Raw genomic sequence first — 115,343 nt, forward strand, 5'->3', positions numbered from 1 at the left:
TCGTCATGTTTACACCATTTCCTGATTATTTTGTTGCAAGCGCTGCTTCTCTATTTCTACCTGATGGGCGCGCCAGATATTATTTAAAACGTTTACCAATGCTTTGGCTGAAGACTCCACAATATCAGTGGCCAGTCCAACGCCATGGAAACGACGGCCTTTATGGTCAACCACAATATCCACCTGGCCCAATGCGTCCTTGCCCTGACCATTGGCAGACAGTTGATATTTCACCAATTCAATGGGGTAGTCAGTAATGCGGTTGATGGCCTGATACACCGCGTCAACTGGGCCATTACCGGTGGCCGCTTCTGATTTTATCTCTTCGCCGCAGACCAATTTTACTGAGGCCGTCGCCATGATGCTGGAACCAGACTGAACACTGAAATAGTCCAGGCGGTAATGTTCGGGTTCTTCCTGCTGCTTATTAATAAAGGCCAATGCTTCCAAATCGTAATCAAAGACTTGGCCTTTCTTGTCAGCTAATTTCAGGAACGCGTCGTACAAAGAATCCAGGTTGTAATCTTTATCTTGATAACCCATATCTTCCATACGGTGTTTCACAGCTGCTCGGCCAGATCGGGAAGTCAGGTTCAACTGCACACCTTTCAGGCCGATAGATTCTGGCGTCATGATTTCGTAGTTTTCGCGATTTTTCAGCACGCCATCTTGGTGAATACCGGAGGAGTGCGCGAAAGCATTGCTACCGACAATCGCTTTGTTAGCCGGTATTGGCATGTTGCATAATTTACTGACCAATTGGCTGGTGCGATAAATCTCTTGATGGTGAATACCGGTATGCACGCCCAACATGTTTTCGCGCACTTTGATGGCCATGATAACTTCTTCCAGTGAGCAGTTACCTGCGCGCTCACCTAAACCATTTATCGTCCCCTCGACCTGACGCGCGCCGGCTTGTATTGCGGTGATAGAGTTGGCGACTGACATACCCAAATCGTCATGACAGTGGACAGAAATGATGGCTTTATCAATGTTCGGCACTCGCTCATACAAGTTGGTGATGATTCCACCGAACTGATATGGCGTGGTGTAGCCGACGGTGTCCGGAATGTTGATGGTGGTGGCCCCGGCATTAATGGCGGCTTCTACCACACGGCACAAGTTATCGATTGGGGTGCGGCCCGCATCTTCACACGAAAATTCTACGTCATCGGTATAGTTGCGCGCGCGCTTGACTGAGTGCACCGCCATGGCCAAAACATCGTCAAATGAGCGCTTTAATTTAGATTCGATATGTAAGGTGGAGGTGGCCAAAAACACATGGATCCGAAATGCTTCGGCGATGCGCAAAGCTTCGGCAGCCACATCAATATCTTTGTCAACACAGCGCGCCAAAGCACAAACCCGGCTGTTTTTGATTTGTTGAGCAATGGTGTGCACCGACTCAAAATCGCCTGGCGAGGAGACCGGGAAACCGACCTCCATGATGTCGACCCCCATTCTTTCCAGTGCCAGCGCGATTTGCAGCTTCTCTTTTACACTTAAGCTGGCTTGTAATGCTTGTTCACCATCACGCAATGTTGTATCGAAAATAATGACTTGCTGGCTCATGGGGTATTCCTTGTCGTGTTTACATTTACGCTGGGCGGGTAAAAAAAAACCCGCGCATTTGCGCGGGTTTGTTAATCTTGATGGCTGAATCAGTTCTGATTTCCGTCCACCAACATACCGCGCAAGAGAGATGCGTTGAGTAGTAGGCCTAGTAGACGGGTTGAATAGAACATGATTTTTCAGTTACTCATCAGTGAAATTATTATGCTGCATATACTGATACGTGAATTTCGTAGCTATGTCAATATTTGTTTAAAATGGTGTGTTCAACTGGTTATGACAATGCCGAATTCCTTCCAGTGACATAAAAAACTTAAAAATTAAATTTAAAGGTTTTTTAATCTGATTTTTAAGGTCGCTGATTTTGCTTTGTTTGGCATAACATTCAGAATGTGGGGGATTGTGCTTTTTCGCGATTTTATGAGTTGCGGTTATTGACGGGCTATCGCTCACTTTGCTAAAACCTGCTTTTGGGGGGATCACGTGCAGAGATTCAATAAACATTATCAGTTAACTCTTCAGCAAGTTAGCGCCCGGAAATTCTATCGTTTATTTATATAAGTAATAAATTTATATATTGATTATTTTATCTTATCCTCCTGGTTTTGTTATTAAATTTTATGTTTCATGACTATTTATATTAGTAATAATTATATCGGTGAGGTGTTTTGTATTGTTTTTATTATTTTTGAATGTAATTAAGGATTAATAAGTTATAAGTGAAGAATTTATTATTCATTAATGCCATAGTTGTTAACCTTCTCTTTTTGTGATGTGATTATGCCAAAGATTCTATTATTAATTCTAATGAGGCGTTACTTTGCTATTGACAATGTAGATTAGTTTTATTCACCATGTGGAATATTTTGCATATTCTTCTTGTTTATATGTTTGTCTATGAGTATTTACTGATCACCAAATGCATTAGGTGTGGTTTATATTTTTACACCTATACAAGGATGAGACTCGATTTTACCTCGCTGAGGTATTAAAGAGAATATTGGTATCATTAATAATAAGTGATCAAAGATATTTTGAAACAGTAATAAATATCTATGAGGTTATTTATTAATCATGCCATCTGCATAAAGCTTAGTGGAGTTAAGCATGTTTGAACACAACTTAGTAACCGACAATCAAGTCACTAAAAAGGAAGGTAGTGATGTTCATTTACGCAGTGTCGACCTCAATTTGTTAACTGTTTTCGATGCTGTGATGCAAATGCATAATGTGACACGTGCAGCCCAGTTATTGGGAATGTCTCAACCTGCCGTGAGTAACGCTGTTGCTCGTCTCAAGGTCATGTTTAATGATGAACTTTTCGTCCGTTATGGCCGAGGTATTCAGCCAACCGCCAGAGCGCGCCAGCTTTTTGGCCCGGTACGCCAGGCACTGCAATTAGTGCAAAATGAGTTGCCCGGTGCGGGGTTTGAGGCCAAAAACAGCGGGCGAGTATTTAATTTATCTATTTGTAGCCCTTTAGATATCAGGTTGACCGCACAAATTATACAGCGGGTTAATCAATTAGCGCCCAATGTTCAGCTTATTATTAGATCTTATCTTAATGAGAATGTTGAGCATCAGTTACGGTATCAAGAGACTGAGTTTGTTATAGGTTATAAGCACTTTGAGCGCGCCGATTTTCATGATATATCATTATCTAACGATGAGTCGGTTTTAGCAGTATCTAAAGACCATCCACGAATTGATAATTCAATTACTCAAGAACAACTCCTTTCTGAATTACATGCCGTGGTATCTTTGGATAAAATGGGCTCTTTCAGTGATTTCTATTATGAATCCGCCATCAGTTCCCAAACTATTGCGTATGAAAGCACTGATATGAACAGTGTGCTGAATATTGTGTCTCAAACTAGCTATGTTGCCATTGCGCCGCGCTGGCTGGTGCAAACACACAGTGAGACCCTCAATCTGAAACTTATTCCATTACCTTGGGAGGAGACATGCCGACCCTGTTATCTCACTTGGCATGAATCTATTGCTAGAGATAGGGGGCATCAGTGGATGAAAGAACTACTCAGTCAACTTAGTATTCCTGTTTAGTTATTATCATGAAGATCTGCTGCTGAAATAATCTTATTCTCAGCAGCAGGCAAGAGCAGCAACTGAATTGAAATAAATATTTCTTGGCTGCAATTATTATCCCATCTCGCCCAACATTCTTATCAGCTCTGACTCTTCCCTCACTATTCTGACCAAGGTATTTTTGGTGAAAATTTATTTCAGCTCACACTTCTGCGCTGAATTTTGTTTGCCATAGTCCAGAGAGTGAGTAGACTGCGCGAAAAAGTGAACACCTGTAAGCTGAAAGCTAACAGGCCAAAAAGCAGTGGTATACTTTAACGAAGGATTTATCAGTGAGCTGTGATGTTATGACCCCAAGATTAGATGAATACCACCTTGTGCGCCGCTTGCGCCAACAAATAAGCCAGAGAACGGACAAGATAGCTTGCCGTGAATGGTCACCGGAGGGTGAAAATCAGCTCACTTGGCGGCAGGTTGATGCTCATGTGACGCGGATTTCAGCGGCTTTATTGTCTTTGGGGGTCGCAATCCAAGAGCGTATTGGGATTTTTGCTCATAACAGTATGGCTTGGTCGCTGGCAGATTTCGCTATTCTGCAAGTCCGCGGCGTGAGTGTTCCGCTGTATGCCACCAACACAACGGCCCAGGCCGCTTACGTCATCAATGATGCCGACGTGCGCATATTGTTTGTCGGCGGGCAAGCCCAGTTTGATGTTGCAATCACACTCAAGCCGCTGTGCCCACAGCTTCGCAAGATTGTGGTATTGGACCCCAATGTAGATTTACACGGCTGCGAATATGCCCAATATTTGGCGGATTTTGAACAACCACCCGATGCAATCCAGCAGCATTTATTAGCTGCGCGTATCGAAGGTTGTGATTTAGACGATTTATTCACATTGATTTATACCTCGGGCACCACGGGAGAGCCCAAAGGGGTGATGCTGGAGTACCGCAATATGGCGGCTCAGCTCTATCTACATGACCAGCGTTTAACCCTGACATCTGAAGACACTTCTCTGAGTTTCCTGCCGCTGTCTCATGTTTTTGAGCGGGCCTGGAGTTTCTATGTCATGCATACTGGCGCACAAAATGTGTACATCAGTGACACAAATTGGGTGCGCGCCGCGATGCAAGCAGTTAAACCGACCGTCATGTGTGCCGTGCCGCGTTTCTACGAGAAGGTATTCAGTGCCATTAATGACAAAGTTGCTCTGGCAAAATGGCATCGCCGCATGCTATTTCGCTGGGCTGTAGGATGTGGCGAGCGAAAATTCCACAGTCTGCAAGGTGGGCAAACATTATCGTGGTTATCTGCACAGCAATACCAGCTGGCAGACCGTTTGGTATTGAGCAAATTACGCGGTGTTTTGGGCGGTAAGGTGCGTTTCTTACCCGCGGCCGGTGCCCGGCTTGATGATAATATTATTCTTTTCTTTCAAGCAATTGGCATCAATATCAAATACGGTTATGGCATGACTGAAACTTGCGCTACCGTCTCTTGCTGGGAAGAGCAAGATTTCCGTTTTGGCTCGATCGGCAAGCCGCTGCCGGGGATTGACGTCCGTCTGGGGGCTGAAAATGAAATCCAGGTACGTGGCCCGATAGTGATGCGCGGTTATTTCAATAAACCCCAAGATACCGCCGATTCTTTCACTGAGGATGGCTGGCTCAAAACTGGGGATGCGGGGGCATTGGATGCTCAGGGGAATTTATTTATCACTGAGCGGTTGAAGGATTTGATGAAAACATCTGGCGGGAAATACATTGCACCACAGATGATTGAAGGCACACTGGGCCAGGATCGTTTTATCGAGCAGATTGCCATTATTGCCGATACCCGTAAATTTGTTTCGGCGCTGATTGTTCCGTGTTTCGAGTCACTGGAAGAATATGCGCACTCAATAAACCTGAAATACCATGACAGATTTGAACTATTGCGCCACAGCCATATTGTCAGTTTGTTTGAGCAACGGCTAAAAGATATGCAAAAAGAGCTGGCAAAGTTCGAGCAGGTTAAGCGTTTTACCCTGTTGCCACAGCCATTCACTATGGAAACCGGTGAGCTGACGCCAACTATGAAGTTACGTCGCAAAATCATTCTCCAGCGTTATCAGAATGAAATTGACTCTATGTATCGCGATTAAAGCATCAATATTTCTCTGCAACAGCCGGTATCTGCTTAATGATAGCGGCTGTTGCTGACTTTCTGAGCAATCATCTCCCTGCCGCGTTATTTTTTGCCTGGCTTCTCTTATGTTGCGCTCGCCAATTAGTAAAATTTCTCAGCCTGATTTAGTTCTATGATTGGCTATTAATGTGGTGGGAAAAACACGTGGCTGGAGTCTCAGGCAGTGTTTTATTTTTTTTGCTGGGCTAAATCCAGTTTGTGGTCCACACAATTGCCTGTGCGGCAGAGAATTGCTGTTTGCCTGCCAGAAATTCTGACGTTATGTTAATAAGTTAATTATGTTAATAAACATTAGAACTATAACAAACAAAGAATAGGAATACGGGGCGTTGTGCCTTTCCTACCGGATTTCGAGGAAATGATTTCCCGCTATCCACTGAGCAAACTAAGCCTGGAGGCAAAACCCATGGAGATGTTGTCAGGAGCCGAGATGGTTGTCCGATCGTTAATCGATCAGGGCGTTAAGCATGTATTCGGTTATCCCGGCGGGGCCGTACTTGATATCTACGATGCCCTGCACACGGTCGGAGGCATCGATCACGTGCTGGTGCGCCACGAACAAGGTGCGGTTCACATGGCCGATGGTTATGCGCGGGCCACTGGCGAGGTTGGTGTTGTGCTGGTCACGTCTGGCCCTGGGGCGACCAATGCGATTACCGGTATTGCGACGGCGTATATGGATTCAGTACCGATGGTGGTGCTTTCTGGCCAGGTACCAAGCTCACTGATTGGCTACGATGCTTTCCAGGAATGTGACATGGTGGGTATCTCCCGCCCGGTGGTTAAACACAGTTTCCTTGTGAAACGCACCGAAGATATCCCAACGGTATTGAAAAAAGCATTTTATCTGGCTGCGACAGGTCGCCCAGGCCCGGTAGTTATTGACCTACCAAAAGATATTGTTGGCCCGGCGGTAAAAATGCCGTATGCCTATCCCGAGCAGGTCAGTTTGCGCTCTTATAACCCGACGGTGCAAGGTCATCGCGGGCAGATTAAACGCGCTTTGCAAACTATTTTGGCGGCTAAGCGGCCTATTATGTATGTCGGCGGCGGGGCAATTAACTCTGCTTGTCATGAAGAGTTACTGGCTTTAGCGGAAAAGCTTAATTTACCGGTCACCAGCTCTTTGATGGGGTTGGGGAGCTTCCCGGGCACACATCGCCAAAGTGTGGGGATGCTGGGGATGCATGGGACATTTGAGGCCAATATGGCCATGCATAATACCGACCTTATTTTTGCTGTTGGTGTGCGTTTCGATGACCGCACCACTAATAACCTGGCGAAATATTGCCCGAATGCCACTGTGGTACATATTGATATAGACCCGACCTCGATATCAAAAACGGTAGAAGCGGATATTCCAATTGTCGGTGATGCTAAACAAGTTTTGACGCAAATGCTGGAGTTATTGCCGCAACTTGATTGCGCCCAAGATTTTGATAGTTTGCGTGATTGGTGGCAGTCCATTGAGCAATGGCGCGCCCGTGATTGCTTGGGCTACAGCCGAGACAGTGGCAAAATCAAACCGCAGGCGGTAATCGAAACACTGCACCGCCTGACCCATGGTGATGCTTATGTCACCTCTGATGTCGGCCAACATCAAATGTTCGCTGCACTTTACTATCCATTTGATAAACCACGCCATTGGATTAACTCGGGTGGGTTAGGCACCATGGGCTTTGGCCTACCAGCCGCGCTTGGCGTGAAACTGGCGTTACCGGATGAAACTGTGGTGTGTGTCACCGGCGATGGCAGTATCCAAATGAATATTCAGGAATTATCTACTGCGTTGCAATATAACTTGCCGGTGTTGGTCTTGAACCTGAATAACCGCTATCTTGGCATGGTGAAGCAGTGGCAGGATATGATTTATTCTGGTCGGCATTCACAGTCTTATATGGATTCTCTGCCTGACTTCGTTAAATTAGCCGAAGCATATGGTCATATCGGTGTTTCCATTCGTACACCTGATGAATTGGAAAGCAAGCTGGCGGGTGCTTTACAGCAATTATCCGAGACGAATCGCCTGGTATTTGTGGATGTCACTGTTGATGAAACAGAGCATGTTTACCCAATGCAAATTCGCGGTGGTGGCATGGACGAAATGTGGCTTAGCAAAACGGAGAGGACATAACTATGCGCCGCCGGATTTTATCAGTTCTGCTAGAAAACGAATCAGGTGCTCTATCGCGAGTGGTGGGCCTATTTTCTCAGCGCGGTTATAACATTGAAAGTTTGACGGTTGCGCCTACCGATGACCCCACGCTGTCGAGAATGACCATCCAAACTGTGGGTGATGCCAAAGTTCTGGAACAGATTGAAAAACAGCTACATAAGCTGGTGGATGTATTGCGTGTTAGCGAGCTGGTTTCCGGCTCACATGTTGAGCGCGAAATCATGTTGGTGAAATTGCAGGCCAGCGGTTATGGACGTGAAGAAGTGAAGCGCTGCGCTGAAATCTTCCGCGGGCAAATTGTGGATGTGACCGCCACGCTCTACACTGTACAGCTGGCGGGCACCAGCGACAAACTGGATGCATTCTTAAATGCTGTGCGAGAAGTGGCCGAAATTGTTGAGGTTGCTCGCTCCGGTATTGTTGGTGTATCCCGTGGTGACAAAATCATGCGTTAATCATGGTGATTAATACTGACTAATCTCCAATCATCAGGCTCAGCAGACTTGCTGGGCTTTTTTTTTCTTATTTTTTAACCTAGATAGCGTTATATGGCAGTTAAAGCGGTTGCTCAATAGTGAGATCTGCTGTTAGATCATATCCATGGTTAAACTATGTCTATTATAGTTTAGCCTCAACGTTATTTTATTAGGTATATAAGGGGTCAATGTGAAACTGGATGAAATCGCGCGCCTTGCGGGTGTTTCGCGCACTACGGCCAGTTATGTCATTAATGGCAAAGCGAAACAGTACCGGGTCAGCGATAAAACAGTAGACAAAGTTATGGCGGTTGTCAGGGAACATAACTATCACCCAAATGCTGTTGCGGCAGGATTGCGTGCGGGGAGAACCCGCTCGATTGGTTTGGTGATCCCGGATTTGGAAAATACCAGCTACACCCGTATAGCTAATTATTTGGAGCGTCAGGCGCGCCAACGGGGTTATCAACTGCTGATTGCCTGTTCTGAAGATCAACCCGATAATGAAATGCGTTGTATCGAGCACTTGTTGCAGCGCCAGGTTGACGCCATTATTGTTTCGACTGCCTTACCTCCAGAGCACCCGTTTTATCAGCGTTGGGCAAATGATCCCTTACCCATCATTGCACTTGACCGTGCGCTTGATCGGGAGCATTTCATTAGCGTCGTCGGGGCCGACCAAGAAGATGCGCAGATGCTAGCGCAAGAGTTGCGTTCCTTCCCGGCGGAGTCGGTATTGTATCTGGGCGCATTGCCAGAATTGTCAGTCAGTTTTCTGCGCGAGATGGGGTTTCGTGAAGCGTGGAAAGACGATCCGCGCAAGGTCGATTATCTGTATGCCAACAGCTACGAGCGCGAAGCTGCTGGTGCCCTGTTCGCTGAATGGCTGAAGACCCACCCAATGCCACAAGCACTATTTACTACCTCATTCCAGTTATTACAGGGCGTTATGGATGTCACTTTAAAACAAAGTGGCCGCCTACCCAGTAATTTGGCTATTGCCACTTTTGGTGATAATGAGCTGCTGGATTTCCTCGAATGCCCGGTATTGGCAGTTGCGCAACGTCACCGGGATGTTGCTGAGCGGGTACTCGAATTGGTATTAGCCAGCTTAGATGAGCCGCATAAACCAAAGCCGGGTTTGACCCGTATTCGTCGCAATTTATTCCGCCGCGGCAGTTTAAGCCGCAAATAGCCAATTTCGGTTAGGTTGTTTAATCCAACATTTTGCGCTGGCCTGTAGCGTGAGCCTCACTAGAGGCTCATCATCCCGATGAGCTGACAAAGTAAGTGATTCGGGTGATTGCGGGTAGCCAACAAACCTGCAACTTGAGATATGCCGGGTAATTCAAACATAGCCCGCAACACGAAATAGCCTGCGGCAATATTCCAAAAAGTAGCCATAAGCCACACCCATTGCCATTGAAACCAACGCGTTACTCGCGACAGCCGTGGTTATTTGCTCTAAATCTGCGCCAACAGACCATAAAATTATGGCATAGACCGGCGATTGGAAACTGACATAGGCCAGCAAGTCGGCCAGGTTCCTCGCCCAAACATGCTCTCCCGCATGACGACGAGCAAATCGGATGAATGCATCCCGATAAACACCATAGGGCCAGGCAATAAGGATGTTGACTGGTATCGAAACCAGCCGAGAAGAGAGTGATTGTTGGAATGTCATTCCAGAAATCACGATTTCAATTACCATGCCGATGACGAAACAGTACACCACAAGTGCAAAAGTATCGGCTGCAGCACTCCGCAGACGGGACTCAGTTGAAAACATGGTTATTAACTCCCTAATTGGGGGGAAACTCTGTCAGAATACTAATCATTGATAATAATGATTGGTTTTATGTATTGCTCATTGTTTAAATTTGAGATTATTGTATTGATGTTTTGCTTTTTGTGTAGTTTACCGTTCTATTGTTGATAATATAACCAGCTTAAAATTTTTATTTTTAACATTTGCCTGATTTTTATACTTTTCACTGTGGGGAATCGGGCTTTTTGTGGTTTTTTAAACGTCACTGTAGATGTTTTTCATTAAAAAACATTAGGTTAAATGTTTGGCTGGTAAGGTGGGTAACGTTATACCCAGAGGGAAAATTAAAAATAATTAGTAGGAGGAAAATTAATTTACAGTCTTTTCCTAATTTAAGATTTATCTGCCTGATGGCATTCATATTTCATCGGTAGTTAAAGATGGACGCTAATGATTTATTTCAAAATAGATTAATCCCCATCAGTTAATTGAAGTAAAATGTCGCGCCAGCTAACACTTGTTGTTATCAAGGGTATTATTGTGTTGCCATAGCTTCCGCTGCTGACTTCACTGCTTTTCTGGGGGAACGCCAGTAGCCGCGGGTTTTGTGCTCAAGTTGTATAATTTTAAACCGTACGATTTTTATACTAAAAATGAGACATTCCTTGCAGAAGGAAATAATGCGTCAATTAATTGACAATTTATTATTTATTTAAGTTGCCAGAATTACTGGCGGAAAAATAGCCCGTTTATCATGACGTTAATTTCTATTTCAACTGCGAAAATAGCCCCTAATACGAGATATATCTTAAAAACGACCCATAAATATTGTCAAAGCGCATCCGCTCTGGCTTGACAAGGTTTTCATACCATCCGTAAACTCTTTAATGTGGGGATTTGTGGGGTAAAGTGGCGAATTGGGTCATGAGGGGGTAACTCAGTCATGTTTCGTGGGGCAACGATGGTTAACCTCGACAGCAAAGGGCGGCTTGCCGTACCTACCCGTTATCGGGATTTGCTGAATGAGGAGTCGCAAGGTCAGATGGTCTGTACTATAGACCTTCACCAACCATGCCTGTTGCTTTATCCACTCCCTGAATGGGAAGTCATTGAACAAAAATTATCCCGACTGTCGAGCATGAATCCAGCTGAACGTCGCGTTCAGCGTTTGTTGTTAGGTCATGCGAGTGAATGTCAGATGGATGGCGCTGGGCGATTACTGATTGCAGGAACATTGCGTCAGCACGCCGGGCTAAATAAAGAAGTGATGCTGGTTGGGCAGTTCAACAAGTTTGAACTGTGGGATGAACAGACCTGGTATCAACAAGTCAAGGATGACATCGACGCAGAACAGTCCACTCAGGAACCTCTATCTGAGCGGCTACAGGACTTATCGCTATAAGCATGGTAGATAACAACCACAGTGTAGATAACAACTACAAGCACACCAGCGTGTTACTGGATGAGGCCGTTAATGGCCTGAACATCCGTGATAACGGCATCTATATTGACGGAACTTTTGGCCGTGGTGGCCACTCGCGCCTGATTTTGTCCCAACTTGGGCCAGCCGGGCGTTTGATAGCAATTGATCGTGACCCACAGGCCATCGAAGCGGCAAAATCGATTACCGACCCCCGTTTCTCTATCGTACACGGCCCTTTTTCTGATTTGGCGCATTATGTGCGGGAATTAGATTTAGTCGGCCGTATTGACGGCATATTGCTGGATTTGGGGGTTTCATCGCCTCAATTGGATGATCCTGAACGCGGTTTTTCCTTCATGCGTGATGGGCCGTTGGATATGCGCATGGACCCCACCCGTGGGTTATCTGCGGCCGACTGGTTAATGAAGGCGAGTGCCGATGATATCGCCTGGGTGCTAAAAACGTTTGGCGAAGAGCGTTTTGCCAAGCGCCTAGCCAAGGCCATTGTTGAACGTAATCTCACACAGCCGATGACGCGCACCAAAGAACTGGCCGATTTGATTGCCAACGCCAGCCCATTTCGTGAAAAGCACAAACATCCGGCAACACGAAGCTTCCAGGCTATCCGCATCTATATCAACAGTGAATTAGAAGAGATAGAGCGCGCACTCGATGGTGCTCTTGAGGTGCTGGCACCTGAAGGGCGCTTATCCGTCATTAGCTTCCACTCCCTTGAGGACCGCATTGTAAAAAACTTTATCCGACATCACAGCCGTGGGCCGCAAGTTCCGGCTGGTTTGCCATTGACGGAGGCCCAGTTGCGCAGCATGGGCGGGCGCAGCTTAAAATCTGTTGGCAAGATGATGCCGCCCGATGCCGAAGTGGCCGAGAACCCACGGGCGCGTAGCTCAGTATTACGTTTTGCCGAGAGGGTTAACGCGTGATAGGCAATGAACGCCATGGTCTGGTCGGGGTAATTGGCGGGGATTTGTTTCGTAATGCCAAGATCCCGCTCATTCTGCTGATCGCGGTGTTGGTGTCGGCCATTTTTGTTGTGACCACCGCGCACCGTACGCGCCTACTGACTGCGGAGCGCGAGCAGTTGGTGCTGGAGCGCGATGCGCTGGACATTGAATGGCGTAATTTGATCTTGGAAGAAAATGCATTGGGTGACCACAGCCGGGTTGAAAGCATCGCAACCGACAAGCTGAAAATGCAACATGTTGATCCGTCACAAGAAAATATTGTGGTTCAGCAATAGGTTTTTCTAATAAATAAAGGAATTTGTCGCCACCATGACTCTACGTTGCCAAGGTAACGCATGAAAGCAGCGCGCCCCGGGAAGTTAAAGCGCCAAGAAGAACAAGCCAGCTTTATCAGCTGGCGTTTTGCGTTGCTATGCGGCTGTATTTTGTTGGCATTGGTCGGCTTGATGCTGCGTACCGCCTATCTGCAAGTCATTAACCCCGATAAGTTAGTGCGTGAGGGCGATATGCGCTCATTGCGGGTACAAGAAGTGCCCACCGCGCGCGGCATGATAAGTGACCGCTCGGGCCGCCCATTGGCTGTTAGTGTTCCGGTTAATGCGGTTTGGGCTGATCCTAAAGAGTTAACCGAACGCGGCGGTATTACACTGGATTCGCGTTGGAAAGCACTGTCTGATGCACTGGAAATCCCGCTTGACCAACTGGCAACCCGCATCAACGCCAACCCGAAAGGGCGCTTTGTTTATCTGGCGCGCCAAGTTAACCCGGCGATTGGCGATTACATCCATAAGCTGAAATTGCCCGGTATCTATTTGCGCCAGGAATCCCGCCGCTATTATCCAGCTGGGCAGGTTATGGCACATATTATCGGTGTGACTAACATCGATAGCCAAGGTATTGAAGGCGTTGAGAAAAGTTTCGACCGCTGGCTCACTGGGCAACCTGGCGAGCGCACGGTACGTAAAGACCGCTATGGTCGCGTCATCGAGGATATTTCTTCAGTTGATAGCCAAGCGGCACACAATCTGGTGTTGAGTATTGATGAGCGTTTACAGGCGCTGGTCTATCGCGAGCTGAACAATGCGGTGGCCTTCAACAAAGCAGAATCGGGTACCGCAGTGCTGGTCGATGTTAACACCGGCGAAGTGCTGGCGATGGCCAACAGCCCATCTTACAACCCGAATAATTTGACCGGTACGCCGAAAGATGCCATGCGTAACCGGGCAATAACCGATATTTTTGAACCCGGCTCCACAGTTAAGCCAATGGTAGTGATGACGGCATTGCAGCATGGGGTAGTGAAAGAAAACAGCGTGCTCAATACCTTGCCGTACTTTGTTAACGGCCACCAGATTAAAGACGTGGCCCGTTACGCCGAGCTATCCGTGACCGGGATCTTGCAGAAGTCGAGTAACGTCGGTGTTTCTAAACTGGCGTTAGCGATGCCATCCTCAGCTTTAGTAGAGACTTACTCAAAGTTTGGGTTTGGGAAAGCGACCAATTTGGGGTTGGTCGGAGAAAGCAGTGGCTTATATCCTAAAAAACAACGGTGGTCTGACATAGAGAGGGCCACCTTCTCTTTCGGCTACGGGCTAATGGTAACGCCGTTACAACTAGCGCGAGTCTATGCAACCATCGGCAGCATGGGGATTTACCGCCCGCTGTCGATTACCAAAGTTGACCCGCCAGTGGCCGGTGAACGCGTTTTCCCCGAACCCTTGGTGCGTACCGTGGTTCATATGATGGAAAGTGTGGCATTACCTGGCGGCGGGGGCACCAAAGCGGCTATCAAAGGCTACCGCATCGCCATTAAAACCGGTACAGCCAAGAAAGTCGGCCCAGATGGCAAATATATGGACCGATACCTCGCTTACACCGCTGGCGTAGCGCCCGCGAGTAACCCTAGATTTGCTCTGGTTGTGGTCATCAACGACCCGCAAGCAGGGAAATATTACGGTGGTGCGGTTTCTGCACCGGTGTTCGGTGCCATCATGGGCGGGGTGTTGCGCACCATGAACATTGAGCCAGATGCATTACCCACTGGTGATAAAAGCGAATTAGTGATTAATAAAAAAGAGGGTTCAGGTGGCAGATCGTAACTTGCGCGACTTACTCGCTCCTTGGGGGCTAGACGTCCCGGAGCGTGCGCTACGGGAAATGACATTAGACAGCCGTGTTGCCGCTGCCGGGGATTTGTTTGTCGCTGTTGTCGGCCATCAGACGGACGGGCGTCGCTATATCCCGCAAGCCATCGCACAAGGTGTGGCGGCGGTGGTGGCTGAAGCTGATGGTGTAGCGCCGGATGCCAGTATGGTCGAGATGCATGGTGTACCGGTTATTTATCTGCGTAATTTGAATCAGCACTTATCCAAACTGGCGGGGCAATTTTACCATCAGCCGGGGTCTGCATTACGTTTGGTGGGGGTGACCGGCACGAACGGCAAAACCACCACCAGTCAATTATTGGCCCAATGGAGTCAAGCGCTGGGCGAAACCAGCGCAGTGATGGGGACGGTGGGCAATGGTTTGTTGGGGCAGGTTATCCCGACGGAGAACACCACCGGCTCAGCAGTTGATATCCAACATTTGCTGCGTAATTTGGTTGACCAAGGGGCCACTTTCGCCGCAATGGAAGTTTCTTCTCATGGTTTGATTCAAAACCGGGTGGCGGCATTGCCGTTTGCCGCCGCCGTGTTCACTAACTTAAGCCGCGACCATTTGGATTATCACGGCAATATGGCGAGTTACGAAGCGGCGAAATGGCTGCTGTTTTCTACCCATCAATCCGAACACAAAATTATTAATGCTGATGATGAGGTAGGACGCCGCTGGTTAGGGCAGTTGCCGCAAGCTGTCGCCGTCAGTATGGCGGGCAATATTCCGCAGGGCTGGAATGGCCGGTGGCTCTCCGCCAGCCAAGTTCACTATCACGACAACGGTGCCAGCATTGCTTTTGACTCAAGCTGGGGTCAAGGCCAGTTAGAAAGCCGCCTGATGGGGGCATTCAATGTCAGTAACCTTCTGGTCGCCCTGTCAACATTGCTTTCACTGGGTTACCCGCTGGCACAGCTATTAGCCGCTGCACCTCAATTGCTGCCGGTGTGCGGGCGGATGGAGGTGTTTAATGCGCCGGGTAAACCGACAGTTGTGGTCGATTATGCCCATACCCCAGATGCGTTGGAAAAAGCGCTGGCGGCGGCGCGTTTGCATTGTAAAGGCCAGTTGTGGTGTGTGTTTGGTTGCGGTGGTGACCGTGACAAAGGTAAGCGCCCACTTATGGGCGGTATCGCGGAACAACTGGCTGACCGTGTTGTTGTCACCGACGATAACCCGCGCAGCGAAGAACCGCAGGCTATTATCGCTGACATTCTTGCCGGCTTGCTGGATGCCGGTCACGCGCAGGCCATTCATGGTCGTGCTGAAGCCGTCACCAGTGCCATCATGCAAGCCAAACAAGACGATGTGGTGTTGGTTGCTGGCAAAGGGCATGAAGATTATCAATTAGTTGGCAATCGCCGGCTGGATTACTCCGACCGCGTGACCGTCGCCCGCTTGTTGGGGGTGTTGGCATGATTAAGGTCTCGCTGCATTTCTTGTCCGAGTTGCTTAACGCTGAATTAATTGGCGATAGCATCGATATCACCGAAGTGACCATTGATACCCGCAAAGTTACGCCGGGCTGTTTATTCGTGGCGCTGAAAGGCGAGCGTTTTGATGGGCATGATTTTGCAGAAGATGCTGTTGCCGCTGGTGCCGGAGCTTTGCTAGTAAGTAAACGCTTACTGGGGGGGGCACCGCAATTAGTGGTTAAAGACACCCGGCTGGCACTGGGGCAATTAGCTGCCTGGGTGCGCCAGCAAGTGCCCGCTCGCGTGGTCGCATTGACTGGATCATCCGGTAAAACCTCGGTAAAAGAAATGGTTGCAGCGATTTTGCGCCAATGTGGCCAGGTGCTGTATACCGCCGGTAACTTTAATAACGATATTGGCGTGCCACTGACTCTGCTGCGCCTGACGCCAGAACATGATTTCGCCGTGATTGAGCTGGGTGCTAATCATGTGGGCGAAATTGCCTACACCACCGATTTAAGCCGCCCGGAAAGTGCCTTGGTCAACAATTTGTCGGCCGCACATTTGGAGGGGTTTGGCTCACTTGCCGGTGTGGCGCGCGCTAAGGGCGAGATTTTTGCCGGTTTGCCGGCTAATGGCACCGCCATTATTAATGCGGACAGCAATGACTGGCCGCACTGGCAGGAAACTCTGCATAACAAGCGCGTCTGGTATTTTTCACCAAATGTGGCGGAAAATGTCGATTTTTATGCCAGTGATGTGCGTATTACGCCGCAAGCAACCTATTTCACTCTGCATTCTCCGCTGGGCGCTGTCGACATTGAGTTGCCGCTACCGGGGCGACACAACATTGCTAATGCATTAGCCGCAGCAGCACTTGCTCTGTCCGTTGGCGCAGATTTGGCTGCGGTACGCCAAGGGCTAACTCAGCTACAGGCGGTGCCGGGCCGCTTATTCCCGCTGCAATTGGCGGCTAATCAGTTGCTACTTGATGACAGCTACAACGCCAATGTCGGCTCCATGACCGCCGCGGCCCAAGTGCTGGCTGAAATGCCGGGCTACCGGGTGATGGTGGTGGGTGATATGGCTGAATTGGGTGAGACCGCCGTCGAGTGCCACCGTCAGGTGGGTGAAGCCGCGAAACAAGCCGGTATTGATAAAGTGTTGAGTGTTGGCAGCTTGAGCCAGGTGCTGAGTGACGCGAGCGGGTGTGGCGAACATTTCCAGGATAAGAGGGCAATCGCCGCGCGTGTGAGTGAATTGCTGCTCGAACACCCGGTTATCACTGTCTTAATTAAAGGTTCACGTAGCGCCGCCATGGAAAATGTCGTGCGTGCGTTACAGGAGAGGGCATCATGCTAGTTTGGTTGGCTGAATACTTAGTAAAATTTTACTCGGGCTTTAACGTCTTTTCCTATTTGACGTTCCGCGCCATTGTCAGCTTGTTGACTGCATTAGTCATTTCATTGTGGATGGGGCCATATCTGATTTCTTACTTACAGAAATTGCAGATTGGCCAGGTTGTCCGTAATGATGGGCCAGAGTCGCATTTCAGTAAGCGCGGCACGCCCACCATGGGCGGGCTGATGATTCTGTTCTCCATCACCATTTCTGTTTTGATGTGGGCTTACCCCTCTAACCCGTATGTGTGGTGCGTGCTGTTTATTCTGATCGGCTATGGGATTGTCGGTTTTATCGATGACTACCGCAAAGTGGTGCGCAAAGACACTAAAGGCCTGATTGCGCGTTGGAAATATTTCTGGCAATCGGTGATAGCGCTGGCCGCGGCTTTCGCGATGTACAGCATCGGCAAAGATACCCCAGCCACTGAGCTGGTGGTGCCATTCTTCAAAGACATCATGCCGCAGCTGGGCTTGCTGTATATCTTGCTGGCCTACTTCGTGATTGTGGGCACCAGTAACGCGGTCAATCTGACCGACGGGTTAGATGGGCTGGCAATTATGCCGACAGTCTTTGTGGCGGGCGGCTTTGCCTTGGTGGCTTGGGCGACCGGTAACATGAATTTTGCCGCCTATCTGCACATTCCTTACCTGCGTCATGCCGGTGAGCTGGTGATTGTCTGCACCGCGATTGTGGGCGCTGGGCTGGGCTTCTTGTGGTTTAACACCTACCCGGCCCAAGTCTTTATGGGTGATGTCGGCTCATTGGCCCTGGGCGGCGCGCTGGGCACCATCGCGGTATTACTGCGCCAAGAGTTTTTATTAGTGATTATGGGCGGGGTGTTTGTGGTGGAAACACTGTCGGTCATTTTGCAAGTCGGTTCCTTTAAGTTACGTGGGCAGCGGATTTTCCGCATGGCCCCGATTCATCATCATTACGAACTTAAAGGCTGGCCAGAACCGCGGGTGATTGTGCGCTTCTGGATTATTTCGCTGATGCTGGTGCTGATTGGCCTGGCGACGCTGAAGGTGCGGTAATTATGGTTGATTATCAGGGTAAACAAGTGGTCATTATCGGGCTGGGGCTAACCGGCCTTTCCTGCGTTGATTTCTTTATCGCGCGTGGCGTAACGCCGCGTGTGATGGATACCCGAATCAACCCGCCGGGCTTGGATAAGTTACCTGAAAGTGTTGAGCGCCATGTGGGGGATTTGCATCCGCAGTGGTTGCTGGCGGCTGATTTGATTGTCGCCAGCCCCGGTATTGCACTGGCACATCCGGCATTGAGTGAAGCGGCTGATGCCGGTGTTGAGATTGTCGGCGATATTGAACTGTTCTGCCGTGAAAATCAGGCCCCAGTAGTGGCGATTACCGGCTCTAACGGTAAAAGCACCGTGACCACACTGGTGGGCGAAATGGCCAAAGCGGCTGGCTGGCAGGTTGGTGTGGGCGGCAATATTGGTGTTCCGGCGCTGAGCTTACTGAAACAAGAAAACCAGTTGGTGGTATTGGAGTTATCCAGCTTCCAGCTGGAAACAACATCAAGTTTACGCGCCAGTGCTGCCACCATATTGAATGTCACAGAAGATCACACCGACCGTTATCCGTTCGGTTTGCAGCAATATCGCGCAGCCAAACTGCGGGTGTATGAAAACGCTAAAGTTTGTGTTGTGAATGCCGATGACGCGCTCACCATGCCAGTGCGTGGTGCGGATAGCCGCTGTATTAGCTTTGGGGTGGATGTCGGTGATTATCATCTCAATAAACAGCAGGGCGAAATTTGGCTGCGAGTGCGCGGTGAGAAAGTGCTGAATACCCGGGAAATGAAATTGACCGGGCGGCATAACTATACCAATGCGCTGGCGGCACTGGCGCTGGCTGATGCTGTCGGTATTCCGCGCTCATCAAGTTTGACCGCGTTGACTAACTTTACCGGGTTACCCCACCGTTTTCAGTTGGTTTTTGAGCAGCATGGGGTGCGCTGGATTAATGATTCCAAGGCGACCAATGTTGGCAGCACCGAAGCGGCATTGGATGGTTTACAGCTGGATGGCACTTTACACCTGTTGCTGGGTGGCGATGGCAAATCCGCTGATTTCTCTGGATTAACTCGCTTCTTGCAAGGCGACCATATCAAGATTTATTGCTTTGGCCGTGATGGCGAGCAACTGGCGCAACTGCGCCCAGAAGTCTCGCAACGCACTGAGACCATGGAGCAAGCTATGGTGCTGCTGGCGAAATCATTAACCCCGGGAGATATGGTGTTATTGTCGCCAGCTTGTGCCAGTTTGGATCAATTCCGCAATTTCGAGCAACGCGGTAATGAGTTTGCTCGTCTGGCAGAGGAGTTGGGCTGATGCGTATGCCGGGGCTGGGGCTGTTTAATACAGTAAAACATTTTGTGATGGGATCGCGCGAAAGCGACACCACCAGCATGGTGCTTTACGACAGAACCTTGCTGTGGCTGACATTCGGTTTGGCGATTATCGGTTTTGTGATGGTGACGTCGGCTTCGATGCCGATTGGTCAGCGCCTGGCCAGTGACCCTTTCCTGTTTGCCAAACGTGATGCGCTGTATCTGGCACTGGCATTCGGTTTGTCGCTGGTGACTTTGCGCATCCCAATGGAAATTTGGCAGCGCTATAGCAATATTATGTTATTGATTTCCATAGTAATGCTGCTGGTGGTACTGGTGGTGGGGAGCTCAGTCAACGGGGCATCGCGCTGGATTGCATTGGGGCCATTGCGTATTCAGCCAGCGGAGTTATCCAAGCTATCACTGTTTTGTTATCTCGCCAGCTATCTGGTGCGCAAAGTTGAAGAGGTGCGCAGTAACTTCTGGGGCTTCTGTAAACCGATGGGCGTGATGGTGATTCTGGCGGTGTTATTACTGGCGCAGCCCGATTTAGGCACGGTGGTGGTGCTGTTTGTCACGACCCTGGCGATGCTGTTTCTGGCTGGGGCCAAAATGTGGCAGTTTCTGGCGATTATCGGCTCCGGTATTTTTGCCGTGGGTCTATTGATTGTGGCCGAACCTTACCGTATGCGCCGTGTCACTTCGTTCTGGAATCCGTGGGAAGATCCGTTCGGTAGCGGCTACCAGTTAACCCAATCATTAATGGCTTTTGGTCGTGGTGAATTTTGGGGGCAAGGACTGGGAAATTCAGTGCAAAAACTGGAGTATTTACCGGAAGCGCACACCGACTTTATTTTCTCGATTTTAGGCGAGGAACTCGGGTATTTCGGTGTGGTTCTTGCATTGTTAATGGTATTCTTCGTCGCTTTTCGTGCTATGTCCATTGGGCGTCGCGCGTTAGAGATAGACCAGCGATTTTCTGGCTTTTTGGCCTGTTCTATCGGGGTCTGGTTCAGTTTCCAGGCGCTGGTTAACGTTGGGGCTGCTGCCGGGATGTTGCCAACCAAAGGTTTGACATTACCCCTGATAAGTTACGGTGGTTCAAGCCTGATTATTATGTCAACCGCGATAGTGCTGTTGTTACGTATTGATTTTGAAACACGTCTGGCAAAAGCTCAGGCGTTTGTAAGGAGTGCCCGATGAGTGGCAAGACCAAGCGCTTAATGGTGATGGCGGGTGGCACTGGGGGGCATGTCTTCCCCGGTTTGGCCGTGGCACATCATCTGATGGCGCAAGGCTGGCAGGTGCGTTGGCTCGGTACCGCAGACCGAATGGAAGCGTCATTGGTACCCAAAAACGGCATTGAAATTGATTTCATTCAGATTTCTGGTTTACGGGGTAAGGGGCTGATGGCCCAGTTGACCGCCCCGGTGCGAATTTATCGCGCGGTGCGTCAGGCGAAGAAAATCATGCGCGATTACCAGCCGGATGTGGTGCTGGGGATGGGCGGTTATGTTTCTGGCCCCGGTGGTTTGGCCGCATGGTTGTGTGGCATTCCGGTGGTTTTGCATGAGCAAAATGGCATTGCGGGCTTGACTAACCGCTGGCTGGCTAAGATCGCGAAAAAGGTTTTACAGGCATTTCCCGGCGCATTCCCAAATGCCGAAGTGGTGGGGAATCCGGTGCGGACCGATGTCTTGGCATTGCCGCTGCCGGCTGAGCGCCTCAGTGACCGCGTAGGGCCGATTCGGGTGCTGGTTATTGGTGGCAGCCAAGGCGCGCGCGTGCTGAATCAAACTCTGCCGCAGGTTGCGGCCACACTGGGTGAGCAGATTACCGTCTGGCACCAAGTGGGCAAAGGCGCGTTACCCGATGTATTAGCCGCCTACCAGCAAGCAGGGCAGGCTGATAAGCATCAGGTGGTCGAGTTTATTGATGATATGGCGGCGGCTTATGCTTGGGCCGATGTCGTGGTGTGCCGTTCGGGGGCGTTGACGGTCAGTGAAGTAGCTGCCGCAGGGTTACCCGCGATTTTTGTGCCTTTCCAGCATAAAGACCGGCAGCAATATTGGAATGCTTTGCCGCTGGAAAAAGCCGGGGCGGCCAAGATTATCGAACAGCCGCAATTTACTGCACAAGCGGTGAGCCGTCTGTTAGCTGAGTGGGATCGCGCAACATTATTAGCCATGGCAGAGCGGGCCAGGCAGGTGGCGATTCCTGATGCCACTGAGCGAGTGGCCGCCGAAGTGGTCGCTGCCAGTAAATGAAATAAATAATGAATGGCTGGCAATTAATGCGAGCTGTGAATATGCAACAGATAAAAAAGTGAAGAAAACGTGAATACACAACAACTAGCGAAACTACGTACTATCGTGCCCGAGATGCGTCGCGTCCGGCACATTCACTTTGTTGGCATCGGTGGTGCTGGCATGGGTGGTATCGCTGAAGTGTTGGCAAATGAAGGTTATCAGATTAGCGGTTCAGATTTGGCTCCCAACCCGGTAACGCAGCATTTGACGTCATTGGGCGCCCAGATTTATTTCAATCACCGCCCAGAAAACGTGTTGGATGCTAGCGTGGTGGTGGTTTCAACCGCAATTTCGGCGGATAACCCGGAGATTGTCGCGGCTCGCGAGGCCCGTATTCCAGTGATTCGCCGGGCAGAAATGTTGGCAGAACTGATGCGCTATCGCCATGGTATTGCGGTGGCCGGTACCCACGGTAAAACTACCACTACCGCGATGGTTTCCAGTATTTATGCCGAGGCGGGGTTGGACCCAACATTTGTGAATGGCGGTTTGGTTAAAGCGGCAGGAACGCATGCCCGCTTAGGCTCCAGTCGCTATTTGATTGCGGAAGCTGACGAGAGTGATGCATCATTCCTGCATTTGCAGCCGATGGTGGCGATTATCACTAATATCGAAGCCGACCATATGGATACCTATCAGGGCGACTTTGAGAATTTAAAACAGACATTTATTAACTTTTTGCACAACTTGCCATTCTACGGCCGCGCGGTGATGTGTATCGATGACCCGGTGGTGCGTGAGTTGTTGCCGCGTGTTGGCCGCCATATCACCACGTATGGTTTTAGTGATGATGCCGATGTGCAGATTGCCAGCTATCGTCAGGACGGCCCGCAAGGGCACTTTACACTCAAACGTCTGGATAAGCCGTTGATGACAGTGACCTTGAATGCACCGGGCCGCCATAACGCGCTGAACGCCGCGGCGGCAGTGGCGGTGGCCACTGAAGAGGGCATTGCAGATGATGATATCTTGCGTGCGCTGGCAGGGTTCCAGGGAACCGGCCGCCGTTTTGATTTCCTCGGCAACTTCTCGCTGGCAGCGGTGAATGGCAAAGAGGGCAGCGCCATGTTGGTCGATGACTATGGCCATCATCCGACAGAGGTGGATGCCACGATTAAAGCGGCGCGTGCTGGCTGGCCGGATAAGCGCATTGTGATGGTTTTCCAGCCGCACCGTTATACCCGAACTCGTGATTTGTATGACGACTTTGCCAATGTTCTGTCGCAAGTCGATGTTTTACTGATGCTGGATGTGTATGCCGCCGGTGAACCGCCGATCCCAGGGGCTGATAGCCGCTCGCTGTGCCGCACTATTCGTAATCGTGGCAAGCTGGATCCTATTTTGGTGTCAGACAGCGACACTGTTCCAGATGTATTAGCGCAAGTGCTGAATGGCGATGACCTGATTCTGGTTCAGGGCGCGGGTAACATTGGTAAAATTGCCCGTAAATTGGCTGAGCTTAAATTGCAGCCACAGACAAAAGACGAGGAACATCATGGCTGAGAAAGTCGCGGTACTGCTGGGTGGTACCTCCGCTGAACGTGAAGTGTCATTGCTATCCGGTCAGGCAGTTTTAGCGGGCTTGAAAGAAGCGGGTATTGATGCGTATGGCATTGATACTAAAGACTTCCCGGTAACTCAGCTTAAAGAGCAAGGTTTTGATAAGGTCTTTATCGCGCTGCATGGGCGTGGTGGTGAAGACGGTACGCTGCAAGGTGTGTTGGAGTTTTTGCAACTGCCATACACTGGCAGCGGCGTGATGGCATCGGCGCTGACGATGGACAAATTGCGCACCAAATTGGTGTGGCAAGCTTCAGGTTTGCCCATTTCGCCTTATGTCGCGCTCAATCGCCAACAGTTTGAAACACTTTCCTCAGAGGAATTGGCGGCATGTGTCGCTAAGCTTGGCCTGCCATTAATTGTTAAGCCAAGCCATGAAGGCTCTAGCGTTGGGATGAGTAAGGTTGATAAGGCCAGTGAGCTGCAAGAGGCTCTGGTTGAAGCTTTCCGTCATGACACTGATGTGCTGATTGAAAAATGGTTGAGTGGGCCGGAATTCACCGTCGCTATTTTGGGTGACGAGGTTTTACCCTCGATCCGGATTCAGGTCCCTGGTGTATTTTATGATTATGCAGCTAAATATTTGTCTGATGAAACCCAGTATTTCTGCCCAAGTGGCTTGAGTGCTGAGTTAGAGCAGCAGTTGGCGGCATTGGCATTGCAAGCTTATCAAGCTCTAGGTTGCAGTGGTTGGGGCCGGGTTGACGTGATGCAAGACAGCGATGGCCGTTTCTACCTGCTGGAAGTGAATACTTCCCCGGGGATGACCAGCCACAGTTTAGTGCCGATGGCTGCCCGCCAATATGGGTTGAGTTTTTCCCAGTTGGTGGCCCGAATTCTGACGTTGGCTGACTGATATGTCGCAAGCTGCCCTAAATGCGCGCGAACGTGCGGCTGAAAACAGTGCAGCCCGGCGCAGTAACGGAGGCCAACTGGCAGGGCTGATTTTCCTGCTGATGGTGCTGGGAACCATCCTGTGGGGTGGGTGGGTCGTGGTGGGGTGGATGAAAGATGCCAGCCGATTGCCGCTGTCGAAACTGGTGGTGACCGGAGAGCGCCATTACACCACCAATGATGATATTCGCCAGGCTATTTTGGCATTGGGTGCACCGGGAACTTTCATGACGCAGGATGTCAACATCATCCAGCAGCAGATTGAAAGGCTCCCTTGGATTCAGCAGGCCAGTGTGCGTAAACAGTGGCCGGATGAGCTGAAAATCCATCTGGTGGAGTATGTGCCCTTTGCCCGCTGGAATGATTTGCACATGGTTGATGAGCAGGGGCGGTCATTCAGTGTGCCGTCGGAGCGCATCGGCAAACAGAAATTGCCATTACTGTATGGCCCGGAGGGCAGTGAACAGGATGTTCTGGAAGGCTACCGGGCAATGAGCAAAGTGTTAACGGCCAATAAGTATCAGCTGAAAATGGTGGCGATGAGCGCTAGGCATTCTTGGCAGTTGGCCTTAGATAATGATGTTCGGTTGGAGCTGGGACGGGATGACCGCATGGGGCGTTTGCAACGTTTCATCGAGTTGTATCCGATGTTGCAACAGCAGCCAGATAAACGGGTCAGTTATGTTGATTTGCGCTATGAAACCGGGGCTTCAATAGGTTGGGCTCCGGTATTTATCGGCAGTCAGGGTGGGGAGCCACCAGTAAATGGCCAACAGAACAGTAATCCGCAACAGAATCAGGCACAGGCAAAACAACAATGATCAAGTCGACGGACAGAAAACTGGTAGTAGGCCTTGAGATCGGAACGGCAAAGGTCTCCGCATTGGTAGGGGAAGTTCTGCCCGATGGCATGGTCAATATTATTGGGGTGGGCAGTTGCCCGTCCCGTGGCATGGATAAGGGTGGCGTTAATGATCTTGAGTCGGTAGTGAAATGCGTACAGCGCGCTATCGATCAGGCCGAGTTAATGGCGGATTGTCAAATTTCATCTGTCTATCTGGCATTATCGGGTAAACATATCAGTTGTCAGAATGAAATAGGGATGGTTCCTATTTCAGAAGAGGAAGTAACTCAGGAAGATGTAGAGAACGTAGTGCATACCGCGAAGTCGGTACGTGTGCGTGATGAGCATCGCATCTTGCATGTTATTCCACAGGAATATGCCATTGATTATCAAGAGGGCATCAAAAATCCTGTTGGCCTTTCGGGGGTGCGGATGCAAGCCAAAGTACACCTGATTACCTGCCATAACGATATGGCGAAGAATATTGTCAAAGCGGTGGAACGTTGTGGTCTGAAAGTTGACCAGCTGATTTTTGCCGGTTTGGCTGCAAGTTATGCCGTATTGACCGAAGATGAACGTGAGCTGGGTGTTTGTGTGGTCGACATCGGCGGTGGCACCATGGATATGGCGGTCTATACCGGTGGGGCGCTGCGGCACACCAAAGTTATCCCTTACGCCGGGAACGTGGTCACCAGCGACATAGCTTATGCCTTCGGGACACCGCCGACAGATGCGGAAGCGATTAAAGTTCGACACGGCTGTGCGCTCGGGTCGATTGTCAGCAAGGATGAAAGTGTAGAAGTACCAAGTGTTGGCGGACGCCCTCCGCGTAGTCTGCAAAGACAGACACTCGCTGAGGTTATAGAACCACGCTACACCGAGTTGCTGAATTTGGTTAATGACGAGATTTTACAATTGCAGGAGCAATTACGTCAGCAAGGCGTGAAGCATCATCTGGCAGCCGGTATCGTGCTGACGGGCGGAGCGGCACAAATTGATGGTCTGGCTGAATGCGCTCAACGGGTGTTTCACGCCCAAGTTCGTATCGGCCAACCGCTCAATATCACCGGGCTGACGGACTATGCACAGGAACCTTATTACTCCACTGCTGTTGGGTTGTTGCACTATGGTAAAGAATCTCATCTCAGTGGTGAGTCAGAAGTAGAAAAACGTGCCTCAGTGGGCAATTGGTTTAAACGCATCAATAGCTGGCTGAGAAAAGAGTTTTAATGTTTTAACAAAGAGATCATGCTGAACATATTTTTTGATCTCGAAGCGACAGGCACAAAACGGAGAGAAACTATGTTTGAACCTATGGAACTAACCAATGACGCGGTGATTAAAGTCATCGGCGTCGGTGGTGGCGGTGGTAATGCCGTCGAACACATGGTGCGCGAGCGCATCGAAGGTGTTGAATTCTTTGCCGTTAATACAGACGCTCAGGCGCTACGTAAGACGGCTGTTGGCCAAACCATCCAGATTGGTAGCGGTATTACCAAAGGATTGGGGGCTGGCGCAAACCCAGAAGTGGGGCGTAATTCAGCAGAAGAAGACCGTGAAGCTCTGCGTGCAGCCCTAGAGGGCGCGGACATGGTCTTTATCGCCGCAGGCATGGGCGGTGGTACCGGTACTGGTGCTGCTCCTGTTGTTGCTGAAGTGGCAAAAGATCTGGGTATTCTGACAGTTGCTGTGGTGACTAAGCCTTTCAATTTTGAGGGCAAAAAACGCATGGCATTTGCTGAGCAGGGTATTGCTGAACTGTCCAAGCATGTGGACTCACTGATCACCATCCCGAACGATAAGTTGTTAAAAGTTCTGGGGCGTGGCATCTCTTTACTGGATGCATTCGGTGCGGCTAACGACGTGTTGAAAGGCGCTGTTCAGGGTATCGCCGAGCTGATTACCCGCCCAGGCTTGATGAACGTTGACTTTGCTGACGTGCGCACCGTGATGTCCGAAATGGGTTATGCCATGATGGGCTCTGGTGTTGCTTGCGGTGAAGATCGTGCTGAAGAAGCAGCAGAAATGGCTATTTCCAGCCCGTTGCTGGAAGATATCGACCTGTCTGGTGCTCGTGGTGTGTTGGTCAACATCACCGCTGGTTTCGACTTGCGTTTGGATGAGTTTGAAACTGTGGGTAACACTATTCGTGCATTCGCGTCTGACAATGCGACCGTGGTTATCGGTACATCTCTGGACCCAGAAATGAACGACGAACTGCGCGTAACTGTTGTTGCGACCGGTATCGGCATGGATAAACGCCCTGAAATTACCTTGGTTACCAACAAGCAGACTCAGCCTGTTATGGACCATCGTTATCAGCAGCATGGCATGTCACCTTTGCCTCAGGAAGTTAAGCCTGCGGCTAAAGTGGTCAATGACCCAACTGCTCAAACTAATAAAGAGCCCGATTATTTGGATATTCCGGCGTTTTTGCGTAAGCAAGCCGACTAATTATCGAAAAAATTGGAATCTCCGCTCTTTGTGCTAAACTGTCCCGCCGATCTTGTTATAAACTGGGTCGGTAGGATGGATAACATTGCGAGATAAAACGATGATCAAACAAAGGACTTTAAAACGTATTGTTCAGGCGACTGGCGTCGGTTTGCACACCGGTAAGAAAGTCACGCTGACTATGCGACCCGCGCCGGCTAATACCGGGGTCATCTATCGTCGCACTGACTTGAATCCACCGGTTGATTTTCCGGCAGATGCAAAATCCGTGCGTGATACCATGCTCTGTACTTGCCTGGTCAATGAGCATGACGTGCGTATTTCTACTGTTGAACATCTCAACGCTGCTCTGGCAGGGTTAGGGATTGATAACATTATTATTGAAGTTAACGCTCCAGAAGTACCGATTATGGACGGCAGTGCCAGTCCATTTGTGTACTTGCTGCTGGATGCCGGTATCGAAGAGTTAAACTCTGCGAAGAAATTCCTGCGTCTGAAAGAGACGGTGCGGGTTGAAGATGGTGATAAATGGGCTGAATTGTCTCCATTTAATGGCTTCCGTTTAGATTTTACCATTGACTTCAATCACCCAGCGATTGACTCAAGTACACAGCGTTACCGTTTAGATTTCTCGGCCGATTCATTCGTCCGCCAAATCAGCCGTGCGCGTACTTTTGGTTTCATGCGTGATATCGAATATTTGCAGTCCCGTGGTTTGTGCCTGGGCGGTAGTTTCGATTGTGCCATCGTGGTGGATGATTACCGCGTGCTAAACGAAGATGGCCTGCGCTTCGAAGATGAATTTGTTCGTCACAAAATGCTAGATGCTATCGGCGACCTGTTTATGTGCGGCCACAATATTATTGGCGCATTTACTGCGTACAAATCTGGCCACGCACTAAATAACAAGCTATTGCAGGCTGTTTTAGCTAAGCAAGAAGCATGGGAATTTGTGACGTTCCAAGACGAAGCCGAAATGCCATTGGCTTTCAAAGCGCCGTCTACAGTATTAGCTTACTAAATTTATTTATCACTTTTGGTTGCGTTGGCACTCTCTCCGGCCAACGCAGCCAATCGTTCCAATATTGTCCTCAGTTTTTCAGGGCTACGGCTCGCTAATCCTCTTAATTCCTTAGCACTTTCCAAACTTAGATGACGTAATGGCGGAGAATTCTCAGGATCTTGTGGCGATTTTGCGGCATCTTGCATCATGTTATGGCCGCTTGTCATTAACGACGGATTAATCCTGATGTCGATTGAAGACAATGATGGTAGAATTTGTGCTCGGAGTGCAGAGAGTAACGCCGGTTGTTCATAACGCAAGCGCATTAACCAGCTGGCGTTCGCGGTCTCTAGCACTAAAACACTCTGTCGGTAGTTAGCAACACGGCACCACGGCTGCAATTGTGAAGGGAGCAATCCTTTAACTGCACGGTTAAGTTTTAACAGTGCTGTAGCGCGTTGTTGTACGTTATGCAGCGGTCCCTTCTCTGCTGCAATTGCATCATCGAACAGAACATCTAATAATTGTGGGCGGCTTTCGCGCATTGACAAGGCTCCGGCGGATTTTAAACTCGTGATCGGTATTCTAAATCGTTGGCGACAATTTGGTAGACGTTATTTCTGGCCGCATCTCCTGTTGGGGATGGTCGCGGCGAGTCTTGGCGTGCCATCAAACCTAGCTGGCGTTCCTGATCAAGCTGCGATACCGAACACCGCAGCAAGCCAAAGCCGTCAGAATTACGGTGCGACAAACTTTAACAGTTTGGCATTGCTGCATGATATGCATCGTCGCCCTTCATTCAGCGTAGACTATTGGCAACAGCATGCACTGCGCACGGTTATTCGCCATCTTTCATTTGCTCTGGCACCGCAAGCAGCTTATGCGCGAGTGCAAGAAAATGTAGCAATCGAACAAGTGCAGCCGTCTCAAATTCAACAACTTGCATTGTTGGATACCCTGAATGCGCTGCTGACACACGAGTTCAAGCCTCCGGCAATTATTCGTTATACCGAGCAGGTTAGACGTCCCATTCTTTCGTTAGACAAACCCGGGCTTTGGCTTGCACAAGTGCAAGGTATCCGCGCCGGGCCTGCCAATTTGAGTTAATTATTTCCTTGGTTTACCCCCATTTTATACAACCTTTGGCCGTCGGTTTGATGGTCTTGTAAGAGATATTAAGAATCATGCTAATCAAATTATTAACTAAAGTTTTTGGCAGCCGTAATGATCGTACCCTGCGTCGTATGCGCAAAGTGGTTGATATTATCAACCGCATGGAGCCTGAAGTTGAAAAGCTGACCGATGCTGAATTACGTGGCAAAACTGATGAATTCCGTGAGCGCCTGGCAAAAGGTGCAGTGCTGGAAACCTTGATTCCTGAAGCTTTTGCTGTAGTGCGCGAAGCCAGTAAACGTGTGTTTGGCATGCGCCACTTCGATGTACAGCTGCTGGGCGGTATGGTACTGAACGAACGATGCATCGCAGAAATGCGTACTGGTGAGGGTAAAACCCTGACGGCAACCTTGCCAGCTTACCTGAATGCGTTAAGCGGCCGTGGTGTTCACGTGGTCACCGTCAACGATTATTTGGCGCAACGTGACGCCGAAAATAACCGCCCCTTGTTCGAGTTCTTGGGCTTGAGTGTCGGTATCAACCTGCCGAATATGGCCGCACCTGCTAAGCGTGCTGCTTATGCGGCTGATATCACCTATGGTACTAACAACGAATTCGGTTTTGACTATCTGCGCGATAACATGGCGTTCAGTCCTGAAGAACGTGTGCAACGCAAGCTGCATTATGCATTGGTGGATGAGGTCGACTCCATCTTGATCGATGAAGCCCGTACCCCGCTGATTATTTCGGGGCCAGCTGAAGATAGCTCCGAAATGTATATTCGGGTGAATAAGCTGATTCCAAAACTGATTCGTCAGGAAAAAGAAGATTCAGACACTTTCCAGGGTGAAGGCCATTTCTCTGTGGATGAGAAGTCGCGCCAGGTTCACCTGACTGAACGTGGGCTGATTCTGATTGAACAAATGTTAATGGATGCTGGCATCATGGAAGAAGGGGAATCGCTGTATTCTCCAGCTAACATCATGTTGATGCACCATGTCACGGCTGCTCTGCGTGCTCACGTGTTATTCACCCGTGATGTAGATTACATCGTAAAAGACGGTGAAGTTATCATTGTTGACGAACACACCGGGCGTACCATGCAAGGCCGCCGTTGGTCAGATGGTTTGCATCAGGCTGTGGAGGCCAAAGAAGGCGTAGAAATCCAGAACGAAAACCAGACACTGGCTTCAATTACTTTCCAAAACTACTTCCGCCTCTATGAAAAACTGGCCGGTATGACCGGTACTGCGGATACTGAAGCATTTGAATTCAGCTCCATTTATAAGCTGGATACCATTGTTGTACCAACCAACCGCCCGATGATTCGTAAGGATTTGGCTGATTTAGTCTATATGACTGAGCAGGAAAAAATTGGTGCAATTATCGAGGATATCCGTGAGCGCACTGCAAACGGCCAGCCGGTGTTGGTGGGGACCATCTCGATTGAAAAATCTGAAGTGGTTTCTGCTGAGCTCACTAAAGCCGGTATTGAACATAAAGTTCTGAATGCCAAATTCCACGCCATGGAAGCGGAAATTGTTTCTCAGGCGGGGCAACCGGGTGCGGTAACTATCGCGACCAACATGGCGGGTCGTGGTACTGACATCGTGTTGGGCGGCAGCTGGCAGAGTGAGATTGCCTTGCTGGAAGACCCAACTGAAGACCAAATTGCGGCGATTAAAGCGGCATGGCAAGTTCGCCATGATGCGGTACTCGCATCAGGTGGTCTGCATATCATTGGTACTGAGCGCCATGAGTCACGCCGTATCGATAACCAGCTACGTGGCCGTGCAGGCCGTCAAGGTGATGCCGGTTCTTCACGTTTCTATCTATCAATGGAAGATGCTTTGATGCGTATTTTTGCCTCTGACCGTGTGTCTGGCATGATGCGCAAATTGGGCATGAAGCCGGGCGAAGCGATTGAGCATCCGTGGGTCACTAAAGCTATTGCTAACGCGCAGCGTAAAGTGGAAAGCCGTAACTTCGATATTCGTAAACAATTGCTTGAATATGATGATGTGGCTAACGACCAGCGCCGGGCGATTTACAGCCAACGTAACGAACTGTTGGATGTGTCTGATGTTAGCGAAACCATCAATAGTATTCGTGAGGATGTCTTAAAAACAGTTATCGACAGCTATATTCCAACCCAGTCTCTGGAAGAAATGTGGGATGTTGAAGGCTTAGAGCAACGTCTGAAAAATGATTTCGACCTGGATATGCCGATTGCTCAATGGCTGGAAGACGAGCCACAACTGCATGAAGAAACATTGCGTGAGCGGATCCTGCAACAGGCAATCGAGGTTTATCAGCGCAAAGAAGAAGTTGTCGGCATTGATATGATGCGCAACTTTGAAAAAGGCGTTATGCTTCAAACACTTGATTCCTTGTGGAAAGAGCATCTGGCGGCAATGGATTATCTGCGTCAGGGCATCCATTTACGTGGTTATGCACAGAAAGATCCTAAGCAAGAATATAAGCGTGAATCTTTTGCTATGTTTGCGGCCATGTTGGAATCACTGAAATATGAAGTGATTAGCGTGCTGAGTAAAGTACAGGTGCGGATGCCGGAAGAAGTGGAAGCATTGGAAGTTCAACGCCGTGAGGAAGCGGAGCGTTTAGCTAAACAGCAACAATTGAGTCATCAGGCTGATAACAGTGCCCTGATGTCACAAGACGAAGTCAATGTTGCTGCTAGTCTTGAACGCAAAGTCGGGCGTAATGATCCGTGCCCATGTGGCTCTGGTAAGAAATACAAGCAGTGCCACGGCCGCCTACAGTAATATTTTAAGCAGCGGTAATGGCTGATAATAAGGGCGGGTTAAAAACCGCCCTTTATTTTGACCTTTTTTTGTCCATCTATTTTAGAACAGATAAGATAAAAGCAAGAATACTCAAACCTGCATTTATGCCCTGATCAGGAGAGAAAGAATTGAAACACTTACACATTGCGGTAGGGATTATCCGCAACTCCCAGCAGGAGATTTTTATTACCCAACGCGCTGCTGATTCTCATATGGCCGGATTTTGGGAATTCCCTGGCGGTAAGGTTGAGCAGGGTGAAACAGCGGAAATCGCATTAAAACGTGAACTGTTGGAAGAGACAGGAATTACGGTGAAAGAGGCGGTTTTGCTTAAAGTGTTGGAGCACACTTTTACTGACCGCATCGTGACATTAAGTTTCTATATGGTTGAAACATGGGATGGTGAACCCTTTGGCCGCGAGGGGCAGCCGATGCGCTGGGTGAACCAATCTAATTTGGTGGCTGAAGAGTTCCCGCCAGCCAATAAATCCATCATTGAGCTACTCACCGCCTAGTGCTCTTGGGCTATTAAGATGGAGCAACATGGCGTTTGCTCCACTCTGGTCATTAGTTAACGTTTTCAGTGCTTAAGGGGGTCTTCTTCACTCCATTCATCACTGTCGGATTGTTCACCATGACTCGGGATTCGTTTTTCTTCATCAGCCCACTCGCCTAAGTCAATCAGTTGGCAGCGTTTGCAACAGAATGGGCGATAAGGGCTTTGTTCACCCCAAATAACGACTTTTCCACAGGTCGGGCAGTTAACCTCTATTTCTTCGGTTTCCATGTTTTTTCTCCTAAAATTTATCAACTCAGCAGCAGGCTAATTCAAATGATAAACGAGCCGGCACGGTGCCATTTTCACTGTCGAGCGATAAAAAACGAATGGCATATCTGGTCTTATGGCCGGAAATTTGCGGATACAACTGCGGATCTAGCGGCAAACGTAATCTAAGCAAATCAGCCCCTTCAGCATTGTCTTGGAAGAAGCCATTTAAGCTGATTTGTGGCCGCAGTGGGCCAGATTGACGAATCAGATCCAAAATGATGGTCAGCGACTGATTAAGTGGGGTCAGGCTTGCTAACAATTTGGCAATGTGCTGGTTGCGTTGTTCTGCGGGCAGGTGCAGCCAAGTGTGCAAAGTCGGTAAGTCAAAACTACAACAGCCGCCGGGGATACTCAGACGCTGGCGAACCACGCTGATTAAGCGGTCTTCTTTTAATGATTGCCCGATACGTGGTGCCGACATTAATACCGAGGCTCGGCTTTTTAGCTGGCTACGTAAGGAGTCAATCAGTGACATATCAACGCCGGGCATATCAGCCCATTGCTGTAACTTTTGTTGTTGGCGTTCTAATTCTTTAAGTAAATCAGTGCGTACTTCACCGCGCTCAAGGACATCAATTAAATCAGAAGCGGTACGGAAAAACGTTAATGCATTGGCAATATTATCTAACGTACGTTGGCTCTCTAATTGTTGTAGTAAAAACTCCATTCTCAGCCAGGTACGCATTTTTTCATTGAGCGGGTGTTCAAAAAGTATTGTTGAGGTGAGGTCACTCATCGATGTAGATCCTGTTGGGCCGCAGCTGCCAATTTTAAATACTGCTGGTGTAATGAAGCAACTTGCGGGGCGATAACTATGGGATCGCCGCTATTGTCAATAATGTCATCAGCACAGGCTAGCCGCTGTTGCCGTGAAACCTGTGAAGCTAAGATATGTCCTGCCTGCTGGCGGGTAATGCCATCTCTCGCCATTGTCCTGGCGAGTTGTATTTCAGGTGCTACATCTACCACTAACACACGATTGGCACGGTGATGTAAACCATTTTCAATCAACAAGGGAACAACCCAAAGTACATATGGCCCATGAATACTGGCGAGTTGACGTTGAGTTTCCTGTTGAATCAGTGGATGCAACAATGAATTTAACCATGCTTTTTCCTGCGGCTCACTGAAAATTTTTGCGCGTAATGCCGCACGGTTCAATGTGCCATCTGTCTGCAAAATAGTTTCACCATAGCGGGAAGCAATATCGGCCAATGCTGGCTTGCCCGGCTCGACCACTTGGCGGGCAATAATATCAGCATCAACAACGGGTACACCGAGATTGGCGAATGCATTCGCGATAGTACTTTTGCCACTGCCGATTCCACCAGTGAGGGCCACAATATAGCTCATTGCCTAGCCTTGCATACAGTTAGTGAGTGGCGAAATTGTATCTGAAAGCAGGTGAAAAGGCATAGCAAGGTCTGCATTCTGTTTGAGCTACATGGAAAATAAGTGAAGTGGGCGCAGTAATCAAAGAGTGGTTGGTGCTTTTCAGGTAATTTGTGGGATTGTAGCGCAAATAAAGGTGGATTCGCAGTCTTGCCGTAGAATTATTCATGCGTATGATAGCTTCACTGGGATGGCGTGATTTACGCCCGATCACATTTTGCGATCTATCGCCAATAACCAGGAAATAATAAGCCATGCGTATTGAAGAAGGTTTGAAGTTAGGCTTTAAAGATGTGTTAATCCGCCCTAAACGTTCCACACTGAAAAGTCGCTCTGAAGTTGAACTGGAACGTCAGTTTACTTTCAAACATTCAGGTTGGAATTGGTCTGGTGTACCTATCATCGCCGCTAATATGGATACTGTTGGCACCTTCCGCATGGCAGAAGTTCTGGCATCATTCGATGTTCTGACCGCTGTTCATAAGCACTACACTGTTGAGCAGTGGGGTGAGTTTGTGAAACGGGTTCCTGAATCAGTCTTGCGCCATGTCATGGTCTCTACTGGGACTTCCTCTGCTGATTTCGACAAAATGAAACAAATTTTGGCGTTATCACCTGCATTGAAATTTATCTGTATTGATGTCGCTAATGGCTATTCAGAGCATTTTGTTGCTTTCTTGCAAAAAGCGCGTGAAGCATGCCCAGATAAAGTTATTTGTGCCGGGAATGTAGTCACGGGTGAGATGGTAGAAGAGCTTATTTTGTCGGGTGCTGACATTGTAAAAGTTGGGATTGGGCCAGGTTCAGTTTGCACGACTCGGGTTAAGACCGGTGTTGGTTACCCGCAATTGTCGGCAGTCATTGAATGTGCTGATGCTGCTCATGGCTTAGGGGGGCAGATTGTCAGTGATGGCGGCTGTTCAATGCCCGGTGATGTGGCTAAAGCTTTTGGTGGCGGTGCTGATTTTGTGATGTTGGGTGGGATGTTAGCCGGGCACGATGAGTGTGAAGGCCGGGTGGTAGAAGAGAATGGTGAGAAGTTTATGCTGTTCTACGGTATGAGTTCAGAATCTGCCATGAAACGCCATGTCGGTGGAGTGGCTGAGTATCGTGCCGCTGAAGGTAAAACAGTTAAATTGCCATTACGTGGCTCTGTTGATAATACCGTACGCGATATTATGGGCGGTTTGCGATCCGCTTGTACCTATGTTGGGGCGTCGCATTTAAAAGAACTGACTAAGCGCACCACTTTTATTCGTGTTGCCGAACAAGAAAACCGTGTATTTGGTAGTAACTAATACCGTGTATTGAGAATATCCTGTTCTCGAACAAAGTTAGTTTTCTCGATATCTATTTATCGATATAAAAAGGGGCGTAAATTAACGCCTCTTTTTAATTAAATTACACCTGATAATCTCCCTTAATAACGTCATCTATCCGATAAAATCCCCCAGTTGAAATATCGGCAAATACATCGCAATCACTAGAGTTCCTACAATAGTGCCAATAATTAACATCAATATTGGTTCCAACATTTGAGTGAAATTATCCGCCAACTCCTGTGTTTGTTGTTGGTGCCAATTGGCCAGTTTCTCTAATAATATATCCAATGCTCCCGATTCTTCACCTACGCGAACCATTTGTTGGCATAAGGGGGGGAATAGATGGTGTTGAGATAGAGTCATATGTAGAGGAACCCCTTGATTAATTTGCTTTTGAATGCTCCTTAATGCTTGTTGATAGATATCGTTGTTGATAGAACGAAGTGCGACATCTAACCCAGCCGTCAGCGGTAATCCAGCATGTTGAGTGATAGCCAGTGTTTGAAAAATTTGGCTAAGACAACTGCCGCGTATCAATACTGAGATTAATGGTATATGTAGTAAAAACTTTTGTTCCCATTCTTGGCATTGAGTTTTATGCCGACGAAGGTATAAATAGCTAATAAAAAGTAATGTTAATGATGCAGTAATGTATGGCCCGTAAGTCGTAATAAATGCGGACATTAATAGCAGTATGGTCGTCAGCGCCGGTAAGGGTGTATCAAATGATTGGTAGATTTGTGCAAACTCGGGTAGCACCAAAACGAGCATGATAATGCTGACAACCAGCGCGATAACGCAGACAAATACGGGATATTTAAGTGCCTTAATGACCCTGTAAATAATTCTGTGTAACTGCCACCATATTAAAGGTGATCGCTCAGGCGGTCACCGAACTCGATAATAAAACGACTCATCGCCAGCCGCCAGTTCTGGATCGGCATACTCCATTTTTTTGAAGCATCCTTGATCGCCAGATAAATAACCTTTCTCACTGAGTCGTCTGTCGGGAACACTTTGCGCTTTTTGATAGCTGCACGGATCACGCTGTTCAGCGATTCGATAGCATTAGTGGTGTAGATGGCTTTGCGGATGTCGGGCGGGTAGCCAAAGAACGTATTGAGATTTCCCCAGTGCGCACGCCAGCTTTTGCTGATTTGCGGGTATTTATCGTCCCAGGTTGCCGCGAAGTTATCCAGCGCCATCAGTGCCGCCGCTTCTGTCGGAGCCTGATACACCGTTTTCAGTCCGCTGGTGACGGCTTTGTAGTCCTTCCACGACACGTATTTCAGGCTGTTGCGCACCATGTGAATGATGCAAAGCTGGATATGCGTCTGTGGATACACGCTGTTTATCGCATCCGGGAAGCCTTTCAGGCCGTCCACACAGGCAATCAGAATATCCTGAAGGCCCCGGTTTTTAAGCTCCGTCAGCACACTGAGCCAGAACTTCGCCCCTTCGTTTTCAGCCAGCCACATGCCCAGAAGTTCTTTCTGACCTTCAGTATTAATGCCGAGAGCGAGGAACACCGCTTTGTTTATCACGCTACCACTTTGACGAACTTTCACCACGATACAGTCAAGATAAACAATGGGATACAGCGCATCCAGAGGCCGACTTTGCCATTCAGCAACCTGTTCTTTAACCGCATCGGTGACTTTAGATATCAGCGTGGGTGACACGTCCGCATCGTACATTTCCTTGAATGTGGCGACGATTTCACGGGTTGTCATGCCTTTGGCGTACAGGGACAAAATCTGGCTGTCCATCTGCGTGATACGCGTCTGATTTTTCTTGATAAGCTGTGGCTCGAAGGTATTTTCACGGTCACGAGGCGTGCTCAGTTCAATCTCGCCATCGTCGCACAGCAGCGTTTTGGATGAATAGCCGTTGCGGGTATTTGAACCGGTTTTTGGGGCATTTTTCTCGTGTCCGAGGTGTTCAGTCAGCTCTGCATTGAGCGCTGTTTCGACGGTAAGCTTCGTCAGCATACGGGAAAACGCATTGAGATCGGCCTCGGTTTTGAGGCCTTTAGCCAGTTCTGCAGCGAGAGCTTTAAGTTTCTTCTCGTCCATAATTTGCCTGTCTCCGTTGTTGGAGTGAACATATCAAAAACAGGCAATTACACAATTTTAATTACAGTCTCGCCTTAATCACTTTCTTTTGTAATTTTTGTTGCTGTTCCTGGTGTTGAACTAACTGAACGCAGCACTGTTCCAAATTCCCCGTCAATTCCCCCATCGCAATGACGGGGGCATATAATTGGGGAAAGGTGTGAGGGTAGCATGCCATTGCTTCTGATAGTGACTGCCCCTGAGAAACCTGCTGACTTATCTCCTGTAATAAACACTGCCAAGGTAAGGCATCCATTTCTTTCGCTAACAACTGCAAGCTACTCACTAAAGGCAGACCAGCTTGCAATAATGTTGCTAATTGGCGAGTGACCGCGATTAGACGGTGACCCCGCCAATAGCGAGTTGACAATTTTTTCCCACCTTTAACGCGCAAGGGTTGCAACCCATGGCGGAACATATGTTCATAGACAGTACTTCGCTCTGTTGCTAATAGCGCACCGGTTTGTAGTTGCCCAGTAGTGCTCACTGCTCTCCAGTAAAATAAGCGCTGATAGCTCACGGTGTTGCCTCTGTTTCTGTCTCTGTCTCTACTAGTAACCCTACAACACGATTAATTTCGCTGAGTGTAGTCACCCCGTTTTCGACTAATGTCAAACCCGCAGAAAGTAATGTGACTTGTTTTTGCTCCTGTGCAATTAGAGTGAGTTCCGATGGGCTAGCATTATTGAGCAAAGCTTGTTGAATTGGTGGAGTGACATTTAACATTTCGTAAATACCTGTTCGACCATAATAACCGGCACAACAGTGCTCGCAGCCCACGGCAAGATAATGTTGTAGTGGACTTGCCCATATATTTGGTGAAGTTTGGAAAGGGGTAGGGGATGCCTGGCGACAGTGTAGACATAATCGGCGCACCAATCGTTGCGCGATGACTAATGTCAGGCTGGAAGCAATTAAGTGGCGTTCTACTCCCATTTGGGTCAAACGAACCAGTGTTTCGGCCGTAGAGTTAGTATGCAGTGTTGAGAGAACCAGATGCCCTGTAAGCGCTGCTTTAACTGCTATTTTTGCGGTTTCATTATCACGAATCTCGCCCAGCATAATCACATCTGGGTCCTGACGTAGCATTGCGCGTAATACACTCGAAAAATCCAGCCCTATCTTACTGTTGGTTTGCGTTTGATTTATACCATCAACTTGGATCTCAATAGGATCTTCGACACTACAGATATTAATCTCCGGCTGGTTGATTTGGTCCAGACTACAATAAAGGGTAACTGTTTTACCGCTACCTGTTGGCCCAGTGACGAGAATCAATCCCTGTGGTGCTGAGAGCGCGCGAGTTAACTGTTTATGGGCTATTGTTTTTAGTCCTAGGGTTTCCAGTGTGGGTTGCTGCTGGGTATTGAGGATCCGCAGCACGACTTTTTCACCATATTGCACGGGGATAGTCGCTATTCTCATCGAGTAACGGATACCGTCTAGCAGTAGTGCCAACTGACCATCTTGCGCTAACCGTTTTTCAGCAATGTTCAGCTTGGACATGACTTTTAGGCAACTGCTAATGCGGTTTGATAACTCGGCTGCTGGTGGTGGAGATTCATGTAATACACCATCAATTCTTAAGCGAATACGATAGTGATATTGATAAGGTTCAAAATGGATGTCAGATGCGCGTTTCTGAATCGCCAGTCTTAGTGTCTGCGTTATAAATTGAATAACAGGTATATCACTTTCATTATCAAGCAATGTGTCATCAACACCCTCTTGTGGTGTATTGGATAGTCTTATCTTTGGTCGTTCTTCCTTTGGCTGGGATATACTAGGGTGGCTTTCTTTGGGTTCTGCTCCTTTGTTTGAAAAACCAATTGCAGATGGGGCCAAATTTAATGACTGTTCAATCTTGGCCTTCGGCCAGTATTCCACCTTTATCTTACGGCCACATGTAAAACGCAGCGCTGTTAACAACACTTCATTTACAGGGCCAGATGACGCTATGGTCAGATTTTTATCATCGATTTTTAAAGCGATTGACCGATGACGGCGACAGAGCGTGTGTAATTCATTATTTATTGTCTCGTGTGGACATTCTATGAAGTCGGTCATTGGATTAGGCCTTATCATCAAAACGGAACACGGTCTTACAGCTATCTGTCAGGCTGCTATCTTCTGTTGTACATGTCCTTGTCCAGACTACATTTCCACTGCTGTTTATTGTTGGCGACATAGCCAATGTCAGATTGGTGAGTGTTTGCTTACCTGTAAATGTAATCACTCCCTTATCGATAGTTGTTGAGCTGACATATCGGGATGATTCCCCTGTGGGAATACCATGACTCCCACCATTACAGTTATCAAGACTGGCATGTTCCAGAGCACAAAGCTCTATGGCCATTTTGTATGGAACAATGGCTTGTAACATATCGGTAAGGGCTGCTTTTTGAATATAACGTTGATAAGACGGAATACCAATACCACTGAGAACCGCAATGATGGCGATAGCGACCATCAGTTCAATTAATGTAAAACCTCGTTGATTAGTCATTTGACACTCTCCATGTGTGTGAGAAAACGTAGGCAGAGTGCACTTTTTAAATTCGTAGTAATAGGGTGATAAGAGCAATTTTCGGAGTGTACTGCCGGATATTTATCTTCTTGCAGTTGAATCATCGATAATTTCGGCGGTGTTCGCAAAACAGAGTGAAAGCCTGCTATTGAGAGACACTCGCCGAGAATAGTTTGGTAGGATTATTTAAAGCGCATGGAAAGGTCTAGGGCCGTAATATGTTTGGTGAGAGCACCCACTGAAATGAAGTCAATCCCTGTTTCAGCATAGCTGCGCAGGGTTTCCAGTGTGACGTTGCCTGAAACTTCCAATTGTGCACTGCTCTGGGTTTTGGCAAGTTCATTGCGTATGTTGACAGCATCAAGCATCATTGGAATGGTGAAGTTATCTAACATGATGATGTCCGCCCCGGCTTCCAGTGCTTGTTGTAGCTCATCAAGGGATTCAACTTCAACTTCTACAGGGACATCAGCATGTATCCAAAAGGCTTTGGCAACAGCTTCTTTAATGGAGCCAGCTGCAATAATGTGATTTTCCTTAATAAGGAATGCATCGGATAAACCAAGCCGGTGATTACTGCCTCCTCCACACAGGACTGCATATTTCAAGGCAGTGCGTAGCCCCGGTACTGTTTTCCGGGTATCGAGTAATTGTGTCGGTAACCCAGAGATTGCGGCTACATAGTGGTTCACTTGTGTAGCGACACCCGATAAAGTTTGCAGGAAGTTAAGTGCGGTACGTTCACCCGTCAGCAGTATACGGGCCGGGCCAGTCAAATGGCACAGAACCTGATCCGCTACCAGTTCATCTCCATCATTAACTTCCCATGTGACAGACACTTGGGCTCCAAGTTGAATAAATACTTCATTCAACCAGCGTTGACCACAAAAAACACCCGCTTCTCGGGTAATTATAGTGGCGTTTGCTTGTTTATCTTCGGGGAGTAATTGTGCAGTGAGGTCACGGTCTGCATTGACTTCACCACCAAGATCTTCACTCAAAGCTTGAGCAACAGTAAACGGGATATCACATTGAATTCGTTCCAATAGCTCGGCGCGGCGGCTGTCGGCATTATAGCTGCGGGTCGGCATAGAAAACTCCGAAATGGCGGATAGATAGTTGTTTAAACATGCTACTCTGTTGCTGGCAGAAGTGCCATAAAAGAGCCGGTTGAAGTGTTATTATTAGGGGGCTTAGACAAGTAATGCAGTTGGATAATGGCTGGATTTCAGGGGTCAAACGGGTTGTTTCCCCACATTTTGATCAGCGGCCCGAAGGCGAGGTTCCTTCTCTGTTGGTGATTCATAATATTAGTTTGCCTCCAGGTGAGTTTGGTGGCCCGTATATCGATCAGCTGTTTACTGGCACTCTAAATGCTGATGAGCACCCCTATTTTGCTGATATTGTGCACCTGCGAGTGTCGGCCCATTGCTTAATTCGCCGAGATGGTGAAATTATTCAATATGTTCCATTTGATAAACGTGCCTGGCATGCTGGAGTATCGACTTTTGCCGGACGTGAGCGGTGTAACGATTTTTCTATTGGGATCGAGTTAGAAGGGACGGATGTGTTACCGTTTACGTCCGCACAATATCGCAGCCTGACTGAGATTAGTGCATTGCTATTCGCGTCTTACCCGATAACCGCAGAACGTGTAACGGGCCACAGTGATATTGCGCCAGAGCGTAAAACAGATCCAGGCCCTGCATTTGATTGGGCCTTGTATCAACAGAGTTTAGCGAAGTTATCTTTACCATCGTAATGCAAAATTAATCCGAGGTTTATAGTCGAGCATGTATTTGCTAACCACCTTGGTTGTTATTGTTGTTCATACATGCCGGGAGGCATATGCCCTGTTTTTGGGCGGGTTAAGTGCAAAGGGAGAGTAGGAGCTAATGACACTGTTTACGTTGTTGCTGGTGCTGGCATGGGAGCGCTTGTTTAAACTGGGCGAACATTGGCAGCTAGATCATCGCCTTGAAGTAGTTTTTACGCGTTTACGTCATTTTTCGTTGGCACAAACAATTTTACTGACCGCAGTGTGGATGGCGCTGGTATGGCTGATTTTACGGCTGGTGGAAAACATTTTATTTGGTTTTCCCCTATTGCTGCTCTGGATACTAATTTGTCTGCTGTGTATTGGTGCCGGAGGAATACGTAAACATTACCGAGCCTATCTGAAGGCTGCACGTCAAGGTGATGCTCATGCCATGGATAAAATGGCTGAGGAATTAGCACTTATCCATGGTTTACCTATGGATAGCGGAGAAAAAGCTAGATTGGAGTCTCTGCAAAATGCCTTGTTATGGATAAACTTCCGTTACTATCTAGCGCCAGTCTTCTGGTTTGTCGTCTGTGTTAACTATGGCCCAGTAGCATTAGCAGGGTATGCAATGTTACGTGGATACCAGACGTGGCTAGCGCGTCATTATACTCCTTTACAACGCTCTCAATCAGGTATTGATCGTATTTTGCATTGGTTGGACTGGATACCTGTGCGGCTGGTGGGTGTTGCTTATGCATTATTGGGGCATGGTGAAAGAGCCCTACCAGCTTGGTTTGCTTCATTGGGCGATTTTCGCTCTTCGCAGTATCAGGTGTTAACGCAACTTGCACAATATTCACTGGCACGAGAACCTCATTTAGATCCGGTGCAGACGCCACGGTCTGCCGTTTCTTTAGCACGAAAAGTGACCCTAACAGTTATTGTGGTTGTCGCTTTGCTGACTATTTATGGTGCGCTGATATAGTGGATTGGCTGATAATGATTTATCAGCCATTTTCCTATGATTTCCTATTATTCTTATCTTTTCTGACTAATGGAATGTATTGTTCGATTTGAATTCTGCTTTATTTTTTCTTTATAAATCAAACTGTTGATTGTTTCTCATGTTGTCTTTGTCATTTATCTTAATCTCATTAAGTTTTATGTTTAAATTCTTTGGAAAACTTCTTATTTGGAATTTAATGTTCATGGCAATCTTTTCTTTATTTGAAAATTAAATTCCGAACTATTCCTTTTTCTTATTTAACTATTAACCCTAATATCTGGCTAGGTCAATTCTATCGGCTTATTTGTTCATGCGTTACTAAAACTCATTTTGATTTTTTTAAATATTAATTTGAAATTTAGTGCTTTAAATTATGCCAGTAACAAGTCAGGAATATAAAGATGGGTTCTATTTTAAACAGCATAAGGTACTGCTTATGTTTTGATTTTCTCAAAAAGACAATTACATATATTCAAATATTTTTACAAATACTATTGAGCACACTGCCATTATACTCGATGAGTTTCAGTACTCAGGCGAATAGTGACATTACAAAAAAAACATCTCTTTTTAAGCAACTTTATATTCTAACTTTAACTGATACACTTGAGTCGGTTGCATTGAGCTATGGCTTATCGGTAGATGAGCTTTGGGCATTAAATATCAATTTATATAACAAACGCAGTGACTTTGACGCAGTTAAATATGGTGCGGCTGTTTATGTCCCTCACCAAGAGGAAGAACCAGAAAATACACAACAAGCATCTATGGTTGCTTCTCATTTGTCACAGATCGGGAGTTCATTAAGCAGTGAGAACAGTACTGATGCATTCTCTCGCTTAGCCAAGGGGGCACTGTTATCTTCCGCGGCTCAATCTGTCGAGGAGTGGTTAGGCCATATTGGCCAGGCTCAGGTTAAATTACAGACTGATGATAAAAATGATTTCAGTGGTTCAGAATTGGATTTATTTATCCCCCTTTATGACCGACCGGAGAAGTTAGCTTTCAGTCAGTTTGGTTTTCGTCGTATTGATCAACGCAATATCATGAATATTGGGCTAGGTCAGCGCCATTATTTGTCTGATTGGATGTTGGGATATAATGTTTTCTTTGATCAACAAATATCTGGCAATGCCCATAAACGCTTAGGGCTGGGCGGTGAACTTGCTCGTGATTACTTGAAGCTTTCCGCCAATAGCTATCATCGTTTAGGTGGATGGAAAAATTCCACTCGGCTAGAAGATTATGATGAGCGTGCGGCTAGTGGCTATGATATTCGCACTGAAGCTTATTTACCTTATTATCCGCAGCTCGGCGGGAAGCTGATGTATGAGCGATATTTCGGTAATGAAGTCGCGCTGTTTAGTATTAATGAGCGGCAGAAAAACCCATCAGCATTCACTGCTGGTGTGAGTTATACCCCTATTCCTCTGGTGAGTTTAGGCCTAGACCATACTATGGGCAACGGTGGCAAAAATAAGACCGGATTAAATTTAGCCGTTAATTATGAAATAAATACGCCATGGCATAAGCAGATTGACCCCGCGGCAGTACAAACTACCCGGACTTTGGCCGGCAGCAGAATGGATTTGGTCGATCGTAATAATAATATTGTGTTGGAGTACCGTAAGCAGCAGGTTGTGTAGCGCGGCGATTTTTTCTGCATAGATTAACGACCATTTTTACATAACCCCACCGCGCTACAACTCTATATTTTGCACTATGCAAAATAGGCCGCTACGGGCTTTCATTGTCGGTCAATATGTCTCTGCGCTCTTCTGCTGGAATTTATTTGTAGATAGTTTTAGGTGATACATCTAGCACTAATGCAACTTGATGTAAGGTGGCACCGTTTTTAAACATACGTCTAGCTCGCGCAACAACTTTAGTTGTCATTATCCTGCGGCGCCATCCGACTGCGGCCCGCAGGCGGTTTATTATAAGGCCACCTCAAGTGGTACGGTGTCTCTATTTGTTATCGATATAAACGGGTACACGTTCTAAGAGAGGGAATAATATGCATGTTCAATAGATGCTACTGAGGCAGTGATTATTAGTTATTTCTGCTGCCAGAAAGATCCAACTTATTATGGATTTCTGGGGTAGGTTGAGGTCGATGACCCGAGGTACATCGTGTTTTATGAAAAGATGCCGGACTATGTTCAGGTGAATTTACCAACGAGTATTTACCCTTAACTAAACTACTCAATCAATAGTTTTCTCGTTGTGATAGTCATTAAAATGAATAGGCCGAGCAATTAAGTCCGGTTTTGTATTTACTATTCTGGCATATCTGACCATGCTGGATTGAGCATTGTTAAATCTGTGCGATTAACAGCAACCCGGTATTGTTTCCATTTTTTCAGCATCGCAACTTCCTCAGGTTTTGCATCGTCTAAATCAACTGCATCTTGAAGTGGCGCGATAGCCAGACCTGCGATTGTTAATAATCGATCCCTTTCTCTTTCATTTATTTCCAGAATCTCTTCTGCGCTTGGCTGGTATGGAACCGGCTCTGCAAAAATCCCATCTCTGTATGTCCAGCCCTCTTTGGGTGCGGGTTTCATCTCTGTGACGTCATACATTACAGCGACAAAATCAGGCGCAAAGCGGTCTTTAATATCAATTTCTTTACCATCCAAATCAGTTACTGGAAGGATGATTTCAGCAACTTGCTCACGCTGTACAAAGGCATATATTTTCATCAATTAATACTCCAAAATAACTGCACCAGCATGACCATTGCCGCCATTTTGTGATGCAAGGGTATAACTTGCAGCACCGCCTCCGCCTATTGATAATGAGTTTCTTCCCGTGCCACCACTCCGAGTTGAACCACCAAGGACAGACCCACCACCAATTCCTGACCCAACAGTAGCTGTAGTCGCGCCATCGGAGCCATCACTACCTACAGTGTTTATACTGCCACCAGTCCCAGCACCGCCAAATCCACCTGCGCCAGTGCCACCGCCCCCCGCATCACCAAATGCCCCGCCAGAAGCAGAGAGATACCCAGACACGCTACTAGCGCCACCAGTTGACCCCGAGTTACCCGCTGTACCGCCAACACCGTTCGCGCCAACAGTAATTGATAGCACCTGTCCAGGACTCACTGTTATACAGTCCTCCGCATACCCGCCAGCACCTCCTCCGCCGCCTGACTTTGCTGCTGCTGAGCCGCCAGCACCGCCACCACCACCGACAACGCGAACGCGAATGCGAGTCACACCATTAGGAACTGTAAACACGAATGTTCCGGCGGTTAGGTAGGAGATCATTCTTGCGCCCATTGTCTGAACAAAGGGAATATGTGCCACGTCGCTTAAACCAAGGTTTGCGAGAGTCTGTGCAACAGATGCTGGGCCCGCTACCGCAATCTCAGAAAGGTTATTAGCAATTTTTAGGGCAGTATCATTTACCGCTTTAACGGCCTTTGGGGTGGCAGCTAGCGCTTCGCTGTTACTGGTTGTTGAGCTGCTAAGCTGAGTAATTCCCTTTAAAATAAGGGATGCAACAGGCAATTCAGGTGAGCGGTTTGAAATTAAACTTAAAATGGCGAGTAATAATTGATTATTCTCACTTTCATTTATTTCAATGCCAGCCTCCGCTAATACTGAAATCAATTCTTGCTGAGTATTTCTGATAGCGCCCTGAACATTCGTCAGCCATAGGCCCGGAACAATAGTTCCTTGCTCACCCGTTGCCGGATTACCGTCATGGAATATGTTGTCAGGGGTATCAATTGGCGGCATGATATTTTTCATTATCAGCTCTCCTGGTAAGTGAAATAACAAAAGGTATGGGCAGGCTTAAGGTTGTTAAATACGGTTTCAATCACCGTGTCTGAAAATGCCGATAAACGCTCACCCGCTGACGATGTGCCCGCTCTAAACCGGAATGTCTGAACCTTTGAGCCGAAAACATTGACCCGCCATACCCAGATAATTTCTGGCACCATAAGTGGGTCACCTGCGCGATTAATCCCGGCCCTAAAGGGTTCGAGTTCATCAATGGTTATCTGGTACCCAGCGCTGGCGGCAATGCGTTTAAAATAAGGGATACTGAGACCGCCAGACTCAGATAACTTGATAAGTACCACTTGCAAACGTTGCTGATAACTGGCTTCAGGCTCTGCCGTAATCTCCAGAACGCGCTCCCAGTCAACCAGCAGGCTATTAGCATAAAAGGGAGTGACGCCCCCCAATACGGCATTAGCCAGGAAAGATGCGGTATCAAGCGCATTACCTTCTGCCTGAATTTCAGCGTTAATTTTGGGTTGCTGAGAGTCATAGGCTACTGGCGGTAGCAACAGGCCCAATAAGGTTGAAAATTTCATAGTAATGACACCGTAATCGTGCCGCTACGCAGCCATTCAACAACCGCATCATCGACTTGTGGAATAACGTTATCAACAGGCGTTATTATTTTTCGGTCAGTCACCCCCGTAATAAAGGAAACTAACATTTCAGCCTGGCTGCGAATAAACGTCTCACCCGGTATCAGTCGATTGATATAGTTATTTAATGCCTCTTTAACCTGCACTTCGGCAATATCTAACGTAATACCACTGAGCGTCACTTTAACGTCAATATCAAATGTTTTAATGGTGGGGGCCATCACTAATGAACTCTTGGCCGTGACCGGGCGAACGTCATCAATATGGGCCTGAGTGGTTTCAATAATGGCTTCTGAGGGTAAACCATCAGAAGAAGTGATCACGATATCAACCGTCCCCAGCCCACGGCGTAAGGGGTAAACAAATGCACCGGTCACGCCGGTGACCTCCAGCGCCCACCGTTTATAATCGTACTTGTTGCCCCCTGCGGGCGGGCGGCGAATGATGTCCAATAATCGTGCCAGTAAATCCGCCTGACTTTCCTGCTCTGTGCCACCGAGCATCATGCCGATGATAACGGTACTGTCCACGCCATCAGGCGTTGACGATAACGTGCCTGACATGACCTGAGAGGTGTTTCCCGCTGTACCAGAAAGGCTTGACTGAGCCGTTACCGTGACTTTGCCATCAGCATCGATAGCCGCTTGTTGAGTCGTGACAAATGAGAATGAATCGCGCGTCACCGTTAGCCCGCTGGCGACAGTGGCACCCGGTTCTCCCGTCATGGCAATGGTGCCGGTGGCAGTATTGGCAGGTTTACGAACAATGCCCCGTGTCCGGCAATGTAATTCCAGAAATTCAATATCGGCGGTATCGGGGAATATCTGACGGACAATCCAACCTTGATCCTGATAAATACCGCCCGCACAACTGGCAACAGAAGAGGCGCGGATATAATAGTCACTGTCTGGTGAAATATCGGCATCGGGTAATAAATTACGGATATCCCGTAGAAGAGTATCGCGAATAGCCTCAACGGTGGGTGTTATATGGGGCATCAGGCAACCCTCACTGGATGGCTAAACGTTTGAGATTGATTGGCGGCAGTTTCAACAACAATATGCAGTAATAACCACCCCGATTTTATCCGGGTGGATGTCACGGTAATGGCCATTGCCCGGCCATCATCAATCAAACTTTGCAATGCCTGCTCTGAATATTGGCGGGCCAGGGTATAGACCCGCGAGACATCTTTCTCACGGGCCAGTTCATGCAGTCGTGAGCCCAGCGTGGTATCCGCCCACCAGGAACCCAGTGGAACCATCAGGCGCAGATAGACGGCATTGGCCAGTGTACTGATGCTTTCGCCAGTGTAGTCTCGGGTTGAAGGGTCAATTAGCATGTCCATGCCGCTACTATGGCGGCATGGAGCAGGAAAATTCAGGTGAAGAGGTTCAGTGGGTTAGGCTTTGGCGTCGGAGGTATTGCCGCTCATGCTATCAATATGATGATGTCCGGTCAGAGATATTTCACCCGCTTTCACATCACCATTGGTGGTGTAGTTGCCACCTGTCTGCCCGATATTACCCTCAAATGTTGCCCCAGCGCCACCCTTGATGGCCATGCCGCCATTACCGGTAATTTTATTCTGCGCGGTGACCTGCTCACTGGCATTCACCATTGGGGTATTGAAATCAGCCTTTTCCTCGGCATTGATTTCATAGTTCTTGCAGGTCACGCGATAGGTATCGCATTCCACATCGATGATGCGACCCCGCTTGAGAACGATTTTAGCGCCCTCATCGGTATAGAGTGCCACTTCCCCAGACTTAAGTCCGGTCAACCGGTAAGCGGCGTTTTCAGTGGCAATAATCACGCCATGTGAGGTTTTCCCCCCGAGCGGCAATATAACCGCCATCGTGCCGGGGAGCGGGTTGGAGGTGAAACCATAATGCTGGAACAATTCATTGTCCTGAATTTGTTCGCCCGCCAGCCCGCGCGCCTGCACGGTTTGCACCTGTCCAGTACTATTAACCCGTGTTAATGCGGCTCTAAATGCTTTTCGAATGCGGTTTAACGCCGCATTAATACGACTATCAACACTATTCCACATCGACTATCCCCAGTTCTTTGGTTTTCTTTTTCTTTCGGCCTTTTTTCTTTTTCGGGAATGCATCCGGTATCCAGATACCGTCCTCTTTTAAGCGTAAAGAGGTGGTTTCGCCCTCGGTACGGCCTCCCACAAACTCACGGCCCATTAGAAAGAATATCTCATCAATGGCATGGGGTTCACTGCGCACATGAATACGCTGGCCAGGCTCCCACAATATGCCCTCAGACGTTCGATGACCCGCGACCACGGCCGTTATGCTGTACCCCGCCAGACGAGCATCCGCCATCGCTTTACGCCCGCGATAACGCACCTGATCCAGATTGTCAGCATCACCGACGACCATGATTTGTGGGCGATAATACGGTACGGTAGGGTCTTTGATGACGGTTTTCAGCCCATGGGTGCCGGTTTCAGCGGTGCCAATATCCTGACCAAGGTCATCATCTGGGCTATCATCGGCCTCGCTGGCCATCGAGGCGCTATCAACATCAACAATGCCCAGCTCGGCCGATGACTTAGACCCTTGACCATGCCCCTGAGCCAATACGGTGAGCTCCGAGAACGAACCATTGATTGAAGAGGTCTCATTGAGTGAAAGCACGTTATTACCCTCACCATTGAATTGCATTATCAGTGTGGCCACCGGGGGTGTGGTGTAATCTGGGCCACCAATGACTAACGTACCGTCAGGCTCGAACCAAGGCCATAACCCCCGGCCCGCGGCGGCACGAACTAACGCATCCCAGGCGCGTTCGCCTGGCTCAATGCTCACCTTATCGTTACGAATGGCGCTCTCGGCGTTAATCCGAATCTTGGTGATACCCAAGGGTCGCACGATATTGGCGACCACTTCCTCCAGTCCGAGCTGGCGGGAGGTAAAGACTGGGGCGGCGCAATCCACCAGAATGGCCGCGCCGTCACGACCCGACAACGATAGCGTGCATTGTTTACGTGAAGTATTGCGTTGAATTCTGTCAACACGGCCTACCATGACCGTATCGGCTCCGACCTTGACCTGCACAGGGACGCCGCGCGTGATAGCGGGTGGAAAGACACCATCGGGCAGACCCAACGAAACAGACCAGGCATCGGCGGGGATCAAAAAGTCAGAATCAATCTGGTAACGGCTCCAGGCGCTGTGGACTTTGCCGTTAATCAAAATGCTGACGCGGTTGTCTTGGTCTTTGTCAGATGGCGTAGGCATAAAGCATATCCCCCGGCTTGAGGTCATTCGGATTGCGTAACTGAGGATTGAGGCGCTGTAACTCAACTGCGCGTTGATAGTCGCCGTACCAGCGATGGGCCACCAAGTGCAGATTACTGACGCCCTCAACCTGACGCTGGATGAGCGGCGGGCGCGTGGTCATGATATTGGCTGCTAATTGCTGTACGGCCAGCGCAATATCTTTTAACCCATCAACAACCGGTTGCCACGCGATACCCAAAGGGGTTGAGCTTGAACTCACTTCCTGCGTCGCATCGGCATACTGCGCCCGATGCTGGTCAATCGCCGTCTGGATAAATTCGCGGGTATCGTTAGCAATACGCTCGATTTCAATAGGGGAAAGCAGACTGTTAATCTCGTCGTCACTGAAGATATCAGCGGCGTCTTGCGCCAGTTCGCCCGCGACAACGATTGTCACCATGGCAATCAACTCAGCAATGTCAGCTACCGATGTGCCAGCGGGTATCTCAACAGGGGCGGTCTTTTCACCGGATACCAGCGCTGCTGGCATATCCGCAATGGCCGTCAACTGTCGGTGGGACTCGCCCCAGTCAGACATTGTGGCGTTAGTCTGGCTGATGGCGCTGACAGATGAAACACCGCTTCCGGCACTTGCACCACTGGAGGTGGTATTAATCGACGTCAGACTGACCGCACTTTGTAAGTCACTCATAAACGCGCCAGGGTATTGCACAAAGTCGGTGGTATTCCCCACAAATCCGGTTATCTCGCTGCGGAAGATAATCAGCATATTTAAGGCCGTAGACGCCAGCGCCTTGGATTTTGACATCAACTTTTTAGCATCACGCAACGGGGCCAGCGCGTTATCCATCAGGCTTTGCTCGGCATCCATCAGCGACTGCACCTGATTAAAGATGACATCCGCTTGGGCGGTGGGATAGCCCTGACTGAAGAAGGGATTGCCGGTTTTGGATTCAAGGAAAACCAGCTCCACGGAGCAATAGTCGACGTTCTCAGCATCGTGACCGATTTGGCACTCGATGACCTGCATATTCGGCATCGAGCCGTAAATGGGGTGGATCAACTCACCTGCATCGCGCTTATCCAGTTCTGCAATAAAGGATTGCAACCGGCTATCGTAATCATCCCCCCAAAACAGCGCAGATAAGCGAATGTTACGGGCTTTGCGGCCCATGTCCTGAATGTCAGCCCCGTCAATATAGGGGTACTCATGCTGAGCAACATCACGGCTCCAGCTGTCGCGAGTATTAACCACATCAAATCTCACGCCACGAAATGAGGCATCTAACATGCTATCTGACCAACTCATTAATAGCCCCCCGTTGGGCCGCGCACGGCCTGAGCACCATTCACATCATTGACGACTTCCGCCAGCACACGGCCATCGACCTCTAATTTAGAGATGACCTGAATGGGTTGATTCTTTTGCCCCTGCTGGCCAGCAGCCAGATAGGACGGCACACCGAACCCAGCAAGGTTATTGGCTTGTGCATTAAAGGGATTGGCATCGCCCGTCGTAATATTGGAAGGGACGGAGATAGACGAGCCTTTCTTACTGAATCGGTCTTTAACAACTTCCAAGGCTATATCAACCAAGGAATATCCCGAGGTACCAGTGGATATGGAATCCACTTTCTCTGTCATGTTTTTCTTGGCAAAGTCTTCACGCAGATAATCTTGCATGCTAGAGATGGCGACAGAGCCAGCGGTAATGTAGAGCGCTGAAACAGCCATGCTGCTGCCCGCTATTTTACCGAGTGTACCCGGCCCACTAATTCCGCCACTGCCAGAGGGGCCTGCACCACCGCCCCCAGTCAGAAACCTGAGCCCCGCAAATGCCATAGCTACTGCACCCATAGCCTTAATACCATCGGTGGCACCGACGACAGCGGTGGTGAGACCAGGATATTCTTTGGAGTAATCGGTTAAATTTTTAGATAAGGTGCCAAGAATATCGGATAACGGTTTAATGGCATCCATCTCAGCAAAGTCTTTCGTATTATTGAATTGGCTAGCTTTAAAGTCATTACCATCAGAGACAACCGCAAAGTTAATATCACCAGCAGATTCCCCTGCTTTTAAGCTCCGTTGTTCATTGGTTTTTTTAACAACTTCATTGGCATAGTCTCTATTGGCCCGATAACCAATTAATGCCTTGAGTGCTTGTTGATCGGCAATAACTTTACCAACAGAGGAACCTTCCAAAATCTTGGCCATTGAGGCTAATATTTGGGCTCGCTCACTACCTTTTGCACTATGTAGTTGACTCTGTAATTCTTGATATTTCTTATCACCCGCAACAACTTTATCGACAATACCGACAAACGCATCAACAGAGTTAAACCCTTTCTCTTTCGCATGAGCGAGTGAGCCAGGAAGGTCAATCCCTTTACCGTTGTACTTTATTTTTGCCAAAGACATGGCAGTATCGCGGCTATTTAATTTCGCCAACAGATTTGACGTGTTGTTACCAGCCTCATCGCTATTACCCGCAGTAATAGCGGAAGTCTGATTCAATGCCAGTAACGTTGAGAAGTCGCTTAACCCACTCATGCCGGCACTTGATGCGGATGCCAATTGACCGGGTAAATGCTTAGCCATATCTGCTAATTCAAAACTACCTTCTTGCCCTGCAACAATCGCCATATTCAACGCCTTGCCGATATCTTCGTCTTTAATGTCAAAGCTTTGCTTTAAACGAATGGCAATATTGGCTAAGTCTTTAGGGTCAGCACCGGTTGCAGTGGCGTATTTTTGAATAACAGGTAACAACGTTTTTACTGAATCCATGCTCACGGCACCAGAGGCTAGCATGGCATCCAACGTATCAGCGGCTGATTCTTTTGTTCCACCCCCTACATCAACTGCATTCCTAACTAAACCGCTGAGCTCTTTTTTACCTTCCAGTCGCCCTTCAACACCACGTTCTGCGTAGGCAGTATTAGTCATCTTGGCAATCCGAGCATCGTAACTCATCTGGTTACGCACCGGTTGCACTAACATGGCACTGGCGGCAGCAATACCCCCAACTACCGCCGCAGCTCCTGAGCCTAGCATTCTGGCCCGCTGCAAGCCGGTCATACTGTGATTGGCCCCATTCAGTTCATTCTTTAATCGACTGACTTTATCGGTCATCGTGCTGAATGCACGAGCCTGCTCATTGGCAGACATCACTCCACTGCGGGTCAAGCGATTATAGGCGGCCTGGGTTTGCTGGATTTCGCGCTGAATATCCTGCTCAGAACGCACACCCAATGTAGAGCGAGCGGTGGCCTGGCGCTTAAGTTCAGCTTGTAAACTGCGGGAGGCTTTAATACCCTTTTCAGCACTCTTTGAATCGGTATCACCCAACTTCTCCGAGGCTTTCTGTGCGGCGGCGGTTTGCTGTACCGTATCTTGCAGGGTCTTTTTGAGTACTTTAGAGGCGTTATCGCGGGCGAATAACGTCAACGCCAGATTGAGTCCACGTGACATTTATCGTCCCCGCTTTTGTCGTTTGGATTTAGCTCTACGGGTGGTGGTCGTTTTGTTATTCCCGGCTGACGGTTTTTTGCCATTCAGCCGGGTTAACGCATCCAGATGACCGTCCAACTCCGTGTGGGTCATAGCGCTTATTTGTTGCTCGTTGACGCCACATCTGCCGAGAGCGAGGGTGATAAGTCGGTATCCGGCAAGGAGCTCTTCTCGGGCAACCGCTTTTTTTTAATGGCGGCAATATGCGCATCGATAATATCGAAATCATCATCAGTTAATTCATTCAATAACAACTCTGTGGTGATATCGTCCTTTGCCAGATTACCCAGGCTAATTAATGCTGACGCAATAAGTGCCACTTTATAATAAAGCTGTGCTGCCGGGCCTTCTGTCGTGCCTTGTGATTCCTGTGTATCGGTTAAGGCAGCAATGGTGTCTTTGACTACCGGCATCCGAATGGAAAATTCACGGTGAATAACATCACCAACAGCGACCCCGAAAACTAAAAAACCTTGTTCGATCATTATTCAATTACCTCACGCAGCGCGTTCATGGTGATATCAATCTTGGCTTCATTATCCACCGTATACTTCGTGCCGGTCTCGGTGGTGAAACAGTCGATGTAACTTATACGTTTACCACCACTGCCAGAATATGGGTATTGCGTCACCTTGGCATTCTCAATGCCCGCCCAGTCAATGTCGCCATCCAGCGGCACCACAGCGGACAGGCTAAGTTTGTACTCGGCAATACCCCGGCTGAAACCTTTGGCTCGTCCGGTCTTGTTCATGGTTTTAACCAGCTTACGGCCCGTGGTTATATCGACTGACAGGTCGGTGACTTCAATTTCCCGGCCGTCAATTTCCAACACGATTGAGCCTACATACTCTTCTGCTGCCATGGTGAAAGTTCCTTACAGTAAGAGGTCAATACGGCCAGCAAAGACATGCAGACCATTAACGATATCGACGGGAATGGCGGCATTGAGCCGGTTCACATCCTGAGAATCCCGCTCAACAATCAAGCCTGACTGGTTAGCGGTCACCTCTTCGACTATTTCCAGTTCTTCGAGCTTGAGCAGCACATCCAGCAATTCACTGCGTACCTTCGGCCCCGTTCTGGCGCTCAACTTATCGCGAGGGAAGCGCAAGTCGATGCGCTCACGGCAGGCTTTACGCACATAATCCAACGTGCGGATGGTGGTGATATCCAGCAATGACACATCCGGCGTTCCCGCGAGGTTCTCGGTGTAAGTGCTGATGGCGCGGACAATCTGCACGGTGTTACCGGGGCCAACTTCAAAAGGGGTCAGGCCATTGTGCAAGGCATTTTCCTGCTCATTGCGTCCTGGACGGTCAGCCAGTGCGGTCACGTCCAGGCTGCTCATCACCAGGGTGTTGAGTGGCCGTGCCGGGTCTTCTTCGCTGGCAATCACTGCCGCGTAAGCCGCCGCAATTTGCCCTGGCAATTTTACCGAGCCGTTATGCCAGCCCAGCGTCACCCGGCCATTGTTAATATCACCACTCAATGTGGTGCCGGTAGACAGCGACTTAGGCCAGCCCGCCACACCTAACGCCCCACGTTGCTCCAGTGGCCCACCGACCTCATCCAGATGATTGCGTAACGCCGTTAACGCGTCAGGCGTGGAGTACGGACAAACAATAATGTTATGACCGGCGGCAAAAACGGCAGCTAATGCCGGGGCGATATCGGGATCAACTTCCCCCCCGGTCATGGCTGCAACAGCCGTGGTAACGCCTCGCGCCGTTGACTGAGCCCGTAACCGGATATCGTTACCCACAGCCCCCTTGTGGTGACAGGTCAGCGTGATAACGCCTGCTGCCGCTTCAGCGCTCACCGGTAATGCTGTTTGGCTGGTCATCGCAGCCATCAGATTGCTGGCAATCACGTCCGGGGTATCGGTTGCTGCAACAGCGGTATCAATACGAATATCACCCACCCACAGGCTGACCACACCGCTGGTTGACGCCGTGCCGGTCAGGATCAATGTGCCAGTTGCTTCAACACCTGCTGCGGCATCTGACACACCGATGATTTGCAATTGCAGGTAGCGATTACTGGTAATGGCATCGATGGCCATCAAGTGGGCCTGCGAACCATAACCAAACAATTCAGCCGCCTGCGTATCCGAAAAGACATTGGTGGCCACAAGGGGTAACGCGCTGCCGGTTGCCAGCATCTGGCCGATAATCAAAACCAGTTGCGGGTTACCCGGCAAGGTACGCACCGCCAGTCGGGTATTAAATTCAATGTATTTACCCGGCTTGCGAATGCTGGACGGGATATTGTCAAAAGCGATATCAGGACTGGCCACGGGATGCCTCCACCTTGGTTTTGGTTTTCGTTTTCGGTTCAGACGCAACGGCAATGTCAGTCACTGGCGTATCGTCGTGCTTTGCCGCTTCTGCCTTGTCCGTAATGACCGTCAGGTCACCGGCGGCAATCTGACGCAGGTAATAGGCCGTGTTCTGCACGGTAACCGCTTCATCACCCTCTATATATTTCCGGGCATTGTGTTGGTAGGGAACACGAACCCCGCCAACGGCTTTAACTTTCAGTATGGTCATGATGAATAATGTCCTCAGCATCCGGTGAGCGCGTGGTCTGCGGGATGTCATAGCTAAGATGAGTGGTAAGCCAGTCAGCATCCGGCTCGCTTTGGCTCCCCAAATAACCGCTAAAGATACTGTCAATGGAATCAGCAGGCGCATCAACAACAGGGAATAAGCCATTTTCCAGCGCCTCTTCAACCCAGTAAGTGTCGAACTCGCAGGCGAAAACAGACAATGCTGCATCACCGACTTTGGTGTTAAACAAGGTACGAACGCGCCCTGGCATCAAATGCGCAATCCTGAGTCCCAAATCCTGACCGGATAACAAGCGCCGTACCGCTTCGACCATTTTATAAGTGCCAACTTCATCCAGTCCGGGGCCGCCCTGGCGAGTCGATTCCTCGCTACGCACGTTACGCTCCCCAACAATCACCACAAAACGCCCATAAGTTTTGTATTTGCGTTTGGTAATACTGGTATTTTCGGTCTTCTGAATGCCGCCGAACGTGACCCAGGCTCCCGGTAAACGGCGGATAACTTCAGCGGGGTCACCGTCGATTTCACCCCCGTAAGAATGAACGCCCTGAACCATGCGACCCATTCCCTGGCGTAACCGTTCACAAATGGCCTTTTCAGTCAGTGCAATAATCAAAATGCACCCCCATTGGTCGAGTCACGGCCAAAGTTACGGCCCGCAGAAGAGAAGCGAATACGCGGCGTAGACTCGACCACTTCCCCGTTGGGAAACTTACCCAGGGTAATTGTCCCCGCCGCGACCTTTTCAAAGTAGCGGAGGGCATCTTCATAACGTTCCCGGATTTCGTCAGTATTCTGAGTTTCAGCCCCACACAAAAAATAGCGGGCAATATTGCAGCAACGGCCCACTAAAATGCCGGGGGTATCTGGCCAGGGGATGGGGTAGCGACCCGCCAGATAGCTGTCAATCTCAGCGCTGGCTTGCGTCAGCTTGACCTCCATCACATGGTCATCAATTTGACCTGTGAATTTACGGTCAGTGAGGGCGATACACTCCCGCTCACCGAACGCATCCACCATATCTTGACGAGTCGCATACATGGCGAGTTACCTTACTTAGTGGCCTTGGTGGTTTTCGTGTCTGCTGGCTCTTTGGATGCCGTATCAGGAGCAGGCGTCAGGCTGGCCACCTGCGCTTTGAGCGCGTCGATTTCCAGCAACTGGTCAGCAATGGTGGTGTTGGCGTGCTCATTAGCCGACTTCAACACATCAGCATCTTCCGAAAGCTGTAGCAGGCCAGCCTCCAATTCTTGATTACGGGCCTGTAGCGTTATCATGCTGCTCTTGATCTCCAGAACCTGGTCTAGAGCCTGCTTTAACTCCTCGTTCCGGTCAGTATTCTCTAACTGACCATCAGGCACATGCGTAACAACCAGCATGGGCTCAGCCGTGAGCTCAGCAAGTTCCGATGGACTAAAGTGGCCATCGGCATAAGTCTGGGTTTTATCGCTGTGGGCCATGCCACAGCGGCGGAAACCATCCCGTTTTGCAGTGATTTGAATCGGCATTATGCGGCCTCCCCGGTTGAGCCATACGCCATCTGCCAGAAGCCGTACCCGCCCGCACAACGCGCTTCAGCACCGAACAGAAACATCTTGCGCATAAAGACGCTATCGCTGTCGTAGTCGGTCTGTTCAACGAAGACCGGCTTTTTACGCTCTTGATAGATAAGCGGTTTGACCGGGCGTGTGGTGTCCAGAAGAAACCACGCGGTGTCGGAGATAAGTTCAGGCACCACCAATACTTCCGTCGTCCCTTTATAGATGTTTGGCGTGTTATCCGGGAACCTGTCCGCGGTCATCAGATAATTAGCCACATCTTCCAGCGCCGGTGGGACAACCAAAATGGTGGGGCGAATTTTGAGAGAAGCGCCTTCTTCATCTTTGAAACCGCGCATCGCGGTACGGGCAGCGCCGTAGCTGGCCTTGGCGGCAGCTAAAGTATCGGCTGACAGCCGTTTGGTGCCTTTGTTCGAAACGGACGCCCCACGTACGGGATGGTCTGTATCAAAGAAGGGTTGACCGTCATAGCAAAGGTTGAAAAAGCCTTTCGCCAGCAGTTCAAACACGATATCAGAGGGCAATTCAGCCGCTGACTGACCTGCTGCTTGCGCTTGCTGGGCATAGCCCAACAGTTGATCGTCCTCAATATGATTACGGTCAACCTCCACGGTGGCGGCAAAATCATCATTGACGATGCTGTAGTTAAAGGCTTCAAGGGCTCTAACCACCTTGTCACCAATCCACTTGCGCATTTTGGGGAAGCGGCCCAACCAGCTATAGTCATTTTGCCCGCTGGTTGACGGCACCAGCATGGCGACTTTTTGCCAGTCGCTTGGGGTCTGATCAGAGGCATTCTGAAAGGTGGCTTTCAGATTGACGAAGATCTGTTTCACGTTTTTAAAGTTTACAAGCACAGTATGACTCCTTAAATCAGTACCCAAACACCGTCAGAATCAACGACGATCACTTTACCCGCGACTGGGCGAGCGCCTTCACCATCACTCTTGGCCACCGTCTGGCTGTCCGCGACGTAACAGTCCTTGCCGACATCCGCCTGCGTCACGGCATCGCCCGCAAAATTGGCAAAACACCAGGCTTTACCCCGACGAACAAGAGCGTCAGCATCGCCGTTAGCGCCATCACGGTTATCCACATAACCATTGGAAACACCTAACGTGACCTGAGACGCCACGGCCGAGGCCATCACCGCAAAACCACCGGCATTGGCACCAATGATGTGGCCACCAAAGATTTCAGTCGCCTGAGCCATGGGGACAGGTGACAACTCACCATCACGCCAGGGCGTGTTGCGGTCTCTCATTTTTTCTCTCCTTTAATAAACTCGGCGATTTGTTTCGGGTCGGTGCCAAGAAGGGAACAAATCGCCGTATCCACTTCGTCCTCATCCACATGGGTGGACGCTGGCGGTGAACCGGTTGGCGGCTTTCCCCCTGTCTGGGTTTGGGTGAGCGCGGCAATTTTGGGCGCTTTATCCAGAAAGCTTTTCAGGCTGTCCGGGTTAGCCAGAGCCAATGACTCCGCCCAGGCTTTCTGAGCAGGCAGTAATCGCCCGTCAGACAATGCGGCGGTAATGAGTCCGTCACACTGTTGACTGGTCAATGCGGCCATATTGGCCTGAGCCTGAGTGACTGCTTCACTGACGGCCTGGTGCATCACCTCGACAGACACCCACTTAACCGGGTCTGGCGTGGTGACCTGCGCAGTCAGCGCGGCAATTTGCGTATCATATTGGTCAAGCATTTGAAGCAGGTTCACCGAGGCCGCTGCTGTCCCTTCATCATTCGAAAGGCGCTGGATCAGCTTCATCAGTTCAGCCATGACTTCTTCTTGGGTGGTAGAGAGCGGTAGATTGAGCATCCAGCGCAGTTGTTCGAGTAGTTCGTCCATTCCGGCGTTACCCTCAGAGGTTGAGTTGATGGCCAGGACGGATGCGGCGGCTAACATCACCTCATCCATATCATCCAGAGCCGGTGTGTTAGTCAGTGCAGCGTGAAGGATTTGCAGCACATGACCGGATTTGTTGTAGCTAAAAACGGGGGAGATAAAGCGGTATTCATCTTTTAGGATCATTGCCGCTGCGGCGTCAGTCCATTTGACATCGATAGCAAACAGCCCCTTACCCTCTCGCCATTCCAGTGTTTTAAACCAACCGGATGCAGGGGCGGGCTGACCATTCTTGGCGGCTTTTAGTGTCTGATGTTCGTAATCAATGACGTAGGGAGTTAACTTGGCATTAGCCGCATCAATGAGCCGCTGCGCAATCTCAGCGTTCATCACCCAGTGATCACATTCTTCAGGGCGACCATCTACCGCCCGGAATTCGCCAGCGGGAAAGAGCTGGATGGTTCCGTGGGTCGCTTTTGTGATTTCGATGGCCAGAGCGGCGAATAATGTTTTCATGCCACCGAGAATACGGGGCCGCGAAAAGGGAATTCAGTGGAAGGGGTTCAGTGGATAGGATAGGAAATTGAGCAGATGTATCTTGCCACTGTAATTGTTCGCATGGCAATGGCTAATAGTCGTTTTAAAACCGATTTAAAAACGCCGTGAAGCCGTTAATAGTCATAATGACAAATCATCGTAGCATAAAGGTATAAAAAGCCGCTGTTGGGCTTTACAGTCGCTCATCTGCTTTTCGCAGGTTCATAACTGGGTACGACAATCTCACACGCCATGATAGCATTACCTATCAATAACGAATAAAGCCGATTATAAGGATGGATATGAACGAGCCGCGTAACAACTTTTGGAACAATACTTTTTTGTTAGCCTTGGCTCCTATCGGCGGTTATTTTTTTGTTTATAGATGGTTCGCAGGCAAAGCAGATTACTATCAATACCCAAGAGAATTAATAGAAATTAATTTAACTTCAGGTCTTAGTCTTTTTTATATCACCGTGCTCATCCTTAGTTTAGCATTGTGTTACTGGTATATTCTTAATAAAACTATTGTTGTTGATAATAATAATGAAGAGGGTTATGAAAAGGTAGAGGTTATACTTATTAGTTTATTTATATTTATGTGTATTATCTCACCCGCACCAAATATTATTGGATTCGAAGGTAAGTGGTATCACTCAATGATTGCTGCTGTAGCATTTATGACCCTGATGAATCTAATTAGCCGTTTTAATAAATTTATTTTTAAGGTGACCTCACTAAGGCGGAAATTCTTTTTAACCAAAAACAACTATGTCATGGTTTTACTTTCCGCATTTATTTTATCAAAAATTATCTATGATATGTCATATGCTGAAGCCAGAAACAAAAAAGACTATTTCATCATGCACATTGCAGATAAAAACTACGGTGTAATAGATATTTACTCCAATACCTATATCCTCGCGGCGCTGGAAAACAATCAACTCACTAAATCATTGGTTATTTACCGAGCTGACTCTGGGGATATAATACCAATAGAAAACAAAAAACTGACTCAAGCACCATTGATTACCCGCTGAAAGTAGTCTAAACCGGTGGTTTCCATGGCTTCCACGTCCTGTTCTGCCAGGTGCAGGAAAGGACGCGCAGGCATCTTGATGGTATGCGCACCCACCGTGGTGGTCTGCACAAAATTGGACTTCGATTTTTTGACGAACCGGTTACCGACTTCCCCGTTTTTATACTGTTTAAAATGCACATCCTGCTTGCGGGCCTTACGTTTTATCTCACCACCAAACTGGTGAATGGGGCCATAGACCGAATTGGTACCCACACTGGCGCTGTCATTATCGCTCTCCTGCACGATACTCGCCGCCAGTCGGCCCGATAATTGCAGAATTTGGCCACCGGCGCGTTTCTTCGCATAAGCCGGACTCCATCCCATCCAGGCAGGCCGCCCCTGATTTTTAAAGTTCTCTTCAGCAGCATCACCCATGGCTGCTGCGAGCTCGCGCATCAGGGGCTCACGGTGCTCCAGTTTGCTGATAAGTTCGCCCAGGGAACGCTCAAAATCAGTGACATTAAATTTAATACCGATACTGCCCGCCATTACAGACTCCCTGCCAGCACCGGCAAGCTGGCTAACTCTTTACGCTGAACATCCGAGAGCGCCGCGCCTTTATTCATTAAGCTCAGCGGCAAGCCGGTATGACCGCCATTAAGCGGTGCTCTGACGCCAATGACCTCCTTTCCCTGGCGAACGAGATAAACCAGCGTATCGCCATCGAGCAGCGTGGCATCCGGTTGCTGTAACAATTTCGGCAATTGTCCCCATAACGGGCCGGGGGCATCCAGTACCGCATTATCGAAAGCGGTTAAGGTTACCGTGGTGGGAGCCTGCCCGCGCATTTCCAGCTGCGTCAGGGTCTTGGGTTCAATAGCCCCAAGGTGACGTAACGAACCCTTGGGGCTGGGCTGGAGTGACACCTGATTAACCCAGCGTTTAACATCGGTTGAAACGGCATTTAACAGGGTTTTATCGCTCAGAGTTTCTTTGACGGCGAGGGATGCCAGGCGCGGAGAGGCCACCGTAGATTTATCCATCAGCCGCTGCCCCAACGCGGACAAGTTGCCCTGGCCCGGATTATGGCCAAAGCCTGCATCCGGGGTATACAGTTCACCATTGATACGAAAAGCCTGAACCGTGCGCGTATCATTTGGCCCCCACGCCTGTTGCACCGTCTCAATTCTGTCCTGGCTGGATTGCACCGTCAGGCTGTAACGGCTGATATCGGCCTCCGAACGCGCCCGAACCCGGCAGCGACAACGGTAGCCATCCGGTGGATACATAAACTGCCAGACCGGGTCGTCATAACGGGCGGTAAACCCATTCAGGGCGGCATGTTTAGGACGGGTTAGCCTGTCCATCACCGCGACCCGCTCCCAATAGGGGCGGAACTCGGCGTTGGCGAGTTGCTCTTCATAGCGGCCCGCGTTATAGGCTGACTGCATATTGGTCTGGAAGATGGTTTTCAGACGCCGGGGCGTGAGCTGTTTCCCCTCCAGAACGCCATCCGCGTCGGCCACCAGTCCTTTCCCCATCCAGCCTTTTTGTTCCAGTGCCGGGATAAGCTGCTTTTTAAACTGCTCAAAGGTGGTGCCGTTACGCAGGCTGTCACTCAGGCTCTGGCGGACATCTTCCAGCACATCCTGCTTCAATATCCCTGCCACGGTGAATGCCGTGGCATGGGCGCGGGCTTCCACATCATGCCAGTTGAAGCCGATGGTATAGCCCTTCGATTCAAAGTAGCGAATAGCCTCCTCTGGCTTGAGCGTCATCGCCTGGGCCAGATTGACATCAGCTTTCGGCATTGATATGCCCCCAGATATCAGCCACAAATATGGCCTGGGTCAGCAGCTGCTGGAGCTGATTATCATCCAGCGCCGGATAACTGGCCGCGATAATATTGATGGCCTCGTCAGGCGACTGGCCCTGATTCAGCGCAGCAACCAATGGCGCAATAAGTTTGCCCATGGCCTGATTGATGGCATCAGGCACTGTTTGCGCCTCATCCAGAACCACCTGCGCCGGATCATCCGTCTCCGGGTTCGCGGTTAATGCCGTAAAATATTTATACTGTAGGGGGGTAGATGCCAGAGATAAATTGGCTGACATCGGGGCGGGTTCTGGTGCGGTCAGTACCTCTTCGCCTTGCTGTGGTACAGGGATACCGAGTTTTTTATGTACCCAGGATGTTGGGATGCTCTTCATCCCGGCAATCACCAGATTAGATACCCCTTCAGAGAAGACTTTAATATCCTCAATATCGCGGGTATCAAAGACCAGTTTGGGCTGACGACGGGCGCTGACGTCTTTGCCATTGAGCGCCAGCAGCATCCGAATAAAGCCCCGGAAGAACCCCTCCAGTTGGCGGGCATCAGAGACCAGAATGTCATGACGCACATCGTTATGGACATTGCCCAGGGCATTGGTCGACGATTTGCCATCGGCCTGACTGGTGAGCGTTGCCCCTAAAATCACTTTGGACTCGGTGCGCTCCGCCCAGTCAATCATGGCCTGGAACGGGTCAGACTGACCTACGGCGGCTGAGTGAAACTCAATCGAACTGCCATCAGGAATAACCCCCGCCGCATCATGGCCCAGTGTCACCAGGGCATGAAGCAAGGAGTCTTTTTCTTTATCGGTGGCCCCCGGCATGTATTTACCGACACGCAAGGGCAGACCATAAATTTCTAAGAATTCCGCCATATCCCGCAAAGCATAGTTCTTAAACAGATACGGCCAGACCAGCACCCGGTATAAACCTGACTGTGCAATAAAGCCGGGTTTAGCGTTATGCGTATGCACCAGCCAGCCGAACGGCCAGAGCTCAGCACCATTAAAGGTGCCATCATTAAGGCGTATTTCGTCGTTGGTCTCCGGCGTAGTACTGAACCAGCGATGGGGGCGTAACACCATCTTGGTGGGTAACCAGGTATTGCCTTCCAGTTCCCAGGTCTCAATCTCCTGCGCGGCAAAGCCATGACCGATAGCATCAGCGGCATTGAGAATGACATCTTCCATATCTGGGATGGATTTCAACCAGGAAGAGACCACCATAGCCAGCTCTTTTTCAGCCGCAGTGGCGTTCTCTGGAGGCTCGATGCTCCAGTCCAGCGTCAACAAGGCATTCTTACGTTTGGCCATCTCCGAGAAAATATGCCCATCACGCTCCAGCATATCCTCAAACAAATCCGCCTGTGCGGACAGGTCACCCCGTTCTGCGGCTTCAAGAATATGGGGTAACTTGCGAATGCTCAGCCCCTTGGACGGATGCATTGGCCACTGGCGGTTAAGCTGTGCAACGCGTGAAGTCTGGGATTCTTTCAGGACTTCACGTTTAAGCGGACGACCATACTGGTCAACGATTTGTCCCATACTACCAACCTCCCGAGCCGAACCGACTACCGCGATCATTATCTCGGCTACGCGGCACCGGCGTAAATTCAAAGTGGCCCGCACCGGAAACAGCCAGCGCCCACAACATGTGCAGGGCGTCCGGGCCATCATCATGATCGGCTTTGGGGAAATGACGTAATTGTTCAATCAGCGTGGTCTGACTGGAATGCAGACGGATCAAGCCGTTCACCATGTGCGGCTGCAATGATTCGATGCGTAACAGCTTATCGGTGTGAGGTATCACGGCGCGGGCGGGCACTGGCACACCGGCAATAGCGGAGCGCTTGATGAGCTCGGTACGCAGGAACTCCTGAAACTGCACGGTTTCAATGCTCCACACCAGGCAACGATAAGTCTGCTGCAACTCGATAATGTCCGAGATTATCTTATCGGGAACCCGCTTACGGATAGCTGCCTCAACCACATCCAGAATGCCCGTGTAGCGGTTAAAGCCGCCGACCAATAAGGCGGAAGGGTCGCGGCTGGCACCCTGTTTACCCAGGCTAGGGTCACAAGCCCCGTAGAAAACCCACTCGGCCAGCCGGTTAACCCAAAAGTGAAACACACCTTCACCGGCAAAAATCGCATCTTCACCACTGACCGGATCATTCTGGTATTCAGCATCAAAGGTGGCATGGCCATCACGCGCACGGATAAGCATCAACGCGAGGATAGGACGCGCAGACCAGGACACCATGGCCCCTTCGTCCATCTCGGCACGGTGCTGCCGATAGTAGGCATTGGCCAGCATCTCGCCATCTGACCCGTTGTTACGCAGGATTTCTTCCCATTTATCCCACAGTGACATGTTGTCTGGCCAACGTATCAGGGCTTTAAAGCGGGCGACACGCCACAGCGGATTTTTAAGGGTACGGGACAGCACAGAATCATAGTGCAGAATAGTCCCGATGTAGATCACATCGAGCTTACCACCCGCCGTTCCCAGTGGTAACACGGTCTTCTTCAGCCAGTTTTCCAGCTTCTCGCGCTGCTCCGGGCTGCGGACTTGCTCGTCATTCTCAATATCATCCAGCACGACCAGGTCAGGCCGATATGGCCCATGGCGTAAACCGCGCAGCTTCTTACCTGAGCCTGCCACCTGCACCTTGATATCGTTACGGGTCAGGATAGTCCCCATCTGCCACACACGGCCCGCACCACAGATATCAGGGAAATCCATCAACAGACGCGGGTTATAGACCAGTTCCGCCTTGATGGCTTCCAGCATCGGATACGCCTGGTCGATGGAGTCCATTACGATGACCGGGTAATGCTTGATGCCACAAATGATTGTCCACAGTACAAAGAGCTGACTGACAAGGGTAGATTTTGCTTCACCACGCGGGGCGGCAATGGCATCGTTCTCGCCTTTGGGACTGGCGACTATCTCCGGCAGACGACTGAACAGATATTTATGCAGTTCGCTCTTATCTTTATGACGCACATAATGCGGGAAATAGTTCTCGATAAAGAACTCATACCCCGTCACCGGGTCTCTTACCTGCTGGTGACGCTGAGCAATAGCCGCCGCCGAGGGGTCAAAACCCACATCCTCGGCTTCAATGGTTCTGCGCAGGCTGGCGGCAAGGTCTGCCAGTTCGCTGACAAAGTCACGTGCGGTGAATTTCTTCGCCATAGGGCTATTCCAGCGCCTTATTGATTTCGTTGATAAGACGGTCACGACCTTGATGTGCCGTTTCGCCATATCCCGTATAAATTGACTGACGAATCAGCGCTAGACATTGATTCACCTTTTGAGCATTTATCAGGGAAGCCACACTGAATGCGTTCTTATGGGCGCTAGTTAATAACGCCCGATAGTCATACTTATCCATAGTGCTTCTCCACTTCATCACCAAAGGGTTCTAAGATTTCAACGAACGCCGCTAAATGCTGAGGGTGCTTCTCAGAAATAAAGATGCTGAGTTTCTGAAGAACATCCAGCGCAATGGCCAGTTGACTGGTTTCCGGCAATATCTTCTTGCTGGCAGAAATGGCCTTATTAAACGCATCCGCCAGGCTGGCCAACAGTTCAACCCGCTGTTTCGCGGGAAGCTGTGAATCACCGTTAAGCTGCTCCAGCGTCGTTTGGTACTGTGTGACGAGTCCGGTCAGGACGGCCCGGCCAATCTCCTCCAGTCCGCCACCGGCGATAACATGCGCCGCCCGCAATTTATCCCAGTCATCACCAGCGTCCTGCGCCTCTTTTTTCCAGCGGCGGGCGGTAACAAATGACACCGCCGCTTGCGCGGCAGCGATTTCCAGCGACATCTGGCCGAAAATGTACGACCTACGCAGCCTGTCCCGTGTTTCCTGCGGATGCGCCATAATTACAGCCCCAAACGGGCTTTAATAAGCACGATAGCCGTCGCAATAATCCCCCCGGACAAACCTCCGGCAATGGCTCCGGCCATCGCACCACGGCGGGTGGCTTCGACCTGAATTGACGTAATATTGGTTTCTATCCGATCCAGTTTTACATTGATGTCTGCCAATATTTCCAAGTCCTGCCCCGGAATAATGAGCTGGTCTAATTGGGTGCTGATTTTTTTCAGCGCACTGACTTCACTTTCAACGGCATGAACACGTCGACTTCTGCGTTTCTGGCGTGATTTCATTTGTCTGCCTTCTTATCCAGTTTGCTATCGATACGATCAATCGCGCTTCTTACTTCACGTAATGTCGACATCAAGAGATCAAAGCTTGTTTTTGCATCTTCACGCCGTTGATAATCGGTCTTAATATTTTCAACCGACTTTTCCAGCGCGGTAATATCCTTTTTGAGTTCGTTAATCCATAAACCAAAAAGAGTAGAAACCAACCCCAAAATAATTTGGAATGCCATTGCCAGGTCAAATATCACTTAGCACCGCCCGAATAATATTTATTGAGTTGTATTAACTGTGTTTCTAATTGCTGGCACCATTTCCCGTAGTCAGCGGAGTGGGCAAGAATATCTTCTGGTGGTAACCCGCTACCGGTGGGCTGGGCTTCGTGGGCAGTTGGTACAGCACCGCTGGCGGCGGGTTGCATTCGCTGATCACAATCGGGGTAGCCGAGGGCTGACTGGTAGACGCACAGGCTGTTAGGCCCAAGGCCAGTATAAGTAGCGCCATCTTGTTGAGTTGCCTCATTGATTTGCCTTTTGAGTCTTTGATTATCGTTATGGAGAGCGTCGATTTTGGCCTGCAACTCAGCAGACAATTTATCGCCCAGCTGCTGAGCGGCTTTCTGACGCGCCAGCGCGGCAGTCAGGGCAGTACTGGCGTCATTCGCGGCCTGCGTCTTTTCTTCCTGCCAGGTAGTTTTAGCTTTACTAAATAACAACTGCTCATCAGAAAGCTGTTTGCCGTAAATCAATGCCGCCAGGGCAAACCCTGCAACGGCGGCAACAAGCAATGCCAACAGGGGTTTCCAATAGGTTTTAAGGAGCGTCAGAAGTGGCACTGGAGACCTCCTTGTCGCGCTTGAGCGCCTGGTGTTTTGATGCCTGACTCTGAGTGACCCATGCGGCCAGATACAGACCAAACCAGATATCACCAGATTGGCCAAAGATGGTGGCCCACAGCAATGCGAGAGAAGACACGATAAATGCCCCCACCAGAGTGGTATCAGATGTCGATAACCGCCCCGATGCAGGGTTGGTGATAAGTTCTTTGAGGGTTTTGATTAAGGACATAGGACACGCTCAGCAACAGTTAAGCGAGACTGACGATCAGCAAGGCCATTGGTACCACCATTAATGACCCGAGTCAGTCCTTTAAAATCACTGCTATCAGCATAGCGATTACAGCTATTTGCGTGCCAGAACCAGCCAGCCGAACGGGCGGCATACTCATCTTGCAGTAGCAGGTCAGGGTTAGTGATAAGGTCAATTTCTAACGCATGGCCACAGCGATAATAATTATCCAGGAAGGTGATTTGTTTCAGGCCACGACCACGGAATTTCCAGCCATCACCGGGCGCGTTATTGCCGTAGCGCTTGCTGTAAACAAGGTTGGCAATGGCTTTCTGCCGCTCAATGGGGACTACAGTCTCACCCGGTTGACGGCCTAACATCTCGCATTGACCCGCTGTTAAACGGGTATTAAAGGTCGCTTTTAAGCCTGCTACGCTGTAGTTAAATGATTCGGAAAGCGTTTTAAAACCCGCACTTTCATGCCCAACCTGAGCAATAAACGCCGCCTGACGGCGTGGTGTATCGATGCCGAATTCATTCATGGCCGACAAGACATGAGGATACCAACGTGCAGCAAGCGCGGGAGATAATGAGGCGGCTAGTTGAAACTGTGATAGAGAGATTTGCATGACACCATCCAATGGGTTGGGATGGTGTCAGTATTGCTATGGGAGCTTTATATAATCAGTGGAAGGGGTTCAGTGGGTTAGTTAGGCATTGCTTTGAGCGCGGCAAAAACAATATTCCAAACTTTTTCATTATCTGTAGGATTGATTTTTTTACAATCTACAGATTCATTACCAAAATCACCAGCATCTATTTTATCTGCACCGGTCAATATAATTATCTTGCGCCATGCACATGCATGAATAGGTGATTGCGGAATATAATCAGGCTCGCTACTGCCATCCATATAGTAATGAGCAAGGTTCCGCTGTACCTGATAATCACCTTGTAATGCTTTATTCACCATATCTGTTTCTGACTCAGCATAGGCTGTGGCAGAACAGGCCAACATTAGCGCTATACAAAGGTATTTTTTCATTCTATTTAGCTCCATTAAAATAAAGAATTCTGGTGAGAATCCATCATGTTTTTATTCTTTTCTAACAATCCCCAAGCGAACCTATCAGAGAAACCATACTTAGGGCATAGCTGAGTCATCACCATCAGGGAAGAGATGCCACTGTCACGCAACTGGGCGAATTCAGCCAGGAACGAGCGGTTACGTAACTCACGCAACGCCCGATCACAACGAGGCAGATAAAGAACTTCCCCGCCAAAATGCCTGACCAACAATTGTGCGTTCTCTTCGCCAATGGTTTCCCGTAACAAGGTGGCTCGGGCCGCGCCAAGTGCACGCAACCCTTTACCAATTGGGAAGGTAGTACCGCCCAACTTATCGAGCAGGCGGGCTGTTGCGGGATAGCCGATCAACTCTGCAATCTGCTGGACAGACTCTGGCAATAGCGCTTTAACCTGCTCAATATTCATCATGATTTCCCTCGACGTTTGGCATCAATAATCAATGCCTGCATCAGTTTTGTTAACTGCTCCAGCAGCAACCAATCAACATATCTTACCTGAAACATATGTTGCGCCATAGATTCAGCATAACTCCACGGACGGCCAGCGTCAGTCAGTAAGGCTTCAATTTTCTTGAGAACAGACTCTTTGGTGACAGGAACGCTTGGACGACGCCCATGATTTTTAGCCGGTTTTGGCTCAAATCCATGAGCCCGCATATAAGCCACAATACGTTCTTGCTGCTCAATGGAGCACTTAGCCGAGCTAGTTTTACCGGTTAACCGGTAGATAACATCACGGTAGGTTTCATCGTCCCAGGCTAAAGCAGACTTACCCACATGAATCAGTTGGATCAGCTTTTTGTCCATAACGCCTCCAACTGAGTCCGCAAGCTATCGCTGACCCTTGTCGCCAAGCCAAGCCTTATAAGCCAGTCAGACAATGTATCCATTGCCTTTACCGGGGAATTGTGACCGGGAAAGTTATCAAAAGCCACCTGAGCAGACCACTCATTATTGAGATAAGTTAAGGTCAGTAATTGGTCAATTACAGTTTGTTGGTTTTGATGCGCCACCAGTACGTTAATCAGAACGGAAGAACCTATAGAGTACGGGCTATTGTGTTCAAACTTAGTGATATATTGGGTTAGCTTCCCACAACCACTCAATAAATCAGCGGTATCCGTAGGAGAGTAACCGCCTAACTCAAGGAGTTTAACCCTAGAGGTGGTAATCTCATCCAGTGCAGACTGGAGCACTTGCAGCAATTCGTCGCTGTAATCTTCACCCAGGGCAAGGTGATTTTTTAAAACCTCAAGATTAGTCATTTTGCACCTCATCTAACTGAGCGTGACCGGTCACATCTGTAAGATTTAAAGAACGTGACTGACGATAAAACCAACATGCTGACTCGCCTATAAAAGCCGTATTGCACCCCGCAGGCAGTGGTAAGTTACAGTGATTGCAGTTACCCAGCGCCGCCTCTTGCCGCGCCAGACGCTCGCCATCACAGAAGAGTAAAAGCTCTACATACTCACTGGGAATGTATGGCTTACGGCCTGGATTGCGCCGCTTACAGCACTCAAGCAACATTGTATACACACGGTCAGAGAGAACGATTTCAAGACGATGCTGGCCGAATTGCGACTTTGCGCGGGCGCGGGAGAGGCGCTTACGCGCCGCTACCTGCTCCTTACTGCTGCCCTTGGTCATTCGTCACCCCTCTGACGTAAACCCAATGAATGCCCTGGAGCATCATTGAGCCTGAAAAGCTCGAAAGATGTAGAAATACCAACTAAGGCGCTCAATGCTGCCACTGCGGCTTGTTTATCACTGCCCTCAGATATGGCTTGAAGTTTGGATATAATCCAGCAGGCACTAAGCGATTCTCTGGTAGAGAGCACTGCATCACAGTAGAGTTCTTGCTGATAATCCGCATTGTCTAATTCTGATTTGATATGGCTAAACCACTGGTTAACCTCTTCGAGAGAAAAGCCGCTGGCTAACAGCATTGCTATACGCTCGTCATTTGGTGAGAGTTCAATCATCATTGATATCCTCTTCTTCGGCAGCCAGTCGCTCTTCAAAAAGCATCAATCCAATAGGCCAAAACAGCATGATTAGTATGAAAGCGATAAGAGGGAGCCCCTTTCTCATCCAACCCAACCGGCGCAGAATACTGGCCCAGCAATAACCAAGGTAGATATAGGAGGCTACAGCCCAACAGATTAAGGTGATTTCTCGAATAGACATCACGCCTCCTTAACCAATTCGGATTGCTCAAAACCTGCTTTCACTACATCAACGATGCGGGATAAGTATCGGTAGGCCGGGTTTTCTACCATCGGCCAATTAGCGTAATAAGGATCATCTCCCAATAAACCAGCCAAATCAGATCCCGATAACCATTGGCAAATATCCGATTTGATATCTTCTGAGGTGACTGCCTCATTCCAATATTCACGTGCATCTTCTTTTGTAATGTCATTGGCGCGTAGTAATTTGATAATTTCCCGCTTCACAAAATTAATATTTTCGTCGTTATCGCCATCAATTTTCTTTTCGAGCTGTGGGGATAAATAACCTATAAGATAATCATTGCCACAGCGCCGGAAGAATTGACTGATTGTCTGGCCTGACATTGCGAACCATGAGGCCGTCCATGCTTTTCCATAACAAGTGATGGTGATTTTCCCATTACCTGGCTCATAGTCATCAACTAGAACCTCAATAGGGTCTAGACGCTCCAGACCAGAGAGGCGCATTTTCATTGACTGGCTGATTTCAATTTCCATTAGACTCTCCCGCATGTGCAATTACTGGTTTCATGTGTTCAATGTGAAGCCCGCCAGCACGGCCATTGACACTAACCACCACGTCACCATGACCCAGTGCCCAAGCTTCAGTGCGCGTGACCACCTCAACGCTGTCAGGAATACCCTTAACAGAGAAGTAATTAAAACGACTACCAACAGGGTATTGTTGATTGAATTTCTCGGCTGATAACCCTTTCAGAAAATGGCTCATGGCTTCACCTTCCACTGTTTTTTATGGTGTTCAACGGCCTGTTTCATGGCAACGCGCTGCTGGTTCTTGTGAACCGTATTGCCGCGACTATCAAAGAAATTGAAACGTGACTTACCTGGCAGGTTGATATACTCGGTCACCACACTGCCATCGGTCAGGGTGTAGATACGCTTAGCGCCACTGTCCTGGTATTCGCGACTGCTGACATGAGCTTTCATGGACGGCCTCCCCAGCCTTTAGACTGAGCAGATTCGCAGAACATGGCACGGGAGAGGCACCATTGCTCGTTGACGAGCAGCATGGAAGCATCAGCTGCTGCCAGCCACGCTGACATGGCGCTGGAGTATTTGAATTGCTGTTCAAGGGCAACGGCTTTCTGTGCCAACGTCCTAAATTCAGGGTTGGTGACGCCCAGCGGCAGGTAGCGAACCTTGCCTTTCCCCTTACCAGAGCCAACCTTACCCACGACAGAGCCGGTATCCTGGAGAGTCCCGGCCATGCCATAGCAGCGTATTTTCCCGTTCCAACCCCGAACAACGCGACCCTTACGGATATCGCAAGCCAGCAGTGCGCCCACGCGGTCAATCGGTAAGCCTGTGAAATTGGCTAACTCACGACCCGTAGCGGTTCCCAGCACTTGCAGCGCCTGACGCAGAGAGTCAGTTTTAGACAGGTTTTCCATTATGATGCACTCCCGATTTGTGCCATTGGGGTGCCATCAACACCGTGATTTAATTCGGCATTACGACCAGATAGATAACCGGCAATAGCGGCATCGTCTGACCCACGAACTTTCTTCGCTTCACGTGATTCCCCTTTATCAAACTCACCTCCACCTATTTTTTGAAAATAGGTTTCCATTAACACTTGCTCATCATCGGTGACGGCAAAGCGTTGAATAACCTGATAAGCCCCTCTTACCCAGGCTTCACAGAACGTATCTGCACGGGCTATTTTGGTTGTTCTCTTTAAGCTCTTACGCTGCCCTGCACTGAACTCCTTGCGGGCCGATGTCAGTTGACGAGACATCACATCGAAAGCATAAGCGGCTACCTGCGGGCGCTCAGCTGGGCCGTAGAACTTCACGATGTTTTTATAGTGGTAATGTGGAGGCTGGCGGGTCGGAGATAAATAACTCGACACACCAAATGCAATGTTGATGACACTGATGAGCATGGCCATATATTTTGGGATGGTCTCTGCATGAGACGGTGCGCCCTTGCTACTGGCTTCGCTAATAGCCATTAACTCGATATCTGACTCAGTTAATTGATGTTGACGCATTAGCTTTTTAGCTTGCTCTAACGCCAGTGCAGCCTCATGCGGATTACTATTTTTTGCCGCCAGATTCAGCAGTTTCTTTATTTTGGCGAGATACTTTTCTTTATTCATGATGATGGTTTTCCATAATTTTGGCGTAAGCGCGCCCCTGCGGGTTTACGCCATATTTAAAAGGGACTTAATAAAGGTTTAAATTAGCCCGCTGGTGTTAATGATTCCGTATTAGCAAAATAAGGTTCTTTATTAATTTCCACGACAGTAGCTGAATTAAAGTCACTGGCGGGGCCAACCGTTTTGACCGATTTGCCCCCACGTAACAATTTGCACGGTTGATAGATAAAAACCTTACCCACGGGATAGCAACGGTTAAACTCTTCAGCTTTCATATCAGACTCCAGAGATATCAAGGGGGATGGACTGATATTGGTCAGTATCACCAATGCGCTCATAGACCCGCACATAGGAACGACTCCCCACCACCTGGACGGCTTCGCTGATGGCATCCATGGCACGTAACCAGCGTGAGTCCTGAATGTCATAACGACGCAGGGCCAATACTGCACCGGTATTGATTTCACCTTCTTTATCAGAGGAGAAAGCCCGGTTGATTAAGGTATGGATTTCAGGACGTGCGCCTTCTACCCAATCAGCAAGGCATTCATCAATAAGCGCTTTGGCGGCTTGCAGGCGTTCATCAAAGGCAATCCGGTCTTGCATGGCTCGCTGGATTTTATATTTGCCATCAAAGGCATATAAGGTGACATTGCCTTTTTTACCGCCTAGTGAAACATTGTATTCATTGGCTGACAGGTCAACGAACGCCGCAATATCCGCAAAGGTGGCTAACTTAAATTCGGTCAGTATTTTGTTAACGGCAAGTGCGCGATTGATAATGTCACCCACTAACGTATCACGCATTTTGTCGATATCTTTAACCAGCGAGTCAGGTGTTAGAATACCTTTAGCATCAACCCAGTAACCCTCTGGAGCGGCCTTATCAGTGAATTGTTTATTTTCAGTGGACATGCTTTCTACCTCGTTTTGTTTTAATTAATGCTTCGTGAGCCTTGATTGAAATAAGCCCAGCCAACCCGTTAGAAACCGCTTTGGCTATCACTAAATCATCCTTACCGTCTGTTTTTGATGCTTCACACCGACAATCAACAGCTAGCCGGTTTTTACTATCAGTCGTAATATCAATGATTATTTTTGCCATAACTGGCTATCTCCAGATGATATGAGCGCCGCGCCAGATGGTCATTTTGACCAGGCTACGGACACCATTGCGGGTTTCGGTGATTTCAACCGCGCCTTTTTCCCATGCTTTAAAGGGGCGATCGACTTCAATAATCGGACGGCGTAAGCGGGTATTTAATTCCACAACCTTAATACCGGCCCGTAACAGGCGATTAATAGGTTTCATTAATGCCGGGTTATTAATAGGTAATTGGCACATGGCTTACTCCTTAATTAATTAACATCTTGGCGGCCTGGCGAACGCTACTGACACCCACCGACATATCATTGATATGACTCAGGCGAATGGCACCGCGCAATAACTTAAACAGGCGGCGGGCATTACCTTTTGATTCCTGATAAAGCGCCTCATTGATATCATCCGCCACCTCTGGCAATACGCTGGCCGCAATGGCGCTAACATCATCTTTAGGCAGGGCATTACCGATATTGAGCGCAAAGGCCACGCGGCTATAAAGCTGGACGAATTCGCCACGCTTGCCTTTCAGGTTAATCAGCAGGCGCGGCATACCGACCAGGACAACACCAATACCGCTTTTATCATGCAGGCGGCGCAGTACTTCCAGTGAGCGATGAGGTAACAATTCACCCTCGTCAATCAGCAAGACATAACCGGAATCACGCAATTTATTGCTACATAACTCAAAGGTTTCATGCATATTGCCGCGAGGGGACAGCCCCAGCCGGTTGCAGATCTCTTCCAGCAGAACACGAGCGGTAAAGCTGGGGTCAACCTCAATGAGCAGCGCAGTAGAGTTCTGGCTGGCATAAGCCTTTAATGCCATGGTTTTCCCTAAACCCGCCTCGCCGTAAATCACATTAATCTCACCGTCAACATGGGCCATGCGGATAATTTCCAGCGCTTTTTTAGACGCCGATGTGGCGACAAACTTCACTTCAACACGCTGGGCCTTATCTTTTTCACGCGTCCGGTCAAGGAAAGCCTGAACCTCGGTATTGACCCTGTCCAAATCCCCGTTATATTTATCCTGTAGATATTGATTGACGGTGGCAGTACTCATACCGATAGCGCGTGAAACCTGTGTTTGATTAAGGCTTTTACGTTCCATCAGTTCTATAAGGTCAGTTTTAATTGTCATAATTGAATTCCTGTGTAGTGAATGAGCGGCATTTGATGGGCGTCAAATAGCCGCTTTTTTATGGCCATGTGTTTTTAAATATTCATCGCGATCAGACTGGAATAAGAACATTTCTTCCCGGTCATCATTAATTCTTGAGATATCGCCCTGAATAAGTGAGCCAAAATCAGGCGCACTCTCAGCGGTCAATACCGGGTTAAGCTCGGCATTAATCTCTTCGGCTTTCTGCTCGACCAGCTTCATGCGACGGCTGTGGCGGTCTTTTGCCACTTTCTGGATATAATCCACTGGGAAGGCTGCGCGGGTATTGCCGTTCACAATGGCAGTACAGATAAATGAACCATCAAGGCGGCGAACGGTAACGCTACTGGCATCGTGGATGTCGAACTCAACCAGAACCTGTTCACCGTCGACCTGAATTAAATCCTGAGAAAAATACTCATTCTTAAAGAGAGGGAACCAGCCGCGATTAACTGTACGTATGATTTGCGGACGGAACATATCGCGTAATTCGATATCAGAAAGACGATCAATAGTCTCCTCGGCCAGTAGCAACTGCCGATACTCCGCAGCGGTATAGTGCTTACCGTCTTCACGACAAGGAAGCGAGCTATGACGATGTCTTTCGTTATAGTCTTCAATCTCATCTTCTATGGCATCAATAAGCTGACGCCATGAGGGCAATTTAGCCATGGCTGCTTTTTGGCGGCTGTTGAGTTCTTTATTCTTACCCTGTGCATTAAAAGCTGAGTTGAGGTCAACGCTGACCATACGAACCGTTTCACGGTCAGCAGACTTGCCGTTATAAGTGGCAAATTTACGGGCAATACGCGCGGGAATTTCGCGGTTAAGTCGCTCAATAATCCCGCGAGCCTGTGGGTTGCCGGGAATACCGGTGGGATGCTCCACGCCAAGTCGCGAAAAAATCCCCGTAATATCAGCGTCTAATATGTTGGCTGTCTGACCAGCCCCATTATCTGAGTAGTAGATCAACGGTATGCCGTGATGCTGCATACCGTGGCGTAGCGCATCAGCCACGGCGATAACGTTCTCTGCCAGACTCAGGCTCCAGCCGACGACATAACGTGTCCGGCCATCAATAACCAGTGTGATTTCGGGTGTGAATGGGCGACCATGGTCAGGGTGGGCCACCTTCATCTTCATGCTATGGCCATCGCCAATCCAAACGCCGTTAACGGGCATTTGTGACCAGTCACGCTTAACGTAGGTATTCAGCGCCCGCATGGCTGAGCCCGTTACGCGACCACTCTGTTTAACAATGGTCGGCAGCTTATCTAAAGCCCGGCGAACGGCATGAACCGAGGGTATCGCATCGCGCATAGCGGGCTGGTCGACATATTGCTCATCCCACGTCTTCTTAAACTTCTTGTAAGCCGCAGCAACGGTTAACCCTTTGGTGGTGCGGTAGTGGGTCATAAATAGAGGCATCCATTTTATGTGTTCTACAGGCTTACCTTTATTGTGACCGGGAGCCAGTAAGACCAGACGCTCTGCTGAGTTTGATGCACGTTCATAATCCACCACCCAACCATTGAGGGTGCGGGTGCTGACACCAGTGCGCAGACCTTTACGGGCGTTGGCTATCGCTGCTGCTTTCTGCAATTTCTCAGGCAAGGTATTAGATTGTGACTGGTCACAAATGTAATTAATGGCCCGAATGCGTGACAATCCGGCGTTCTGCAAATTGATAACCTCGGCCACCAGAGTGGCGCGGGCATCAGCGATATCACGCTGTAATTTAGTCAGGTTGCCAGTACTCCGCTCCAGCAGTGCGGGGCATTGGCGCATAAGATCTAACTCATGCTTGGCTTTTACTCTCGGGTTTAAATCACCGTTAACAGCTATTTTAACGGCCTTTTTTTCTTCTGCTAACAGAGAGTTAAGGTGACGTTCTTTGATTATGGTCTGAACGTCAGTTGGTAAGCTCTCGACCAGATACTCGTAACTTAACCCTTTAACCCCGGTTAATTTTCTGCGTGTCCATCCTTCGTTTTTAGCTTTTTTACCTAGCCCCTGTGGGGTTTTGGGTAAACCATTAACAGACAGTAATTCATTCAGGGTTATCCAGATCATTTGCCAGCCCTCTCTGCATGGCGAGAGGGCCAAATAACAGCAGGGGATACGCCAATAGCATTCGCGATAATGACTTCTGCTTTCGGGTAAGAACCTCTGAGGGCATTTCTCAATGTGGATGGGGCCAGACCAGCATCGACTGATAAAGAAGTCAGTGATAACCCCTTTTTGTGTATTGCGGCAACGATATCCGCTCTATGCCAATCAGTTTCTTTCATTGTTTTCTTCCCGTTCTATTTGTTTTATGCCAACCTATACGGTTACACAGGTGAGTCACCTAACGGCGTTACACCATGTGGCTAATTTGAATATTAGATAGAAACTCGGTTGTTTTCAAATGGTTTCTTTCAAAGTTTCTTGCAAAATCGATAATTTAAACTCAATTGATTGATATTAATGTGATTTTATTTGATTGAATCTATTTTGCTTTTTTGGTTATTTGTTTCGTTCATGGGGTTTTGTATGAAGCAGGAATGGTATTTGGCTAAGGACTTGGTTCATATCCCAGGTTTGCCATCTACGCCACAAGGAATTAATAAGCGGGCGAAGGTTGAAGGATGGGTGAAAAGACCGGTGAGCGTGCCTGGTGTGCGCGGGCGTTCGTTTGAATACCATATAAATAGCTTGCCGCAGGTGATCCGCCATTATCTTGGCTCGGTGCAGGAAACTGGCAAGAGTCAGGAAGATGTCAATCACAAACGTGAGGACTTTATGAACTTAGACGCGGATACTCAAGAGTGGTTGAAGATTTATCAACTAATGACCGAGGAAGAACGTAGCAGTGCTTTACAGGTTGTTAGGCGCAAGGGGATTGATACTTTGTTGGCTATTACTGACGAAGAGAATCTTTGCTTGATTAGCCTGTCTCCGCAAGCAAAGAAAACAGCATTGTTGCTTGCAAAGCTGCCAGTAGAGAGAGTGAAAGAGATTTTTGATCTCGCTGAGATGGGCGAACAAGGTGCAGTATTAAATATCAACAAAAATTGAAAGTATTGATAGAGATATATTTTCATATTCAATGATTTATCTCATAATTATCATAATGTTTTTAAAGTGGATCATCATATGATCTAATTTATGCAGAATTGAGTGCAAAAAAATGCACTTTTGATTATTTTTTTAGAGACTATGCAAAATCATTGAATCGCCTCTCAAGCCTCGTCCTTCAAGGCATCCCGCCTAAATCAGACTCCCTCTAATCTATGTTAAAATGATCACTCCCCCACAGTTGTGACCTTAAATTTACCTGAAAAAATCAGCGGCAAAGAAAAACAGCTATTGCCCATTAATTATACAGCTAATGCCCGTCATGGTTTGGATCGTATCGAATGGGATGCTACCGATGTAATTAAAGCTGGCGGGCAAGTCAGTGACCTGGGTAATTTGGCTTATCATGTCGCTTTTCCTCCGTATATTGACGGTGCGGTGAATTCCTATGTATTAAGGGGACGAGCGGTTGATAAAAAAGGTAATTATTCAACTTCCAGTTCAACAAATATCTATGTCACGGGGGTGAATATTGATCGCGTTAACAGCATTATTTCTCTCACTCCAGATAATTTACCCGCCAATACAACCAGCCGAAGCATATTGCATCTAACATTAAACACTGATGCCGGTAATGCGGTCAGTGGTGTGGCTGGTCATATCACTTTTGCTGTACGTGATATTTCTGGCCATATTCCTAGAGCTAGAAGTTTACCTCAACCCGTGGTGATAAGTGATGCGCAGGAGATTCAGACCGGCGTTTATGAAGCTTCAGTTACTAGCGGTAGCTTAGTTGGGCGCTTTGAAATAATTCCAAGTGTACGCGGGGTTCAATTAAATCCGATTATTCTTACCCAATCTGCCGATGCCGCGACGGCGACTATTCATGGCAGCGCATCAGTCACATTTTCTACTCCGTCAATTACTGCTAATGGCACAGATAAAAACCATCTTGAAGTGCTGGTGACTGATGCTCTGGGCCATCCAGTGCCAGGTGTCGAGGTCAAATGGGGAAGTGATTTGAACCCCTCAGGTTTGGCGCATATTACCAGTATTACGAATGAATTCGGTATTGCAGAAAATATCTTCAGTTCCACTGTGACCGGAACTGCCAATATTACAGTGCAAGTCGGCACTTCGTTGCCTGTTCAAGCTGGTGCTATAGAAATAACGGCAGATAACAGCGCCATGACGGTAAATGGCAGTCACTTTATCGCCACGCAAACACCTGTGGTGGCGGATGGTACCAATAAAGCTGTTTATAAATTGAAGGTAACAGATAAACAGGGTAATGCCGTTCCGGCCACCGCCGTGGAATGGTTGAGCAATATTGGCTCATTCATTCAGGGTAGTACGACGACCACAGACGCGAATGGAGAAACCTTTATTGAGCTGGTTAGCTCGAAAGCTGAAATTGCCAAAGTGACGGCGATGGTCGGTGGTAAGCCTTATTCAGCCACTGAAGTTATGTTTATTGCCAATCGTCACACTGGCAAGATTGTTATATTGCCGGTAAGCAAAAACCGCGCTGCGGCTAATGGCACTGATAGCATGACTCTTAATGCCAAAATTACTGATGCCAATAATAATCCGATTAAAAATGAATATGTCGGCTGGGATGTACCTAACCATAAGGTGACATTCGATCCTGTAACGAAAAAGACCAAGACTAATGATTTAGGCGAAACGCAGATTACACTCACTAGCACGCAAGTGGGGGATATCACTCTTCATGCCCAGGTTATGAAAAATGATTTGGCCCTTAATCTGGCAACCGAAAAGCTCAGTTTCACTGCTGATACTATCACTGCCAATATTGCTGACTGGTTGGCACCGACGGCGACTAAGTTGATTGCCGATGGCGTGAAAACGGTCAGCTATAAAGTGTTGGTAAAAGATAATAATGGTCATGTGGTGCCAAATAGCCGAGTTATTTGGCAAACCAATTTAGGGGAATTTACTGCGGCGCAGGCGGTAACGGCAATAAGCAACACCGATAGCAATGGGGAGGCTAGCATTATGCTTTCCAGTGTTAAAGCGGGCCTGGCCACGGTGACAGCATCAGTTAATGGTAATAAGCACACATCGTCCGCCAGAGTAGAATTTACGGCGAATAGCAGCACGGCAAAAATTGCCATAGCACCGAATAATCAGAGTGACTTCGTTGCGAATGGTAGCGATAAGGTGACTTACGAGATTACTGTGGTGGATGCGAATAATAACCCAGTGCAAATGGAGGCTATAAGCTGGAAAGATGAAAATGGGCACCCGGTTAGCATTATTCCTATGGTGAGCCAAACGGATAACGCCGGTAAGGCAACCGTCAATATTACCTCTTTAAAAGCGGGCAAAGCACAAATTCGCGCCACACTTGGCAATGCTGATACCGCTATCGCCCAGCAAATTAGCTTTAATGCTGATCGTCAGACCGCGAAGATTAAAAATGTGGCGGTGGTAGGTAATAAACACCCCGAACCTAATGGTTCTAGCTCGCTGAGTTATATTACGACGGTCGAAGATGCCAATGGTAATCCGGTTGGTGGCGTCATTCTAAACTGGGGCAGTAATATCAATAAAGTGGCCAGCCAGACGACGACGACAGATGCCAACGGTATGAGTACGCAAACTCTCACGGGCACTCAAGCCGGTAAGGTTGAAGTTTCTGTGCAGTTAATCTCGGGTAGTCATGCCGGAAAGCTGGAGAAAAACACTGCGGCTGAATTTGTCGCGACAACCCCAGTGATGGCTAATGCGGATTTGTTATTGCAGCCTAATCTGATCATTGCCAATGGCAAACAAACCTCTACGCTGAAATTTACTCTGCGAGATGTTAACCACAACCCAATTTCGGGGCTGAATAAACAGATTGAGATAACTCAGTCGCCGACAAACCATGTCACTATTGGGGCCGTAAGCGAAACCGCAGCGAAAGGGGTTTATCAAGCCACTATATTCGGCGTAACTGAAGGGCCGGTTGATTTAATCGCCAAGGTTAAGGGTTATGGCGTGAGTAAAATGCAGAAGCTTACCCTGCAAGCTGATAATCAAACCGCGACGTTAAAAACAGTGATACCGAGTAAAACCACGGCTCAAGCCAATGGGATCGATGGCATTACATATAATGCTACAGTGATTGATGCCAATGGTAATGCGAGTCTCGACAATGTTTCAGTCGGTTGGAGAACCGATCTGGGTGAACTGCTTGCTATCACCAAAACCAATAAGTTTGGAGTCGCAACGGTGACTCTGACGAGTAAACAAGCCGGTAGCGCCAGGGTTACAGCAATAGTCAGTAGTGCCAGCAGCATGAACGCCAGCGCAGTGACATTTATGCCCGGTGGGATTTCGCTAGCACAATCATCTGCTGTTGTATCCTCTGCTGAGCTGGTGGCCGGTGGCACCACGACATTGGTGGTCAACATCAAAGATGCTAACGGCAATCCATTAGTCGGTCATGCTGGGGAAATCAAAGTGGCTACGGCCAGCTTCCCGGGCCTAGTATTGCCAAGCCAATTCACTGAAGGGCCTGATGGTGTCTATACCGCCACCATCACGGGCACGAAAGCGGGTGCGGGCGAAATTATCACTAAACTTAATGGTTCTGAGTTAGCTAAGCAGCAGCTGAAAGTCGTGGCTGATGTGAGTAGCGCCAAGATTGGTGAGATTAAACCATTGAAGTCTGGGCCTCTTTCTGTCGGTGATACCGTCATTTATCAGGCAAAACTTGTGGATGCTAATAATAACTTGCTGGGGGCCAATATTCCGGTTCATTGGTCAGTTAATGGCGCTACCCTTATTATTGGCAGTAAAATGATGAGCTTAACCAATAAAGCGGGTGTTGCGGAAATTGAAATCAGCCGTGATGTGCAGGGTAATGCAGTGGTCGCTGCCGCTGTGGGCACAAGCCGCCAGCAAGCTGCAACCGTAAACTTTACCAGCGGTGGTGTGGATATCAGCGCATCCAGCATGCAGTTACTGCAAGGCAAAATCACCGCAGATAATGTCGATATCGCGACTATTCGGGTTGATCTCCGTGACAGTAAAGGCAACCCGCTTGCTAACTTGGCAAGCCAGATAACGACATCACCAAAGAGTGGCGAGCATGGTTTGCAAATAACCACTCAAGCTCATCCGTCGGGCGGCTATCTGGTCAATATCCAAGGTACTCAAGCGGGTAATCATGCAGTCAAGGTTTCTGTTGCTGGCAAACCATTCTCAAAAGCTATAGATGTGAAATTGGTCGGTGATACAGTCACCGCTAAATTAGCGGCGGTTAAGGTCAGTAGCACGATATTCAAAGCCGATGACGTGGAGCAAGTGACCTATACGGCGAAAGTGGTTGATGCCCATAATAACGTGTTGGCGCACTACCCGGTGGCTTGGCGTTTGGCACAGGGCGAGGGCAAGTATCAGAGCCTGAGTTATACCGGGCAAACGGGTATAGCAGAAACCAAACTGAGTGTCAGTCGGCTGGGCCAATATAAAATGGAGGCGCAGGTTCGTCAGCAGGTTGAAGCTGCACCGGATGTCAGCACTACCGCAGGGGATGTCGACCCGGCGCAGTCTGATTTTGTTGTGAATGTGGCCAGTATTGATGCCAGCGGTAAAACTAAAGCTAAATTAACCGCCACGCTAAAAGATAAGTTTGGCAACTTATTAACCGGGCAGCAGGTTAAGGTCACAACCAATAATAGTATGAAAGGGTTAACATTCAGTGCTGATCCCATGAAAGATAATGGCGATGGGACTTACAGCACCGAGGTGACTTCAGTCATCAAAGGCAATACTAACTTTATTGCCAGCATTAACCGCAAGAAATTGAATCAACAGCCACAACTGCTGGTGGGGAATATTATTCCGCAGTTGAGTTTTAGTAAGAGCAAAGAGGCCATAACCTATAGTCGTCAGGCTCGCCAAGCACAAACGTTAAAAGGTTTGCATCCCAAGCTTATGCCCCACTGGAGCAGCGATAATTCTGATGTGGCCAAAATTGATAAGGACACGGGGGAAATTAAGCTTCTCAAAGCCGGTGTGGTAACTATTTCAGTATTAACGCTGCCAAATGAAACTTACACTGCGGGTAATGCCAGTTATCAGTTAATCGTGGAAAAAGCTGACCCGGGAATAAACTTCGCGGTAGCTAAACAGGCAACGACATGGATGGACACGGTGTCGCCGCAGAATTTTGTCTTGTCAAATTCTGATGTTACCCGGGGTGAGCTAAGTACGATGTGGCAAAGTGCCGATAACAACATTGCGACTGTTGATAGCAAAGGGCAAGTGGCGTTAGTTAAGCCCGGCACCACCAAAATAAAAATCATTTCCTTGGAGAATGAGCGTTTCAAACATAGTGAAGCCAATTATGAGTTGAATATTGCTAAATATAAGCAGCCAATCAGTTTTGCTCACGCAGTGCTAAGTAATAAAGACTCAGATTCACGTAACGTTCAGCAACCTAAAGAGAGATTAGCAGTAAATGCTCACTTGGAAACAAAGTGGTCATCGAGTGATAGCCGTATTGTACGTGTAGCGAATGATGGGAGCACCATGAATCTGGCCGGCCCAGGTAAGGCGCGTATTACACTGCGAGTGGTGGGTAATGATTGGTATGAAGAGCAATCTGGCTCTTACCAGCAGGAGGTGTATGTTAAGCCAAAAGTATCTATTTCCTCCACGCGGGCAACGAGTAACCATGTTAGCAAAGATAATGAGAGAGTATGGTCACCGGTCTTTACCGATGATAACCTCCAAGTATCAATGACGACAGCGAGTTCTATTTACGAAAGAGCAAATAGTGTCACCGCCATTTTGCTGGATGGCACTCAGGAGCTTGCTCGTAAAGATATAACTATATCTTCAAGCTCTGCTATTGATTTTAATCCTAAACCAGACTGGGCAGGTAGGTCACTGAAAGTTAAAGTGGTCGCTAAGAATGGCTATGGACAAGAAAATGAAGTCACGTTAGCGCATGAGATCAGAGTGGGTACACTAGAACCAATAGATATTTGGAAAAGTGCAATATTTACCAGAAATTATTCATTGCATAATTCTGATGGCTCTAAGAGAGGCTCCTGCCCTACTGTAAATAATTTATTTTATCCAAATTATGCGAGACTGAATTGGAGAATGCAGCTTAAATTGAATAAAGATATGTTACATCCAATGCAGATAACATCGTTGGAAAGTAAATCTTCAAGGGATGGATTGACTATGAGTCATATTAGCTCTGCTACGAAAGAAATATCCGATTCATATGATAAGACTGATGATAATAGATTGATTAATAAGTGTATTAAGGATGAGTATGGTACATATTCAACCTATATGACTATTAAATATGTAGGTAGGGAATATAAGTATAAAGCGGCTAATGGTTTTTATTGGGAGGGCGGCGGTGATGGTAAATACGTCGATGAAAGCGATGGTTTTAACAAAGCCCCATAATAATTGTCAGTAGTGGAGACTGTAATTAAAATTGTGTAATTGCCTGTTTTTGATATGTTCACTCCAACAACGGAGACAGGCAAATTATGGACGAGAAGAAACTTAAAGCTCTCGCTGCAGAACTGGCTAAAGGCCTCAAAACCGAGGCCGATCTCAATGCGTTTTCCCGTATGCTGACGAAGCTTACCGTCGAAACAGCGCTCAATGCAGAGCTGACTGAACACCTCGGACACGAGAAAAATGCCCCAAAAACCGGTTCAAATACCCGCAACGGCTATTCATCCAAAACGCTGCTGTGCGACGATGGCGAGATTGAACTGAGCACGCCTCGTGACCGTGAAAATACCTTCGAGCCACAGCTTATCAAGAAAAATCAGACGCGTATCACGCAGATGGACAGCCAGATTTTGTCCCTGTACGCCAAAGGCATGACAACCCGTGAAATCGTCGCCACATTCAAGGAAATGTACGATGCGGACGTGTCACCCACGCTGATATCTAAAGTCACCGATGCGGTTAAAGAACAGGTTGCTGAATGGCAAAGTCGGCCTCTGGATGCGCTGTATCCCATTGTTTATCTTGACTGTATCGTGGTGAAAGTTCGTCAAAGTGGTAGCGTGATAAACAAAGCGGTGTTCCTCGCTCTCGGCATTAATACTGAAGGTCAGAAAGAACTTCTGGGCATGTGGCTGGCTGAAAACGAAGGGGCGAAGTTCTGGCTCAGTGTGCTGACGGAGCTTAAAAACCGGGGCCTTCAGGATATTCTGATTGCCTGTGTGGACGGCCTGAAAGGCTTCCCGGATGCGATAAACAGCGTGTATCCACAGACGCATATCCAGCTTTGCATCATTCACATGGTGCGCAACAGCCTGAAATACGTGTCGTGGAAGGACTACAAAGCCGTCACCAGCGGACTGAAAACGGTGTATCAGGCTCCGACAGAAGCGGCGGCACTGATGGCGCTGGATAACTTCGCGGCAACCTGGGACGATAAATACCCGCAAATCAGCAAAAGCTGGCGTGCGCACTGGGGAAATCTCAATACGTTCTTTGGCTACCCGCCCGACATCCGCAAAGCCATCTACACCACTAATGCTATCGAATCGCTGAACAGCGTGATCCGTGCAGCTATCAAAAAGCGCAAAGTGTTCCCGACAGACGACTCAGTGAGAAAGGTTATTTATCTGGCGATCAAGGATGCTTCAAAAAAATGGAGTATGCCGATCCAGAACTGGCGGCTGGCGATGAGTCGTTTTATTATCGAGTTCGGTGACCGCCTGAGCGATCACCTTTAATATGGTGGCAGTTACACAGAATTATTTACAGGGTCCAGTAGTGTGAACGCCTTCTTATATAGAAGATCGTAACAATATCAAGAGGGCTGCGCCTAGCGTGCCGCCCTCTTTTTCTATTTATTGAAGGTTGCAGCCTGACGGTTTCTCCAGTTCTTAACCGCATACCCGAGCGCTAACACCAACACCCAAACGGGAATCAATAACACTGAAATCTGAATACCCGGTGTCAGATACATAATCACCAAAATACCGCTTAAAAAAACCAGACACAGATAATTACTGAATGGATACCAGAATGCTTTGAATTGCGGAATGACACCCTGACGGTTTTTCGCCGCACGGAATTTAAGGTGTGCCAAACTAATCATCGCCCAGTTGATGACTAGCGCGGAAACCACCAATGCCATCAATAATTCAAAAGCACGGCCCGGAATCAAATAGTTAATCAGCACGCAAAATGCGGTGGCAAAGGCTGAAACGGCGATAGCAATTACCGGTACGCCGCGGCCATCGACTTTTAGCAGCATTTTCGGGCCATTACCTTGCTTGGCTAAACCGAACAACATGCGGCTGTTACAGTAAACGCAGCTGTTGTAGACCGATAATGCCGCTGTCAGCACCACGATGTTCAATACGGTAGCGACCACATTGCTATTCAACGCATGGAAAATCAGCACAAACGGGCTGCCGCCTTCGACCACTTTGCCCCACGGGTAGAGTGACAGCAAAATCGCCAGAGAACCAATATAAAACAGTAGGATACGGTAGATAACCTGATTGGTTGCTTTCGGGATGCTTTTGGCTGGATTTTCTGCTTCTGCTGCGGTGATACCGACTAATTCAAGCCCACCGAAGGAGAACATAATCACCGCCATGGCCATCACCAAGCCCATGATACCATTAGGGAAGAAACCGCCCTGTGCCCATAAATTAGTGACCGTGGCTTCCGGGCCGCCTTGCCCGCTTAGCAATAACCATCCGCCGAAAACAATCATGGCAATGATGGCAACGACTTTAATAATGGCAAACCAGAATTCCATCTCACCGTAAACTTTGACATTCGCCAGGTTGATGGCATTAATGGCGAGGAAGAAGACTGCGGCCGAGACCCAGGTTGGGATTTCAGGCCACCAATACTGCACATAGATGCCCACCGCCGTGAGCTCGGCCATGGCGACGAGGACATACAGCACCCAGTAATTCCAGCCAGACGCAAAGCCGGCAAAATTACCCCAGTATTTATAAGCAAAGTGACTGAAAGAGCCAGCTACAGGCTCCTCAACCACCATTTCCCCCAATTGGCGCATAATCAGAAACGCGATAAAGCCGCCAATGGCATACCCCAGTAAGACGGAAGGCCCCGCCATTTGAATGGTCTGCGCGATCCCCAGAAATAACCCAGTACCAATCGCGCCACCTAAGGCAATAAGCTGAATATGGCGGTTTTTAAGCCCCCGTTTCAGCTCCGCACCTTCTTGTTGAACACTCATTATTGCTTCCTCTGTCGTTGTCACTTTTAGCTGGCTAAACGGGTGCCTTTTGCTATGCGTAATGTTTTTACTACATTGTTGTATTATTTTGTTTACGGTTGCTTTATATGGAATTTACTAGCTTGGCTACCGTTTAAAAGAGAATAGTGGTAGGCGAGAATTATTGCATCTGGTTTTTATTTTAATCGGCGAATTTTTGGTCGAAATGCGAAGAAAAATGTTGATGCGTGATCAAGCTGTTGTTTCCCGAAAAGGTAATAAGGCATGTTTTCAGTACAAAAAACCGCCAAAGGGTTGTTTTTGTAATGGTCATATCAGTGTTGGGGAACATCAAGGAGGGATTACAGATTTTTCTTGCTTATAATTGAATTTAAATTCATTAAAATTAACTATAAATTCATAAATAAAATAACTATAACGCTTCAGCTTGCCTAAAAATCCGTTTCATAAAAGTTAAAACTTGTCGGCCGCAGGTAATGGTATTACCACCGCTACGTTATCACTTTGCACTGCTTTTTTAGTAAAGTTGTTAAAATGTGCTGGGTTTCATGATTTCGGTCAAGGTCCGTATGGACAGGTAGTGAATACTTTGTTACTTTATCGTCACGTTTTTGAAATTGGTATTACCAATTGACTGCGCGCTACTCGCAGAGACGATTCACTCAATACGGCTTACAGCGCGACTCATAATAAATTATGGCCTACAACAAAATACGTCAGCCCAAACTATCAGATGTCATCGAGCAACAGCTCGAATATCTGATCTTGGAAGGGACGCTACGCCCAGGGGAGAAATTACTGCCCGAGCGCGAGTTGGCGAAGCAGTTTGATGTTTCCCGCCCTTCATTGCGAGAAGCAATCCAGCGCTTAGAAGCTAAAGGGCTGCTGTTGCGCCGTCAGGGCGGTGGTACTTTCGTGCAAACCAATCTGTGGCAAAGCTTTAGCGATCCGCTGGCTGAACTGCTGGCCGACCATCCAGAATCACAATTCGACCTGTTAGAAACCCGTCATGCCCTCGAGGGTGTTGCTGCTTATTATGCTGCACTGCGCGGTACTGATGAAGATCTGCAACGTATTCGTGAATGTCATACTGTTATCCAACAAGCACAGGACAACGGCGACTTGGATGCCGAGGCTGATGCAGTTATGCAGTATCAAGTCGCTGTCACAGAAGCCGCACATAATGTGGTTTTACTGCATTTACTGCGTTGCATGGGGCCAATGCTGGAACAAAACGTTAAACAAAACTTTGAACTGCTTTACTCGCGCCGCGAAATGCTGGCAACGGTGAGCAGTCACCGCGCCGGGATTTTTGAGGCGATTGTGGCACGCGAGCCAGAGAAAGCCCGCGAAGCTTCACACCGTCACTTGGCGTTTATTGAGGAGATTCTGTTGGACCTCAGTCGGGAGCACAGTCGCCGTGAGCGATCTTTGCGTCGGCTCCAACAGCGCAAGGATTAGAAACGAATCATTCAGGTTGCGCCTTAGCAAGACCTCAATAACTCGTTTTGGATTCTCATTTGAGAATTATTAGCGGCAACTAAACTGATGGGCCTATCTTCCGGTGTTTTCACCAGGGCACGTGCTTTAGCCCCGGGTTAAAGCACAGGAAGATAGGCTCCAAATAAACCATTAGAAACAGATAAGGAATACCACCATGTCAGAACGTTTAAATAATGACGTGGATCCGATCGAAACCCGCGACTGGCTACAGGCGATCGAATCGGTCATCCGTGAAGAGGGTGTTGAGCGTGCTCAGTATCTGATTGATCAGGTTTTGGGCGAAGCCCGTAAAGGTGGTGTGAGTGTTGCAGCTGGTTCAGCCAGCCGTGATTACATCAACACTATCGCAGTAGAAGATCAACCCGCTTACCCTGGCAACTTGGATCTGGAACGTCGCATTCGTTCTGCTATCCGTTGGAATGCCGTGATGACCGTGTTGCGCGCATCGAAGAAAGATCTGGATTTGGGCGGCCATATGGCATCCTTCCAGTCTTCCGCGACCTTCTACGAAGTCTGCTTCAACCACTTCTTCCGTGCTCGTAACCCAAAAGACGGCGGCGATCTGGTTTACTTCCAAGGCCACATCTCTCCGGGCGTGTACGCACGTGCTTTCCTTGAAGGCCGTTTGACACAAGAACAGATGGATAACTTCCGTCAAGAAGTTGACGGTAAGGGCCTGTCTTCTTACCCGCACCCGAAATTGATGCCTGAGTTCTGGCAATTCCCGACTGTCTCTATGGGCCTGGGCCCAATCAGTGCAATCTATCAGGCCAAGTTCCTGAAATACTTGTCTCACCGTGGTCTGAAAGACACTTCAGCACAGACCGTGTACGCCTTCTTAGGTGACGGCGAGATGGATGAGCCAGAATCTAAAGGTGCGATCACCATCGCGACCCGTGAAAAACTGGATAACTTGGTCTTTGTTATCAACTGTAACTTGCAGCGCCTTGATGGCCCGGTAACAGGTAACGGCAAGATTATTAATGAGCTGGAAGGTATCTTCAGTGGTGCTGGCTGGCAGGTTCTGAAAGTCATCTGGGGAAGTCGTTGGGATGAGCTGCTGCGTAAAGATACCAGCGGTAAACTGATCCAATTGATGAATGAAACTCTGGATGGCGACTACCAGACTTTCAAATCCAAAGATGGCGCTTATGTGCGCGAACACTTCTTCGGCCGTTTCCCAGAAACTGCGGCATTAGTGAAAGACATGTCTGATGACGAGATCTGGTCGCTGAACCGCGGTGGTCATGATCCGAAGAAAGTCTTTGCAGCACTGAAAAAAGCACAAGAAACCACTGGCAAACCGACGGTTATCCTGGCCCATACCATTAAAGGTTACGGCATGGGTGAAACTGCGGAAGGTAAAAACATCGCTCACCAGGTGAAGAAAATGAACATGGAAGGGGTTCACCACTTCCGTGACCGTTTCAATGTGCCGGTGGCTGATGCTGATATCGAAAAGCTGCCATACATTACCTTCGAGAAAGATTCTGAAGAGTACAAATATCTGCATGAACGTCGTCAGGCGCTGGAAGGCTATGTGCCAACGCGTATGCCTAAGTTCACTGAGAAACTGGAAATTCCAGCATTGTCAGATTTCAGCTCCTTGCTGGAAGAGCAGAATAAAGAAATTTCTACCACTATCGCTTTCGTGCGTGTGCTGAACGTGATGCTGAAGAACAAATCGATTAAAGATCGCATTGTTCCAATCATCGCCGATGAAGCCCGTACTTTCGGTATGGAAGGTCTGTTCCGTCAGATTGGTATTTACAGCCCGAATGGTCAGCAGTACACCCCGCAAGACCGTGAGCAAGTGGCATATTACAAAGAAGACGAAAAAGGCCAGATCCTGCAAGAAGGTATCAACGAACTGGGTGCCGCTTCTTCATGGCTGGCTGCTGCGACTTCATACAGCACCAATGACCTGCCAATGATCCCGTTCTATATTTACTACTCAATGTTTGGTTTCCAGCGTATCGGCGACCTGTGCTGGGCGGCGGGTGACCAACAGGCGCGCGGCTTCCTGATCGGCGGTACTTCAGGCCGTACCACACTGAACGGCGAAGGTCTGCAACACGAAGATGGTCACAGCCATATTCAGTCACTGACTATCCCGAACTGTATCTCTTACGATCCAGCTTATGCTTATGAAGTGGCAGTCATCATGCATGATGGCCTCGAGCGTATGTATGGCGAAGCGCAGGAAAACGTTTATTACTACCTGACCACGCTGAACGAAAACTACCACATGCCAGCCATGCCGCAGGGCGCAGAAGAGGGTATCCGCAAAGGTATCTACAAACTGGAAACTGTTGCAGGTAGCAAAGGCAAAGTGCAGTTGATGAGCTCGGGTTCTATTTTGCGCCACGTGCGTGAAGCGGCGCAGATTCTGGCTAACGACTACGGCGTAGGTTCTGATGTGTACAGCGTAACCTCATTCACTGAACTGGCTCGTGATGGTCAAGACTGTGAGCGTTGGAACATGCTGCATCCAACCGAAACGCCGCGTGTTCCTTATGTGGCTCAGGTGATGAATGACGCACCAGCGGTTGCTTCAACTGACTACATGAAGTTGTTCGCTGAACAGATTCGTAACTTCATTCCAGCTAGCGAGTTCCGCGTTCTGGGTACCGATGGTTTCGGCCGCTCTGACAGCCGTGAGAATCTGCGTCACCACTTTGAAGTAGATGCTTCTTACGTTGTGGTTGCCGCTCTGGGTGAATTGGCTAAACGCGGTGACATCGACACCAGCGTAGTTGCGCAAGCAATTACTAAGTTTGGTATCGACGCCGATAAAGTTAACCCGCGTCTGGCATAAGAGGTAAAGAACAAATGGCTATTGAAATTAACGTACCAGACATCGGTGCAGATGAAGTGGAAGTCACCGAAATTATGGTGAAAGTAGGCGATACCGTAGAAGCGGAACAATCGCTTATCACCGTTGAGGGTGATAAAGCTTCCATGGAAGTCCCTTCACCGCAGGCGGGTGTAGTTAAAGAGATCAAAATTGCTGTGGGCGATAAAGTCGCAACCGGCAAACTGATTATGGTCTTCGAAGCAGCAGGTGGTGCAGCGGCTCCTCTCAAAGCAGAAGAGCAGCCAGCGGCAGCAGCTCCGGTGGCAGCGCCAGCGGCATCAGCGGCTAAAAACGTTGAAGTGCCAGATATCGGTGATGACGAAGTTGAAGTCACTGAAGTGATGGTGAAAGTGGGCGACACTGTTGCCGCTGAACAATCGCTGATCACTGTTGAAGGTGACAAGGCTTCCATGGAAGTCCCTGCTCCTTTCGCGGGTATCGTGAAAGAGATCAAAATCAACACCGGCGATAAAGTGAAAACCGGTTCTCTGATCATGGTGTTCGAAGTGGAAGGCGCAGCACCTGCGGCCGCTTCAGCTCCAGCTCCGCAATCAGCAGCACCAGCAGCTTCTGCGGCTAAAAATGTTGAAGTGCCTGATATCGGCGGTGACGAAGTTGAAGTGACTGAAGTGATGGTGAAAGTGGGCGATAAAGTGGCCGCTGAACAATCACTGATTACCGTTGAGGGCGACAAAGCCTCAATGGAAGTGCCAGCACCATTTGCCGGCACGGTGAAAGAGATCAAAATCAGCACCGGCGATAAAGTGAAAACCGGCTCTCTGATTATGGTGTTTGAAGTCGAAGGTGCGGCTCCTGCTGCTACCGCTAGCGCGGCTCCTGCTCAGCAAGCGGCTCCTGCTGCAGCACCGGCTAAAGCGGCCGCCGCACCGGCAGCCAGCAAAAGCGAGTTTGCTGAGAATGATGCCTACGTGCATGCCACGCCGGTTATCCGTCGTCTGGCCCGTGAATTCGGTGTGAATCTGGCGAAAGTGAAAGGGACTGGCCGTAAGGGCCGTATCCTGCGCGAAGACGTTCAGGCTTACGTGAAAGATGCGGTCAAACGCGCAGAAGCAGCACCGGCTGCGACTGGTGGCGGTCTGCCAGGTATGTTGCCTTGGCCGAAAGTGGACTTCAGCAAGTTCGGCGAAATCGAAGAAGTGGAATTGGGGCGTATCCAGAAAATCTCTGGTGCTAACCTGAGCCGCAACTGGGTGATGATCCCGCATGTGACTCACTTCGACAAAACTGATATCACCGATCTGGAAGCGTTCCGTAAGCTGCAAAACGACGAAGCCGCCAAGCGTAAGCTGGACGTGAAGTTCACTCCAGTGGTGTTCATCATGAAAGCCGCTGCTGCTGCTCTTGAACAGATGCCACGTTTCAACAGCTCACTGTCCGAAGATGGCCAGAAACTGACGCTGAAGAAATACATCAATATCGGCGTGGCGGTAGATACGCCAAATGGTCTGGTCGTTCCGGTATTCAAGGATGTGAATAAGAAAAGCATCACTGAATTGTCCCGTGAACTGATGGCTATCTCCAAGAAAGCGCGTGATGGCAAGCTGACCGCTGGTGAAATGCAGGGCGGTTGTTTCACTATCTCAAGCTTAGGTGGTATCGGGACAACTCACTTCGCGCCGATTGTTAATGCGCCGGAAGTGGCTATCCTCGGTGTCTCCAAGTCTGCGATAGAGCCAGTCTGGAACGGTAAAGAGTTCACTCCGCGTCTCATGATGCCAATGTCACTCTCCTTTGACCACCGTGTGATTGACGGTGCTGATGGTGCGCGCTTTATCACCATCATCAACAACATGTTATCCGACATTCGCCGTCTGGTGATGTAATCGTCAAGGCCGGCTTCGTGCCGGCCTTGTTGTTATACAGACAGATAAAGACACTTATATACCGAGTTTGTCGGGCTGTTACATTAGTCGACAAGGTTGTTGAGACACTCGTCACGTGATGCGGCTTTTCAGTTTGTTAACAATTCTGTAAACTTGCCGCGTGTCAGTATCCCTGAAAGTGTCTGTATCCAGGAATAGGCAAGAACGTCGCGGTGGATGGGGGCGTTATGAAATTAATTAGCCTAAAAAATGATGTCAGACCCGCCGGACAAACAATTAAGAGGTCATGATGAGTACTGAAATTAAAACTCAGGTCGTGGTACTTGGGGCAGGCCCAGCAGGGTACTCTGCTGCTTTTCGTTGCGCGGATTTAGGTTTAGAAACCATTCTGGTTGAGCGTTATGCCACTCTCGGTGGTGTTTGCCTGAATGTGGGTTGTATCCCTTCGAAGGCACTGTTGCACGTTGCTAAAGTTATCGAAGAAGCCAAAGCATTGGCTGAACACGGTATCGTTTTTGGCGAGCCTAAGACTGATATTGATAAAGTCCGTGTCTGGAAAGAGAAAGTTATCAATCAGTTAACCGGTGGTTTGGCAGGTATGGCTAAAGGCCGTAAAGTCAAAGTGGTTAACGGTTTGGGTAAATTTACTGGCGCGAACACCTTGGTTGTTGAGGGTGAAAATGGCCCAACGACCATCACTTTCGATAACGCGATTATTGCGGCCGGTTCTCGCCCTATCCAACTGCCATTTATTCCTCATGAAGACCCACGTGTTTGGGACTCAACTGATGCACTGGCACTGAAAACGGTCCCAGAACGTCTGCTGGTGATGGGCGGCGGTATCATTGGCCTGGAGATGGGGACGGTTTACCATGCCCTGGGTTCAAAAATTGATGTTGTTGAAATGGCCGACCAAGTTATTCCGGCGGCTGATAAAGACGTAGTGAAAGTCTTTACCAAACGCATTAGCAAGCAATTCAACCTGATGCTGGAAACCAAAGTGACCGCAGTAGAAGCCAAAGAAGACGGCATCTATGTCACGATGGAAGGCAAAAAAGCACCGGCAGAACCACAACGCTATGATGCGGTATTGGTTGCTATCGGCCGTGTCCCTAACGGTAAATTGTTGGATGCAGGTCAGGCTGGCGTTGAAGTTGACGAACGTGGTTTTATCCATGTTGATAAACAACTGCGCACCAATGTGCCGCACATTTTTGCCATCGGCGATATCGTCGGTCAGCCAATGCTGGCCCATAAAGGTGTTCACGAAGGCCACGTTGCCGCGGAAGTTATCTCTGGCATGAAGCATTACTTCGATCCGAAAGTTATTCCATCGATTGCGTACACGGAGCCAGAAGTCGCATGGGTGGGTTTGACCGAGAAAGAAGCAAAAGAAAAAGGCATCAGCTACGAGACATCCACCTTCCCGTGGGCGGCATCAGGCCGTGCTATCGCTTCTGATTGCGCCGATGGTATGACCAAGCTGATTTTCGACAAAGAGACTCACCGCATTATCGGTGGTGCCATTGTTGGGACTAACGGCGGTGAATTGTTGGGTGAAATCGGTCTGGCCATCGAGATGGGTTGTGATGCGGAAGATATCGCATTGACCATCCATGCCCACCCAACGTTGCACGAATCTGTTGGTCTGGCTGCCGAGATTTACGAAGGTAGCATTACCGACTTACCTAACCCAAAAGCGAAAAAGAAATAATTTCTCATTGCTGATGTGGTTGCTAAAGCGGCTCCTGATAAGGGAGCCGTTTTTTTGTCGGGCGAGATGATTTTTAATATCAATATACACTTGTGCGCCGGGCGCTGATTGAATAAGAAATATAGTTATTTCCCTGAGCTAATTCCCTGAGTTATAAAAGCGCTTTGTTAGTTAAGCTGAAACGGCGATGTTGGTGGCTCATCAGTGATGGCAAGCAGGCTAACTGCGAAAGTTGAGCCGTCTGCAGACTCCTCTACATCAGTAACCAAGAAGCGGCTCTTAGGTAAAAAAATGCGCTCTTCGTCTGGTTCATCAAGCAATTCACTGATATCCGTGCTGTTGCTACGCCCAATATAATATTTTATGGTATATTTTACATTGACTTGCCCATCGTCTAAATCGTCACTATTAAATTGAATAATGGTATCTTCATCCTCCGTGGTGCTGAAAAAAGAGTCTATTTGAATAGTTTCTTCAGGCTCTACCGCAGATAAAAATTCATTACGCTCTCTGACTTCACCGCGGTATACTTCGGATATAATAGTATCTTCTTCAGCAGGAATATAGCCATCCTCTTTTAGTGAAATATTAATGTCAGAATGATTATCTAATGCGGTATATACTTCGGATAGTTCAACATCTAATTCATCACTTATATTTCCACTTCTCAGCGCATTATTTATCGCTACAAATCTGCCCTCCTGATAATTTCTAACGGCAAAGTATTCTCTGAAACTTATTCTTTCATGCACTGAGGTTGAATTATAGCGTCTAATTTCATCATCAATATCTAACTCACTGTTATCTAATGTTTGTTTGCTGTATATACTCTCAATTTCTTCTTTTATATTGGCAACTTCATCTTGTTTTATGAGTTTTAATCGGTCTATTTTGTTTTTTTCTAGCGCTATCTCTCCTTCAATGTCATATACCTCTGTAGAATGAGAGCTATTCTGGCTTTGCAATAATTCTAGTTTGACTCTTTTAGTGCTTGGTTCCCCTAAAGTCGGGGGATTACTATCTCCCATTAAAACTCCAATTTTACCGTTTATCCGCTGTAACCGGCCTGAGATTTGGGGTTTAGGTTTGGGGCTAGGTGAGAGCAGCGGCACTCGCTCAGTATTTATATTTATCCGCGGCGGAGGTTGTGATACTACAATTCTCGGCTTGACGCCACGCATGATAGGCTTGCTCCCAATACCGACTTTGAACCCCCTCGGCTGCGGCGTTGGCCCCATGGTCAATACACCGATACCGACTTCAAGAGCAACATCTTCGGCAGATTGGGGGGGCGTTTTCCCCTGATCCTGGGGGACATGTCTACACGTAATACCTTGTTCCCATTTACAATGTCGTGATTGATAAGTTGACCAACTTTCTTTATTAGATTGCCATACAGGTTTGACTTCGCGGGAATAGCCAGTGTTAGTCAATAATAATGTACACAGAATGGTTAATGATTTTACCTCTGAATTCATATTCACCTCTTAATCATTTGAATAACCCATTAGCTATATATATAACTGCCTATTGTTAGCCGATATCTAAAGGTAGTTTAAATCAAGGTGATATGTATATTCTATTTTATATAATAGATAATTTAATTTCTGAACATGAATAATTTATTATGCTGCTAATTAAGGATAGATACCCTCACGAATTTGGCTGGGGGTGAGATTAAATGTTCGGCGCAGTGCGGTAGCAAAATTCGCCGAGCTGGTATAACCGGCAATAGTGGCCGCTTGATCAATACTGATACCCTCTTTCTGGAGGGCCAACATAGCGCGTTTCAAGCGGCAATGGCGCAAATATTCAAATACTGTAATGTTGTAGTTTTCGCGAAAACGCCGCTGTAATGTACTTTGGCTCATATTCACCAAGCGCGCTAACTCACTCATTGATAAGTGGTCGGCCTCGCCACTCTCCAACCAATCGCGTACTTGCTGAACACGGTTCAAGCCCCGTAATGACATTTTATTTTGTTGTTGGGCTTGCTGCTCCAGTGAACTAAAAGCTTCAATAATCAAACCGATACATTGAGTTTCCCACTGTAACCGCTCCAGTGGCGTTGAAAAAGGCGCGGCGCTGGCTATTTTCTGGGCGATGGCTTGAGCATTGATGGATGGACGCCACAAATGAATCGCCAAATGCTGCTGAGTAAAGTTGTACAGCGCGTCCCAACCGCCAGCTTGCGGCAGTAAATCACCATACAACCATTCGCGGTCAAAGGTGAGTGTTAGAGTGCGCTCATGGCTGTTGTTCTTACCGTGGCGAGTAAATAGGGTGTTTTCCGTTAATGACACCAGAGAGGCATCGCCTTTTTCCTGCAAATGCAGTTGCTTACCGCCAAATGAGATATGCGCGCTACCACTAACCACCATCGCCAGCTTCAGGGCGGGATTGAGCCGATTTTGCGTTTTAATATCATAGAGATTAGTGACGTTGGCGGTATGCAGAATCAGGTGTGGGTTCAAGCGCAACACCTGAAAATCGCCATATAATACCGGGTCAGTGGGCAATGATTTCGCTCCGCTCAACTGATAATCACTGGCAACTAAATTGGACTGCTGCACAATTTGGTCACGGTAAATGGGTTTAGCTGAGGGGGACACATTGCGTAAATTATTTCTTTTCACCGCCGGCATAACAAATTCTCCACTGACATTGACGTTCTGACAAAGAGCTTTGCTGTTTACACAAACCTTTTTTCTGATGGCAAATGTAACAATTAGCAAGATGAATTGATAATGAAAATAATTATCAATCTTGTTCGTTTTTGTTGCTCCATGAATAGATTGGTAGAGATTTTCCTCTGCTGACATTTGTTGTGGGCTTTTGCATCGGGGAAAGTGTAATGAAAGTAAAATGGCAGCGGCGCTCTCTGACAACCCTGGCGAGCTTAATTGGCCTGTGTATCTCCACTCCGCTTTGGGCGCAGACACAAGATACCACTCCGGCGGAGTCTGATACAGCCGCGATAGAAAAAACACACACTACAGCAGCAGAGGGCAATACGGCATCAGGCGATAAGTTGGTGGTGACGGCCCAACAGCAAGTTCGTCAAGCTCTGGGCGCATCAACGATTACCGCGGAAGATATCCGCAAACGCCCACCTGCCAATGATTTGTCCGAAATTATCCGTACCATGCCCGGTGTTAACCTTTCCGGTAACTCAGCCAGTGGCCAGCGCGGCAATAACCGCCAGATTGATATTCGCGGTATGGGGCCAGAAAACACACTAATTATGATTGACGGCATTCCGGTTTCAAGCCGCAATGCGGTGCGATATGGCTGGCGTGGCGAGCGCGATACCCGTGGTGATACCAACTGGGTGCCCGCCAATATGGTCGAAAAAATCGAAGTATTGCGTGGCCCTGCCGCGGCTCGCTATGGCAATGGTGCCGCCGGTGGCGTGGTGAATATCATCACCAAACAGCCGGATAAAGAGCTGCACGGTAGCTGGAATGCTTACATGAACCTGCCGCAGCACAGTGAAGAAGGGGCTACCCGCCGTACCGACTTCAGTTTGATGGGGCCACTCAGTGATACGCTCAGCTTCCGTTTATATGGCGGATACAATAAAACTGATGCTGATGATTGGGATATCAACGCAGGCCATGAATCGGCTCGAACCGGTAATCAGGCAGGAACATTACCGGCCGGGCGTGAAGGGGTACGTAATAAGGATATCAATGGGTTACTGCGCTGGGACTTCGCGGTAGGCCAATCTCTGGAGTTTGAGGCAGGTTATAGTCGCCAGGGGAATATTTACGCAGGTGATACCCAAAACACCAACAGCAATGCCATTGTCCGCAGTTTATACGGTGCGGAAACCAATGTGATGTATCGCGATAATTTCTCGCTAACCCACCGTGGTTTTTGGGATAGCGGTGTTAGCACCACCTCCTATGTTCAGTATGAAAATACACGCAACTCGCGCATTAATGAGGGGCTGGCGGGCGGGACTGAAGGCATTTTCTCTAATAACAGCTTCAGCACGATTAAGTTGGACAACTATTTGGCTCACTCCGAGATTAACCTGCCATTTGAGTGGGGGGTGAATCAGGTGCTGACTGTCGGTGCCGAATGGAATGACCAGAAAATGAATGACCCGACCTCAAATACCCAAACGACGACTGAGGGGGGGAGTGTCAGTGGCTTAACCGGCACTGGGCGCAATACCCGCACCTCGGCCCAGATAGCATCGGTCTTTGTTGAAGATAATATCGAGTTGACGGATACCACCATGCTCACCCCTGCGCTGCGTTTTGACCATCACAGCACCGCGGGCAGTAACTGGAGCCCAGGTCTGAATCTGTCCCAGGAGCTGGGTGATTACTTCACCATGAAAATGGGGATAGCGCGTGCTTATAAAGCGCCAAATCTCTATCAAACTAACCCTAACTATCTGTTATATAGCCGTGGTCAGGGGTGCTATGGCGGTGGCGGCAGTTGCTATCTGATGGGGAATGACGCTTTATCTGCTGAAACCAGTGTGAATAAAGAGATTGGGTTCGAGTTCCACGATAATGAGGGCATTATTGCCGGTATTACATACTTCCGTAATGATTATCGCAATAAGATTGAGCCGGGCTTGATATCTCTCGGCACCGCCAATGGCGGAACCGGCGCTTATGCTAACTCTGATATTTTCAAGTGGGAGAATGTGCCGAAAGCCTTGGTGGAAGGTTTGGAGGGTAACTTGACTGTTCCCGTCACCGATACGGTGCAATGGAGCAGCAACCTGACCTACATGCTGGAATCGAAGAACAAAACCACGGGCGATTACTTATCGATAACCCCTGAGTTTACCCTGAATAGCTCTGTGAGCTGGCAGGCAACGGACGATTTGTCCTTCCTGTCGACGGTGACCTGGTATGGTCGTCAAAAACCGAAGAAATATGACTATCAGGGGCTGCCGGTCACCGGTACAGCGCGGAATGAAGTCAGTCCATATGCTGTCTTTGGTCTGAGCACCAGCTACACCGTGACCAAAAATGTCAGTGTTACCACCGGCATCGAAAACCTGTTTGATAAGCGCCAATTCCGGGCGGGTAATGCCCAGAATGTGGCGAATATCGCCGGTGCTGGGGCGGCAACATACAATGAGCCGGGCCGGACATTCTTTGTTAGCTTGAATACTCAGTTCTAAAACGAGTGCCTCACAACCCGCAGAAACAGTCATTATCGGCTGTTTCTGCTCTCTTTAGCGCCACAAAATGTTCCATTTGCTCCTCACCGTTATAAAAATCATACCGACAACACGAGACCATCAGAGAGAGATGGTATCCATTCATTAGTTATGGTTATTATATCCGTACTTTTCAAACGGCATTGCTATACCACGGCAAGTCAGTTGAGAGCCATTATCAATAAGTAAGATGATTACACTACGCTCAACGATTCAGCAAAAATTTAATGTTGCTTTTATGTGAACGAATTAACACTGAGTTTAAATACTGGTATGCTGGCTAAGCGAAACTGGGCATCTGACCTTACACCTACAGCATCAGTGATGATGACTGGAGGTAACATCAGCCCGGCAAAATAAATGACAATAAGAGCGAGGAGAGAGTCGTGCTAGAAGACTACCGTAAGCACGTAGCCGAGCGTGCTGCTGAGGGTATCGTCCCCAAGCCATTAGATGCATCACAAATGGCCGCGCTGGTTGAATCATTAAAAAATCCGCCTGCGGGCGAAGAAGAATTCTTATTAGATCTGCTGATTAACCGTGTACCACCCGGTGTTGATGAAGCAGCTTACGTCAAAGCCGGTTTTTTGGCGGCCATTGCCAAAGGCGAAGCCCACTCTCCTCTGATTACCGCAGAGAAAGCCATTGAACTGCTTGGTACTATGCAGGGCGGCTATAACATCCACCCACTGATTGACGCATTGGATAATGAAAAGCTGGCTCCGATTGCGGGCAAAGCGCTGTCTCATACCTTGCTGATGTTTGATAACTTCTACGATGTGGAAGAAAAAGCCAAAGCGGGCAATGTGCACGCGAAGAAAGTGATGCAATCTTGGGCGGATGCCGAGTGGTATCTTTCTCGCCCAGCTCTGGCTGAAAAAATCACGGTCACTGTTTTTAAAGTGACCGGTGAAACCAACACCGATGATTTATCCCCGGCCCCTGATGCTTGGTCGCGCCCTGATATCCCATTACATGCTTTGGCGATGCTGAAAAATGCTCGCGAGGGTATTCATCCGGATCAACCCGGCAGTGTTGGCCCAATCAAGCAAATTGAAGAACTGAACAAAAAAGGCTTCCCGCTGGCGTATGTCGGTGATGTGGTCGGTACCGGTTCTTCGCGTAAATCTGCCACTAACTCGGTGCTGTGGTTTATGGGCGACGACATCCCTTATGTGCCGAATAAGCGCGGCGGCGGTGTGGTGCTGGGCAGCAAAATTGCGCCCATCTTCTTTAACACCATGGAAGATGCCGGTGCCCTGCCAATCGAAGTGGATGTTGCCAACATGAACATGGGCGATGTCATTGATATCTTCCCATATCTGGGGGAAGTTCGTCGCCATGATACCGGTGAGATTTTAGCCACTTTTGAGCTAAAAACTGATGTGTTACTGGATGAAGTTCGTGCGGGTGGCCGCATCCCATTGATCGTGGGCCGTGGCTTAACCACCAAAGCCCGCGAATCTTTGGGCTTGCCGGCCAGCGAAGTATTCCGTATTGCTAAGCCGGTGGCGAAAAGCAACAAAGGCTTCTCACTGGCCCAGAAAATGGTGGGCCGCGCCTGTGGTGTTACCGGCGTGCGTCCAGGGGAATATTGTGAGCCTAAAATGACCTCGGTCGGTTCACAAGATACCACCGGGCCGATGACCCGTGACGAGCTGAAAGACTTGGCGTGTTTGGGCTTCTCAGCTGATTTAGTGATGCAGTCATTCTGTCATACCGCGGCGTATCCGAAGCCGGTGGATGTCACGACCCACCACACATTGCCTGATTTTATTATGAATCGCGGCGGTGTGTCGCTGCGCCCGGGTGACGGTATCATTCACTCATGGCTGAACCGCATGCTGCTGCCGGATACTGTCGGCACCGGCGGTGACTCCCATACCCGTTTCCCTATTGGCATCTCTTTCCCGGCGGGTTCTGGCCTGGTGGCGTTTGCGGCGGCAACCGGTGTTATGCCGCTGGACATGCCGGAGTCGGTGCTGGTGCGTTTTAAAGGTGAAATGCAGCCGGGTATCACCTTGCGCGACTTGGTGCACGCCATCCCTTACTACGCGATTCAGGAAGGTTTGCTGACTGTTGAGAAGCAGGGCAAGAAGAATATTTTCTCTGGCCGAATTCTGGAAATTGAAGGTTTGCCAGAGCTGAAAGTTGAGCAAGCATTTGAGCTGGCGGATGCTTCAGCCGAGCGCTCTGCCGCCGGTTGCACCATTAAGTTAGATAAAGCGCCGATTATTGAATATCTGCAATCCAACATTGTGCTGCTGAAATGGATGATTGCTGAAGGTTACGGTGACCGCCGCACACTGGAGCGCCGCATCAATGGCATGGAAAGCTGGCTGGCGAATCCAAATCTGCTGGAAGGTGATGCCGATGCAGAATACGCCGCGGTGATTGAAATTGATCTGGCCGAGATAACTCAGCCAATTCTGTGTGCGCCAAACGATCCCGACGACGCCCGTTTGTTGTCTGATGTGGCCAACAGCAAAATTGATGAAGTCTTTATCGGCTCCTGCATGACCAATATTGGTCACTTCCGTGCCGCGGGCAAATTACTGGATCAACATAAAGGCCAGTTACCAACCCGCCTGTGGGTTGCGCCACCGACTAAAATGGATGCCGCGCAACTGACCGAAGAGGGCTATTACAGTGTCTTTGGCAAGAGCGGCGCGCGTATTGAGATCCCCGGCTGTTCATTGTGCATGGGTAATCAGGCGCGAGTTGCGGATGGTGCGACGGTTGTCTCTACCTCAACCCGTAACTTCCCGAACCGCTTGGGGACTGGGGCGAATGTATATCTGGCCTCGGCTGAACTGGCGGCGATTGCTTCACTGCTGGGGCGTTTGCCGACTCCTGATGAATATCAAACTTATATGGCCCAGGTTGATAAGACGGCGGAAGATACTTACCGCTATCTGAATTTTGATCAGTTGAGCCAATATACCGATAAAGCAGATGGCGTTATCTTCCAAACTGCCGTGTAAATCGCTATATTTCGCACTTGCTTAAAAGGAGGCCATTGGCCTCCTTTTTTTGTTTAAAAATAAGCTCGATGAGAATTTTTCAGCTATTTATCGGCTTTGCGAGTTTGCGCCAAGTCAGGTTGCTAATAACGATTACACTGATAAAAAGAGCATCAGGAGGACATGCTATGGACTATGAATTCTTGCGTGATTTAACCGGGCAAGTGCAGGTTAGATTTTCCATGGGGCATGAAGTGATTGGCCACTGGCTCAATGAAGAAATTAAAGGCGATTTGACAAAACTGGACCAAATTGAAGCCGCGGCCAGTGAAGTTAAAGGCAGCGAGCGCCAGTGGCAACTCACGGGCCACGAATACACATTGTGGCTGGACGGTGAAGAAGTGATGGTGCGCGCCAATCAACTGGATCTTGAGGGCGATGAGATGGAGGAGGGCATGAATTACTATGATGAAGAGAGCCTTTGCCTGTGTGGTCTGGAGGATTTTCTGTTAGTCCTGAAAGGCTATCGCAATTTTACCCTTCAAACTTGAAGCTGCGGGGGGTTAGCTGCGCTCATTCACCCGAATCACTTATTTGTGTAAGCTCATCGGGATTCGTTTGCTTGCTGCCTATCTGCAACTCCAATTTTTTGGGGTATGTATTTGTAAAAAGAGTTAGAGGGGATTGCGGCTGGCAGACCAGCATAATAGTGAGCCGACCACCACCATGGCAACCCCCGGCCAGAATGCAGCGGAGGGCAGGGTATTGAGCCAAAAACTGGCAATCAATATTGATAGCAGCGGAGTAAAGTAAGAGAGAGCCGCGACCAGTGTGGCATTGCCTTTTTTCATGGCTACATCCCAGCATAAATATGCCAGCGCTGTATTGGCCCCCATCAGTAACAGCTCAAAAGTGGCGCGGGAGGTGAAATGCAACTCACCGGGCGTCAGCATAAAAAACATCATCCACAAGCACAGGGCGCAAGCGAGTAAAAATAGCGGCAATGCGCCCGGCCCTCGGCTATATATGCGCACCAAATTGGAGTAACCGGCCCAGGTAAAAGCAGCAATCAGTGCCAGACTGTAGGCCAGTGGGTTGCTGCTGATATTCGCACGCAGAATATTAATATCCAACCCATCACCACCACTGACAACCCAAATAACCCCAAACAGCGCCAAAGCGGCCCCCGGCCACAGCCACCAACGCGGGCGAAGTTTAAGCAATGGCACCGCCAGCAGCAGAGTCAGGCTGGGCCATAAATAATTAATTAGGCCGATTTCGAGTGTTTGTTGGCGATCATTGGCCATGCCAACGGCCAGAGCAAAGGCCACCATATACACCACAAATAACAGGCCACAGCCATATAAATAAGCAGGATGTTGCCCTCGCAGAGTCGGCTTGCCGGCGACCAGCCACACTAATATCCCACTGACCGTATAAATTGCCGCCCCCGCGCCAAATGGCCCCAGAGTTTCCGACAGCCCACGGGTCAACGCGACACTCATGCTCCAAAGCAAGATTGCAATAATGCCATACAGGGTAGGGAGGCGGTTCATGAGCGGGAGATCTTCCTTGCAGTGGGGGGAATTAACCGGGTAAAAAGAGTCATACCCGGTTAATTGGTTTCTGTTCTGATGTATTATTGATTAATAACATGTAATTACAGAGATATCACCCATACTACATCACATTTCTGGCACATTGCGGCCATAGTAGATTTCCTGCATTTCTTTATAGAGCAGGCGGGTGATTCGTTCTCTTTCTTCCACGCTAAGCTCTTCTGGCTTGGCATTAAACAGATAGTGCTTCAAATCAAAATCTTTCAGCATCATCTTGGTATGGAAGATATTTTCTTGATAAACATTCACATCCATCATGTGATAAAGCGACTTTATATCGTCGGACATAAAATTCTGAATCGAATTGATTTTGTGATCGATAAAATGTTTAACGCCGTTGATATCACGGGTAAAGCCGCGCACCCGATAATCCATGGTGACTATATCGGATTCCAACTGGTGGATAAGATAATTTAATGCTTTTAGCGGTGAAATGACCCCGCAGGTCGAGACTTCGATATCGGCACGGAAAGTACACAGCCCTGCTTCCGGGTGGCTTTCCGGATAGGTATGGACACAGATATGGCTCTTGTCCAAATGGGCCACAACCGCATTTGGCAGCGGGCCTGGGTGCTCTGAGTTATCCACATCACGCGGGTCAACAGGCTCTTCGCTGACTAAAATAGTGACACTGGCCCCCTGAGGATCGTAATCCTGACGGGCGATATTCAAGATGTTCGCGCCAATGATTGAGCAGGTTTCGCTTAAAATCTCAGTCAGGCGGTTGGCATTATACTGTTCGTCAATGTAGGCGATATAGCCATCGCGGTCGTCTGCGGTCTCGGCATAACAAATATCGTAAATACAAAAACTTAGGCTTTTAGTCAAGTTGTTGAAGCCGTGCAGTTTAAGCTTGGACAATTTAGTTCACCTCCTTACGGATTATCAACGTTTGGCCGTTAAGGCATCCAGCAGATATTGCGGCAAAGCAAAGCTGCCGACATGAATGGCTGGGTTATAGTAGCGGCAGGTTAGATTCATTTTGGCAAAACGCTGTTGCAGTGTGGTGATATCCACTTGACGCAATTGCGGGTTTTGACTCGCCCAGGCAAAGGTCATGATGCCGCCGTAATATGTCGGAATGGCGGCCTGATAAAAACTGACATCTTTGAAATAGTGGCTAAGTTTGTTATGGCTATCGACCGCTTCATCTTGTTGCAGGAAACATACGCCGTTTTGCGCAACAAAAATACCGCCCTCTTTCAGGCTGCGGGCGCATCCTTCATAGAAAGCAGACGTAAACAGACTTTCTCCTGGCCCAATAGGGTCAGTGCAGTCAGAGATGATAACATCAAATTTTTCAGTAGGTTGGTTAACAAAATTGACGCCATCATCAATAACGAGTTTAAAACGGGGGTCATCATAGGCACCCGCACTGTGATTGGGTAGATACTGGCGGCAGAACTCGACGACACCGGCGTCAATTTCCACCATCGTAATCTGTTCAATACTTTTGTGGCGGCTGACTTCACGCAGCATCGCCCCATCGCCACCGCCGATAATAAGCACTTTCTTGACCTGACCATGGGCCAGCAAAGGGACGTGCGTCATCATTTCGTGATAAATAAATTCATCGCGTTCGGTGGTTTGTACCACGCCATCCAATGCCATTACCCGGCCCAGCACAGGGTTTTCAAAAATCACCAAATCCTGGTGCTCGGTTTTTTCGCGGTACAGTACATTTTCTACTGAAAAATACTGGCCGAAGTTGGCATGTAATGTTTCATACCATAGTTCTTTCTGTGACATGTTCGGGCCTCTCCTTCGCAGTAACAGCCATGAAAAATGGGGCAACATCATAGCCAACTCTGGCAGAGGTTGCACGGTTGAATTTCAGGCTGAAAGGGTAAATGCGGGGTAACTAGTTAGCGTAGGCCAATAAACTTAAAGAGTCACGAGCCAGAGATTTGCATTTGGTCGGAACAGGGATCGCAATACCGCGCAGGTCGCGGTAGCTCTCTTCACCCAATGCTTTCATATTAAAGCTATTGTAGTTACGCAAATCCCAGCGATTTTGTTGAGCAAAATAGACAATTGCCCGCTTGATTTCATTATTGGGTAATTCGTTATAGCCACAGTCATTTTTCAGGTAAACGAATACCGCAGTCAGATCTGCAAGATCTTCTGCTTCAGATTCACTTAATGCAGAACTGGCAGATGAGAATCCGCACAGAGTAAGCAGCAGCATAACTAACGTTGTTCTTTTCATCGCGGAAACAGGCTTATTCATTGTTAACAGACGTTATCACACTGTAGCGGTTCAGAGTAAATTTTATTATGTCGTTCGTGTGGGTATACACCGGTATTGATTCACAAAGTGACTGATTACGTCTTGACCTTCCCGCTAGGGGAAGGTTTATGCTGGCAAATAATGCTGTTTTTTGTGCCACGTAGGCACTTACCTACGATACTGACTCAGTAACATTCGGTCTTTATCGCCAATCAGAATGGAGACGACCATGCATCGCCGTGATTTTATCAAGTTAACGGCAGCTCTTGGAGCCGCCACTTCACTGCCTTTATGGAGCCGCGCGGCTTTGGCCGCAGACTTTCCACCCTTACCTATTCCGCCATTACTCCTGCCGGATGCCAGTGGCAACATTAATGTGAATATCCAAACCGGCACCATGGCTTGGTTGCCTAGCGCCGCGACACAAACGTGGGGTTATAACGGCAATTTACTGGGGCCAGCTATTCGTTTACCGCGCGGCAAGCCAGTTACCATTAACGTGACAAATTCTTTACCAGAAGCCACCACGATACATTGGCACGGTTTAGAGATTCCCGGTGAGGTTGATGGCGGGCCGCAGGCACTGATTCAGCCTGGTGCAAAGCGCCAAGTGGCATTGACGGTAGCACAGCCGGCCGCGACCTGCTGGTTCCACCCCCACACCCACGGTAAAACCGGCCGTCAGGTCGCGATGGGGCTGGGGGGGTTAGTGGTTATTGATGACAGTGACAGTGAAAAACTGCCGCTGCCGAAACAATGGGGTGTGGATGATATCCCGGTCATTTTGCAGGATAAATTGTTGGGTAAAGATGGCCAGATTGATTATCAACTGGATGTGATGACGGCTGCAGTGGGTTGGTTCGGTGACCAGATGTTCACCAATGGCGCGCGCTACCCGCAACAAATCACGCCCCGTGGCTGGGTGCGCTTACGGTTACTTAATGGGTGCAATGCGCGCTCACTGAATTTGGCCCTCAGCGATGGCCGCCCGATGTATGTGATTGGCAGTGACGGTGGGTTGCTGGCAGAGCCGGTCGCGGTGCGCGAATTGCCGATGCTGATGGGCGAGCGTTTCGAGGTGCTGGTGGATACCTCTGATGGCAAAGCGCTTGATCTGGTGACTTTACCGGTCAAACAGATGGGCATGACATTAGCGCCATTTGATAAGCCGCTGCCGGTATTACGTATTCAACCTTCACTGGCATCAGGCAGCAAAACATTACCGGATTCTCTGGTTATGGTGCCGCCACTTGCCGATGCGACGGGCGTGCAAGAGCGCTGGTTCCAACTGATGATGGACCCCAAACTGGATATGCTGGGAATGCAGGCACTTATGAACCGCTATGGTATGCAAGCCATGGCGGGCATGAGCATGGATCACGGCAATATGGGCGCAATGGATAGTGGCAGTATGGCGGGAATGGATCACAGCAATATGAAGGGCATGCACCATGGCGCGATGAACGCGGCCCCGAGTTTTGATTTCAGCCATGCCAATACTATCAATGGCAAAGCATTTTCCATGACCGAAGTGGCGTTTGATGCTAAACAGGGTAAATACGAAAAATGGACGGTTTCCGGTGAGGGCGACATGATGTTGCATCCATTCCATGTCCATGGCACGCAGTTCCGTATTTTGAGCGAAAATGGTAAACCGCCAGCGGAGCATCGCCGTGGTTGGAAAGATACCGTGCGAGTGGAAGGCGCCCGCAGTGAGATATTGGTGCGCTTTAATCATTTGGCACCGGCCAGCACCCCTTATATGGCCCACTGCCACCTATTAGAGCATGAAGATACCGGCATGATGCTGGGCTTTACCGTCAGTGCCTAGCGAGTATCAATCGGTTCGGTCTGCGGCGGGTGAGTCCGTCGCAACCTGGCTCAGGCTATGGTAAACTCAGCGGCTTTCTTCCGGAAGCAACGTAAAAAAGCGACGTTAATACCTATGAAACACACTGTAGAAGTCATGATTTCCGAGCAGGAAGTCAAAACCCGAATTGTCGAATTAGGCCGCCAAATCTCCGAACACTACCGCGACAGTGGCAGTGAGATGGTGCTGGTCGGGTTGCTCCGTGGTTCATTTATGTTTATGGCTGACTTATGCCGCGCCATTGATGTTTCCCATGAAGTTGATTTTATGACGGCCTCCAGCTACGGCAATGGCATGAGTACCACCCGCGATGTGAAAATCCTGAAAGATTTGGATGAAGATATCCGTGGTAAAGATGTACTGATTGTCGAAGATATCATCGACTCCGGTAATACATTAAGTAAAGTGCGTGAAATTCTGCAACTGCGTGGGCCGAAGTCATTGGCTATCTGTACGCTGCTGGATAAACCAGAGCGCCGTGAAGTTCAGGTGCCAGTCGAGTGGGTGGGTTTCGCCATTCCTGATGAGTTTGTGGTGGGCTATGGTATCGATTATGCGCAACGTTATAGACATTTACCTTATGTGGGTAAAGTGGTGATGTTGGATGAGTAATCGGGTTATCGGCTACTGCGCGCTGATGATTTAACGTTTTGATTTGGCTTATTATTTTAATGGGAGAGGGCGCGTCTGAACGTACCCTCCCATAACGACTAACTTAGTCTTCTTTAGGTAATAACTCAGCCATCGCTTTTCGGTACACTTGTTCAAGTGCTTCCATGCTGGTTGCGGAGACTTCCAAATCCGTCAGTAGGCCGTCTTCAATACCATAAACCCAGCCGTGAATCATGGCTTTCTGCCCGCGCTTCCAAGCGGAACGGACAATCGTTGAATGACCCAAGTTATACACTTGTTCCACTACGTTGAGTTTACATAACATATTGCTGCGTTCTTCCGCCGGCAAACGGCCTAGCAATGAACTGTGTTTAAACCAAAGATCACGAATATGCAGGAGCCAGTTATCAATCAGCCCTAATTCGAGGTCTTTCTTGGTTGCCGCTTCAACACCACCACAGCCAAGGTGGCCACAGATAATGATATGCTCGACTTGTAAAACATCGATGGCATATTGCACCACGGATAGGCAGTTTAGGTCAGTATGGATAACCAGATTGGCAACGTTGCGGTGGACAAATAATTCACCGGCTTTCAGGCCAGTCAACTCTTCTGCCGGGACGCGGCTATCTGAACAGCCAATCCACAGGAACCGTGGTTTCTGGGCTAGCGCCAGGTGCTCAAAAAAACCGGGGTCATCTTTACTGATAGCATTTGACCAAGTCCGGTTGTTCGCGATGAGCTTTTCTATTTCTTTCATAAATGTAAATAGCCTGTAATGAACGGATTGCGATAGGATAATATACGGCAAGGATAACGATTTTGAAATCGGAACAGTTGTTCCTTTGGCCGCACCATGTTGTCTGCGTAACATTTTCTCGCTATCTACTCAGGCTCCCTTTTAGCGCTGCAACTTGCCCCGATAGCGGTGGGTTAAATCAGGTATGGACATGCTGTGACCGCTGGGAACTCATTGAATAAGGTTCTTTTTTGCTTATGACATATGCACTGGAAATAACGCAGCTGACCAAAACCTATGCGGGTGGCGTTCAGGCACTGCGTGGCATTGATTTGCACGTGGAGGCAGGCGATTTTTATGCCCTACTCGGGCCTAATGGGGCGGGTAAATCCACCACTATCGGCATTATCAGTTCATTGGTGAATAAAACCTCTGGCAAGGTGAATGTCTTTGGCTACGATATTGACCAAGATATCGTCAATGCCAAGCGCCAGCTCGGATTAGTGCCGCAAGAATTCAACTTCAACCCGTTTGAGACGGTATTGCAGATTGTGATTACTCAGGCGGGGTATTACGGTGTCACGCGGCGCGAGGCGCTGCAACGCGCAGAGAAATATCTCAGCCAGTTAGATTTGTGGAGCAAACGCAATGAGCGCGCTATTCGTCTATCGGGTGGGATGAAGCGCCGGTTAATGATTGCCCGTGCTCTGATGCATGAGCCAAAATTACTGATTCTGGATGAGCCGACTGCGGGGGTAGACATTGAATTACGCCGCTCCATGTGGGGTTTTCTCAAAGAGCTCAACGCGCAGGGCACCACTATCATCCTGACAACCCATTACCTGGAAGAAGCAGAAATGCTGTGTCGCAATATTGGCATTATCCAGAATGGGGCGCTGGTAGAAAATACCACGATGAAACAGTTACTTGCCAAGCTTGAATCAGAAACCTTCATTTTTGATCTGGCGATTAAAAGCCCATTGCCGAAGCTGGAGGGCTATAGCTACCGCTTGACGGATACCTCAACGCTGGAAGTAGATGTGAAGCGGGAACAGGGTCTGAATAGTCTATTCAGCCAACTGAACGCTCAAGGAATTCAGGTACAAAGTATGCGCAACAAGGCCAACCGTCTGGAAGAGCTATTTGTCACCTTGGTTAATGGCAACGGGGGAGAGAAAGCATGACCCGCCTGTATTGGATAGCATTGCAGAGTATCTGGATTAAAGAAATCACGCGGTTTGCCCGTATCTGGATTCAAACTCTGGTGCCGCCGGTGATTACGATGTCACTCTATTTTGTGATTTTCGGCAACCTGATTGGCTCCCGAATTGGTGATATGGGCGGCTTTGATTATATGCAGTTTATTGTGCCCGGCCTTATCATGATGGCGGTGATAACAAACTCATATGCTAACGTCGCCGCCTCATTTTTTGGTGCAAAATTTCAGCGCAGCATTGAAGAGTTGTTAGTTGCCCCGGTACCCACCCATATCGTGATTGTGGGCTATGTCGGGGGCGGAGTGGCCCGCGGGATCTGTGTCGGTATTCTGGTGACGATTATTTCACTGTTCTTTGTGCCGCTGCATGTCCACTCTTGGTCAATGATTGCGCTGACATTAATGTTGACGGCAATTCTATTCTCTCTCGGCGGCTTGTTGAATGCTGTTTTTGCCAAGACATTTGATGATATCAGTCTCGTGCCGACCTTTGTGCTGACGCCATTAACCTATCTGGGCGGGGTGTTTTATTCATTAGCCTTATTGCCCCCATTCTGGCAAGCCGTCTCTAAGCTTAACCCTATCGTGTACATGATAAGTGGCTTCCGCTACGGTTTCCTTGGCATTACTGATGTGCCGCTGGTATTCACCATTGGTGTATTAGTGGTATTTATCGCGGTATTTTATGCTTGGGCGTGGTATTTGATTGAGCGTGGTCGCGGCCTGCGCACATAATCCCCTGCGGCTTTGACGTTGCAGCCGTGCTGCGATATTTGCACCTGCAACGTCGATAAGTTTGGAGAGAATCTCAGGTATTGCTCGTTAATTATTAGTGAGTTAATTGTTGTTAATGCTGGAATTTAATCGTAATAAATAATGTCCCTGTCTAATATCATCTTTCTCAACTTCGTGTGTCTCGTGCTATGCTGACGCACCAGATTTTTTCCCTTTTAATTCAGCGCCAAATGCGAATAAGTAGAACGATAATGTGGCATAAAAACAGAATAGCTATTGGGATGCTACTCGGTATTGTCATGTCGGTAATGATGCCGGCAACCCATGCAGACCTTCTGCCAGATGAAGCAGTTCTGACCCCTAAATATATGGTTACAGATCGCGACAGCGAAATGTATTCGTTGGTAGGCGAGCAGGTCATTCCTGTCGGTGAGATTAAAGAAGACCAACTTATTCAGGTTTTACCCGCCGCGGCAGAATATTATGAATTTAAATTTGGTAACGGCATCGGCTTTATTGATAAAGACGATTTACGTGATATCAATAAAGCGCGAAAAAACAATGAT

General features: G+C 48.7%; 112 protein-coding genes and 2 pseudogenes (2 of these 114 running past the window's edge). 44 read left to right on the forward strand and 70 right to left on the reverse strand.

What is annotated here, in order from left to right:
* On the reverse strand, nucleotides 1-7 hold the start of the coding sequence (gene leuB, locus D5F51_RS03845) for a 3-isopropylmalate dehydrogenase (RefSeq protein WP_129195662.1). It extends 1,085 nt beyond the left edge of the window; 7 of the gene's 1,092 nt are visible here — the first part of the coding sequence; the start codon lies at nucleotides 5-7; its stop codon lies beyond the left edge, outside the window.
* 2 nt (nucleotides 8-9) lie between these two features.
* Nucleotides 10-1,572 (reverse strand): 2-isopropylmalate synthase, encoded by a 1,563-nt coding sequence (leuA, locus tag D5F51_RS03850; protein ID WP_025379523.1) that lies wholly within the window; start codon nucleotides 1,570-1,572, stop codon nucleotides 10-12.
* A 1,107-nt stretch (nucleotides 1,573-2,679) separates the two neighbouring features.
* Between leuA and leuO the strand changes: the two genes are divergently transcribed.
* From leuO to cra, 5 genes are all read left to right on the forward strand, one after another.
* Complete coding sequence (gene leuO / locus D5F51_RS03860) at nucleotides 2,680-3,636, forward strand: transcriptional regulator LeuO (protein WP_025379522.1); 957 nt, start codon at nucleotides 2,680-2,682, stop codon at nucleotides 3,634-3,636.
* A 329-nt stretch (nucleotides 3,637-3,965) separates the two neighbouring features.
* A complete protein-coding gene (locus D5F51_RS03865; protein ID WP_129199174.1) occupies nucleotides 3,966-5,765 on the forward strand; it encodes an AMP-dependent synthetase/ligase in 1,800 nt (599 codons plus the stop codon).
* 450 nt (nucleotides 5,766-6,215) lie between these two features.
* The gene (gene ilvI / locus D5F51_RS03870; protein ID WP_025379520.1) at nucleotides 6,216-7,943 is read left to right on the forward strand and encodes an acetolactate synthase 3 large subunit; all 1,728 of its coding nucleotides are present in this window, start codon (nucleotides 6,216-6,218) and stop codon (nucleotides 7,941-7,943) included.
* A 2-nt stretch (nucleotides 7,944-7,945) separates the two neighbouring features.
* A complete protein-coding gene (ilvN, locus tag D5F51_RS03875) occupies nucleotides 7,946-8,440 on the forward strand; it encodes an acetolactate synthase small subunit (protein WP_004388986.1) in 495 nt (164 codons plus the stop codon).
* 211 nt (nucleotides 8,441-8,651) lie between these two features.
* Nucleotides 8,652-9,656, forward strand: a complete 1,005-nt coding sequence (gene cra / locus D5F51_RS03880) for a catabolite repressor/activator (RefSeq protein WP_025379519.1) — start codon at nucleotides 8,652-8,654, stop codon at nucleotides 9,654-9,656.
* 153 nt (nucleotides 9,657-9,809) lie between these two features.
* On the opposite strand, the gene D5F51_RS03885 is transcribed toward cra, so the two are convergent.
* Nucleotides 9,810-10,250, reverse strand: a complete 441-nt coding sequence (locus D5F51_RS03885) for an L-alanine exporter AlaE (protein WP_025379518.1) — start codon at nucleotides 10,248-10,250, stop codon at nucleotides 9,810-9,812.
* Nucleotides 10,251-11,172: 922 nt separating this feature from the next.
* Here D5F51_RS03885 and mraZ point away from each other — a divergent pair.
* The 16 genes from mraZ to lpxC all read left to right on the forward strand — a co-directional run bounded on the left by mraZ (nucleotide 11,173) and on the right by lpxC (nucleotide 29,045).
* Nucleotides 11,173-11,631 carry a division/cell wall cluster transcriptional repressor MraZ gene (gene mraZ / locus D5F51_RS03890; protein WP_025379517.1) on the forward strand — a complete coding sequence of 153 codons (459 nt, stop codon included), beginning with the start codon at nucleotides 11,173-11,175 and terminating at the stop codon, nucleotides 11,629-11,631.
* A 2-nt stretch (nucleotides 11,632-11,633) separates the two neighbouring features.
* On the forward strand, nucleotides 11,634-12,596 hold the full coding sequence (gene rsmH, locus D5F51_RS03895; RefSeq protein ID WP_025379516.1) for a 16S rRNA (cytosine(1402)-N(4))-methyltransferase RsmH: 963 nt from the start codon (nucleotides 11,634-11,636) through the stop codon (nucleotides 12,594-12,596).
* Entirely contained in the window at nucleotides 12,593-12,913 is a 321-nt protein-coding gene (gene ftsL, locus D5F51_RS03900; protein WP_025379515.1) for a cell division protein FtsL, read from the forward strand. The genes rsmH and ftsL overlap by 4 nt, the downstream gene beginning before the upstream one ends.
* A 60-nt stretch (nucleotides 12,914-12,973) precedes the next feature.
* Nucleotides 12,974-14,737, forward strand: a complete 1,764-nt coding sequence (locus tag D5F51_RS03905) for a peptidoglycan glycosyltransferase FtsI (protein ID WP_025379514.1) — start codon at nucleotides 12,974-12,976, stop codon at nucleotides 14,735-14,737.
* Nucleotides 14,724-16,211 (forward strand): UDP-N-acetylmuramoyl-L-alanyl-D-glutamate--2,6-diaminopimelate ligase, encoded by a 1,488-nt coding sequence (gene murE, locus D5F51_RS03910; RefSeq protein ID WP_162301680.1) that lies wholly within the window; start codon nucleotides 14,724-14,726, stop codon nucleotides 16,209-16,211. The genes D5F51_RS03905 and murE overlap by 14 nt, the downstream gene beginning before the upstream one ends.
* The gene (murF, locus tag D5F51_RS03915) at nucleotides 16,208-17,569 is read left to right on the forward strand and encodes a UDP-N-acetylmuramoyl-tripeptide--D-alanyl-D-alanine ligase (RefSeq protein ID WP_129195663.1); all 1,362 of its coding nucleotides are present in this window, start codon (nucleotides 16,208-16,210) and stop codon (nucleotides 17,567-17,569) included. The genes murE and murF overlap by 4 nt, the downstream gene beginning before the upstream one ends.
* A complete protein-coding gene (gene mraY / locus D5F51_RS03920; protein WP_025379511.1) occupies nucleotides 17,563-18,645 on the forward strand; it encodes a phospho-N-acetylmuramoyl-pentapeptide-transferase in 1,083 nt (360 codons plus the stop codon). Before murF ends, mraY begins: the two co-directional genes overlap by 7 nt.
* 2 nt (nucleotides 18,646-18,647) lie before the next feature.
* Nucleotides 18,648-19,964, forward strand: coding sequence for a UDP-N-acetylmuramoyl-L-alanine--D-glutamate ligase (gene murD, locus D5F51_RS03925; protein ID WP_129195664.1), 1,317 nt, complete (start codon nucleotides 18,648-18,650; stop codon nucleotides 19,962-19,964).
* The gene (gene ftsW / locus D5F51_RS03930) at nucleotides 19,964-21,166 is read left to right on the forward strand and encodes a cell division protein FtsW (RefSeq protein ID WP_025379509.1); all 1,203 of its coding nucleotides are present in this window, start codon (nucleotides 19,964-19,966) and stop codon (nucleotides 21,164-21,166) included. The genes murD and ftsW overlap by 1 nt, the downstream gene beginning before the upstream one ends.
* Nucleotides 21,163-22,230: an undecaprenyldiphospho-muramoylpentapeptide beta-N-acetylglucosaminyltransferase gene (gene murG / locus D5F51_RS03935; protein WP_129195665.1), complete on the forward strand. Its 1,068-nt coding sequence runs from the start codon at nucleotides 21,163-21,165 to the stop codon at nucleotides 22,228-22,230. The genes ftsW and murG overlap by 4 nt, the downstream gene beginning before the upstream one ends.
* Before the next feature lie 69 nt (nucleotides 22,231-22,299).
* Complete coding sequence (gene murC, locus D5F51_RS03940; RefSeq protein WP_129195666.1) at nucleotides 22,300-23,775, forward strand: UDP-N-acetylmuramate--L-alanine ligase; 1,476 nt, start codon at nucleotides 22,300-22,302, stop codon at nucleotides 23,773-23,775.
* On the forward strand, nucleotides 23,768-24,688 hold the full coding sequence (locus tag D5F51_RS03945) for a D-alanine--D-alanine ligase (RefSeq protein WP_025379506.1): 921 nt from the start codon (nucleotides 23,768-23,770) through the stop codon (nucleotides 24,686-24,688). Before murC ends, D5F51_RS03945 begins: the two co-directional genes overlap by 8 nt.
* A 1-nt stretch (nucleotide 24,689) precedes the next feature.
* Nucleotides 24,690-25,547 carry a cell division protein FtsQ gene (gene ftsQ, locus D5F51_RS03950; protein ID WP_129195667.1) on the forward strand — a complete coding sequence of 286 codons (858 nt, stop codon included), beginning with the start codon at nucleotides 24,690-24,692 and terminating at the stop codon, nucleotides 25,545-25,547.
* Nucleotides 25,544-26,800, forward strand: a complete 1,257-nt coding sequence (ftsA, locus tag D5F51_RS03955; RefSeq protein WP_002210431.1) for a cell division protein FtsA — start codon at nucleotides 25,544-25,546, stop codon at nucleotides 26,798-26,800. The genes ftsQ and ftsA overlap by 4 nt, the downstream gene beginning before the upstream one ends.
* A 72-nt stretch (nucleotides 26,801-26,872) precedes the next feature.
* Nucleotides 26,873-28,024 carry a cell division protein FtsZ gene (gene ftsZ, locus D5F51_RS03960; protein ID WP_025379504.1) on the forward strand — a complete coding sequence of 384 codons (1,152 nt, stop codon included), beginning with the start codon at nucleotides 26,873-26,875 and terminating at the stop codon, nucleotides 28,022-28,024.
* Between the two features lie 100 nt (nucleotides 28,025-28,124).
* Nucleotides 28,125-29,045, forward strand: coding sequence for a UDP-3-O-acyl-N-acetylglucosamine deacetylase (gene lpxC, locus D5F51_RS03965; protein ID WP_004389005.1), 921 nt, complete (start codon nucleotides 28,125-28,127; stop codon nucleotides 29,043-29,045).
* 2 nt (nucleotides 29,046-29,047) lie between these two features.
* Here lpxC and D5F51_RS03970 read toward each other — a convergent pair whose 3' ends face one another.
* Nucleotides 29,048-29,572: a DUF721 domain-containing protein gene (locus tag D5F51_RS03970; RefSeq protein WP_162301681.1), complete on the reverse strand. Its 525-nt coding sequence runs from the start codon at nucleotides 29,570-29,572 to the stop codon at nucleotides 29,048-29,050.
* A 28-nt stretch (nucleotides 29,573-29,600) separates the two neighbouring features.
* Here D5F51_RS03970 and secM point away from each other — a divergent pair, with 28 nt between their 5' ends.
* The 3 genes from secM (at nucleotide 29,601) to mutT (ending at nucleotide 33,462) form a co-directional block, all read left to right on the forward strand.
* Nucleotides 29,601-30,134 carry a secA translation cis-regulator SecM gene (gene secM / locus D5F51_RS03975; protein ID WP_025379502.1) on the forward strand — a complete coding sequence of 178 codons (534 nt, stop codon included), beginning with the start codon at nucleotides 29,601-29,603 and terminating at the stop codon, nucleotides 30,132-30,134.
* A gap of 77 nt (nucleotides 30,135-30,211) precedes the next feature.
* Nucleotides 30,212-32,926 (forward strand): preprotein translocase subunit SecA, encoded by a 2,715-nt coding sequence (secA, locus tag D5F51_RS03980; protein WP_129195669.1) that lies wholly within the window; start codon nucleotides 30,212-30,214, stop codon nucleotides 32,924-32,926.
* Nucleotides 32,927-33,075: 149 nt separating this feature from the next.
* Entirely contained in the window at nucleotides 33,076-33,462 is a 387-nt protein-coding gene (gene mutT / locus D5F51_RS03985; protein ID WP_129195670.1) for an 8-oxo-dGTP diphosphatase MutT, read from the forward strand.
* 65 nt (nucleotides 33,463-33,527) lie between these two features.
* Here mutT and yacG read toward each other — a convergent pair whose 3' ends face one another.
* From yacG to coaE, 3 genes are read right to left on the reverse strand one after another with little or no spacing between them, the layout of a single operon-like run.
* Complete coding sequence (gene yacG / locus D5F51_RS03990; RefSeq protein ID WP_025379499.1) at nucleotides 33,528-33,734, reverse strand: DNA gyrase inhibitor YacG; 207 nt, start codon at nucleotides 33,732-33,734, stop codon at nucleotides 33,528-33,530.
* A 25-nt stretch (nucleotides 33,735-33,759) separates the two neighbouring features.
* Nucleotides 33,760-34,512 (reverse strand): cell division protein ZapD, encoded by a 753-nt coding sequence (gene zapD, locus D5F51_RS03995; protein WP_129195671.1) that lies wholly within the window; start codon nucleotides 34,510-34,512, stop codon nucleotides 33,760-33,762.
* Nucleotides 34,509-35,129 (reverse strand): dephospho-CoA kinase, encoded by a 621-nt coding sequence (gene coaE, locus D5F51_RS04000; protein ID WP_129195672.1) that lies wholly within the window; start codon nucleotides 35,127-35,129, stop codon nucleotides 34,509-34,511. Before coaE ends, zapD begins: the two co-directional genes overlap by 4 nt.
* A 293-nt stretch (nucleotides 35,130-35,422) precedes the next feature.
* On the opposite strand from coaE, the gene D5F51_RS04010 reads away from it, so the two are divergent.
* On the forward strand, nucleotides 35,423-36,466 hold the full coding sequence (locus tag D5F51_RS04010) for a GMP reductase (protein WP_025379496.1): 1,044 nt from the start codon (nucleotides 35,423-35,425) through the stop codon (nucleotides 36,464-36,466).
* A 135-nt stretch (nucleotides 36,467-36,601) separates the two neighbouring features.
* On the opposite strand, the pseudogene D5F51_RS04015 reads toward D5F51_RS04010, so the two are convergent.
* The 6 genes and pseudogenes from D5F51_RS04015 to nadC form a co-directional block, all read right to left on the reverse strand.
* Nucleotides 36,602-37,327: pseudogene (locus D5F51_RS04015) on the reverse strand (type II secretion system F family protein); the annotation flags it as partial.
* Between the two features lie 29 nt (nucleotides 37,328-37,356).
* On the reverse strand, nucleotides 37,357-38,565 hold the full coding sequence (locus D5F51_RS04020) for an IS256 family transposase (RefSeq protein ID WP_129195537.1): 1,209 nt from the start codon (nucleotides 38,563-38,565) through the stop codon (nucleotides 37,357-37,359).
* 70 nt (nucleotides 38,566-38,635) lie between these two features.
* A pseudogene (locus D5F51_RS04025) lies at nucleotides 38,636-39,124 on the reverse strand (type II secretion system F family protein); the annotation flags it as partial.
* On the reverse strand, nucleotides 39,121-40,689 hold the full coding sequence (gene gspE / locus D5F51_RS04030) for a type II secretion system protein GspE (RefSeq protein WP_391592386.1): 1,569 nt from the start codon (nucleotides 40,687-40,689) through the stop codon (nucleotides 39,121-39,123). The gene gspE and the pseudogene D5F51_RS04025, both read right to left, overlap by 4 nt.
* Nucleotides 40,676-41,110: a prepilin peptidase-dependent pilin gene (gene ppdD / locus D5F51_RS04035; RefSeq protein WP_087769080.1), complete on the reverse strand. Its 435-nt coding sequence runs from the start codon at nucleotides 41,108-41,110 to the stop codon at nucleotides 40,676-40,678. Before ppdD ends, gspE begins: the two co-directional genes overlap by 14 nt.
* Nucleotides 41,111-41,313: 203 nt before the next feature.
* Nucleotides 41,314-42,222 carry a carboxylating nicotinate-nucleotide diphosphorylase gene (gene nadC / locus D5F51_RS04040; protein WP_129195673.1) on the reverse strand — a complete coding sequence of 303 codons (909 nt, stop codon included), beginning with the start codon at nucleotides 42,220-42,222 and terminating at the stop codon, nucleotides 41,314-41,316.
* Between the two features lie 113 nt (nucleotides 42,223-42,335).
* On the opposite strand from nadC, the gene ampD reads away from it, so the two are divergent.
* From ampD to D5F51_RS04055, 3 genes are all read left to right on the forward strand, one after another.
* On the forward strand, nucleotides 42,336-42,893 hold the full coding sequence (ampD, locus tag D5F51_RS04045) for a 1,6-anhydro-N-acetylmuramyl-L-alanine amidase AmpD (RefSeq protein ID WP_129195674.1): 558 nt from the start codon (nucleotides 42,336-42,338) through the stop codon (nucleotides 42,891-42,893).
* Between the two features lie 133 nt (nucleotides 42,894-43,026).
* Nucleotides 43,027-43,881, forward strand: coding sequence for a beta-lactamase regulator AmpE (gene ampE / locus D5F51_RS04050; RefSeq protein WP_129195675.1), 855 nt, complete (start codon nucleotides 43,027-43,029; stop codon nucleotides 43,879-43,881).
* Nucleotides 43,882-44,303: 422 nt separating this feature from the next.
* Complete coding sequence (locus D5F51_RS04055; RefSeq protein WP_245994881.1) at nucleotides 44,304-45,548, forward strand: inverse autotransporter beta domain-containing protein; 1,245 nt, start codon at nucleotides 44,304-44,306, stop codon at nucleotides 45,546-45,548.
* A gap of 633 nt (nucleotides 45,549-46,181) precedes the next feature.
* On the opposite strand, the gene D5F51_RS04065 is transcribed toward D5F51_RS04055, so the two are convergent.
* The 19 genes from D5F51_RS04065 to D5F51_RS04155 all read right to left on the reverse strand — a co-directional run bounded on the left by D5F51_RS04065 (nucleotide 46,182) and on the right by D5F51_RS04155 (nucleotide 61,564).
* On the reverse strand, nucleotides 46,182-46,607 hold the full coding sequence (locus tag D5F51_RS04065; RefSeq protein ID WP_129195676.1) for a tail fiber assembly protein: 426 nt from the start codon (nucleotides 46,605-46,607) through the stop codon (nucleotides 46,182-46,184).
* Between the two features lie 3 nt (nucleotides 46,608-46,610).
* Nucleotides 46,611-47,666, reverse strand: coding sequence for a tail fiber protein (locus D5F51_RS22615; protein WP_129195677.1), 1,056 nt, complete (start codon nucleotides 47,664-47,666; stop codon nucleotides 46,611-46,613).
* A 2-nt stretch (nucleotides 47,667-47,668) separates the two neighbouring features.
* On the reverse strand, nucleotides 47,669-48,238 hold the full coding sequence (locus tag D5F51_RS04075) for a YmfQ family protein (RefSeq protein WP_129195678.1): 570 nt from the start codon (nucleotides 48,236-48,238) through the stop codon (nucleotides 47,669-47,671).
* Nucleotides 48,235-49,296 (reverse strand): baseplate J/gp47 family protein, encoded by a 1,062-nt coding sequence (locus D5F51_RS04080; protein ID WP_129195679.1) that lies wholly within the window; start codon nucleotides 49,294-49,296, stop codon nucleotides 48,235-48,237. The genes D5F51_RS04075 and D5F51_RS04080 overlap by 4 nt, the downstream gene beginning before the upstream one ends.
* Entirely contained in the window at nucleotides 49,296-49,646 is a 351-nt protein-coding gene (locus D5F51_RS04085) for a phage GP46 family protein (RefSeq protein ID WP_050317928.1), read from the reverse strand. Before D5F51_RS04085 ends, D5F51_RS04080 begins: the two co-directional genes overlap by 1 nt.
* A 54-nt stretch (nucleotides 49,647-49,700) precedes the next feature.
* Complete coding sequence (locus tag D5F51_RS04090; RefSeq protein ID WP_129195680.1) at nucleotides 49,701-50,351, reverse strand: phage baseplate assembly protein V; 651 nt, start codon at nucleotides 50,349-50,351, stop codon at nucleotides 49,701-49,703.
* A complete protein-coding gene (locus tag D5F51_RS04095) occupies nucleotides 50,341-51,555 on the reverse strand; it encodes a phage baseplate assembly protein (protein ID WP_129195681.1) in 1,215 nt (404 codons plus the stop codon). The genes D5F51_RS04090 and D5F51_RS04095 overlap by 11 nt, the downstream gene beginning before the upstream one ends.
* A complete protein-coding gene (locus D5F51_RS04100; RefSeq protein WP_129195682.1) occupies nucleotides 51,539-52,867 on the reverse strand; it encodes a DNA circularization protein in 1,329 nt (442 codons plus the stop codon). The genes D5F51_RS04095 and D5F51_RS04100 overlap by 17 nt, the downstream gene beginning before the upstream one ends.
* The gene (locus D5F51_RS04105) at nucleotides 52,867-55,032 is read right to left on the reverse strand and encodes a phage tail tape measure protein (protein WP_129195683.1); all 2,166 of its coding nucleotides are present in this window, start codon (nucleotides 55,030-55,032) and stop codon (nucleotides 52,867-52,869) included. Before D5F51_RS04105 ends, D5F51_RS04100 begins: the two co-directional genes overlap by 1 nt.
* A 137-nt stretch (nucleotides 55,033-55,169) precedes the next feature.
* Nucleotides 55,170-55,556 carry a hypothetical protein gene (locus tag D5F51_RS04110; RefSeq protein WP_129195684.1) on the reverse strand — a complete coding sequence of 129 codons (387 nt, stop codon included), beginning with the start codon at nucleotides 55,554-55,556 and terminating at the stop codon, nucleotides 55,170-55,172.
* Entirely contained in the window at nucleotides 55,556-55,933 is a 378-nt protein-coding gene (locus D5F51_RS04115) for a phage tail protein (RefSeq protein WP_129195685.1), read from the reverse strand. The genes D5F51_RS04110 and D5F51_RS04115 overlap by 1 nt, the downstream gene beginning before the upstream one ends.
* Before the next feature lie 12 nt (nucleotides 55,934-55,945).
* Nucleotides 55,946-57,367, reverse strand: a complete 1,422-nt coding sequence (locus D5F51_RS04120; protein ID WP_129195686.1) for a phage tail sheath C-terminal domain-containing protein — start codon at nucleotides 57,365-57,367, stop codon at nucleotides 55,946-55,948.
* Nucleotides 57,354-57,620 (reverse strand): hypothetical protein, encoded by a 267-nt coding sequence (locus D5F51_RS04125; RefSeq protein ID WP_129195687.1) that lies wholly within the window; start codon nucleotides 57,618-57,620, stop codon nucleotides 57,354-57,356. Before D5F51_RS04125 ends, D5F51_RS04120 begins: the two co-directional genes overlap by 14 nt.
* A complete protein-coding gene (locus D5F51_RS04130) occupies nucleotides 57,601-58,257 on the reverse strand; it encodes a DUF1834 family protein (RefSeq protein ID WP_050146657.1) in 657 nt (218 codons plus the stop codon). Before D5F51_RS04130 ends, D5F51_RS04125 begins: the two co-directional genes overlap by 20 nt.
* Complete coding sequence (locus tag D5F51_RS04135) at nucleotides 58,254-58,682, reverse strand: gp436 family protein (protein WP_050146659.1); 429 nt, start codon at nucleotides 58,680-58,682, stop codon at nucleotides 58,254-58,256. The genes D5F51_RS04130 and D5F51_RS04135 overlap by 4 nt, the downstream gene beginning before the upstream one ends.
* Before the next feature lie 11 nt (nucleotides 58,683-58,693).
* On the reverse strand, nucleotides 58,694-59,149 hold the full coding sequence (locus tag D5F51_RS04140) for an HI1506-related protein (RefSeq protein WP_129195688.1): 456 nt from the start codon (nucleotides 59,147-59,149) through the stop codon (nucleotides 58,694-58,696).
* Nucleotides 59,149-60,057 carry a Mu-like prophage major head subunit gpT family protein gene (locus D5F51_RS04145; RefSeq protein ID WP_129195689.1) on the reverse strand — a complete coding sequence of 303 codons (909 nt, stop codon included), beginning with the start codon at nucleotides 60,055-60,057 and terminating at the stop codon, nucleotides 59,149-59,151. Before D5F51_RS04145 ends, D5F51_RS04140 begins: the two co-directional genes overlap by 1 nt.
* Before the next feature lie 11 nt (nucleotides 60,058-60,068).
* Nucleotides 60,069-60,464 (reverse strand): hypothetical protein, encoded by a 396-nt coding sequence (locus D5F51_RS04150; RefSeq protein ID WP_129195690.1) that lies wholly within the window; start codon nucleotides 60,462-60,464, stop codon nucleotides 60,069-60,071.
* Nucleotides 60,461-61,564: a phage protease gene (locus D5F51_RS04155; RefSeq protein WP_129195691.1), complete on the reverse strand. Its 1,104-nt coding sequence runs from the start codon at nucleotides 61,562-61,564 to the stop codon at nucleotides 60,461-60,463. Before D5F51_RS04155 ends, D5F51_RS04150 begins: the two co-directional genes overlap by 4 nt.
* Before the next feature lie 323 nt (nucleotides 61,565-61,887).
* Between D5F51_RS04155 and D5F51_RS04160 the strand changes: the two genes are divergently transcribed.
* On the forward strand, nucleotides 61,888-62,625 hold the full coding sequence (locus D5F51_RS04160) for a hypothetical protein (RefSeq protein ID WP_129195692.1): 738 nt from the start codon (nucleotides 61,888-61,890) through the stop codon (nucleotides 62,623-62,625).
* On the opposite strand, the gene D5F51_RS04165 is transcribed toward D5F51_RS04160, so the two are convergent.
* The 30 genes from D5F51_RS04165 to D5F51_RS04310 form a co-directional block, all read right to left on the reverse strand.
* The gene (locus D5F51_RS04165) at nucleotides 62,601-63,155 is read right to left on the reverse strand and encodes a phage virion morphogenesis protein (protein WP_129195693.1); all 555 of its coding nucleotides are present in this window, start codon (nucleotides 63,153-63,155) and stop codon (nucleotides 62,601-62,603) included. The two genes, D5F51_RS04160 and D5F51_RS04165, sit on opposite strands and share 25 nt — an antisense overlap.
* Complete coding sequence (locus D5F51_RS04170) at nucleotides 63,155-64,417, reverse strand: phage head morphogenesis protein (RefSeq protein ID WP_167480520.1); 1,263 nt, start codon at nucleotides 64,415-64,417, stop codon at nucleotides 63,155-63,157. The genes D5F51_RS04165 and D5F51_RS04170 overlap by 1 nt, the downstream gene beginning before the upstream one ends.
* A complete protein-coding gene (locus D5F51_RS04175) occupies nucleotides 64,404-65,984 on the reverse strand; it encodes a DUF935 domain-containing protein (RefSeq protein ID WP_129195694.1) in 1,581 nt (526 codons plus the stop codon). The genes D5F51_RS04170 and D5F51_RS04175 overlap by 14 nt, the downstream gene beginning before the upstream one ends.
* A 1-nt stretch (nucleotide 65,985) precedes the next feature.
* Nucleotides 65,986-67,641, reverse strand: coding sequence for a phage terminase large subunit (gene terL / locus D5F51_RS04180; protein WP_129195695.1), 1,656 nt, complete (start codon nucleotides 67,639-67,641; stop codon nucleotides 65,986-65,988).
* A gap of 4 nt (nucleotides 67,642-67,645) precedes the next feature.
* Nucleotides 67,646-67,840 carry a hypothetical protein gene (locus D5F51_RS04185; RefSeq protein WP_129195696.1) on the reverse strand — a complete coding sequence of 65 codons (195 nt, stop codon included), beginning with the start codon at nucleotides 67,838-67,840 and terminating at the stop codon, nucleotides 67,646-67,648.
* Nucleotides 67,833-68,333, reverse strand: a complete 501-nt coding sequence (locus D5F51_RS04190) for a DUF1804 family protein (RefSeq protein ID WP_129195697.1) — start codon at nucleotides 68,331-68,333, stop codon at nucleotides 67,833-67,835. The genes D5F51_RS04185 and D5F51_RS04190 overlap by 8 nt, the downstream gene beginning before the upstream one ends.
* A gap of 2 nt (nucleotides 68,334-68,335) precedes the next feature.
* Entirely contained in the window at nucleotides 68,336-68,623 is a 288-nt protein-coding gene (locus D5F51_RS04195; protein WP_129195698.1) for a hypothetical protein, read from the reverse strand.
* Nucleotides 68,620-68,868, reverse strand: a complete 249-nt coding sequence (locus tag D5F51_RS04200) for a hypothetical protein (RefSeq protein WP_245994882.1) — start codon at nucleotides 68,866-68,868, stop codon at nucleotides 68,620-68,622. The genes D5F51_RS04195 and D5F51_RS04200 overlap by 4 nt, the downstream gene beginning before the upstream one ends.
* The gene (locus D5F51_RS04205) at nucleotides 68,865-69,452 is read right to left on the reverse strand and encodes a hypothetical protein (protein ID WP_129195699.1); all 588 of its coding nucleotides are present in this window, start codon (nucleotides 69,450-69,452) and stop codon (nucleotides 68,865-68,867) included. Before D5F51_RS04205 ends, D5F51_RS04200 begins: the two co-directional genes overlap by 4 nt.
* Nucleotides 69,430-69,684, reverse strand: coding sequence for a hypothetical protein (locus D5F51_RS04210; protein WP_129195700.1), 255 nt, complete (start codon nucleotides 69,682-69,684; stop codon nucleotides 69,430-69,432). The genes D5F51_RS04205 and D5F51_RS04210 overlap by 23 nt, the downstream gene beginning before the upstream one ends.
* Nucleotides 69,675-70,307 carry a glycoside hydrolase family 19 protein gene (locus D5F51_RS04215; RefSeq protein ID WP_129199182.1) on the reverse strand — a complete coding sequence of 211 codons (633 nt, stop codon included), beginning with the start codon at nucleotides 70,305-70,307 and terminating at the stop codon, nucleotides 69,675-69,677. The genes D5F51_RS04210 and D5F51_RS04215 overlap by 10 nt, the downstream gene beginning before the upstream one ends.
* 83 nt (nucleotides 70,308-70,390) lie before the next feature.
* Complete coding sequence (locus D5F51_RS04220) at nucleotides 70,391-70,729, reverse strand: hypothetical protein (protein WP_087817245.1); 339 nt, start codon at nucleotides 70,727-70,729, stop codon at nucleotides 70,391-70,393.
* Nucleotides 70,730-70,743: 14 nt separating this feature from the next.
* Entirely contained in the window at nucleotides 70,744-71,178 is a 435-nt protein-coding gene (locus tag D5F51_RS04225; RefSeq protein ID WP_129199184.1) for a Mor transcription activator family protein, read from the reverse strand.
* Nucleotides 71,178-71,579: a gp16 family protein gene (locus D5F51_RS04230; RefSeq protein ID WP_129195701.1), complete on the reverse strand. Its 402-nt coding sequence runs from the start codon at nucleotides 71,577-71,579 to the stop codon at nucleotides 71,178-71,180. Before D5F51_RS04230 ends, D5F51_RS04225 begins: the two co-directional genes overlap by 1 nt.
* The gene (locus D5F51_RS04235) at nucleotides 71,564-72,037 is read right to left on the reverse strand and encodes a hypothetical protein (protein ID WP_129195702.1); all 474 of its coding nucleotides are present in this window, start codon (nucleotides 72,035-72,037) and stop codon (nucleotides 71,564-71,566) included. Before D5F51_RS04235 ends, D5F51_RS04230 begins: the two co-directional genes overlap by 16 nt.
* Complete coding sequence (locus tag D5F51_RS04240; RefSeq protein WP_129195703.1) at nucleotides 72,030-72,422, reverse strand: hypothetical protein; 393 nt, start codon at nucleotides 72,420-72,422, stop codon at nucleotides 72,030-72,032. The genes D5F51_RS04235 and D5F51_RS04240 overlap by 8 nt, the downstream gene beginning before the upstream one ends.
* Complete coding sequence (locus D5F51_RS04245) at nucleotides 72,419-72,760, reverse strand: hypothetical protein (RefSeq protein ID WP_129195704.1); 342 nt, start codon at nucleotides 72,758-72,760, stop codon at nucleotides 72,419-72,421. The genes D5F51_RS04240 and D5F51_RS04245 overlap by 4 nt, the downstream gene beginning before the upstream one ends.
* Entirely contained in the window at nucleotides 72,750-72,962 is a 213-nt protein-coding gene (locus tag D5F51_RS04250) for a hypothetical protein (RefSeq protein ID WP_129195705.1), read from the reverse strand. The genes D5F51_RS04245 and D5F51_RS04250 overlap by 11 nt, the downstream gene beginning before the upstream one ends.
* The gene (locus tag D5F51_RS04255; RefSeq protein WP_129195706.1) at nucleotides 72,962-73,504 is read right to left on the reverse strand and encodes a phiTE_072 family protein; all 543 of its coding nucleotides are present in this window, start codon (nucleotides 73,502-73,504) and stop codon (nucleotides 72,962-72,964) included. The genes D5F51_RS04250 and D5F51_RS04255 overlap by 1 nt, the downstream gene beginning before the upstream one ends.
* Nucleotides 73,494-73,736, reverse strand: coding sequence for a hypothetical protein (locus D5F51_RS04260; protein WP_129195707.1), 243 nt, complete (start codon nucleotides 73,734-73,736; stop codon nucleotides 73,494-73,496). The genes D5F51_RS04255 and D5F51_RS04260 overlap by 11 nt, the downstream gene beginning before the upstream one ends.
* Nucleotides 73,733-73,954 carry a hypothetical protein gene (locus tag D5F51_RS04265; protein WP_050146705.1) on the reverse strand — a complete coding sequence of 74 codons (222 nt, stop codon included), beginning with the start codon at nucleotides 73,952-73,954 and terminating at the stop codon, nucleotides 73,733-73,735. Before D5F51_RS04265 ends, D5F51_RS04260 begins: the two co-directional genes overlap by 4 nt.
* Entirely contained in the window at nucleotides 73,951-74,418 is a 468-nt protein-coding gene (locus D5F51_RS04270) for an ANR family transcriptional regulator (protein WP_129195708.1), read from the reverse strand. Before D5F51_RS04270 ends, D5F51_RS04265 begins: the two co-directional genes overlap by 4 nt.
* A complete protein-coding gene (locus D5F51_RS04275; protein WP_129195709.1) occupies nucleotides 74,418-75,128 on the reverse strand; it encodes a DUF2786 domain-containing protein in 711 nt (236 codons plus the stop codon). Before D5F51_RS04275 ends, D5F51_RS04270 begins: the two co-directional genes overlap by 1 nt.
* Before the next feature lie 83 nt (nucleotides 75,129-75,211).
* On the reverse strand, nucleotides 75,212-75,403 hold the full coding sequence (locus D5F51_RS04280) for a hypothetical protein (RefSeq protein WP_129195710.1): 192 nt from the start codon (nucleotides 75,401-75,403) through the stop codon (nucleotides 75,212-75,214).
* Between the two features lies 1 nt (nucleotide 75,404).
* Nucleotides 75,405-76,043 (reverse strand): DUF3164 family protein, encoded by a 639-nt coding sequence (locus tag D5F51_RS04285; protein ID WP_129195711.1) that lies wholly within the window; start codon nucleotides 76,041-76,043, stop codon nucleotides 75,405-75,407.
* Complete coding sequence (locus tag D5F51_RS04290) at nucleotides 76,033-76,233, reverse strand: hypothetical protein (RefSeq protein ID WP_050146714.1); 201 nt, start codon at nucleotides 76,231-76,233, stop codon at nucleotides 76,033-76,035. The genes D5F51_RS04285 and D5F51_RS04290 overlap by 11 nt, the downstream gene beginning before the upstream one ends.
* Before the next feature lie 6 nt (nucleotides 76,234-76,239).
* The gene (locus D5F51_RS04295; protein ID WP_050146716.1) at nucleotides 76,240-76,473 is read right to left on the reverse strand and encodes a hypothetical protein; all 234 of its coding nucleotides are present in this window, start codon (nucleotides 76,471-76,473) and stop codon (nucleotides 76,240-76,242) included.
* A gap of 10 nt (nucleotides 76,474-76,483) precedes the next feature.
* Nucleotides 76,484-77,374 carry an AAA family ATPase gene (locus D5F51_RS04300; RefSeq protein WP_129195712.1) on the reverse strand — a complete coding sequence of 297 codons (891 nt, stop codon included), beginning with the start codon at nucleotides 77,372-77,374 and terminating at the stop codon, nucleotides 76,484-76,486.
* A gap of 42 nt (nucleotides 77,375-77,416) precedes the next feature.
* Complete coding sequence (locus D5F51_RS04305; RefSeq protein ID WP_129195713.1) at nucleotides 77,417-79,468, reverse strand: Mu transposase C-terminal domain-containing protein; 2,052 nt, start codon at nucleotides 79,466-79,468, stop codon at nucleotides 77,417-77,419.
* Nucleotides 79,465-79,686, reverse strand: a complete 222-nt coding sequence (locus D5F51_RS04310; protein ID WP_049608950.1) for a helix-turn-helix domain-containing protein — start codon at nucleotides 79,684-79,686, stop codon at nucleotides 79,465-79,467. The genes D5F51_RS04305 and D5F51_RS04310 overlap by 4 nt, the downstream gene beginning before the upstream one ends.
* A gap of 244 nt (nucleotides 79,687-79,930) precedes the next feature.
* Between D5F51_RS04310 and D5F51_RS04315 the strand changes: the two genes are divergently transcribed.
* From D5F51_RS04315 to D5F51_RS04325, 3 genes are all read left to right on the forward strand, one after another.
* Nucleotides 79,931-80,455: a DNA-binding protein gene (locus tag D5F51_RS04315; RefSeq protein WP_162301683.1), complete on the forward strand. Its 525-nt coding sequence runs from the start codon at nucleotides 79,931-79,933 to the stop codon at nucleotides 80,453-80,455.
* 243 nt (nucleotides 80,456-80,698) lie between these two features.
* The gene (locus D5F51_RS04320; protein ID WP_129195715.1) at nucleotides 80,699-86,899 is read left to right on the forward strand and encodes an Ig-like domain-containing protein; all 6,201 of its coding nucleotides are present in this window, start codon (nucleotides 80,699-80,701) and stop codon (nucleotides 86,897-86,899) included.
* Between the two features lie 86 nt (nucleotides 86,900-86,985).
* Nucleotides 86,986-88,194: an IS256 family transposase gene (locus D5F51_RS04325; RefSeq protein WP_129195537.1), complete on the forward strand. Its 1,209-nt coding sequence runs from the start codon at nucleotides 86,986-86,988 to the stop codon at nucleotides 88,192-88,194.
* 113 nt (nucleotides 88,195-88,307) lie between these two features.
* Here the strand turns inward: D5F51_RS04325 and D5F51_RS04330 are convergent, their stop codons facing one another.
* On the reverse strand, nucleotides 88,308-89,684 hold the full coding sequence (locus tag D5F51_RS04330) for an amino acid permease (protein WP_087769077.1): 1,377 nt from the start codon (nucleotides 89,682-89,684) through the stop codon (nucleotides 88,308-88,310).
* Between the two features lie 696 nt (nucleotides 89,685-90,380).
* Between D5F51_RS04330 and pdhR the strand changes: the two genes are divergently transcribed.
* From pdhR to lpdA, 4 genes are all read left to right on the forward strand, one after another.
* Nucleotides 90,381-91,145: a pyruvate dehydrogenase complex transcriptional repressor PdhR gene (pdhR, locus tag D5F51_RS04335; protein ID WP_025379490.1), complete on the forward strand. Its 765-nt coding sequence runs from the start codon at nucleotides 90,381-90,383 to the stop codon at nucleotides 91,143-91,145.
* 196 nt (nucleotides 91,146-91,341) lie between these two features.
* Nucleotides 91,342-94,005, forward strand: a complete 2,664-nt coding sequence (gene aceE / locus D5F51_RS04345; RefSeq protein WP_129195716.1) for a pyruvate dehydrogenase (acetyl-transferring), homodimeric type — start codon at nucleotides 91,342-91,344, stop codon at nucleotides 94,003-94,005.
* A 14-nt stretch (nucleotides 94,006-94,019) separates the two neighbouring features.
* Nucleotides 94,020-95,888 carry a pyruvate dehydrogenase complex dihydrolipoyllysine-residue acetyltransferase gene (gene aceF, locus D5F51_RS04350; RefSeq protein WP_129195717.1) on the forward strand — a complete coding sequence of 623 codons (1,869 nt, stop codon included), beginning with the start codon at nucleotides 94,020-94,022 and terminating at the stop codon, nucleotides 95,886-95,888.
* 289 nt (nucleotides 95,889-96,177) lie between these two features.
* The gene (gene lpdA, locus D5F51_RS04355) at nucleotides 96,178-97,602 is read left to right on the forward strand and encodes a dihydrolipoyl dehydrogenase (RefSeq protein ID WP_005156808.1); all 1,425 of its coding nucleotides are present in this window, start codon (nucleotides 96,178-96,180) and stop codon (nucleotides 97,600-97,602) included.
* 167 nt (nucleotides 97,603-97,769) lie between these two features.
* Here lpdA and D5F51_RS04360 read toward each other — a convergent pair whose 3' ends face one another.
* Nucleotides 97,770-99,080: a hypothetical protein gene (locus D5F51_RS04360; RefSeq protein WP_129195718.1), complete on the reverse strand. Its 1,311-nt coding sequence runs from the start codon at nucleotides 99,078-99,080 to the stop codon at nucleotides 97,770-97,772.
* Between the two features lie 159 nt (nucleotides 99,081-99,239).
* A complete protein-coding gene (locus D5F51_RS04365; RefSeq protein WP_129195719.1) occupies nucleotides 99,240-100,247 on the reverse strand; it encodes a helix-turn-helix transcriptional regulator in 1,008 nt (335 codons plus the stop codon).
* Between the two features lie 209 nt (nucleotides 100,248-100,456).
* Between D5F51_RS04365 and D5F51_RS04370 the strand changes: the two genes are divergently transcribed.
* From D5F51_RS04370 to yacL, 3 genes are all read left to right on the forward strand, one after another.
* Entirely contained in the window at nucleotides 100,457-102,754 is a 2,298-nt protein-coding gene (locus tag D5F51_RS04370; RefSeq protein WP_025379486.1) for a TonB-dependent siderophore receptor, read from the forward strand.
* Nucleotides 102,755-103,179: 425 nt separating this feature from the next.
* Nucleotides 103,180-105,777, forward strand: coding sequence for a bifunctional aconitate hydratase 2/2-methylisocitrate dehydratase (gene acnB / locus D5F51_RS04375; protein WP_025379485.1), 2,598 nt, complete (start codon nucleotides 103,180-103,182; stop codon nucleotides 105,775-105,777).
* Between the two features lie 167 nt (nucleotides 105,778-105,944).
* Nucleotides 105,945-106,307 carry a protein YacL gene (gene yacL / locus D5F51_RS04380; protein ID WP_025379484.1) on the forward strand — a complete coding sequence of 121 codons (363 nt, stop codon included), beginning with the start codon at nucleotides 105,945-105,947 and terminating at the stop codon, nucleotides 106,305-106,307.
* 123 nt (nucleotides 106,308-106,430) lie between these two features.
* Here yacL and yddG read toward each other — a convergent pair whose 3' ends face one another.
* The 4 genes from yddG to D5F51_RS04400 form a co-directional block, all read right to left on the reverse strand.
* A complete protein-coding gene (gene yddG / locus D5F51_RS04385) occupies nucleotides 106,431-107,312 on the reverse strand; it encodes an aromatic amino acid DMT transporter YddG (RefSeq protein WP_129195720.1) in 882 nt (293 codons plus the stop codon).
* Between the two features lie 129 nt (nucleotides 107,313-107,441).
* Complete coding sequence (speD, locus tag D5F51_RS04390; protein WP_025379482.1) at nucleotides 107,442-108,236, reverse strand: adenosylmethionine decarboxylase; 795 nt, start codon at nucleotides 108,234-108,236, stop codon at nucleotides 107,442-107,444.
* A gap of 24 nt (nucleotides 108,237-108,260) precedes the next feature.
* Nucleotides 108,261-109,124 (reverse strand): polyamine aminopropyltransferase, encoded by an 864-nt coding sequence (speE, locus tag D5F51_RS04395; protein WP_129195721.1) that lies wholly within the window; start codon nucleotides 109,122-109,124, stop codon nucleotides 108,261-108,263.
* 112 nt (nucleotides 109,125-109,236) lie between these two features.
* A complete protein-coding gene (locus D5F51_RS04400) occupies nucleotides 109,237-109,584 on the reverse strand; it encodes a YacC family pilotin-like protein (RefSeq protein ID WP_016266377.1) in 348 nt (115 codons plus the stop codon).
* Between the two features lie 250 nt (nucleotides 109,585-109,834).
* On the opposite strand from D5F51_RS04400, the gene cueO reads away from it, so the two are divergent.
* Nucleotides 109,835-111,436: a multicopper oxidase CueO gene (gene cueO / locus D5F51_RS04405; protein WP_129195722.1), complete on the forward strand. Its 1,602-nt coding sequence runs from the start codon at nucleotides 109,835-109,837 to the stop codon at nucleotides 111,434-111,436.
* A gap of 114 nt (nucleotides 111,437-111,550) precedes the next feature.
* A complete protein-coding gene (gene hpt, locus D5F51_RS04410) occupies nucleotides 111,551-112,087 on the forward strand; it encodes a hypoxanthine phosphoribosyltransferase (protein ID WP_087768634.1) in 537 nt (178 codons plus the stop codon).
* 103 nt (nucleotides 112,088-112,190) lie between these two features.
* On the opposite strand, the gene can is transcribed toward hpt, so the two are convergent.
* The gene (can, locus tag D5F51_RS04415) at nucleotides 112,191-112,847 is read right to left on the reverse strand and encodes a carbonate dehydratase (protein ID WP_025379478.1); all 657 of its coding nucleotides are present in this window, start codon (nucleotides 112,845-112,847) and stop codon (nucleotides 112,191-112,193) included.
* Nucleotides 112,848-113,083: 236 nt separating this feature from the next.
* Here can and D5F51_RS04420 point away from each other — a divergent pair, with 236 nt between their 5' ends.
* The 3 genes from D5F51_RS04420 to D5F51_RS04430 form a co-directional block, all read left to right on the forward strand.
* Complete coding sequence (locus tag D5F51_RS04420; RefSeq protein ID WP_129195723.1) at nucleotides 113,084-114,010, forward strand: ABC transporter ATP-binding protein; 927 nt, start codon at nucleotides 113,084-113,086, stop codon at nucleotides 114,008-114,010.
* Nucleotides 114,007-114,777, forward strand: a complete 771-nt coding sequence (locus D5F51_RS04425; RefSeq protein WP_129195724.1) for an ABC transporter permease — start codon at nucleotides 114,007-114,009, stop codon at nucleotides 114,775-114,777. The genes D5F51_RS04420 and D5F51_RS04425 overlap by 4 nt, the downstream gene beginning before the upstream one ends.
* A gap of 251 nt (nucleotides 114,778-115,028) precedes the next feature.
* A protein-coding gene (locus tag D5F51_RS04430; protein WP_025379475.1) for a polysaccharide deacetylase family protein crosses the window boundary here: on the forward strand, nucleotides 115,029-115,343 show its start. 996 nt of this gene lie beyond the right edge of the window; 315 of the gene's 1,311 nt are visible here — the first part of the coding sequence; the start codon lies at nucleotides 115,029-115,031; the stop codon falls past the right edge of the window.

It is taken from the genome of Yersinia hibernica (assembly GCF_004124235.1).
In the GTDB taxonomy this organism is placed as follows: Bacteria; Pseudomonadota; Gammaproteobacteria; order Enterobacterales; family Enterobacteriaceae; genus Yersinia; species Yersinia hibernica.

Excerpts from the sequence above, each read along its gene's own strand:
- nadC (WP_129195673.1), bottom strand. The coding sequence starts at position 42,222 with ATGCCGACCCGCAGCTATAATGCCGACAGCCGCCGCGCCGAGCTATTG.
- D5F51_RS04250 (WP_129195705.1), bottom strand. The coding sequence starts at position 72,962 with ATGTCTATTCGAGAAATCACCTTAATCTGTTGGGCTGTAGCCTCCTAT.
- D5F51_RS04165 (WP_129195693.1), bottom strand. The coding sequence starts at position 63,155 with ATGGCGGGCAGTATCGGTATTAAATTTAATGTCACTGATTTTGAGCGT.
- ftsZ (WP_025379504.1), top strand. The coding sequence starts at position 26,873 with ATGTTTGAACCTATGGAACTAACCAATGACGCGGTGATTAAAGTCATC.
- ppdD (WP_087769080.1), bottom strand. The coding sequence starts at position 41,110 with ATGACTAATCAACGAGGTTTTACATTAATTGAACTGATGGTCGCTATC.
- D5F51_RS04020 (WP_129195537.1), bottom strand. The coding sequence starts at position 38,565 with ATGGACGAGAAGAAACTTAAAGCTCTCGCTGCAGAACTGGCTAAAGGC.
- D5F51_RS04140 (WP_129195688.1), bottom strand. The coding sequence starts at position 59,149 with ATGCCGATTCAAATCACTGCAAAACGGGATGGTTTCCGCCGCTGTGGC.
- D5F51_RS04095 (WP_129195681.1), bottom strand. The coding sequence starts at position 51,555 with ATGCCTACGCCATCTGACAAAGACCAAGACAACCGCGTCAGCATTTTG.
- D5F51_RS04150 (WP_129195690.1), bottom strand. The coding sequence starts at position 60,464 with ATGAGAGACCGCAACACGCCCTGGCGTGATGGTGAGTTGTCACCTGTC.
- D5F51_RS04325 (WP_129195537.1), top strand. The coding sequence starts at position 86,986 with ATGGACGAGAAGAAACTTAAAGCTCTCGCTGCAGAACTGGCTAAAGGC.
- yacG (WP_025379499.1), bottom strand. The coding sequence starts at position 33,734 with ATGGAAACCGAAGAAATAGAGGTTAACTGCCCGACCTGTGGAAAAGTC.
- terL (WP_129195695.1), bottom strand. The coding sequence starts at position 67,641 with ATGGCGAAGAAATTCACCGCACGTGACTTTGTCAGCGAACTGGCAGAC.
- ftsQ (WP_129195667.1), top strand. The coding sequence starts at position 24,690 with ATGTCGCAAGCTGCCCTAAATGCGCGCGAACGTGCGGCTGAAAACAGT.
- D5F51_RS04370 (WP_025379486.1), top strand. The coding sequence starts at position 100,457 with ATGAAAGTAAAATGGCAGCGGCGCTCTCTGACAACCCTGGCGAGCTTA.
- D5F51_RS04275 (WP_129195709.1), bottom strand. The coding sequence starts at position 75,128 with ATGAATAAAGAAAAGTATCTCGCCAAAATAAAGAAACTGCTGAATCTG.
- D5F51_RS04330 (WP_087769077.1), bottom strand. The coding sequence starts at position 89,684 with ATGAGTGTTCAACAAGAAGGTGCGGAGCTGAAACGGGGGCTTAAAAAC.
- D5F51_RS04220 (WP_087817245.1), bottom strand. The coding sequence starts at position 70,729 with ATGAAAAAATACCTTTGTATAGCGCTAATGTTGGCCTGTTCTGCCACA.
- D5F51_RS04260 (WP_129195707.1), bottom strand. The coding sequence starts at position 73,736 with ATGAGCCATTTTCTGAAAGGGTTATCAGCCGAGAAATTCAATCAACAA.
- leuA (WP_025379523.1), bottom strand. The coding sequence starts at position 1,572 with ATGAGCCAGCAAGTCATTATTTTCGATACAACATTGCGTGATGGTGAA.
- D5F51_RS03865 (WP_129199174.1), top strand. The coding sequence starts at position 3,966 with ATGACCCCAAGATTAGATGAATACCACCTTGTGCGCCGCTTGCGCCAA.
- mraZ (WP_025379517.1), top strand. The coding sequence starts at position 11,173 with ATGTTTCGTGGGGCAACGATGGTTAACCTCGACAGCAAAGGGCGGCTT.
- D5F51_RS04270 (WP_129195708.1), bottom strand. The coding sequence starts at position 74,418 with ATGGAAAACCTGTCTAAAACTGACTCTCTGCGTCAGGCGCTGCAAGTG.
- speE (WP_129195721.1), bottom strand. The coding sequence starts at position 109,124 with ATGTCACAGAAAGAACTATGGTATGAAACATTACATGCCAACTTCGGC.
- secA (WP_129195669.1), top strand. The coding sequence starts at position 30,212 with ATGCTAATCAAATTATTAACTAAAGTTTTTGGCAGCCGTAATGATCGT.
- D5F51_RS04190 (WP_129195697.1), bottom strand. The coding sequence starts at position 68,333 with ATGGCGCATCCGCAGGAAACACGGGACAGGCTGCGTAGGTCGTACATT.
- yacL (WP_025379484.1), top strand. The coding sequence starts at position 105,945 with ATGGACTATGAATTCTTGCGTGATTTAACCGGGCAAGTGCAGGTTAGA.
- D5F51_RS04135 (WP_050146659.1), bottom strand. The coding sequence starts at position 58,682 with ATGTATGCGACTCGTCAAGATATGGTGGATGCGTTCGGTGAGCGGGAG.
- D5F51_RS04315 (WP_162301683.1), top strand. The coding sequence starts at position 79,931 with ATGAAGCAGGAATGGTATTTGGCTAAGGACTTGGTTCATATCCCAGGT.
- leuO (WP_025379522.1), top strand. The coding sequence starts at position 2,680 with ATGTTTGAACACAACTTAGTAACCGACAATCAAGTCACTAAAAAGGAA.
- D5F51_RS04210 (WP_129195700.1), bottom strand. The coding sequence starts at position 69,684 with ATGTCCTTAATCAAAACCCTCAAAGAACTTATCACCAACCCTGCATCG.
- D5F51_RS04240 (WP_129195703.1), bottom strand. The coding sequence starts at position 72,422 with ATGACCAAGGGCAGCAGTAAGGAGCAGGTAGCGGCGCGTAAGCGCCTC.
- D5F51_RS03970 (WP_162301681.1), bottom strand. The coding sequence starts at position 29,572 with ATGCGCGAAAGCCGCCCACAATTATTAGATGTTCTGTTCGATGATGCA.
- D5F51_RS04185 (WP_129195696.1), bottom strand. The coding sequence starts at position 67,840 with ATGGATAAGTATGACTATCGGGCGTTATTAACTAGCGCCCATAAGAAC.
- D5F51_RS03905 (WP_025379514.1), top strand. The coding sequence starts at position 12,974 with ATGAAAGCAGCGCGCCCCGGGAAGTTAAAGCGCCAAGAAGAACAAGCC.
- ftsW (WP_025379509.1), top strand. The coding sequence starts at position 19,964 with ATGCGTATGCCGGGGCTGGGGCTGTTTAATACAGTAAAACATTTTGTG.
- ilvN (WP_004388986.1), top strand. The coding sequence starts at position 7,946 with ATGCGCCGCCGGATTTTATCAGTTCTGCTAGAAAACGAATCAGGTGCT.
- ilvI (WP_025379520.1), top strand. The coding sequence starts at position 6,216 with ATGGAGATGTTGTCAGGAGCCGAGATGGTTGTCCGATCGTTAATCGAT.
- D5F51_RS03945 (WP_025379506.1), top strand. The coding sequence starts at position 23,768 with ATGGCTGAGAAAGTCGCGGTACTGCTGGGTGGTACCTCCGCTGAACGT.
- D5F51_RS03885 (WP_025379518.1), bottom strand. The coding sequence starts at position 10,250 with ATGTTTTCAACTGAGTCCCGTCTGCGGAGTGCTGCAGCCGATACTTTT.
- D5F51_RS04090 (WP_129195680.1), bottom strand. The coding sequence starts at position 50,351 with ATGTGGAATAGTGTTGATAGTCGTATTAATGCGGCGTTAAACCGCATT.
- D5F51_RS04300 (WP_129195712.1), bottom strand. The coding sequence starts at position 77,374 with ATGACAATTAAAACTGACCTTATAGAACTGATGGAACGTAAAAGCCTT.
- D5F51_RS04265 (WP_050146705.1), bottom strand. The coding sequence starts at position 73,954 with ATGAAAGCTCATGTCAGCAGTCGCGAATACCAGGACAGTGGCGCTAAG.
- D5F51_RS04105 (WP_129195683.1), bottom strand. The coding sequence starts at position 55,032 with ATGTCACGTGGACTCAATCTGGCGTTGACGTTATTCGCCCGCGATAAC.
- lpxC (WP_004389005.1), top strand. The coding sequence starts at position 28,125 with ATGATCAAACAAAGGACTTTAAAACGTATTGTTCAGGCGACTGGCGTC.
- D5F51_RS04065 (WP_129195676.1), bottom strand. The coding sequence starts at position 46,607 with ATGAAAATATATGCCTTTGTACAGCGTGAGCAAGTTGCTGAAATCATC.
- D5F51_RS04420 (WP_129195723.1), top strand. The coding sequence starts at position 113,084 with ATGACATATGCACTGGAAATAACGCAGCTGACCAAAACCTATGCGGGT.
- murG (WP_129195665.1), top strand. The coding sequence starts at position 21,163 with ATGAGTGGCAAGACCAAGCGCTTAATGGTGATGGCGGGTGGCACTGGG.
- D5F51_RS04125 (WP_129195687.1), bottom strand. The coding sequence starts at position 57,620 with ATGACCATACTGAAAGTTAAAGCCGTTGGCGGGGTTCGTGTTCCCTAC.
- D5F51_RS04055 (WP_245994881.1), top strand. The coding sequence starts at position 44,304 with ATGGGTTCTATTTTAAACAGCATAAGGTACTGCTTATGTTTTGATTTT.
- D5F51_RS04100 (WP_129195682.1), bottom strand. The coding sequence starts at position 52,867 with ATGAGTTGGTCAGATAGCATGTTAGATGCCTCATTTCGTGGCGTGAGA.
- D5F51_RS04285 (WP_129195711.1), bottom strand. The coding sequence starts at position 76,043 with ATGTCCACTGAAAATAAACAATTCACTGATAAGGCCGCTCCAGAGGGT.
- ftsA (WP_002210431.1), top strand. The coding sequence starts at position 25,544 with ATGATCAAGTCGACGGACAGAAAACTGGTAGTAGGCCTTGAGATCGGA.
- murF (WP_129195663.1), top strand. The coding sequence starts at position 16,208 with ATGATTAAGGTCTCGCTGCATTTCTTGTCCGAGTTGCTTAACGCTGAA.
- can (WP_025379478.1), bottom strand. The coding sequence starts at position 112,847 with ATGAAAGAAATAGAAAAGCTCATCGCGAACAACCGGACTTGGTCAAAT.
- cueO (WP_129195722.1), top strand. The coding sequence starts at position 109,835 with ATGCATCGCCGTGATTTTATCAAGTTAACGGCAGCTCTTGGAGCCGCC.
- gspE (WP_391592386.1), bottom strand. The coding sequence starts at position 40,689 with ATGATAAGGCCTAATCCAATGACCGACTTCATAGAATGTCCACACGAG.
- D5F51_RS04080 (WP_129195679.1), bottom strand. The coding sequence starts at position 49,296 with ATGCCCCATATAACACCCACCGTTGAGGCTATTCGCGATACTCTTCTA.
- D5F51_RS04010 (WP_025379496.1), top strand. The coding sequence starts at position 35,423 with ATGCGTATTGAAGAAGGTTTGAAGTTAGGCTTTAAAGATGTGTTAATC.
- yddG (WP_129195720.1), bottom strand. The coding sequence starts at position 107,312 with ATGAACCGCCTCCCTACCCTGTATGGCATTATTGCAATCTTGCTTTGG.
- D5F51_RS04085 (WP_050317928.1), bottom strand. The coding sequence starts at position 49,646 with ATGGACATGCTAATTGACCCTTCAACCCGAGACTACACTGGCGAAAGC.
- D5F51_RS04255 (WP_129195706.1), bottom strand. The coding sequence starts at position 73,504 with ATGGAAATTGAAATCAGCCAGTCAATGAAAATGCGCCTCTCTGGTCTG.
- aceF (WP_129195717.1), top strand. The coding sequence starts at position 94,020 with ATGGCTATTGAAATTAACGTACCAGACATCGGTGCAGATGAAGTGGAA.
- D5F51_RS04230 (WP_129195701.1), bottom strand. The coding sequence starts at position 71,579 with ATGGACAAAAAGCTGATCCAACTGATTCATGTGGGTAAGTCTGCTTTA.
- D5F51_RS04360 (WP_129195718.1), bottom strand. The coding sequence starts at position 99,080 with ATGAATTCAGAGGTAAAATCATTAACCATTCTGTGTACATTATTATTG.
- D5F51_RS04115 (WP_129195685.1), bottom strand. The coding sequence starts at position 55,933 with ATGGCAGCAGAAGAGTATGTAGGCTCAATCGTGTTGGAAATTGACGGC.
- D5F51_RS04245 (WP_129195704.1), bottom strand. The coding sequence starts at position 72,760 with ATGATGATTGAACTCTCACCAAATGACGAGCGTATAGCAATGCTGTTA.
- lpdA (WP_005156808.1), top strand. The coding sequence starts at position 96,178 with ATGAGTACTGAAATTAAAACTCAGGTCGTGGTACTTGGGGCAGGCCCA.
- D5F51_RS04310 (WP_049608950.1), bottom strand. The coding sequence starts at position 79,686 with ATGAAAGAAACTGATTGGCATAGAGCGGATATCGTTGCCGCAATACAC.
- D5F51_RS04280 (WP_129195710.1), bottom strand. The coding sequence starts at position 75,403 with ATGAAAGCTGAAGAGTTTAACCGTTGCTATCCCGTGGGTAAGGTTTTT.
- D5F51_RS04170 (WP_167480520.1), bottom strand. The coding sequence starts at position 64,417 with ATGCCGAAAGCTGATGTCAATCTGGCCCAGGCGATGACGCTCAAGCCA.
- D5F51_RS04195 (WP_129195698.1), bottom strand. The coding sequence starts at position 68,623 with ATGAAATCACGCCAGAAACGCAGAAGTCGACGTGTTCATGCCGTTGAA.
- hpt (WP_087768634.1), top strand. The coding sequence starts at position 111,551 with ATGAAACACACTGTAGAAGTCATGATTTCCGAGCAGGAAGTCAAAACC.
- D5F51_RS22615 (WP_129195677.1), bottom strand. The coding sequence starts at position 47,666 with ATGAAAAATATCATGCCGCCAATTGATACCCCTGACAACATATTCCAT.
- D5F51_RS04225 (WP_129199184.1), bottom strand. The coding sequence starts at position 71,178 with ATGAATATTGAGCAGGTTAAAGCGCTATTGCCAGAGTCTGTCCAGCAG.
- aceE (WP_129195716.1), top strand. The coding sequence starts at position 91,342 with ATGTCAGAACGTTTAAATAATGACGTGGATCCGATCGAAACCCGCGAC.
- D5F51_RS04160 (WP_129195692.1), top strand. The coding sequence starts at position 61,888 with ATGAACGAGCCGCGTAACAACTTTTGGAACAATACTTTTTTGTTAGCC.
- D5F51_RS04400 (WP_016266377.1), bottom strand. The coding sequence starts at position 109,584 with ATGAAAAGAACAACGTTAGTTATGCTGCTGCTTACTCTGTGCGGATTC.
- murD (WP_129195664.1), top strand. The coding sequence starts at position 18,648 with ATGGTTGATTATCAGGGTAAACAAGTGGTCATTATCGGGCTGGGGCTA.
- ampE (WP_129195675.1), top strand. The coding sequence starts at position 43,027 with ATGACACTGTTTACGTTGTTGCTGGTGCTGGCATGGGAGCGCTTGTTT.
- D5F51_RS04075 (WP_129195678.1), bottom strand. The coding sequence starts at position 48,238 with ATGAAATTTTCAACCTTATTGGGCCTGTTGCTACCGCCAGTAGCCTAT.
- rsmH (WP_025379516.1), top strand. The coding sequence starts at position 11,634 with ATGGTAGATAACAACCACAGTGTAGATAACAACTACAAGCACACCAGC.
- D5F51_RS04175 (WP_129195694.1), bottom strand. The coding sequence starts at position 65,984 with ATGGGACAAATCGTTGACCAGTATGGTCGTCCGCTTAAACGTGAAGTC.
- D5F51_RS04425 (WP_129195724.1), top strand. The coding sequence starts at position 114,007 with ATGACCCGCCTGTATTGGATAGCATTGCAGAGTATCTGGATTAAAGAA.
- zapD (WP_129195671.1), bottom strand. The coding sequence starts at position 34,512 with ATGAGTGACCTCACCTCAACAATACTTTTTGAACACCCGCTCAATGAA.
- D5F51_RS04290 (WP_050146714.1), bottom strand. The coding sequence starts at position 76,233 with ATGGCAAAAATAATCATTGATATTACGACTGATAGTAAAAACCGGCTA.
- mraY (WP_025379511.1), top strand. The coding sequence starts at position 17,563 with ATGCTAGTTTGGTTGGCTGAATACTTAGTAAAATTTTACTCGGGCTTT.
- coaE (WP_129195672.1), bottom strand. The coding sequence starts at position 35,129 with ATGAGCTATATTGTGGCCCTCACTGGTGGAATCGGCAGTGGCAAAAGT.
- ampD (WP_129195674.1), top strand. The coding sequence starts at position 42,336 with ATGCAGTTGGATAATGGCTGGATTTCAGGGGTCAAACGGGTTGTTTCC.
- D5F51_RS04305 (WP_129195713.1), bottom strand. The coding sequence starts at position 79,468 with ATGATCTGGATAACCCTGAATGAATTACTGTCTGTTAATGGTTTACCC.
- D5F51_RS04235 (WP_129195702.1), bottom strand. The coding sequence starts at position 72,037 with ATGACTAATCTTGAGGTTTTAAAAAATCACCTTGCCCTGGGTGAAGAT.
- pdhR (WP_025379490.1), top strand. The coding sequence starts at position 90,381 with ATGGCCTACAACAAAATACGTCAGCCCAAACTATCAGATGTCATCGAG.
- D5F51_RS04365 (WP_129195719.1), bottom strand. The coding sequence starts at position 100,247 with ATGCCGGCGGTGAAAAGAAATAATTTACGCAATGTGTCCCCCTCAGCT.
- D5F51_RS04110 (WP_129195684.1), bottom strand. The coding sequence starts at position 55,556 with ATGATCGAACAAGGTTTTTTAGTTTTCGGGGTCGCTGTTGGTGATGTT.
- D5F51_RS04155 (WP_129195691.1), bottom strand. The coding sequence starts at position 61,564 with ATGAAAACATTATTCGCCGCTCTGGCCATCGAAATCACAAAAGCGACC.
- D5F51_RS04295 (WP_050146716.1), bottom strand. The coding sequence starts at position 76,473 with ATGTGCCAATTACCTATTAATAACCCGGCATTAATGAAACCTATTAAT.